General features: G+C 72.9%; 62 protein-coding genes and 2 pseudogenes (2 of these 64 only partly in view). 42 read left to right on the top strand and 22 right to left on the bottom strand.

Annotated features, from left to right (window positions below; genetic code table 11):
- The 9 genes from ACSLIC_RS26490 to ACSLIC_RS26450 form a co-directional block, all read left to right on the top strand.
- On the top strand, positions 1-810 hold the 3' portion of the coding sequence (locus ACSLIC_RS26490) for a TniQ family protein (RefSeq protein WP_436740225.1). It extends 291 nt beyond the left edge of the window; only the last 810 of its 1,101 coding nucleotides appear in the window; its start codon lies beyond the left edge, outside the window; its stop codon occupies positions 808-810.
- 57 nt (positions 811-867) lie between these two features.
- On the top strand, positions 868-1,143 hold the full coding sequence (locus ACSLIC_RS26485) for a hypothetical protein (protein WP_436735614.1): 276 nt from the start codon (positions 868-870) through the stop codon (positions 1,141-1,143).
- Positions 1,144-1,314: 171 nt separating this feature from the next.
- Positions 1,315-2,538, top strand: coding sequence for a hypothetical protein (locus ACSLIC_RS26480; protein ID WP_436735615.1), 1,224 nt, complete (start codon positions 1,315-1,317; stop codon positions 2,536-2,538).
- Positions 2,539-2,685: 147 nt separating this feature from the next.
- On the top strand, positions 2,686-3,009 hold the full coding sequence (locus ACSLIC_RS26475; RefSeq protein ID WP_436735616.1) for a hypothetical protein: 324 nt from the start codon (positions 2,686-2,688) through the stop codon (positions 3,007-3,009).
- Positions 3,010-3,273: 264 nt separating this feature from the next.
- On the top strand, positions 3,274-4,056 hold the full coding sequence (locus ACSLIC_RS26470) for a TnsA-like heteromeric transposase endonuclease subunit (protein WP_436740217.1): 783 nt from the start codon (positions 3,274-3,276) through the stop codon (positions 4,054-4,056).
- Positions 4,057-4,097: 41 nt separating this feature from the next.
- Positions 4,098-6,068 (top strand): Mu transposase C-terminal domain-containing protein, encoded by a 1,971-nt coding sequence (locus ACSLIC_RS26465; protein ID WP_436735618.1) that lies wholly within the window; start codon positions 4,098-4,100, stop codon positions 6,066-6,068.
- Positions 6,062-8,212 carry a transposase gene (locus ACSLIC_RS26460; RefSeq protein WP_436735619.1) on the top strand — a complete coding sequence of 717 codons (2,151 nt, stop codon included), beginning with the start codon at positions 6,062-6,064 and terminating at the stop codon, positions 8,210-8,212. The genes ACSLIC_RS26465 and ACSLIC_RS26460 overlap by 7 nt, the downstream gene beginning before the upstream one ends.
- The gene (locus ACSLIC_RS26455) at positions 8,206-9,234 is read left to right on the top strand and encodes a TniB family NTP-binding protein (protein WP_436740216.1); all 1,029 of its coding nucleotides are present in this window, start codon (positions 8,206-8,208) and stop codon (positions 9,232-9,234) included. The genes ACSLIC_RS26460 and ACSLIC_RS26455 overlap by 7 nt, the downstream gene beginning before the upstream one ends.
- On the top strand, positions 9,231-10,154 hold the full coding sequence (locus ACSLIC_RS26450; protein ID WP_436735621.1) for a TniQ family protein: 924 nt from the start codon (positions 9,231-9,233) through the stop codon (positions 10,152-10,154). The genes ACSLIC_RS26455 and ACSLIC_RS26450 overlap by 4 nt, the downstream gene beginning before the upstream one ends.
- Before the next feature lie 580 nt (positions 10,155-10,734).
- Here ACSLIC_RS26450 and ACSLIC_RS26445 read toward each other — a convergent pair.
- From ACSLIC_RS26445 to ACSLIC_RS26420, 6 genes are all read right to left on the bottom strand, one after another.
- Positions 10,735-11,487: a transposase family protein gene (locus ACSLIC_RS26445; protein WP_436740215.1), complete on the bottom strand. Its 753-nt coding sequence runs from the start codon at positions 11,485-11,487 to the stop codon at positions 10,735-10,737.
- A 739-nt stretch (positions 11,488-12,226) separates the two neighbouring features.
- Complete coding sequence (locus ACSLIC_RS26440) at positions 12,227-12,871, bottom strand: hypothetical protein (RefSeq protein WP_436740214.1); 645 nt, start codon at positions 12,869-12,871, stop codon at positions 12,227-12,229.
- Complete coding sequence (locus ACSLIC_RS26435) at positions 12,868-13,392, bottom strand: RNA polymerase sigma factor (RefSeq protein WP_436740213.1); 525 nt, start codon at positions 13,390-13,392, stop codon at positions 12,868-12,870. Before ACSLIC_RS26435 ends, ACSLIC_RS26440 begins: the two co-directional genes overlap by 4 nt.
- Entirely contained in the window at positions 13,389-13,643 is a 255-nt protein-coding gene (locus ACSLIC_RS26430) for a hypothetical protein (protein ID WP_436740212.1), read from the bottom strand. Before ACSLIC_RS26430 ends, ACSLIC_RS26435 begins: the two co-directional genes overlap by 4 nt.
- A gap of 452 nt (positions 13,644-14,095) precedes the next feature.
- Positions 14,096-15,517, bottom strand: a complete 1,422-nt coding sequence (locus ACSLIC_RS26425) for a hypothetical protein (RefSeq protein WP_436740211.1) — start codon at positions 15,515-15,517, stop codon at positions 14,096-14,098.
- On the bottom strand, positions 15,514-16,122 hold the full coding sequence (locus tag ACSLIC_RS26420; protein ID WP_436740210.1) for a hypothetical protein: 609 nt from the start codon (positions 16,120-16,122) through the stop codon (positions 15,514-15,516). Before ACSLIC_RS26420 ends, ACSLIC_RS26425 begins: the two co-directional genes overlap by 4 nt.
- Before the next feature lie 365 nt (positions 16,123-16,487).
- On the opposite strand from ACSLIC_RS26420, the gene ACSLIC_RS26415 reads away from it, so the two are divergent.
- The 8 genes from ACSLIC_RS26415 (at position 16,488) to ACSLIC_RS26380 (ending at position 24,034) form a co-directional block, all read left to right on the top strand.
- A complete protein-coding gene (locus tag ACSLIC_RS26415) occupies positions 16,488-17,708 on the top strand; it encodes a DNA-binding protein (RefSeq protein ID WP_436740209.1) in 1,221 nt (406 codons plus the stop codon).
- A gap of 244 nt (positions 17,709-17,952) precedes the next feature.
- Positions 17,953-18,636 carry a TnsA-like heteromeric transposase endonuclease subunit gene (locus ACSLIC_RS26410; protein ID WP_436740208.1) on the top strand — a complete coding sequence of 228 codons (684 nt, stop codon included), beginning with the start codon at positions 17,953-17,955 and terminating at the stop codon, positions 18,634-18,636.
- Positions 18,633-19,502, top strand: a complete 870-nt coding sequence (locus tag ACSLIC_RS26405) for a hypothetical protein (protein WP_436740207.1) — start codon at positions 18,633-18,635, stop codon at positions 19,500-19,502. The genes ACSLIC_RS26410 and ACSLIC_RS26405 overlap by 4 nt, the downstream gene beginning before the upstream one ends.
- Positions 19,406-20,746, top strand: coding sequence for a Mu transposase C-terminal domain-containing protein (locus ACSLIC_RS26400; protein WP_436740206.1), 1,341 nt, complete (start codon positions 19,406-19,408; stop codon positions 20,744-20,746). Before ACSLIC_RS26405 ends, ACSLIC_RS26400 begins: the two co-directional genes overlap by 97 nt.
- Positions 20,747-20,820: 74 nt before the next feature.
- The gene (locus tag ACSLIC_RS26395; RefSeq protein ID WP_436740487.1) at positions 20,821-21,807 is read left to right on the top strand and encodes a TniB family NTP-binding protein; all 987 of its coding nucleotides are present in this window, start codon (positions 20,821-20,823) and stop codon (positions 21,805-21,807) included.
- 275 nt (positions 21,808-22,082) lie between these two features.
- A complete protein-coding gene (locus tag ACSLIC_RS26390; RefSeq protein WP_436740205.1) occupies positions 22,083-22,532 on the top strand; it encodes a hypothetical protein in 450 nt (149 codons plus the stop codon).
- A 90-nt stretch (positions 22,533-22,622) separates the two neighbouring features.
- Positions 22,623-23,123, top strand: coding sequence for a hypothetical protein (locus tag ACSLIC_RS26385; protein ID WP_436740204.1), 501 nt, complete (start codon positions 22,623-22,625; stop codon positions 23,121-23,123).
- Between the two features lie 65 nt (positions 23,124-23,188).
- Entirely contained in the window at positions 23,189-24,034 is an 846-nt protein-coding gene (locus ACSLIC_RS26380; RefSeq protein WP_436740203.1) for a hypothetical protein, read from the top strand.
- Between the two features lie 426 nt (positions 24,035-24,460).
- On the opposite strand, the gene ACSLIC_RS26375 is transcribed toward ACSLIC_RS26380, so the two are convergent.
- Positions 24,461-26,440: an RICIN domain-containing protein gene (locus tag ACSLIC_RS26375; RefSeq protein ID WP_436740202.1), complete on the bottom strand. Its 1,980-nt coding sequence runs from the start codon at positions 26,438-26,440 to the stop codon at positions 24,461-24,463.
- 447 nt (positions 26,441-26,887) lie between these two features.
- Here ACSLIC_RS26375 and ACSLIC_RS26370 point away from each other — a divergent pair, with 447 nt between their 5' ends.
- The 3 genes and pseudogenes from ACSLIC_RS26370 to ACSLIC_RS26360 all read left to right on the top strand — a co-directional run bounded on the left by ACSLIC_RS26370 (position 26,888) and on the right by ACSLIC_RS26360 (position 31,338).
- Positions 26,888-28,801 (top strand): glycoside hydrolase family 35 protein, encoded by a 1,914-nt coding sequence (locus tag ACSLIC_RS26370; RefSeq protein WP_436740201.1) that lies wholly within the window; start codon positions 26,888-26,890, stop codon positions 28,799-28,801.
- 768 nt (positions 28,802-29,569) lie between these two features.
- Positions 29,570-30,352, top strand: a complete 783-nt coding sequence (locus ACSLIC_RS26365; RefSeq protein WP_436740200.1) for a beta-ketoacyl synthase N-terminal-like domain-containing protein — start codon at positions 29,570-29,572, stop codon at positions 30,350-30,352.
- Between the two features lie 177 nt (positions 30,353-30,529).
- Positions 30,530-31,338: pseudogene (locus ACSLIC_RS26360) on the top strand (IS5 family transposase).
- Between the two features lie 551 nt (positions 31,339-31,889).
- On the opposite strand, the gene ACSLIC_RS26355 reads toward ACSLIC_RS26360, so the two are convergent.
- Together ACSLIC_RS26355 and ACSLIC_RS26350 are read right to left on the bottom strand one after the other, a co-directional pair.
- Positions 31,890-32,411, bottom strand: a complete 522-nt coding sequence (locus ACSLIC_RS26355) for an RNA polymerase sigma factor (RefSeq protein ID WP_436740199.1) — start codon at positions 32,409-32,411, stop codon at positions 31,890-31,892.
- Positions 32,412-32,467: 56 nt separating this feature from the next.
- Positions 32,468-33,757, bottom strand: coding sequence for a phthiocerol/phthiodiolone dimycocerosyl transferase family protein (locus tag ACSLIC_RS26350; protein ID WP_436740198.1), 1,290 nt, complete (start codon positions 33,755-33,757; stop codon positions 32,468-32,470).
- A gap of 586 nt (positions 33,758-34,343) precedes the next feature.
- Here ACSLIC_RS26350 and ACSLIC_RS26345 point away from each other — a divergent pair.
- From ACSLIC_RS26345 to ccrA, 3 genes are read left to right on the top strand one after another with little or no spacing between them, the layout of a single operon-like run.
- The gene (locus ACSLIC_RS26345; protein ID WP_436740197.1) at positions 34,344-43,025 is read left to right on the top strand and encodes an amino acid adenylation domain-containing protein; all 8,682 of its coding nucleotides are present in this window, start codon (positions 34,344-34,346) and stop codon (positions 43,023-43,025) included.
- A complete protein-coding gene (locus ACSLIC_RS26340) occupies positions 43,018-46,839 on the top strand; it encodes a type I polyketide synthase (protein WP_436740196.1) in 3,822 nt (1,273 codons plus the stop codon). Before ACSLIC_RS26345 ends, ACSLIC_RS26340 begins: the two co-directional genes overlap by 8 nt.
- A 49-nt stretch (positions 46,840-46,888) precedes the next feature.
- Positions 46,889-48,115 carry a crotonyl-CoA carboxylase/reductase gene (ccrA, locus tag ACSLIC_RS26335; RefSeq protein WP_436740195.1) on the top strand — a complete coding sequence of 409 codons (1,227 nt, stop codon included), beginning with the start codon at positions 46,889-46,891 and terminating at the stop codon, positions 48,113-48,115.
- Positions 48,116-48,197: 82 nt separating this feature from the next.
- Here the strand turns inward: ccrA and ACSLIC_RS26330 are convergent, their stop codons facing one another.
- Both ACSLIC_RS26330 and ACSLIC_RS26325 read right to left on the bottom strand, forming a co-directional pair.
- Entirely contained in the window at positions 48,198-49,676 is a 1,479-nt protein-coding gene (locus ACSLIC_RS26330; protein ID WP_436740194.1) for a class I adenylate-forming enzyme family protein, read from the bottom strand.
- On the bottom strand, positions 49,676-49,924 hold the full coding sequence (locus ACSLIC_RS26325) for an acyl carrier protein (RefSeq protein WP_030696831.1): 249 nt from the start codon (positions 49,922-49,924) through the stop codon (positions 49,676-49,678). Before ACSLIC_RS26325 ends, ACSLIC_RS26330 begins: the two co-directional genes overlap by 1 nt.
- A gap of 297 nt (positions 49,925-50,221) precedes the next feature.
- On the opposite strand from ACSLIC_RS26325, the gene paaA reads away from it, so the two are divergent.
- From paaA to ACSLIC_RS26285, 8 genes are read left to right on the top strand one after another with little or no spacing between them, the layout of a single operon-like run.
- Entirely contained in the window at positions 50,222-51,277 is a 1,056-nt protein-coding gene (gene paaA, locus ACSLIC_RS26320) for a 1,2-phenylacetyl-CoA epoxidase subunit PaaA (RefSeq protein ID WP_436740193.1), read from the top strand.
- Positions 51,274-51,576 carry a 1,2-phenylacetyl-CoA epoxidase subunit PaaB gene (paaB, locus tag ACSLIC_RS26315; RefSeq protein ID WP_436740192.1) on the top strand — a complete coding sequence of 101 codons (303 nt, stop codon included), beginning with the start codon at positions 51,274-51,276 and terminating at the stop codon, positions 51,574-51,576. The genes paaA and paaB overlap by 4 nt, the downstream gene beginning before the upstream one ends.
- Positions 51,569-52,357, top strand: coding sequence for a 1,2-phenylacetyl-CoA epoxidase subunit PaaC (paaC, locus tag ACSLIC_RS26310; protein WP_436740191.1), 789 nt, complete (start codon positions 51,569-51,571; stop codon positions 52,355-52,357). Before paaB ends, paaC begins: the two co-directional genes overlap by 8 nt.
- Positions 52,354-52,872, top strand: a complete 519-nt coding sequence (paaD, locus tag ACSLIC_RS26305; RefSeq protein ID WP_436740190.1) for a 1,2-phenylacetyl-CoA epoxidase subunit PaaD — start codon at positions 52,354-52,356, stop codon at positions 52,870-52,872. Before paaC ends, paaD begins: the two co-directional genes overlap by 4 nt.
- A gap of 11 nt (positions 52,873-52,883) precedes the next feature.
- On the top strand, positions 52,884-53,987 hold the full coding sequence (locus ACSLIC_RS26300; protein WP_436740189.1) for a 2Fe-2S iron-sulfur cluster-binding protein: 1,104 nt from the start codon (positions 52,884-52,886) through the stop codon (positions 53,985-53,987).
- A 34-nt stretch (positions 53,988-54,021) separates the two neighbouring features.
- A complete protein-coding gene (locus ACSLIC_RS26295) occupies positions 54,022-54,798 on the top strand; it encodes an SDR family oxidoreductase (protein ID WP_436740188.1) in 777 nt (258 codons plus the stop codon).
- 45 nt (positions 54,799-54,843) lie between these two features.
- The gene (locus tag ACSLIC_RS26290) at positions 54,844-55,692 is read left to right on the top strand and encodes a tryptophan 2,3-dioxygenase (protein ID WP_436740187.1); all 849 of its coding nucleotides are present in this window, start codon (positions 54,844-54,846) and stop codon (positions 55,690-55,692) included.
- Complete coding sequence (locus tag ACSLIC_RS26285) at positions 55,682-56,548, top strand: alpha/beta hydrolase family protein (protein ID WP_436740186.1); 867 nt, start codon at positions 55,682-55,684, stop codon at positions 56,546-56,548. The genes ACSLIC_RS26290 and ACSLIC_RS26285 overlap by 11 nt, the downstream gene beginning before the upstream one ends.
- A gap of 731 nt (positions 56,549-57,279) precedes the next feature.
- Here ACSLIC_RS26285 and ACSLIC_RS26280 read toward each other — a convergent pair.
- From ACSLIC_RS26280 to ACSLIC_RS26260, 5 genes are all read right to left on the bottom strand, one after another.
- A complete protein-coding gene (locus ACSLIC_RS26280) occupies positions 57,280-58,053 on the bottom strand; it encodes an aminotransferase class IV family protein (RefSeq protein ID WP_436740185.1) in 774 nt (257 codons plus the stop codon).
- Between the two features lie 112 nt (positions 58,054-58,165).
- Positions 58,166-58,861 carry a PAS domain-containing protein gene (locus ACSLIC_RS26275; RefSeq protein ID WP_436740184.1) on the bottom strand — a complete coding sequence of 232 codons (696 nt, stop codon included), beginning with the start codon at positions 58,859-58,861 and terminating at the stop codon, positions 58,166-58,168.
- Positions 58,862-59,387: 526 nt separating this feature from the next.
- Positions 59,388-62,216, bottom strand: a complete 2,829-nt coding sequence (locus tag ACSLIC_RS26270; RefSeq protein WP_436740183.1) for an ATP-binding protein — start codon at positions 62,214-62,216, stop codon at positions 59,388-59,390.
- A gap of 4 nt (positions 62,217-62,220) precedes the next feature.
- Entirely contained in the window at positions 62,221-65,259 is a 3,039-nt protein-coding gene (locus tag ACSLIC_RS26265; protein ID WP_436740182.1) for an AAA family ATPase, read from the bottom strand.
- Between the two features lie 58 nt (positions 65,260-65,317).
- Positions 65,318-68,230 carry a helix-turn-helix transcriptional regulator gene (locus tag ACSLIC_RS26260; RefSeq protein WP_436740181.1) on the bottom strand — a complete coding sequence of 971 codons (2,913 nt, stop codon included), beginning with the start codon at positions 68,228-68,230 and terminating at the stop codon, positions 65,318-65,320.
- Between the two features lie 312 nt (positions 68,231-68,542).
- Between ACSLIC_RS26260 and ACSLIC_RS26255 the strand changes: the two genes are divergently transcribed.
- From ACSLIC_RS26255 to ACSLIC_RS26220, 8 genes are all read left to right on the top strand, one after another.
- Positions 68,543-69,919 (top strand): glycosyltransferase, encoded by a 1,377-nt coding sequence (locus ACSLIC_RS26255; RefSeq protein WP_436740180.1) that lies wholly within the window; start codon positions 68,543-68,545, stop codon positions 69,917-69,919.
- Positions 69,920-69,973: 54 nt separating this feature from the next.
- The gene (locus ACSLIC_RS26250; RefSeq protein WP_436740179.1) at positions 69,974-71,032 is read left to right on the top strand and encodes a DegT/DnrJ/EryC1/StrS family aminotransferase; all 1,059 of its coding nucleotides are present in this window, start codon (positions 69,974-69,976) and stop codon (positions 71,030-71,032) included.
- An 82-nt stretch (positions 71,033-71,114) separates the two neighbouring features.
- Positions 71,115-72,296, top strand: a complete 1,182-nt coding sequence (locus ACSLIC_RS26245) for a cytochrome P450 (protein WP_436740178.1) — start codon at positions 71,115-71,117, stop codon at positions 72,294-72,296.
- A 45-nt stretch (positions 72,297-72,341) separates the two neighbouring features.
- On the top strand, positions 72,342-72,536 hold the full coding sequence (locus ACSLIC_RS26240) for a ferredoxin (RefSeq protein ID WP_436740177.1): 195 nt from the start codon (positions 72,342-72,344) through the stop codon (positions 72,534-72,536).
- 114 nt (positions 72,537-72,650) lie between these two features.
- The gene (locus ACSLIC_RS26235) at positions 72,651-73,421 is read left to right on the top strand and encodes a thioesterase II family protein (RefSeq protein WP_436740176.1); all 771 of its coding nucleotides are present in this window, start codon (positions 72,651-72,653) and stop codon (positions 73,419-73,421) included.
- 196 nt (positions 73,422-73,617) lie between these two features.
- Positions 73,618-75,789, top strand: a complete 2,172-nt coding sequence (pabB, locus tag ACSLIC_RS26230; protein ID WP_436740175.1) for an aminodeoxychorismate synthase component I — start codon at positions 73,618-73,620, stop codon at positions 75,787-75,789.
- Positions 75,790-75,935: 146 nt separating this feature from the next.
- Positions 75,936-81,164: a beta-ketoacyl synthase N-terminal-like domain-containing protein gene (locus tag ACSLIC_RS26225; RefSeq protein ID WP_436740174.1), complete on the top strand. Its 5,229-nt coding sequence runs from the start codon at positions 75,936-75,938 to the stop codon at positions 81,162-81,164.
- Between the two features lie 475 nt (positions 81,165-81,639).
- The gene (locus tag ACSLIC_RS26220) at positions 81,640-81,981 is read left to right on the top strand and encodes a hypothetical protein (RefSeq protein WP_436740173.1); all 342 of its coding nucleotides are present in this window, start codon (positions 81,640-81,642) and stop codon (positions 81,979-81,981) included.
- Between the two features lie 31 nt (positions 81,982-82,012).
- On the opposite strand, the gene ACSLIC_RS26215 is transcribed toward ACSLIC_RS26220, so the two are convergent.
- The 5 genes from ACSLIC_RS26215 to ACSLIC_RS26195 form a co-directional block, all read right to left on the bottom strand.
- Positions 82,013-82,801, bottom strand: a complete 789-nt coding sequence (locus ACSLIC_RS26215; protein ID WP_436740486.1) for a class I SAM-dependent methyltransferase — start codon at positions 82,799-82,801, stop codon at positions 82,013-82,015.
- 436 nt (positions 82,802-83,237) lie between these two features.
- A complete protein-coding gene (locus tag ACSLIC_RS26210; protein WP_436740172.1) occupies positions 83,238-84,137 on the bottom strand; it encodes a hypothetical protein in 900 nt (299 codons plus the stop codon).
- Positions 84,134-85,171: a TniB family NTP-binding protein gene (locus ACSLIC_RS26205; protein ID WP_436740171.1), complete on the bottom strand. Its 1,038-nt coding sequence runs from the start codon at positions 85,169-85,171 to the stop codon at positions 84,134-84,136. The genes ACSLIC_RS26210 and ACSLIC_RS26205 overlap by 4 nt, the downstream gene beginning before the upstream one ends.
- On the bottom strand, positions 85,162-87,249 hold the full coding sequence (locus ACSLIC_RS26200) for a Mu transposase C-terminal domain-containing protein (protein ID WP_436740170.1): 2,088 nt from the start codon (positions 87,247-87,249) through the stop codon (positions 85,162-85,164). Before ACSLIC_RS26200 ends, ACSLIC_RS26205 begins: the two co-directional genes overlap by 10 nt.
- The gene (locus tag ACSLIC_RS26195; protein ID WP_436740169.1) at positions 87,215-87,997 is read right to left on the bottom strand and encodes a TnsA-like heteromeric transposase endonuclease subunit; all 783 of its coding nucleotides are present in this window, start codon (positions 87,995-87,997) and stop codon (positions 87,215-87,217) included. The genes ACSLIC_RS26200 and ACSLIC_RS26195 overlap by 35 nt, the downstream gene beginning before the upstream one ends.
- A gap of 210 nt (positions 87,998-88,207) precedes the next feature.
- Here ACSLIC_RS26195 and ACSLIC_RS26190 point away from each other — a divergent pair, with 210 nt between their 5' ends.
- The 3 genes and pseudogenes from ACSLIC_RS26190 to ACSLIC_RS26180 all read left to right on the top strand — a co-directional run.
- Positions 88,208-88,594 (top strand): ATP-binding cassette domain-containing protein, encoded by a 387-nt coding sequence (locus tag ACSLIC_RS26190; RefSeq protein WP_436740168.1) that lies wholly within the window; start codon positions 88,208-88,210, stop codon positions 88,592-88,594.
- 73 nt (positions 88,595-88,667) lie between these two features.
- Complete coding sequence (locus ACSLIC_RS26185) at positions 88,668-88,826, top strand: hypothetical protein (protein ID WP_436740167.1); 159 nt, start codon at positions 88,668-88,670, stop codon at positions 88,824-88,826.
- 63 nt (positions 88,827-88,889) lie between these two features.
- Positions 88,890-89,150 (top strand): annotated as a pseudogene (locus ACSLIC_RS26180) (ABC transporter permease); the annotation flags it as partial.
- A 701-nt stretch (positions 89,151-89,851) separates the two neighbouring features.
- On the opposite strand, the gene ACSLIC_RS26175 reads toward ACSLIC_RS26180, so the two are convergent.
- Positions 89,852-115,343, bottom strand: the 3' portion of a protein-coding gene (locus ACSLIC_RS26175; RefSeq protein WP_436740166.1) for an SDR family NAD(P)-dependent oxidoreductase. 6,398 nt of this gene lie beyond the right edge of the window; only the last 25,492 of its 31,890 coding nucleotides appear in the window; the start codon falls outside the window, past its right edge; it ends in the stop codon at positions 89,852-89,854.

Raw genomic sequence — 115,343 nt, 5'->3', positions numbered from 1 at the left:
GGCCGGGCCCTGCCCGCCTACGCCGCTGACGGCCTGGCAAAGGACTCCGGCAGCGGCACGGTGGCCCGGGCGCGGTGGCGGGCGGCACAGACGGTTGCGGGCCCGGCCGTGTTCGGGTGCCGTTCGTGTACCGCACGCCGCACCGGGCGGGCGGTGCGCTCGGTGCTCTACCGGCCGCGCTGGCAGCGGGTGTGCGTGCGGCATGGGCGGTGGGCGTTGGACGCGGACGCCGACCAGCCGCTGGAGTACCTGGATCTACGGAACGTGGCGGAGGTGGTGGCAGCGCAGCGGCGGTGGCCGGCTGTCGCGCGGCGTGCGCGGCGGGCCGGGGTGGATGCGGGGCAGGTGTTCGCGGTGGCGCATGCGGTGGTGGCCCGCTGGTGGGATCAGGCCTTGTACTGGGAGCGGGAGAAGATCTGGCCGCGTCGTCTGCACCTCCTGGCCGGCGGCGACGCGGGTGCGGAGTTGGGTCGGTGGCGGGTGGTGGGCCGGGACGCGGCTGTCTTCCCGGAGACGGTGGCTGTGGCGGAGGCATTGCTGGACCCTGCGATGGCGAAGCTGGCCTGGCGCTTGGGTGATGAGGCGCGGCCCGGTGCGCGGATCGAGGACGATCCGTTCTGCGGGAGGCTGGGTGAGCGGCTCGGTCGGGGTTGGCTGGGGCCGTTGATCGCGTCCGACTACGACAGTGCGCTGGGTGATTTCACCGGCGCGCTGGTGCGGGCCCGCCGTGGAGTCGTGGCGCGGGGGTGGCGGGATGATCCGTGGCGGCTGCGCGCGGAGCGGGAGCCGGTGGCGATGGCCGGGCAGTAGCGGGTCCTGGCGGCGGAGGCGCGGACGGGCGGGTCGGGCACGCGGTGGGGGGCGGCGGTGCCGGCCGAGCAGCGGTGGCGTATCGAGGGGTTGGTCGCCGAGGCCCGTGAGGAGCTCGAGCAGGTGCACGGGGTGCAGAGCGGTACCACGGCCGAGGTGGCACAGAGGCTGCTGGGGCACCTCAGCCGCAGCGCCGACCTGCTCGATCGGGCGCTCATGGACGCTGCCGCCGGGGCCGTCGCCGCAGGGGTGGCGCTCAAGGACGTGGCCGGGTGGTGCCGGGTGCCCGCCGGGGAACTGGCGGAGATTCTCGCCGGGAACCAGGAGGACTGACACACGCCGGGGCGCGTGCCGATCGCTTCCGGAGTCTGGGCTTGGCCCCGGCTTCACGCGCTGCGGCTGCGGCTGCCCGGCTTCTTGATCCGGCACGGCAGCGGGTATCGGGGCTCTACGCTGGTTCGCGGGTGCGCAAGGGGCGCGCCCGCAACAGCTTTCGAGGTGCACGTGACCACTCGTCCGGATCAGGCAGCAGCGGGGGCGGATCTTTCCCTGCTGGCGCTCACCTTCCACCATACCCACCGACTGCTGGATCCCTCCGCGCAGGGTGTGCAGCGGTGGGATGTGCGCATCGACTGTGCCGGTGAGCAGGTGGGGAGCCTGGGGGCTGTGCGGGGCTTGTACTGGCAGTGCGACAACCTGCGCGAGCGGATGGCCGACGAGGGCTCCTTCCCCGCGCTGGTGGCCGGACAGCTCCTTGACGACGAGGGCCATTTCACGCACGAGTTCGAGGAGTTCATCGAGTCGTCCTCCAGTGTCCTGGTCGTTGACCAGTTGCAGCTGACCGGGCCGTTCGCCGATCCGCTGATCGCCGCCGCGGTGGTGGGATCGGCCATCGAGCGGCTGACGGACAACTACTTCGCCGTGGTCCTGCCGGGCAAGAACGCCGCCGGCGACACAGACGCGGGCGCCGCCCTGCTCGCCGAGGCCGGTGCGCTGCTGAGTGCCGAGACGTTCTCCGATGAGCTGCAGATCATCGACAACGCCCTCGCCGCTCCGGGGAAGGCCGCGCAGCGAGTGCGGAGCCGTCTTGAGGGTCTGGCGCGCCGTGGCAACTTTCCGTCGGCGGACCAGGACTGGGACTGGGATGAGGAAGACGACGGGGAGGACGAGGTACTCACCGGGCGGACTGCTGCGGTACTGCGGGTGGCGCTCGATGAGCTGTCCGCGCAGGCGTGGGAGGACGTCGCTGAGAAGGGGAATGCGCCGGTGCGGCGGGGTGAGGGTCTTGTACTGGGGGCTTTGCCTCGGGTGACCTGGGGCCAGGACCGGTCCTGGCGGCGGCAGATGGCCCGCTGCTTCGATGACCTGTCAGCCGCCCTCGCCGCGGCGGGCGGCGTGGAGCCGTTGTGCACCGGCGAGGAGATGGCCCTGCATCTGGGTATTGACCGGGCCCGGGCTCTGCAGCGCAACCGCCCGCGGCTGGTGCACGAAGTCGTGGCAGGCCTGCCCGAGGACCGCCGCGATTTCGACTGGGACTGGTGCTCGACCGTTCTGTTCGAGGACCACGATGTGCTGATGCTGTTCGACGCCTCACTGGATGGGATCGAGGACGGCGGCAATGAGATCAACCAGGCGATGGGCTTGTCGAACCTGGGCGCCGCCCAGTGGTTCGAGCCCTTCCGCCCGGACCAGGCCCGCGACCCCGGCCGCGGCTTCCGCCACCCCTGACCCCGGGCCCGCGACTAGATCCGGGCCCGGCCCCTGTGACAGCAAGGAGCGCGGACCGGGGTGGCGGGGCTCCAGTGCGGGCTTGTGGCCGTAAGGGGGCAGGCGCAGAAGAGGTGGCGGTACCGCCGGAAGGAAGCAGGCAGACGCGTGGCCAAACGCGATGTGTGGGTGCGGGTAGGGGATGAGCTGGTGCGCGGCGATGCTGTCGTGGGCATCAGCGTGAGCGATCCGCCCTACGGCTGGGAGTCGCTGAAGATCCTGCTGAAGGTCACCGGACACCGCGAGGTGCTGGGGGTCGACTCCGGTATCCGCGTCGATGGGCAAGGTGAGGGGCGCGAGCAGGTCAACGCGCTCGCCGACGCCTTCGTCGACACGCTCGCGCGCGGCGCGGCGATGCCGTCCGGCGCCCTGGTCCGGCTCGGCGGTCCCCCGGACGGCCCGCCGCAGTGGGTGCTGTCGGCCCTTGGGTGACGGCAAGGCGGGAGCACCGCCTGGGGGCGCCTCGGGGGCAGACAGGGCAGAGGTGTGCACTGACACGGTGTACGGGGGGAGAGGATCCTTATTCCTCGTGTGTCCGAGGCAGCTGACGTGGGCAACTCCCCTGTGGTTACCGGCGGGTTCTCCTGCGGGGCGGGGCTGTGATGCCGTTGTGTGGAGTACATGATCATCAACAGTGACCGGGCGGGGGACGACCCGTCTGCTTTACCCGCGGGTGACGGTGGCAGGGTGCCTGCCGTGGAACCGGGTCTGGTGGAGGCGGAGTTCGCCGAGGCGCCCGGGGCGCTGGTGCAGCGGCGCTGGGTCCAGGCCGCCGCGGCGGTGCGGTTCGAGCATCTGGTGCCGGTGGCGGACTTCCCGGTGGTGCCGGGGCGCCGGTGGGGGCCGGGCTGGTGGTGGTCGGCGACGACGGGGCGGCATGTGATGCACGGGTCGCAGGCGATGTGCATGCAGTTGATGGTTCTGGACCGTGATCCGCAGGTGGTGGGGCTGTCGGCGCGGCCGGTGCGGCTGCTGTGGCGTGATCCGGGCAGTGGGCGGGCTCTGACGTGGGTGCCGCAGGTCTTCGCCCGCTACGCCGACGGGCGCGCTGTGCTCGCCGACTGTCCCGCCTCGGCGGCGCCCGCCGCGGGCCGTGCGGTGCGCGCGGTCTCGGTGCTGGAAGCGGCGTGTGAGGCGGTGGGGTTCGCCTACCGGCGTCTGGTGCCGCCGGATGCGGTGATGGCGGCGAACGTGCGGTGGCTGGCCGGCTACCGCCACCCCCGCCACCGTGACGCGGGCGGCTTGGAGTCGGCGGTGATAGAGGCGTTCGCCGCGCCGCGGCCGCTGATGGCCGGGGCCGCGGCGGCGGGCGAGGTCCTGAGCGCGCTGCCGGTGCTCTACCACGCGCTGTGGAGCGGGCGGCTGGCAGCGGACCTGACCCGGCCGCTGAGCGAGCACACCGTCGTCTCTCCCGGCTGCCCGGACACGGACGGGAACGGGGACGGCACGGAGCAGCAGGGGCGGGAGTACGCGAGGTGAGCAGGAACCATACGGCCGTCCCTGGCGGGCGGTGCGTTGAGGTGGGCGCGCAGGTCCGGTTCGAGGACCGCGCCTGGCAGGTGACCGCTCTGGCCGGCGGGCGGGTGTACCTGGTGGCCGGGGACGGGGACAGCGCCTGTGTGCTGGCCTCCGCTCTGGTGGCCGCGCACGGATTCGAGGTGATCGGCGCGGCGGCTGCGCCGCCGGTGGCCCCGGTGCTGTGGGAGACGGTACCGCTGGCTGCGCAGGAGCAGGCGCTTGCCTGGCTGCGGCACATCCGCGAGGTGGAGACCGGGCTGCCCGGCGGCCCGGGAAGCGGCATGCCGAGGCCCGAGTACGACCCGCAGCGCTTCACCTTGGCGGAGCGGGAGGCGGCCAAGGCACGGGAGCTCGCTGGGCTGGGCTGGAGCAGGGCCAGCCGGACCACGGTGCAGCGGATGCGGCTGGTCTACGGCCGACAGGGGCTGTGGGGACTGGTCGACAAGCGACACCTGCGCAGCCCGTCGCCCACCGGGCGCACTGATGAACGGGTGGTCGCTGCCGTGCTGGAGGCGTTGCGCCGGTGCCGGGGGCGGAGGAGAACCACCACCCGGCAGGTGATCGAGTTGACGGAGCGGATCGTGGCGGACACTCACGGGCCGCGTCAGGTGCGGCTTCCTGCCCGCTCGTCGCTGTACCGGCTGGTGAAGGCGCTGGCGGATCCGGCCGAGCCGCCGGGCAGTGCGGCGCGCACCGCCAGCGCGGCGGACCGGTCCGGTGGCCCGCCTGCCGCGCTGCGGCCCGCGGAGCGGGTAGAGGTGTCCACCTGCCGCCTGCCGGTCGGCGTGGTGGGCGAGGACGGGGCCGGGGTGGAGGTGGCGGTGACGGCCGCGCTGGATGAGGCGAGCGGCTGCGTGCTGACCGCCGTGCTGCACCCTGAACAGCAGGGGCCAGTTGAGCTGTCGGTACTGCTGGCCGAGATGGCCGTGCCCCGGCCGCTGCGTCCGGGCTGGCCCGCCCTGCTGGAACAGGCCCACGCAGGCGGGCCGGTGCGGCGGCTGATGTCCGTGTCCGCCCGGGTCGAGGCCACCGCGGCGCGTCCGGCGGCCGTGCCCGAGACACTCGTCCTCGGCCACGGAACGGCCGGCATCACCTCGGTGCACCTGGCCGTGTGCGAGAGCCTCGGCATCAGCCTGGAACCGGCCGGGCCGAGGACGGCGGGCGCCGGTCGCGGTGCGCTGCGCACGCTTCAGGTGCTCGCTGACCTGTTCACCCGGCACGCGACGGCGGCGGCCCGGCCGCCCGCCACCGCCGGGGACGAGAACCGGGCGCACGAGGCGGGGGCGGGCGGGGCGTACTGGAGCATGCCGCAGCTGCAGGACCTGCTGGACGAATGGATCACCGGCGTCTGGCACCACCGTCCCCAGGAGCAACTGCGGCATCCGCTGCTGCCCCGGGCGGGGCTGGCGCCGCAGGAGATGTGGCAGGTGCTGCTGGGCGCTGCCGGGAGGGCGCCGCTGCCGCTGGCCGGGCAGCACTATGGCGAACTGCTGCCGGGTCGCCGGTGCGCGGTGACCGAGTCCGGCATTCGGCTGGGCGGGCGCCGCTACGACGATGCGTGTCTGGACGAACACCGCGGCCGCGCGGGCCGGTTCGAAGTCCACCACCATCCACACGACCCGCGGCAGGTCTTCGTCCGGCTGTCCGACGGCCAGCTCCACCCAGTGCCATGGGCGCAGGGCGGGCACGCCTCGCGGCCCTTCGACGAGCTGCTGCGGCGCCGCACCGGCGCCGTCCTCGCACACCGCGCCGCCGGTAGCGGCGCGGGTGCGGATGTGGGTGCCGACGGCGGTACGCGGCCGGGCGGCGACCGGACCGGCCCCGCCCTCATCGCGGCGGAGCCCCGGAAGGCGGCTGCCCGGGGTTCCGCCGGTGGCGTCGCGGTGCCCGACACCGGCGGCGCCCGCGGCACGGCCGTGGAGCCGGGCGGGTTCGGGGTGTATGACGCCGAGGCGGAGGCCGGACAGTGGTGAACGCTCCCGGCCGCCCGGCCCGCTCTGTGGCCGCCGCCCGGCACCGGCAGGTCGCACTCGGGGCGTACGTGACATTCGAAGGCCGCCCCTGGCAGGTGGCCGCCGTGGCCGGAGCCTCGGTACGCCTCGTCGACACCGCCGGGCAGACCGCCTCGGTCTTGTCCTCGTTCCTGTTCGCCGACCCCACCTTCGCGGTGGTGGACTGCCCCGTTCCCGCCGCGGCGCCGTGGGGGCTGCTGGAGTCGGTGCCCGCCCGGGAGCGGGAGCAGGCTCTGGCCTGGCAGCGGCACATCCGCGAGATCGAGACCGGGCTGCCCGGCGGGGCCGGCAGCACCGGCGTCCCCCGGCCCGAGTACGACCCGCAGCGCACCTCGATGGCCGAGCGGGAGCAGGCCAAGGCCGACGAACTCGCGGCCCTGGGCTGGCCGCGGGCCAGCCGGGCCACCGTGCGCCGTATGCGCGCCCGCTACCACACGGGCGGCGTCATGGGCCTGATCCGGCAGCGCAAGCCGTCGAGCGCGACGGGCCGGGCCGATGAGCGGATAGTGGCCGCGGTCCTGGAGGCTTTACGCCGCCAGCGCGGCCGCTCCACGGGCACCCTGAAGGGGCTGCGGGAGGTGACCGGGCAGATCCTGGCCGACGCCCACGGGCCGGGCGCCGTGGCACTGCCGCCACCGTCGACGTTCAACCGGCTGGTACGGGTCCTGGCCGACCCGCTGGAACACCCGGGACGCCCCGCCCGCACCGCCACCGCCGTGCCGGTGCGCCCGTTCACACCGGTGGTGGCGCTGCGGCCGGGCGAGCTGGTGCAGGTCGACACCACCCGGCTGGACATCATGGCCATCGGCGAGGACGGTAAACCAGTGCGCCCGGAGCTCACGATCGCCCTGGACGTGGCGACGCGGTCGGTGGTGGCGGCCGTGCTGCGCGAGCAGAGCACCCAGGCGGTGGACGCGGCCCTGCTGCTCGCGGAGATGGCCGTGCCCCACCCGGTGCGTCCTGGCTGGGGCGAACACCTGCGCCTGGCCCACGCCGCCGTCCCCTACACCCGGCTCCTAGCCCTGGACGCACGCCTTGAGCAGGCCGCGGCAAGGCCGGTGGTAGTACCCGAAACGATCGTCATCGACCGCGGGCGGGTGTTCCTCTCCGCCGCGTTCCTGGCCGCCTGCGAATCCCTCGGTGTGAGCGTGCAGCCCGCCCCGCCCCGCTCCCCCACTGCCAAGGGCGCCGTGGAACGGACCTTCGGCAGCATCAACACCCTTTTCGCCCAGCACGTCGCCGGCTACACCGGCTCCCACATCCTGCAGCGCGGCCATGAGGTGGAGGGCGAAGCCCGCTTCACCGTGGCCCAGTTGCAGGAACTATTGGACGAGTGGATCGCCGCGTGCTGGCAGCACCGCCCCCACGACGGGCTGCGCCACCCCCTCCTGCCCAAGAAGGCACTGTCCCCGGGCGAGATGTGGGGCGTACTGCTGGGCGCGAGCGGCTACGTGCCGCTGCCCCTGACCGGAGCCGACTACACCGAACTGCTGCCGGTGCGCTTCCACCCGATCACCGGCCGCGGCATCCGCATCAACTACCGCACCTACGACCACGCGGCACTCAACGAGCACCGCGGACGGCCCTCGCCCACCGGACCCGGCGGCAAGTGGGAAGTCCACCTCAACCCGCACGACGTCCGCCAGACTTACATTCGCCTGCCCGACGGACACCTGCACGAGATCCCGTGGATCCACCGCGACCACGTCCACGCGCCCATGAGCGAGACCACCTGGCGCCACCTGCGCACCACCCTCGAGCAGCGCGCCGAACGCGAGGCACACGAAGCCGCCCTCGCCGAAGCCGCCGACCAGATCCTGCGCCACACCCGGCCCGCCGCCCCTGCACCACCCGCACCGCCCCCCGCGACGCCTGGCACTCGCGCCGGTAACGCCGTCTCCCATGCAGCAGACGGCGAACCGGCAGCGCCGCACCGCACTGCGGCCCAGGCCGCAGCCGCAACGGCGGTGGAGGACAGCCTGGATGCGCTGGACGCCCGATCCCAGGACGACAGCGTCGGCGCCGACGAGTCCGGCGCACTCACGCTGCCGAGAAGCGGCGCGCTGACACTGTACGACGCCGACCAGGAGGCCGAACTGTGGTGACCCCTGCCCGCCCCTCGCTCCCCGACGACGGGGCCACGGGCACGGTGACGACGTTCGACGCCTTCGCCCGGTTCGCCCACGCCGCACCCCCCACACCGCCGCAGCCGGGCCAGGCACCCCGCTCGGCGGAGGAACGCCTGGCCTACCACTCGCAGTTCGTCACCGTACGCACCCCTGCCATCGAATCCCTGGCTCGCCAGGTCCGCACCCTGATGATCCTGGGCCTGCACCAGCAGGCCACCGCACGGCCGTCGCTGATCCTCACCGGGCCTGCCACCACCGGCAAGACCACCGCGCTGCTCCAGGTCGGCCGTACCTGTCACCTCGCCCACACCCGGCGCGCCGCCCCGGGCGACGACCGGGTGCCCGTGGCCTATGTGCTGGTGCCGCCCGGGGCCACCGCCAAAACCCTGGCCGCCGAGTTCGCCCGTTACCTCGGCATCCCCGTGACCAGCCGCATGACCACCGCGCAGATCACGACCGCCGTCTGCCACACCTACACCACGGCCGGCGTCGCACTCGTGCTGATCGACGAGATCCACCGGCTCAACCCGCGCACCTCCAGCGGCGCGGAGGCCGCCGACTGGCTCAAGGACCTCACCGAACGTATCGGCGCCACGTTCGTCTACGCAGGCATCGACGTCACCGCCAGCACCGTTTTCAGCGGAGTACGCGGCGCGCAGCTGGCCGGGCGTGCCTCTCTGATCGACTGCGGGGCGCTACCCGCCCGCGCCGGTCACCGCGAGCCGTTCCGCGAGCTGATCGCCGCCCTGGAAGCAGCCCTCGACCTCACCGCGCACCGGCCCGGCAGCCTGCCCCGGCTGGCGCCCTACCTGCACGAGCGGACCGCCGGACGCATCGGCAGCCTCTCACGCCTGATCCGCCAGGCCGCCATCGAAGCCATCTGCGACGGCACCGAGCGCATCACCAAGACCCTGCTGGACACCATCGCGCTGGACCACCTCGCCGAAGAGCACTACCGGCCCCGCACCCCTGCCCGTCGTACCCGCCCCCGCCGGTGACCGCCCCCACCCGGCCCCGCCCCGCACTAGCGGCGCGACCCGGCACGATGTGGCCCAGCCCGCCCGGCGCGCTGCGCGTACGGCCGGTGCCCCGCGAAACGGCAGCCTCCTACCTCACCCGCCTCGCCGCCGCCTACCACCTCTCCCCCGCCAACCTCCTCGACGGGCTGCACATCACCACCACCGGCACCCCCGCCGCCCCGCACGCCACCGAACTCCACTACAGCTGCGAAGCCGCCCGCCGCCTGGCCGCCTTCACCCGTATCCCGCCCGCCCACCTTGACCGCGCTCTGACCCGCCGGCCCCCGCCCGCCGCCATCGCCACCACCCACACCGCCACCGCCCGCTGGCAGACCCTCGCCCCCGCAGTGCAACCACTGCCGGCCTGCACCACCTGCACCCTGCGCCGCCCGCCCCACCACACCCCCACCGCGTGGATCCACCCCGCGCCCGACCTGCCCCGGGTCATGATCTGCACCCGCCATCAGCAAGCCTCCAGTGACCCCCGACAGTGCATCCCCCTCGGCATCCGCGCCCTACCCGAGCTCGCCCACGCCCGCCTCACCGCCCGCCGGCCCCCCACTACGGCTTCCCTGAGCTGGGCAACCACGATCACCACCCGCTGGTACGACCACCACCAGCACCTCCACAACCGCTGGCACACTCGCCTCCGCCAGCTCACCACCGCCAACCCCCGCCTCGCCCATGGCCCCGCCTCACCCGCGCTGACCTGCCGGAGCCTGATCATCTACCCCGAAACCCTCACCCTCGCCACAGCCCTCGACCGCCTCCCCCTCCGCTCTCCCCTGACACACACCAAGCAGGCCGCATTCCTCCACCACCTCGCCGGCCGCCTCCGCCTGCCCCGCCTCGCACCCGCCGACCACGACCTGCTCTGGCAACGCCTCACCACCCACTGAACCAGCCCGCACGCCACGCCGCTCCCAGCCCTTACACAGCCAGCCAGCACCGGCACATATAGACGCGCCAACCCCACTGAGCAAAAACCAGCACCCCGCTCAACACACTGCGCAACACCAAACACCCAGCTCAAACCAGATCCCACCGGCCACCCACACCCCGGCAACACGTAACTCTGCCCCGCCAAAACGAACTACCGCCCAGTAGAACCGAGCAACACCAGGTCAAGATCAAGATCAATAAGCACACCATCAGCTACGCCATATCGGCCTGCTGCACGCTCACAGCACGCCGTGGCCACTCAGCCTGCAGAAGCCGAGCCAGCGGAAAGGGCAGTCGGATGTGGAAACCCCTCGCGGAGGCGGCGTCCCGTCATGCCGGCAGCTACGGCCCGGCCTCCTCACGGCTGCGGCTGCTCCCGAGCCCGGTCACGGTGTGGGACTGCGGGAGGGTGAGATGGATGCCTGTTGCCCAACTGCGGGCATAGATCACGACGTGGAATCCGCCGGTGTGGTAACCGCTGCTGCGGATCGTCACCTCTGTTTCGGAGAGCTCGACAGTGAGCCTTTTCCATCTTGATCAGGTGGCGAGTTCGAGGGCGACGACGGCTCGGACGATGGCGGTGATCCGGGTGGTGCTGCAGCGGAGCTTCCGCAGGAGCCGCCAGCATTTGAGGGTGGCCATGGCGCGTTCGCCGAGGCTGCGGATCTTGGCGTGATCGCGGTTGTGACGCCGACGCCAACCACGTGGATTCTTGCCCCGGAACGGGACGCGGATAGCAGGACCTGCACCCTGATACGCCTTGTCCGCCCAGCACTTGATGTCGTCGACGGCGAGAGCGTCGGGAATGCCGTGGGCCCGGGCCGCGGTCAGATCGTGCACGGCTCCGGGTAGCGCGTCCGAGGCCCAGATCAGTCGGCCGGCTGGATCCGCGAGGACCTGCACGTTCATCCCGTGGTGCTTCTTCTTTCCCGAGTAGTACGGGCGGTCTGCAGCGATGCGGTCGATCGGCAGCACGGTGCCGTCGAGGATCACATACGCCTTCTTCCGCACGGTCGTCATGGCCTGCTCCAACGTGGGTGCGAGGGCGGCCAGGAGGTCGACGGCCTCACTTATGTAGCGGTAGGCCGTGGCGATCCCGATGCGGAAGCCTGCTGCGAGGCGGGCGTAGGTGTCACCGCAGCGGAGGTGGGCCAGGACGAGCAGGGCCTGCTGGCCACAGGTGAGGCGACGCCACCGGGAGCCGATCCGACGGCGGTGACCTGCGAGGAGACCGGAGAGGTGCTGCAGGGCACGGCTGGACAGATCGATACCGGAAGGGTAGACAAGCACGCGAAAGCTCCTGGCGGACTGGTGATCTTGGTCGTGAACCCGTCAGCCAGGAGCTTTCTTCACGCCCGCCACCGGGGTCACCCACCCGACCACCCGTCAGGTTGGAAACGGCTCACTGGCAAACGTGCACCCAACTGCCAAGTGAATCTTGAACCCTCACCCGCTCAGAAAGTCCCTTTTCCTGCAGGTCAGAGACGTTGTGAGGGCGTCCTGCGGATGTTTCTGGCCTTCGTCAGCGAAGGGGCGTCTCCCGCCCGTGTCCCCTCCCCCGGGTGACGGAAACCGCAGGTCAATGCCTTCTTTTCCGGCAGATGTGGCGCCTCGCCCGCCAAGGTGACGTCGATGTCGCTGATGGCGTGCTCGGTCTTCCTTCAGGTCTGGCTCAGGGGCGAGGGGTGCGTCGCCTGCGTCCCTCGCCGAAGAAGGCCGCAGCGCGCGAAGATTGTCAGGACATGCAGCCGCAGAGGGCAGCGTGGACAGCAGGGCCGGACCTTCCATCGCGAGTCGAGAGAAGACCCTGAAATCGTCGCATGCGCTGGCGGGTATGGCGGGTGGTAGGACCGTGAGTCGATTCGCGGAGCTTTGGACAATGCAGGTGGTGATGCGGCAACGGCCTATCCCCGCGTACGCGGGGATAGGCCGTTGCTTCAACGAGTCGTCCGGCCTTCTCACGTGAAGGCCTCATGGAGGCTGGTCTACAAAGACTCTCCTGTCTGTGGGCGCGTGACGCGCTGTCGTGTCAACACCGTGGGCCGCCGGTGGTGTGGTCTAGGTGCGCCAGGAAGTCCTCAATCTCACGCACGAGAGCTTGTGTTGCTTCAGACAGGTCGACTCCGGCTTCCCCCAATGCCCAGTCGACCCTGTCTGCAGCAACGTGAGTACCGGCTGACCGGCACAAAAAGCCACTCACGAATGATCTGAAAGATTCCTCAGCGTGTTCTTTCCCTTGCCCGCAGCATGCCGATAGGTTTTCTTCTCTCTCGGCATTAAGGATGCGAATATAGTCTTGTGCATCCTCGTCACCCTTGATCGCTGCTTTTTCCCACCAGCTTCGCGCCACATTATCCCTGCCCAGGAGCTCAAGGATTTCTGCTACGCGCCGTGTTTCCTGTGGTGTCGCGGAATCATCGATTTCCTTTTTCAGGAGATTGCGTAGTTCACGGACCACGCCGATTCGATGGTTTCCGTCTCCGTCTTCCAGGCAGGGGGCGGGGGCCGGGGGCCAGCCCGAAGGCTGGCCCCCCTCCGCCTGGACAGAGTCCTCGTTGATCCGGGAACCCTTGGAGAATGCCTGCTCAGATCCTTCGAGCAGGAGCCACAGAGCGAGGAGCCGGATGGCTCCCCGCTCCTCGGGCTGGTGCGTCCAAGCGGACAGGTATGTCATGCGGTGGCCTCCTCGCTGTGCTCGTTGATGGACTTCTTCAGGTTGTTGGCGGCGGCTTTGATGTAGCGCTTCACCGACTCCTCCTTTATCTGGAGGCGCTGCGCAACCACGGCAGGGCTGAGGTCCTGCAGAACACACAGGGTGATGACCTCGCGCTGCCGTTCAGGAAGGATTGCGACGAGTTCGTCGATGCCTTCCTTAATCATTTCGTAGGCGGCCTCGGGGATTCCGATGCCTGATTCCATCTCGGGCAGTTCATGAACCGGTACCGTGACCATCCGCTTGTTGCGGCGGAACTGGTCGATGACCGCCCGCTTCACCGCAGTGCGGCCGTAGGAGGTCAGGGAACCGTGACCGACTATGAGCTGATCCCACCGCCGGTACATGTTGAGGTAGACGTCCTGCACAGCGTCTTCTGCGCTGTGCAGGTCGCCTGCCTGAGCCCGGGCCAGTCGGGAGAACGCCTCGATGGTCTCAAGGACGAAAGACTCGAAGTCCACTCCCGGTACGGCCTCGCTCACGCAGCCTCCCGCGTGGCGACGGCCCGGTGGCCTGCCGGGTCGGCTGCGTCCTTGCGGAACAGCCACGCCGGCCGTCCCTCCTCGAAGCGGGCGGCGGCACCGCCATTCGGCAGGGACTGCGCCATCGCGACCATGGTGGCGCGCTGCTCGCGCTCCGTCCGTGTCTCGATGTACGCCTTCACGAGCATTTCCACGACGCCCTTGGCGCGGCGCATCGCGAAAACCAGCAGGACCAGCACGGGAAGTGACACCCCGCCCGCTCCCACCCAATACGACCAAGTCATCGACCAGGCCTCCCAGTAGTGACGAACTCGTTGATGAAGGCCGAAGCCCTCATCCCTTACACGTCACAGGAGGGCCGGATCCGGATGCCAGAGGACAACATTCTTTCCCAACTCCACCCACCTCCCCGCCTGTCACACTGTTTACCCACCTCCCCGCCTGTCACACTGTTTACCCAGGTCACAGGGGTGGAAGGGTTGGCAGATTGATGTGCACCGGGAGGTTCCCTGCCGAACCGACGGGAGCCATGAGGGCAAGGCACAAGCCCCCCGTGTACCGGCAGGACGGACATCCCGATTGCCCTGCGTCCTCCGGCAGAGCAACGTCAGGCGGGAAAGTAGCCTCGTGCCGTTCCTGATGATCGGGCCTGCACCCGCCGGGTTCTACAGCGCCCCAAGGACTCACCGGCCCGGCGCTGGCCCTACACGTCGTCGAAGCTGGGCTGGCTCCACGGCTGGTCAGGGGGTGGGCCTTGGGCACCGAGAAGCTGGGTGATCTTCTCGGCTTCATCGCTTGAGAGATCGGAGAGCAGGCGCGTCGTTGTTCCGAGGAGGGCGTCCAGCGGTACCTGGGTACGTGCGCCGCGGGCGCTGGCGATCCCGGTGGCGAACATGCATTGGAGGGTCTCGCCGGAGGGGATGCGGGCTTCGGCTTCGATGACTCCCTCGGCCTGTCCCAGCGCGTCGCTGATGCCGTCGAGCCGGGTGTCGTGGGAGATGTCGTCGCCGGGTCCGCCGTAGCCGACGTGGCGGTCCGTCACGACCATGCGCAGAGAGGTCAACGGGATGCCGAAGCGGTCCGCCCTGTTCCTCACTTCATCGAGGCGGGGCAGGTCGTGTTCCTGGCCGGACGGAAGCTGGCGCTGGGACTGGGCGACCAGCACGTGGAAGCGCGGGGTCTGCAGGATCAGCTGGCCGGCCTTCACTGTCCAGCGCCAGGGGCTGATGTCCGCGTCTGCTACGCCGGGCACGATCATGCAGACGCGGCTGGTCCAGAGCCGGATCGCCTCACGCATCAGGTATTGGAGATTACCGGTGCCTGCAGCCGGGGTGCGCAGCAAGGTGGGGAGGCTGATCATGCGGACGACCCGGTTCCAGAATGCGGTATCGGTGATGTCCTCGGATTCCAGCAGGTACATCAGGGCTGTCTCGTCGAGATGGCCGACGCCTCGCTGAGGTGCGGGGAAGCTGGCGAGCGTGGATCCGCCGCCCTGCCAGAGCGCGGCGAGGAAGGCTGACATCCGGTCGGCGACGTCGGTGGTCATCTGCGCGGTGAGGGCGTCGACAGCATCGCGGGTGGGAACCCGTTCTCCCGCGCGGGCGGCTTCCGCTCCCTGGACGACTGTGTTCAGGAATTCCTCGGTGGCCGGTCTGTCGAGGGTGCCGCGGCCGCCTTCGAGGACGGAGCGGGACACCAGCTGAGGGATGCCGGGAGAGTCGTCGGCCGGCTGGAGTGCGCCGAGCGCGGAAGTGTCGAGGAGGAGCGAGGTGCTGGTGCCGGGTAGCGGGGGGAGGTCTCCTTGTTGCCGCGTGGAGGACAGTTGACCGAGTGCGAGAAGCACCGGCCGGTCGGCACGGGGAAGACGTTGCAGGTCGTCCTCGAGTTCGCGCTGGTCCGATGTGGTGCGCAGGTAGATGAACCGGCGGGGTGTGCGGGGTCGGCCGGGCCATTCCAGGACCATGTCGGGGACGTGGGTGTGGTTGAAGAATTCGGTTTTGGTGACGGTGGCGCCGGGGTCCATGCGGCGCAGGTGCCGGGCGACGATGTCCTTGACCTGGGTGAACATCATCCGGTCGTCGGGCTCGTCCATGGCCTGGGAGATCGACTGTTCGACGAGGTTCACCACGAGCCCTCTCTGCGGGTGAGTTCGGCGGCGACGATGGCTGCCCAGTCCTTGAGCGGCAGGAGGGTTTCCTGCTTGTCCGAGAGGACGATCAGCCACAGGCGTGCGGCGACCGACTGGGCGAGTTCGCTGTCCAGGAGTTTTCGGGCTTCCTCGGGGCCGCTGGTGCCGAAAACGCGGCTGCTGTGCTGAAGGACTGCGCTCTCCACCTGGTCAGGCGAGTTGAGGGTGGACCAGGAGTTCGCCCGGAACGGTGCCCAGGTGATCCACATGAAGTGGTCGCTGAGATGGTGCTGAGCCTGGGCGGCGACGTAGCACTTGGCGAGGAACTCGTCGAACTGCGTTCCCTGGTCGCTGGGTTGGGCGTAGTTCTTGACCTCTGCGCAGAACATGTCGTTCTGGTAGGGATCGCCGCGCATGGCGCCGCCCAGATCGAAGGAGAAGGTCCGGCCTCCGTACGGCCAGGCGAGCGTCAGCCGACGGCCGCAGGACTCCGAGTCCGTGTTCGCGTACGCACCGAAGATGCGCATCGTGCCCTCGAGCCACTGCTTGGCTCTTCGAGCCCCCGAGAAGCCCTTCACCTGAGCGTCTTCGCCAACCACCACAGGCGTAGCTTAGTGCGATCGGATCATCACGGTGTGCTCGAACGGGCTAATCTCCCGTCGCGCTGCGGCCGTTGGCTTCAGGAAAGGGCATCTGCGGCCCTGAGGAAGTGAGCCAAGGACGGCCGCGGGATGGAAGGAACTGCCGCGAAGACGCCCTCCCTGATCGGCGGACACGAGACCGTGGTGGAGCGACTCTTCTTCCCGGCCTTCTGCGCACCGCTCCACTGAACAGAGAGACGACGTCGTCGCTGATCTGCCGCATCGCCGGCCGCTACGGGCTCGAAGCGACGGCGTTGCGGTCCTGCTGGAAGTGGCGCAGCCACAAGCCTCGGCACGACGGCGGAGGCGGGCGGGCAGACGCCGAGGTGCTGTTGAACACGGCGGGGCGGCAGCTCCTGGCAGGCCTGTGCGGCGTGGAGGAGGGTGTGCTGGGGCGGGCGTTGCCGTCCTGGGGGCGGGAGGATGCCAGGCTGCCGGCCGGGGATGCCGGGGAGCCGGTGGCGGCGTGGCGGATCGGTGGTGCGGTTGCCGGGCCGGTGGCGTTCGGCTGTCGTCTGTGCACGGCGCGGCGTACAGGGGCGGCTGGGCGGTCGGTGCTGTACGCCCCGCGGTGGGACCGTGTGTGTATCCGGCACGGGCGGTGGCTCCTTGATGCGGATGCCGACCAGCCCCACGAGTATCTGGATCTGCGGCGTCTGCCGGAGGTGGTCGCGGCGCAGCGGCGGTGGGCGGGTGTGGCGCGGCGGGCGGTGCGGGCGGGGGCCGAGCCGGAGAGGGTGTTCGCGCTGGCGCACGCGGTGGTGGCCCGGTGGTGGGAGCAGGCCCTGCACTGGGAGCGGGAGAAGGTCTGGCCGCGGCGGTTGCATCAGGTCGCGGGCGGTGATGCCGGGGGTGATCTGGAGTGGTGGCGGATCGTGGGGCGGGACGCGGTCGTCTTTCCCGAGGTGGTGGCCGTGGCTGATGTGTTGCTTGATCCGGCTATGGCCCAGTTGGTGTGGGTGGACAGCGGTGCCGGGCAACCGCGAGTGCTGCCCGTCGATGGGTTGTTCTGCCGTCGGCTCGGTGAGCGGGTGGGGCGGGAGTGGCTGGGGCCGCTGGCTGCGGCGGATCATGGCGGTCCGCTGATCGCGTGGATGGGCAGCGTGATCCGGCTGCGCCGTGGGGCCGGTGGGCCCCCCGGATACGACAACGACCCCTGGTGGCTGCGCCGGGAGCATCAGCCGGTGACGATGGCGGGGCAGTTGCGGGTACTGGGCAAGGAGAAGAAGGCACCCGGTTCGGGGACGATGTGGCGGGCGGTGGTGCCGGCCGAGCAGCGGATGCGGATCGGCAGTCTCATCGGTAGTGCCGAGGAGCAGTTGCTGCAGCTGCGCGGCGTGCAGAGCGGGCCGACCGCCGAGGTCGCCCGGCAGCTGCTGCAGGGCCTCGGTCACAGTGCCGGTCTGGTCGAGGCAGCCTGGAAGCGGACCGCGGTGGCGGCGGTGAACGGCGGGGTGCCGTTGGAGGAGGTGGCCCGGTGGGCGGATATGTCCCCCGGGACACTGAGGAGCATGCTGACGGCAGGCGGGCAGGAAGACGACGGCTGAGAGCAAGGTGGGACCCGGCGCATCGCCTGTTAGCTGATACAGCACTCGTTTGTAGCAGAAACCCTGAGAACAGCGGCACCTGTCAACAGGAGCGGCTTGGCTGACGCGGGTGATCAGCACAGGAGAGGCCGCCCGGCCCGGGGGCCGGGCAAGGCGAGCGGCCGTGGATCGTCGGAGCGGGTTCGAGGCGGTGTTCCTCGATCCGGTGGGGCAGCCGGTTCAGCAGCGGTGGGCGGATGCCGCCATGACCGTGGGATTCGAGGAGTTGCCGCCGGTGTCGGCGTTCCCGGTGATCCCGGGGCGCCGCTGGGGGCCGGGGCTGTGGTGGTCGGCGACCACCGGGCGGCACGTGGCGGCCGGGTCGAACGCGATGCGCACCCATCTGATGGTCCTGGACCGCGACCCCGATGTGACCGGGCTCGCGGGGCGTCCGGTACGCGTGTTGTGGCGCGAGGAGCGGGGCCGGGTGCGTTCCTGGGTGCCGCAGATCTTCGCCCGGTACCGCGACGGCACGGGTCTGCTGGCCGACTGCCCCAGCCACATGGAGGCCGGTGGCGACCGGGCGGTGAAGGCCGCCGAAGCGGTGAGCGCGGCGTGTGAGGAGATCGGCTGGGTCTACCGGCGTCTTGCGCCGCTCGACGACGTCCTGGCCGCCAATCTGAAATGGCTGGCCAGCTACCGCCACCCCCGCAACGCCGGCCGCCCCGGCCTGATGCCCGCGGTGGTGGAGGCGTTCGCGCGGCCGCGGCCGCTGATCGAGGGCGTCGAAGCGGTCGGCGATCCGATCGAGGTCCTGCCGGTGGTCTTCCACGCCCTGTGGCACGGGCGGGTGACGGCAGACCTGGAGGCACCGCTGCACGAACGCGTCCTGGTCGGCCCTGCGGGCTGGAATGGCCCGGGTCCGGGCACGGCGGGAGGGGCTCGGTGACCGCGCGGCGCAATGCCCGGCCGTCGGTGAAGGCCGGGGCGCAGGTCCGGTTCCGCGGTGTGAAGTGGCAGGTGGTCGCCCTGTCCGGGCAGACCATTCACCTCGTCGGCCCGGACGGCGGTGGCGAGGCGGTGCTCGCCGGGTACCTGTTCGCCGATCCCGGCTTCAGCGTCATCGGGGCCGATGTACCGCAGGCGGCCCCGCAGTGGGGGCTGTTCGAGACCGCCCCCGCCGCGGCACGTGAGAAGGCCCTGGCCTGGCAGCGGCACGTACGGGAAGTCGAATGCGGCCTTGCCGACGGGCCCGGCAGTGCTGGAGCGGTGCGTGAGCAGTACGACCCAGAGCGGCACACGCTGGCCGAGCGGGAGCAGTCCAAGGCTAAGGAGCTGACCGCGCTCGGCTTCGGCCGGGTGTCGCGCACCACGGTGCAGCGCATGCGGCTCGCTTATCGCAAGCAGGGCCTGTGGGGGCTCCTGGACCACCGCACCACCCGTACCTCCAGCCCTACCGGGCGGTCCGACGAACGGGTCGTCGCCGCCGTCCGTGAAGCGCTGCGCCGCCGGCGCGGGCGCTCCAAAGGCACCATCAACGGCCTGTTCCCGCTCATCAACCAGATCCTTCAAGATCAGCACGGTCCCGGTGCGGTGCCCGTGCCGTCCCAGGCCACGCTGTACCGGCTCGTCACCACACTCGCCCGCCCCGGCGAACTGCCAGCGGTCCGGTCCGCCAGGTGCCCGCGAGTGTCGAGGGGCGGGCCTTCATTCCCGCCATGGCGCTGCGGCCGGGCGAGCAGGTCCAGATCGACACCACCCGCCTGGACGTCCTGGCCCTCTTCGACGACGGGCGCCTGGCCCGGCCCGAGCTGACCAGCGCCGTCGACGTCGCCACCCGCTCCATCCTCGCCGCCGTGCTGTGCCCCAGCGCGACCAAAGCCGTCGACGCGGCCCTGCTGCTCGCGGAGATGGCAGTCCCGCACCCGGCCAGGCCGACCTGGCCGGCCATCCTGCGCATGGACCACGCCCGCGCACTCCCCCACCAGCGGCTGGTCACGCTGGACGGGCGTCTGGCCGGTGCGGCAGCCCGGCCGGTCGTCCTGCCGCGAGACGATCGTCGTCGACCGCGGCAAAGTCTTCATCTCCCGGGCGTTCACCGCCGCCTGCGAGAGCCTCGGCATCAGCGTCCAGCCCGCCCCGCCCCGCGCCCCCACCGCGAAGGGCATCGTCGAGCGCACCTTCGGCTCCATCAACGCCCTGTTCTGCCAGCACCTGCCCGGCTACACCGGGTGGACGTCACCCGCCGCGGCCCCGACACCGAGAAAGACGCCTGCTACAGCGTCGCCCAGCTCCAGGACCTCCTCGATGAGTGGCTGGTGCACTACCACCACCGGCCCCACGAAGGGCTGCGCCACCCGATGATGCCCAGGAAGGCACTCACGCCGACCGAGATGTGGGCCGTCCTTGTCGCGGTCGCCGGATACGTGCCCGTCCCGTTGACCGGGCGCGACTACCTCGAACTACTCCCCGTGCGCTGGCAGGCCATCACCCCCGCCGGCATCACTATCCACCACCGCACCTACGACGCGGACCTCCTCGCCCCGCACCGCGGCCAGGCCTCCCCCGTCGCCGGCCGCGGCGGGAAATGGGAAATCCACTACAACCCCCACGACGTGCGCCAGATCTGGATCCGCCTCCCCGACGGCGAACTCACCGAGATTCCGTGGATCCACCGCGACCACGTCCACCGGCCCTTCGACGAACGCACCTGGCAGCACATCCGCACCCAGGCCGTTGACGGCAACCACAGCGACGCCGAGCAGCACAAAGCCGGCCTCGCCGACGCCCTCGACCAGCTCATGCGCCGCGTCCACAGCGGCCACGCCACCACAACGGAGCGGGCACTCCTGGCCCGCACCGCTCGCCTCCCTCTCCCCGCAGCCCGCGATGGGGACCACGCCACCGCAGCACCCGCCGGCAGCCCGGCGCAGCAAGCCACCGAAGGCAACGACGACAGCATCGACGACCTCGACGACCTGCCCGACGACGACGTCAGCCCCGCCCCGGCCACCGGATTCGGGCTCTACAACGCACACGAGGAAGCCGACAAGTGGTGAACCCGAGCCCGCCAAACGCGAACAGCACATCAGGCGGTCCCGGCGACAGCGGCGGGGCCGAATTGTCCTGGCCGCTGACCACCTGGCAGGGCTGGAACCGCTTCGCCACCACCGACCCCGTCGTCCCTCCCCGGCCCGGCGACCGGCCCCGCAGCACAGAGGAACGCCTGGCTTACCACTCCGCGTTCGTCACCATCCGCACCCCCGCCATCCACACCCTGGCCACCCAGGTCCGCACCCTGATGATCCTCGGCCGCCATCAGCAGACCACCGCACGGCCCTCCCTGATCGTCACCGGACCCGCCGCAGCCGGGAAAACCACCGCCCTCCTGAACGTCGGGCGTACCTGCCACCTCGCCCACACCCGCAAAAACCCGCCGCCACCGGGATCAGCACACGCCGCGGTACCCGTCGCGTATGTTCTGGTCCCGCCCGGCGCCACCGCGAAAACCCTCATCACCGAGTTCGCCCGCTACCTCGGCATCCCCGTGGCCGCGCGTATGACCCAGACCCAGATCACCGAAGCCGTCTGCCACACCTACACCCAGGCCGGTGTCCAGCTGGTGATGATCGACGAGATCCATCGCCTCAACCCCCGCACCACCACCGGCGCTCAAACCGCCGACCTCTTGAAAGACCTGAGCGAACGCCTGCCCGCGACATTCGTCTACGCCGGCATCAACGTCACCGACACCCCCCTCTTTACCGGCACCCGCGGCGCTCAACTCGCTGGACGAGCCACCCTCGTCGACTGCGGCCCCCTACCCGCCCGCCACGGCAAACGTGAACCCTTCCGCGACGTCATCACCGACATCGAAACCGCCCTCGACCTCCAACAGCACAAACCCGGCACCCTCCCCCGCCACACCCAATACCTCCACCAGCGCACCGCCGGCCGCATCGGATCCCTCACAAGGCTCATCCGCCAAGCCGCCATCACCGCCATCACCGCCATCAGTGACGGCACCGAACGCATCACCAAAACCACCCTCGACACCATCCGCCTCGACCACCTCGCCGAAACCCACCACCGCCCCCACACTCGCACCCGAAGCCGCTAGCCCCGCCCATCAGACAGGCAAAACGCTCTGACCAGCACAAACACCAATCGGACCTTTACACGCTAGAACTACCTACAACACACCCAGCGGCCCTCAGCGCAGAACACATAACTCCAGCCCAGATACGCCGACCCAGCTACCAAGACCGCCAACTCCGCCTCTCAGCGAACCAGCAACACACCAGACCAGCCGCCTCATCGCACACCAACAAACCCCCCTCCCAGCGTTAATTCGCCGCCGACCAGCCGGCGTCCGAGGAGCCCGAGGACCGGCATTTGCTCGCGCTGATCCGCGCTCTGCTGGCGACCGAGAAGACGGGCGGGGAGGCGCGGGCCGCGGTTCCCCTCGGCGGGACGTTCGACCTGGTGGTCACCAGCGACGGCATGGCCGCCGCTCGGACGCTGCACGGAATGGACGCGGTCCAGGGCGTCACGGCCGGTGTGGTCCGGCTGCCCACCCCGGGCCTGCTGCTGTGGTGCGTGCCGCCCGGCACCGCCGCTGACTGGACCGGGCACCCGGCGGCGCTGTGCGTCGGCGCCCCGTACGCGGTACCGCTGCCCGGCCCGGGCGCGGGCTCGGGCCCCGGCCCCTACTGGGCGCGTCCCTTCGCCGCCGCACAGTGGGTGCCGCCGGGGCCGCTGCGGGCGCTGCTCACCGAGTACGGGCCGCCGCCGCCCCACGACCGCGTCGCCGCCAGCGGGCTGCTCAGCATCAGCCCTTCCTGATCCTCCCGGCCCTCGGGTCGACCGCCTCCGTCCCCCCGTCGGAGCGTCCCCGGCGGGCCGGGAGTCCCAACGTGAAAGGCCCACCGCACCATGGACCACCCGCCTCTTTTCCTCCTCGGCAGGGCCCTGAGAGCCGCCCGCCTCGGCAACAGCGACATGCGCGGGTTCGGGACGCCGAACGTCGTGGCGCGGTTCGACCGGACCGTGCTGGCCGAGCATGTCCAGGCCCCGGTGGAGACCCCTCCCGAGGAGCTGATGAGGCTGCTGGGTGTGGAACTGGCCGCCGTGGTAGCCCTGATGGCCTGGGACCGCAACGGGCGTCCGTGGCTGACCTGCACCCTGCGGCGCGACGCCGCCCGGGACCTGGCGCACCGTGTGCTGGCCGCGCTCACCGACGAGCAGGCCGCCGCGCTTCGTCTCAACGATGCCCTCGACGCTCTTTCGCCGGTCGGGGACAAGGTCACCGCCGTGTCCCCGGCGTCCCGCACCACCGCCGCCGGCGCCTTCAACGAGTTCGAACGCGCCGCCCTTCCCCACTTCACCGGCGCGGTCATGCTCCGCAGCCACCTCAACAGCGTCTCCCCGGAGTAACCCATGGCCCTCACTGCCCCGCTCGGCCCCTGCTCGCGGTAGAGAAAACACTCAGCCTGGCCGAGGTGCGGAAGCTGAACACCGGCTCCCCCGCGATCGAGGTGGTGAGCCTGACGGTCCCGCCGCCGATGATCCGCCAGCCGGAGTACCACACCTGGGCACGCTCGCGCATCGCCTCGCCCTGGCCGATGCGCACCCACGAGCCGCTCGGCGTCGTCCACTGGTACGCCCACCCCGCGACCATCGCCCACGCGTTCTCCCTGTACAGGCCGGACGACGATCCGTCGCGGTACCTGCCCAGGCCCGAGCCGGAGCAGCGGCTGTTCCTCCTGCGGCAAATTGACTACCTGCGGCACCTGATCACGCTCGGCAAACTGGGCATCCACCTCTTCCCTCCCGGGACCGAGGCCGCGAAGGACGCTGACGGGGTCACGCTCTACCGCCGCCACCAGGGGCGGCCGGTCCTGGCGCACGACATCGGGCCGTCGGTCCGCGAGATCGCCGACGTCTCGCGGCCCGACGTCCTCGGCTGGCTGAAGCAGATCCGCGCAGCCGCCGGGCCCCCCGAGGAGGGCGCCGAGCTGCCGGCCGAGCAGTACCGGGCGATGTGCGAAGCGGTGTGCGGGCCGGGCTGGCGGTGCCCGCACAACCCCAGCTGCCCGGACCCGGCCGCCCCCGACGCCGAGGCCGCAGATCGGCATCAGCTCGCCTGCGCCGTCCAGGTGGCGACCAGCCACGGCTGGTCGCAGCCCCCCGAAGGGGCGCCTGTCACCTACGGTGCGACACCGGTTACGGTCCGTTCCCCCGCGTATTCGGTCAGCCAGCCGGCTTCGACCGTCCTGAGAGGTGCTGGTCACGGCGATGTCCGGCCACTGGTCGCAGATGGTGCCGCCGGCGGCGGGGCGGTGTAGCCGCGTTCGGCGAGCATGCGCTCGATGCCGGTGCCGAGGCCGAGGGGCTCGCGGCTGGTGCGGGTGTGGATGCTCGTGGAGCGGCGGGCCAGCGCGGGACGGCAGCTTCGGCGCCTTGGCGCTTGACGGCGGCGCGGGCGGCGTTGAGGGCGACGCGGGCGAGGTCGACGCCGGTGGGCTCGGAGAACTCGGTGTACGACGTGCCGTCGTAGGTGTTCTCGATCCGGTGATCCAGTACCGGTCCCACAGTCTGTGCGGCGAACGCACGGCCCGCCGGGACGGTGATCGCGGCGGCCAGGCAGCCGGTCGACGGCCAGTACGGCTCGTCTTCGTATGGTGTCTGTCCCTCATCCATAGTGGGGCGGCCCACGCGGGCCGCTTCGACGTGCGCCGGGGCCCGGCCGGCGGTGGCCGGGCCCCGGTGGTTCAGGGTTGCGGAACGAGGTTCCACGTCTGGATCGCGGCGGAACCGGCCGGCTGCTGGGAGATCAGCCCTCCGTCGGCACGGGACGCCAAGGTCAGCAGAAGTCCGCTGGACCTGGCGGTCAGGGTGTAGCCGCCGTCCTTCCACCTTGCGGCCCAGCGCTGGTTCGCCGCCCCGCTGCACGGCCACTGGGTGACGGCAGCCCCCGCCTGCGTGGAGTTGTCGCGAACGTCCGCGCACAGACCTGAGTGCACGTTCCGCAGCGTGTGAGTGCCGTCCGCGTTGCGGGTGACCGTCCACTTCTGGTTGTCGCCGCCATGCCACTTCCAGCCGTTCAGCTGGGTGCCCTGCACGGTGGAGTTGGCGGGCACGTCGACGGCCTGGCCGCCCGCGGAGATCTGGTACACCCCGTTCGCCGGCCCCTCAGGAGCGGTGCAGGCCGTCGTCGCCTGGTGGGCGCCGCGGTCGGGAACGCAACCGGCCGTGACCGGGTTGCCGAAGTAGTCGCGGCCGCCGGGCGACGCCACGGCCCGGCCGTTGGCGAGCGCGGACGAGCCGGCCTGGAGCCGGTAACCGTCCGCGTCGGCGCGCGAGGTCGCGGTGCCCGGTGCGGCGAGCTTCGGATCGCCGGTCACCTTGTTCGGGTCGGCCGGCTCACCGGCCGGGTGGCTGCCGTGGAAGACATTCGAGTCGAAGCCCAGGCTGCCCGCATTGACGTAGGAGGCCTCGGACGTGGCCACGTGGAAGATGTTGTTGCTGAAGACCGCGCTCGCGGCACCCGAGCCGTTGGCGTTGTTGATGATGTCCACCGGACGGGAGAGGTAGAAGGTGTTGTTGTAGATCTGCGTGTTGCTGGTCTTCGCGCAGACGATGTCGAAGAGTTGTCCGCCGTCGTTCTGGCTGATGTTGTAGCGCACGATGTTGTCGGCGGTGGTCGAGCCGGAGCCGTTGCACAGGAGGATGAAGCCGCCCTCGTTGTCGTGGCTGTAGTTGTACTGGTAGACGGTGCCGATGTTGGCCTCGTCGATGTCCAGGCCCTGGCCGTCGCACTCGCTCCTGCCGCCGCTGACCTCGTTGTACTGGTACAGGGCGCGGTTGGTGTTCCAGCCCCAGATGCCGACCGCGCAGTGGGCCGGCTCCCGCTCGCGGAAGCCGTCGACCCTGTTGTGCTCGACGAGCGCGCCCTCGGTGTGGTGCGGAACGATCGCGTCGCCGCCGATGTCGGTCACGGTGTTACCGCGGACGACGACCCGGGTCTGCGGTGTCCAGGGACCGCAGGCCGTACCGCAGTTGGGGTTGCTGAGTTCCGGCCGCAGCATCCAGCGTGTCCAGAAGTGGATGCCGTAGCGGTCGACGGTCCGCACCGTGTTGTTCTCGACCACCACGTCGTCGAACCGGGTCGGTGTCGTCTGGCCGAGGACCTCGAAGAAGATGCCCGCGCTGGCGTCGTCGTCCTTCTTGGTCTGGTTGCCGTTCACGTCGTGCACGTCCAGCCCGCGGAGCCGGTAGTACGTTCCCGTTCCCGAGTCGGTGCGGGTGATGTGGACGCCGCGCCTGGTCGCCGCGGTGTCCCCCTTGTTGGAGATGTCGAGGTCGGCGATCTCCCAGTGCTCCTGGTCCGCGAGCCGGACCACGTCCGTCACCTGGCCCGCACCCGCCAGCTTCGGCTTGGCGCCGCTGCCGTAGGTGCCGATCCGGATCGGGCTCCCGGGAGATCCCGAGCCCTTGGGGAAGAGCTGCTGTCCGGTGCAGGTGGAACCGCGTTTGAGGAGGATCGCGTCACCGGGCTGGAAGGTCCGGGCGTTGACCGTCGCCAGGGTGTTCCAGGGTTCGGCCTGGCTGCCGTCGCCGCCGGCGGCGGCACCGCAGTCCACGTGGAAGGACTGGGCCCGCGCCGACGCATGGCCGGCGGGCGCGAACCCCACCGCGGTGAGGGGGAGGGACAGGACGGACAGGAGCAGAGTCAGTCTTCGTAGACGCACGGTTTCTCCCTGCGAGGTCGTCGGACGGAACCGGGAGGTGCGATGTGCTCGTTCAAGCTGGTAGAACTTGTCAGAAGACGTCTGATGTCTTGACCACCAGGACGGTAGGAGAGGTGTGAGGACACCGTCAAGAGTGCGCGCACCGCACCACGGGTCCTGGCCGTCCTCCCCAGAGGGCGGGACCGCCGGCTGGCCGGCCTCGCCCGCCGCCGCGCGAACGGGCCACCGCGGCACCGGCCCGCGCACCGCCAGGGCTCGCCGGGCACGGGGCGTACCGCAGCCCACCCGCACCGCCCCTGTTGGCATCAGCGGCGCCGTCTGCCATAGTTCCGGGTCGTGCTTCACGGGAGGGTCCGGCCTTGCCCCAAAGTGGCGTGTCCGGTCCCTCTCCGCTCGCGGCACGCGCGGCCGCGGAGCGGAAACCGCAGGTCGAGCGATGGGGCGGACATGACAGCGACGGCATCGGGGACGCCTCACAGCGCGGAGGACCGGGGCGAGACCTCGGGGGAAGGGGCCGCCGACGGCCGGACGGCCGAGGGGCCTCTGTCGGCCGTCGGACCGATCCTGGTGGAGGGGGCCGCGCCGGGTCCGCTCCTGGCCCACCCGCACGGGCGGCTGCTGCGGGCCGGGCGCCCGCACCGGATCCTGTCGGGGTCCTTGCACTACTTCCGCGTCCACCCGGACCAGTGGTCCGACCGCTTGGAGCGGGTCGCGGCCATGGGCCTGAACACGGTGGACACGTACGTCCCGTGGAACTTCCACGAACCGCGCCCGGGCCGCCGCCGGTTCACCGGGGGGCACGACGTCGAACGCTTCCTACTCACGGCCCAGGAGACCGGTCTGGACGTCATCGTGCGGCCCGGTCCCTACATCTGCGCCGAGTGGGACAACGGAGGGCTGCCCGTCTGGCTGACCGGCCGTCCCGGCATGCGTCTGCGTTCCTCCCACCCGCCGTACCTGGCGGAGGTCGAGCGCTGGTTCGACGAGCTGATCCCGCGGATCGCGGGCCTCCAGGCAGGCCGGGGCGGTCCGGTGGTCGCCGTGCAGATCGAGAACGAGTACGGCAGCTACGGTGACGACCACGCCTACGTCAGGTGGGTGCGGGACGCCCTTGTCGCACGCGGCATCACCGAACTGCTCTACACGGCCGACGGCCCCACCGAACTGATGCAGGACGGCGGGAGCCTGCCCGGCCACCTGGCAGCCGCCACGTTCGGCTCCCACGCGGGGGAGGCGGCCGCACTGCTGCGGTCGCGCCGCCGCGACGAGCCCTTCCTGTGCGCCGAGTTCTGGAACGGCTGGTTCGACCACTGGGGCGAGAAACACCACGTCCGATCGGTCGGGAGCGCCGTCGCCACCCTCTCCGACATCCTCGGCGCCGACGGCTCGGTCAGCCTCTACATGGCACACGGCGGCACGAACTTCGGGCTGTGGTCCGGCGCCAACCACGACGGCACGACCTTCCAGCCGACCGTGACCAGCTACGACTCCGACGCTCCGATCACCGAGCACGGGGCGCTCACCGAAAAGTTCCACGCCTTCCGGGACCTGCTGCACACGGCCGCCGGAGTTCCGCGACGCCCGCTGCCGACCGGTCCGCCGCTGCTGTCCCCCCGCACCCTCCCCGTCACCCGCGAGGCCGGCCTGCTCGCGGCGCTCCGTGCGGTCTCCGCGCCGGTCGCCTCCCCCCACCCGCTGAGCTTCGAGGAACTGGGCCAGGCCTCGGGGCTGCTCCTCCACCGCGCCACGCCGTACCTGCCGGCGGGCAGCCACCGGCTCACCGTCCACCAACTGCGCGACCGCGCCCAGGTTCTCCTCGACGGCGTCCCCCTCGGCGTCCTGGACCGGAAGAACGCCTCCCTCGACCTGCCGGGCCGCGGCGAACGGGCCGTCCTGGAACTGCTGGTGGAGAATCTGGGGCGGGTGAACTACGGCCCCCGGCTCGGGGAGCACAAGGGCATCCTCGGCGGAGTCACGGTCGGCCCACGGCTGGTGCACGGCTGGACGATGCGTCCGCTGCCGCTCGACACCTGGACCGAGGAGGACCTGGCACGGGCGGCGTCGGCCGCGCTGCCGGAGGGGACCGCCGGGTTCGCGACGGCACGGTTCACGGTCACCGAGCCGGCCGACGCGTTCCTCGCCTTCCCCGGCTTCGCCAAGACCTTCGTGTGGCTCAACGGCACCCTTCTCGGCCGCCACTGGGAGGTCGGACCCCAGCGCACGCTCTACCTGCCCGCCCCTCTGCTGGTACCGGGCGAGAACACCCTCACCCTGCTGGAACTCGAACAACTGGGTGACCGGGTGGACGTCCTCGACCGGCCCGACCTCGGCCCGACCGAGGAGTACGTCGAGACTTTCTGAGCGCGGGAGGCGGTACGACGGCAGCACATCCCACGCCCGCTGCCTGTGCCCGGGCCGCAGGCCGGAGCCGGAAGGGGTGTCGGCCTCGCCCCGGGCCGGGCGGCCCGTACCGCTTCAGAACCGTTCGCGCGAGGTGGGCTCCCCGGCCGATGGCCACCGGGATCTCGCTGAGCACGCTGTCCCGACGGAAACGAGGCCAGGGGCGGCCGCCCCTCGGGGGGCCGTGCAGGTCACGGCCCCGCCTCGCCGCGGCCACCGCGTTCCCGGCCGGGACCCGTGGCCGTCAGGAAACGGACAGACCGCGGCCGGTCTCGACGGTGGCCGTACGGGTCAGAGGGGACGCGACCGTGCACTGATGGCCTGGAACATGCCGTGGCTTACGTGGTGGCCCGGCCGGGATGCGGCGAGGCCGAGGTGCGGCGCGCGGTGAACTACGCGGTCCGTGGCGGTCTCGCCGCCTACAAGCGGCCCGCCCGTCTGGAGTTCCGCGACGAGCCCCCGACCACGTCGACCGGCAAGCTGGCCGCCTTCGAGCTGCGGAAGGCATCGGCACAGCAGCGACCTGGAACATTACGGGCACAGCCGCCGTCGCCAACCTCGGTGCCGGCCCCGAGGAGATATTCGCCGCGCTGTGCACGGGCCAGGAGAGCCGCGGGGCTCTGCGAGCGTTCGACCCCGACCGGTACAGGGCGGCCTACGCCTCCGAGATCGACGACCGGCCCGAGGGCGGTGGTGACATCCCGCGGCGCCACCGGCCGGCTTTCCGCCGTGGTCCGTCAGGCAGTCGCTGACGCGGGCCTGGGCGAGGACCTGTCCAAGGTACCGGTGCTGGTGGGGACCACCATGCGCGAGCAGCGCGGCATCGAACTGCGGTGGCGTGACGATGCGGACGCCGCCCTCGAGGACCTGCACTTCGGCACCGCCCTGAAAGCGGCCTTCGGGGCGCCCACCACGTACATCTTCGCCAACGCCTGCTCCGCTACTTTGTACGCGCTCGGCATGGCCACCGACATGATCGGACTCGGCCAGGCCGACACGGTCGTCGTCGCGGGCACCGACGCCGCAACCGAGAGCGGCTTCGGCACGCTCGACCGGATGCAGAACGACATCCCCGACGCGCTGCGCCCCTTCGACGCCACGCACAAGGGGATGCTGATGGGTGAGGGCGCGGCGGCCGTCGTCGTCCAGCGCGCCGGCACCGGGAACGGCCCCGTGCGCGCCTGGGTGGGCGGTGTGGGCACGAACTGCGACGCCCGCCACGCCACCGCGCCCGACCTCGACGGCATCACCCGGGCGGTCCAGGACGCCTACCGCAGAGCAGGAGCGCGGGCGCAGGACATCGACCCGGTGATACTGCACGGCAGCGGCACCCCCTCAACGATGCGACCAGCGGGGCGAGCCCGCGGTCGAAGGAGGCCACGGCGTCAGGCTGCAGCAGCGCCCCCACGGCGAACCGGCACTGGTCCCGCCGGAAACCGTGCCCGGCCCTCGTGCCACGGCCGCTCCCTCGACGGAACCAGGGACAACCCGGGCGCGTGTCTGATGGAGTGACGTGTTGAAGGCACCGTGTGTGCGTGCCCCAGTTCCGGACTGATCTCTCAGAGGGAAGAGCGAGGATGCTGTCAGTGGGCGGTTCGTGAGTATTTAAGTGGTTCTGCTGTCGCCTGATGGTGTGGTGGCGGGGCGGAATCTGCCGGTCCACGGGTGCTGATCTGGTGATGTGACCGGGTGAGTGAACGCAAGCTGTACCCGAGCGACTTATCGGACGAGCAGTGGTCGTTGATCGAGCCGGTGATCACCACGTGGAAGGACCGGCACCGCTCGGTCAGCGGCCATCAGGGCGCCTACGACATGCGGGAGATCGTGAACGCGATCCCCTACCAGGGGCGAACCGGCTGCCAGTGGGCCTACCTTCCGCATGATCTGCCGCCCAAGAGCGCGACCTACTACTACTTCGCCGCCTGGCGGGACGACGGCACCGACCAGGTCATCCATGAACTCCTGCGCTGCCAGGTCCGTGAACGCGCCCGCCGATTAGAGGACCCGACCCTGGTGGTCCCCGCCTCCACGACCGGCCACTATCCGGCCAAGCGGGTGCCCGGCCGCAAACGCGGCCTGGCCGTGGACGTCCTCGGCCTGGTCATCACAGTCGTCGTCCTCGCCGCGAACACCCACGACAACGCCGCGGGCGTCGTCCTGCTGGACCAGGTCGCCGAGCACGCCGGCGGCACCGTCCGAGCCCTGGTCGACCAGGGCTTCAAGAACCAGGTCGTCGCGCACGGCGCCGGCCTGGGCATCGATGTCGAGATCGTCGCACGCACCCACAGGTCAAGGGGTTCGTGCCGCAGCCGAAGCGGTGGAGGGTCGAGCAGACCTACGGCATCCTGATACTGCACCGGCGCCTGGTCCGCGACTACGAGCACCACCCCTCCTCCTCCGCCTCCCGCGTCTACTGGGCGATGACCCACGTCATGACCCGACGCCTCACCGGTGCGAACGCCCCCACCTGGCGCGAGACGCAGACGGCGGCAGCGTGAACCTCCAGCCCCTGCTCGACGCCCTGGACTTCCAGGGAGACGCCGCCCGGGCCCTGGCCGACGACCTCCGCGCACAGATCAACGACCTGCAGACCCGGCTGCGGGAGGCCGAGACCCACCTCGAACACCTCGCGATCACTCGCACGACCGTCACCAGCCTCGCCGACCGGCTCCCGGCCGGCCCGCCGGACCTGCCCGAGCACCCGGACTACCCCCGCATCCTCGACGCCTTCAACCAGACAACTGGGCCGTTACGGGCCAAGGACGTCTGCGAGGCCCTCAGCCACGAACTGCTGCCGAAGAACGTCGAAGGTGCCCCGCGCGGCGGATCTTCGGTGCGGTCCAGCCACGGGCTTCGTCTCCTGGGGGATCGCGGTACTGGCGCCTCTGCTGCCGCTCGGGACGGCAGCCGCTACCGGGGCCCTTGCCGTCAGAGCGATCCGCCGGGCGAGGCGAGCGGACGGCTGCGGCAGAGCTGCGTGAGTTCTCGCGGCAGGAGGCGGTCACCGGAAAGGCACGCGCCCGCGTGTTCCTCCCCGCCACGGTGGCCGTCAGGCGGCGGTGGGCTGCCATGCCTCCTGGAAACGGCGGCGGGCCCGGTGGAGCCGGGAGCGGACCGTGCCGACGGGGAGGGCGAGGGTCTCGGCCATCTCCACCTCGTTCAGGCCGTACACACGAAGGGTCAGCACCTGGCGGTGGGCCTCGGACATGCGGTCCAGGACGTCGTTGATGTGGACGGCGTCGAGTGAGTGGGGTTCGTGCCGCGAGTCCACCTCGGGGCTCGTCGTCTCGCGGCCCAGGCGCCTGGCCGTGCGCACCGCCTCCCGCACGGTGACCGAGCGGACCCACCCGTAGAAGGCGGCGGGCTCCCGCAGCCCCGGCAGGCCGCGGTAGATCGCGAGGAGCGCCTCCTGCCGGGCGTCGGAGCCGTTGTCGTGGGTGACCGAGCGGCAGACACGGGTGACGTAGGGGGTGATGTGCAGCAGCAGGTCGTTCATCGCCTGCTCGTCGCCCGCCCTCGCCCGCGGCAGCAACCGGTCCACGGGGGCGGGCAGTTCGTGCGCGGTGTTCATGGGGTGCTCTCCTTGCGGGGAGGACGGTGCGGGCGGGCCGGTCGGGCGGTTCGCGGTCAGTCGGCGCTGACCGGTGCCGGGGCGGCGTCCTGGGTGAAGGCCAGCAGCGCTGTGCGGACGTCGTCACGGAAGGCCCGCATGTACTGCGGGGTGAAGCAGGCCGTGTGGTGCGGGAGTTCGACGGCGAGCCGGTTGTCGAAGGAGACGACGCAGGCCATGACCGGGCTGCGGCCGGCCTGGGGGAAGTACGACTCGCGAGCCGGGACGAGGCGGACGTCGGTGGCTTCGACGCCCTCGGGGCAACGGGGGGCGGCCGTGGCGCCCATGTTGGTCACGATGACCGAGCCCATCTGCAGGGCGGGGTGGGCGGGGACCCTCGGCATGATGCGCATCTCGTGGAAGTGGTCGCCGCGCTCGACGGACTCCCGCAGGCGGGTGCTGATCTCCCGGGCGAGGTCGAGCGGGTCGGTCTCCCCGCGGACCGGAACGGCCTGGAGGTGGGAGGTCACGGAGGCCACCATCACGGACGGCGAGACGGGCGGGGTGAGCCGCGCACGCAGGTCGACGGGTGACATGCATCCCAGCGTCCGCGGGCCGTCGCCGTCCAGGCGCGCACGGGCCGCCGTCATCAGGGCGGCGGCGACGAGGCCGTGCACCGAGACGCCCGCGTCGCGGGCCGCGGAGCGCAGCCGGGTGGTCTCCTCGGCGCCGAGGGCCAGGCGGCGGACCTCGATGCGGTGCTCCGACGGGTCTTTGGAGTCGGCGGGCCGGTCGCGCGGGGTGTCGTAGGCGAGGAGCTCGACCGGGTGGGCGCTCGTCTCCTCGATGCGCCGCAGCAGGTACTTCTCGGTGTCCTCGGGGTCGGCCGGGGGCAGCAGCTCACTGACGGGCCTGGGCCACTCTGCCTCGGCGACGGGGACGGGCGGGGTCTGCCCCGGGACGGTCGCGACGAGTTCGCTGTAGCGGTCCCAGAGCGCGTTCATGAGGGTGATGGCGCTGTGTCCGTCGGTCACGGTGTGGTCGATCGTCACGGTCAGGAGGTGGGTGTCCGGCCCGGTCGTCACAAGGGCCGCGCGGCTGAGCGGTCCGCCCACCGGGAGCGGGACGTTCAGTTCCTCGATGTACGCCTCGTCCCCGCCCTCCTTGAGGATCAGGCGCGGCCGCTCGTCCTCCGGAAGGAGTTCCAGGGCATGGCCCCCTTCCGCGGGGACGATGCGGGAGCGGAGGGTGGGGTGCTCCGTCGTGAGCGCGTCGAACGCCTCCGCCAGCGCCGAGGGGTCGACGTTCCCGCGCAGGGCGCAGGAGAGGAACGCCCGGCTCCGCTGGGCTACATAGAGGTTTTCCACGGGACACAGCGCGCGTCGCATTTGGCAGCCCTTCCAGCCGTCACCGCACGGTCCGCACCCGCACGGATGGCGGTTCTCCACATTGAGTGCGGAGCCCCTGTCACGCCTCATGGCGAGGGGAGACAGCGAAAGGCCCCGATCTTGGCGTCACCCTAGGAGCCACGCGTTTAGGGATTCACCTAAGAACGACCGGGCGGCCGAACGGCGGAGGTGCGCGGCAGACAGTCGCGCAGCTCAGGGCGTGTGCGAAGTGGACCACCGGGAGGACAGGCGGACTCCCGTGAATCCGGCCGAGCGGAAAGTCAAGGGGCCCATTCGCCCCCTTGATTCAACGGCCGCCGGCCGACTCTTCCTCCTTTTCTCCCGCCGCTTTCCCAAACCTCTCCGGACGGACATCACAGCACCCTCTAGGTATTTCCCTGGAATGGGCCGCCGAGTGCCGTCCGCGCTTGATCCGCCCGACCGGGCGAGGGCAGGGTGAACCGGGGCACGGCCCGCGACGACCGGACGGGGTTCCTGCCCCAGGAACGCCGCGCTCGCCCTGACCCCCCGTGAGAAGTCCTGCTCGCAACCGAGGGTTGGTGTCATGTCTGGCAACGAGGACGATCGTCGGCCGCTTTCCGGGGCACAGGAGGGGCTCTGGTTCGCCCATCGGCTCGCGCCCGGCACCGCCGCCTACAACACCGGTGAGTACGTCGAGATCCACGGACCCGTCGACACCATCGTCTTCGAGACGGCGCTGCGGCGGACCGTCCGCGAGGCCGACACCTTCGCCCTGCGCTTCCTGGACACGCCCGACGGACCGCGTGCCGTGCGGGACGGCGAGCCGGACGAGATGCCGGTGCACCGGGTGGACGTCAGCGGTGAGGCGGACCCGGCCTCAGCCGCCGAGGAGTGGATACGCCGGGACCTGGCGACCCCGGTGGACGTGGTGGCGGGACCGCTCTTCTCGCACGCCCTGCTGACGCTCGCCCCCGACCGGTTCATCTGGTTCCTGCGCGCCCACCACATCCTGCTGGACGGCTACAGCTACAAGCTGGTGGCGCGTCGTCTGGCCGACACCTACACGGCGCTGGCCGCAGGGGAGGAACCGCCGCCCGCCGGCTTCGAGTCCGCGGACCGGCTCGCCGCCGAGGAGGCCGCCTACCTCGGCTCCGACCGCCATCAACGCGACCGCGCGTACTGGACGGAGCGGCTGGCGGGGCTGCCCGAGCCGGTGCGGCTCACCGACCGCACCGCGCCGCCCGGAGCTCCGTTCCTGCGCCGCACCGCGGTCCTCTCCCCCGCCGAGACGCGCGCCCTCGACGAGGCGGCCAAGGGAATGGGGGTCGCGCGGACCGATCTGCTGGTCGCCGCCGTCGCCGCCTTCCTGCACCGCATGACCGGCGCCGACGATCTGGTCCTCGGGCTCGCCGCGATGAGCCGGCTGGGCAGCGCGGCGCTGCGCACCCCCGGTACGGCCTCGGACATCCTGCCGCTGCGGGTCGCGGCCTCGGCGGACACGCCGGTCGGCGTGTTCGTCCGGGCGGTCGCGGACGACCTGCGCGGGCTGCGCACCCACCAGCGCTACCGCGGTGAGTCGATCCGCCGCGACCTCGGCGTGCTGGGCCGTGGCCGCCGTGTGCACGGGCCGGTCGTCAACATCGTCCCCTTCAGCGAGGACCTCACCTTCGGCGGGCACCCCTCGACCTCCCACCACCTCTCGGGCGGCGCGGTCGACGACCTCCAGATCTCGGTGCGGCCCGGCGCGGAGGCGGACACCGTCTGGCTGGCCTTCGACGCCCACCCCGACCTGTACGAGGAGGACGGACTCGCCCTGTTCCTGGAACGGTTCCTCAAGGTCCTGCGTGAACTGCGGACCGGCCCGGAGAATCTGCCGCTGGGTGAGACCCCGGTGCTGCTGCCCGGCGAAGAGCCTGTCCGCCGGGACGAGCCCACGCCGCCCGTGACGCGTACCCTCCCCCAGCTCTTCGAGGCCCGCGTCGCCGACGGCCCCGGGCGCACGGCCGTGTCCTGTGCCGGTGAGACGCTGAGCTACGCGGAACTGAACGCTGAGGCCAACCGGCTGGCCCGCCTGCTCGTCGAGCGGGGTGCGGGACCCGGCAGGTTCGTCGCGCTGGCCCTGCCGCGCGGCCTGCGGCTCGTTCCCGCGCTGCTCGCGGTCCTCAAGACGGGCGCCGCGTACCTTCCGCTGGACCCCGGGCACCCCGCCGAGCGGCTGCGGCTGGTCATGGCGGACGCGGAGCCCGTCGCCGTCGTCACCGACACCGCCGGATCGGAACGGCTGCCCGCGACGGACGCGCAGCTCGTCGTGGTCGACGACGCGGCGACCGCGGCCGACCTGGCGGGCCGCGCGCCGCACGACCTGACGGACGCGGACCGCGCGGGCGCGACCGGCCCCTACGACACCGCCTACGTCATCCACACCTCCGGCTCGACGGGACGCCCCAAGGGCGTGCCGGTGCCCCACGCCCACGTGGTGCGGCTCTTCGAGGCGTCCGGAGAGCACTTCCGCTTCGGCGCGGACGACGTGTGGACGCTGTTCCACTCGTACGCCTTCGACTTCTCGGTGTGGGAGCTGTGGGGCCCGCTGCTGCACGGCGGGCGGCTGGTCGTGGTGCCCCACGAGGTGAGCCGTTCGCCCCGGGAGTTCCTGCGGCTGCTCGACGAGGAGGGGGTGACGGTCCTCAACCAGACGCCGTCCGCCTTCGAGCAGCTGGTCCTGGCGGACGCCGAGACGGACCGGTCCACGGGCTCCCTGCGGTACGTGGTCCTCGGCGGGGAGGCGCTCGTGGCGGAGCGGCTGCGCCCGTGGGCCGACCGGCACGGCCTGGACGCGCCGGAGCTGGTCAACATGTACGGCATCACCGAGACGACGGTGCACGTCACCTTCCACCGGCTGGTCCGTGCCGACCTGGAGGACCCGCGCCGCCGCGGCGTCATCGGCCGGCCCCTGGCCGACCTGCGGGTGTACGTCCTGGACGCGGCCGGACGGCCGGTGCCGCCCGGGGCGACCGGCGAGATGTACGTGTCCGGGCCGGGTGTGGCGCCCGGTTACCTGAACCGGCCGGAGCTGACGGAGGAGCGGTTCCTGCCGGACCCCTTCGGAGCGCCGGGCACCCGGATGTACCGTTCCGGCGACCTGGCCCGGTGGCGGGCGGACGGCACCCTCGTCCACGCGGGCCGCGCCGACCAGCAGGTCAAGATCCGCGGTTTCCGTATCGAGCCGGGCGAGATCGAGGCCGTGCTCACCGCGCACCCGGCGGTCGCCGGCGGCGCGGTCGTCCCGCGCACCGCCGAGGACGGCCTGACCCAGCTCGTGGCCTACGCGGTGCCCGCCGAGGAGGGCCGGGTGGACCCCGCCGGGTTGCGGGCCCATCTGGCGGCGCGGCTGCCCGCCTACATGGTCCCCGCCGCCTGCGTGCTCGTCGACGCGCTTCCCCTGACCGCCAACGGCAAGCTCGACACGGCGGCCCTGCCCGCCCCCGACTTCGGCGGCGTCACGGGCGGCGCCCCGCCCGTGACGCCCGAAGAGCGCCTGGTGTGCGGTTTGTTCGAGGAGGTGCTGCGGCTGCCCGCGGACTCCGTCGGCACCGGCGGCAACTTCTTCGACCTCGGGGGCCACTCACTGCTCGCGACCCGGCTGCTGGCCCGGCTGCGGGAACGGACCGGCACGGACGTTGCGATCTCGGCGCTCTTCGACACGCCGACCCCGGCGGCCCTGGCCGGGCGCCTCACCGCCGGAGCGGACGCCGGCCGGCCGCTGCCCGCGCTCACGGCGTCCGAGCGCCCGTCCCTGGTGCCCGCCTCCTTCGCCCAGGAACGCATGTGGTTTCTCAGCCGCATGGACGGCGCGGCGGCCACCTACAACATTCCCCTGCCCGTCCCCCTGCGGCATCCGCTGGACCCGGACGCGCTGCGCGCCGCCCTGGGAGACGTCGCCGACCGCCACGAGAGCCTGCGCACCGTCTTCGAGGAGGAGGGTGCGATCCACCAGCGGGTCCTGCCACCCGGCACGCTCCGGCCCGAACTGCACGTGGTGGACTGCCCCGACGAGGAACGCGCCGCGCACGTGGCCGCGGCGATGGGGCGCTCCTTCGACCTGACGCGTGACAGCGCGCTGTGGGCGGGGGTGTTCGGTACCGGTGACACGCGCACCCTGCTGCTCGTTCTGCACCACAGCGCGGCCGACGGCTGGTCGCTGCGCCCGCTCGCCGACGACCTCGGCACCGCCTACGCCGCGCGCCGCGCCGGTGCGGCGCCCGACTGGGTGCCGCCGGCCCTTCAGTACGCCGACTTCGCGCTCTGGCAGCGGCGGGTGCTCGCGCCCGCCCCGGAGGGGCCGGGGCGGCTGGAGCGGCTGACCTCGTTCTGGCGCCAGGCGCTGGACGGGCTGCCCGAGGAGAGTGCGCCGTCCCCGGACCGCCCCCGGCCGGCGGCCCCGTCGGGGCGCGGTGGCGGCGTGACCGTGCCCCTGGACGCCGGGACGCACCGGGAGCTGCTGCGCCTGGCGGACCAGGAGAACGCCAGCCTCTTCATGGTGCTGCACGGTGCGCTGGCCCTGCTGCTGAACCGGTGGGGCGCCGGGGACGACATCGTCGTCGGCACCCCTGTGGCCGGTCGTACCGAGTCGGCGCTCGACGAGGTCGTCGGGCTGTTGACCAACACCCTGGTGCTGCGCGCCGACGCCTCGGGCGACCCCACCTTCCGCGAACTCCTGGCCCGGGTGCGGGCGTTCGACGTACAGGCACTGGACCACCAGGATCTGCCGTTCGACCGGCTGGTCGAGGAGGTGAACCCGCGCCGCCACCCGGCTCGGCACCCGCTGTTCCAGGTGATGCTGGCCCTGCAGAACAACGAGCGGGCCGTGCTCACGCTCGGCGAGGACCGGGTGCCGCTGCGCCCGGCCGCGACCGGCACCGCCAAGTTCGACCTCTTCGTCGACGTCCTGGAGCGGCACGGCGCGGACGGCACCGCCGACGGGCTCGACCTGCACGTCGAGTACGCGGCCGACCTCTACGACCCGGCCACCGCCGAGAGGTTCGCGGACGCGCTGCGCGACCTGCTGGCCGTGGTCTGCGCCGACCCCGAAGTGCGGCCCGGCGCCCTGCCGCGGGCGGACCGCCCCTCCCCCGCCACGGCGGACACCACCGCCCGGGCCGGGGCGCTGACCCGCTCCGTCCTGGAGGTACCCGGGGTGGGGGACGCGGTCGTCCTGCCCGGTCCGGACGGGGAGCCCGCCACGGTGTACGTGGTGCCGAACCGGACAGGGGCGGCCGACCGGACCGAGCAGGTGGTCTCCTCCCTTGCGCCGGGAACACGGGTCGTCGCGGTCAGCGGCCTGCCCCGTACGGCCGAAGGCGGCCTGGACGAGGGCGCGTTGAAGGAGCTCGCCGTCGTCGACGCGGTGGCGGCGGGTGCCTGGCGGGAGCGACTCGCCCAACTGCCGGGCGTCCGCGAGGCCGAGGTGGTCCTGGAGGAGGTGCCCGAGGAGCTGGAGCGCCGCCACGTGGGACGCCCGCGGCCCGCCGGGGCCGAGGCCGGAACGGACGCGCCGCCCGTGGAGCGTCCGGCGTCCGTCCCCGCGCTCAGTGAGGGTCCCGCGCTGCCCGAGCCGTCGGTCTCCGGCTGGGCCGAGGCGCTGCTGCGCGCAGCGGGCCACCCGGACGGCGAGGTCGTGCACGTGCGCGCGGACGGATCGGAGACCCGGCGTTCGTACGCGAGTCTCGTCCCCGAAGCCTCACGTGCCCTGGCGGGCCTGCGCCGACGGGGCCTCAGGCCGGGTGACCGGGTCATCCTCCAGTGCGAGGACACCGAGGACTTCGTCGCCGCGCTGTGGGGCTGCGTCCTCGGCGGCTTCGTCGCCGTCCCGCTGACGGTGCCCGTCTCCTACGCCACCACCTCGGCCGCCGTCAGCAAGCTCGAAGGCATCTGGGAGATGCTGGACCGGCCCTGGATCGTGACCTCGGCCGCCGGCGAGCCGGGGCTGCGGGAGCTGGCCGCCCGCCGCGAGTGGTCCGGGCTCCGGCTCACCACGGCCGACGCGCTGCGCGAGGAGCCCGAGGACCGCGACTGGTACGAGGCCCGGCCCGACGACCTCATCCTCATGCTGATGACCTCGGGCAGCACCGGTCTGCCGAAGGCCGTGCGGCTCACCCACCGCAACGTACTGACCCGCGCCGCGGCCACCGAGGCGATGAACGGGCTGGGTTCCGGTGACGTCTCCCTGAATTGGATCCCGCTCGACCATGTGACCGGCGTCGTCATGTTCCACCTTCGCGACGTCTACCTCGGCTGCCGGCAGATCCACGCGCCGACCTCCTGGGTCCTGGAGGACCCGGTGAGGTGGCCGGAACTGGCCGACCGCCACCGCGTGAGCGTCACCTGGGCCCCGAACTTCGCGTTCGGGCTCCTCGCCGAGCAGGCCCACCGCTTCCAGGACCGCGACTGGGACCTCTCCGCCGTACGGCTGGTGATGAACGCCGGTGAGGTCGTCGTGGCCTCCGCGGCACGACGGTTCCTGCACGCCCTCGCGCCGTTCGGGCTGCCCCAGGACGTCATGCACCCGGGCTGGGGCATGTCGGAGACCTGCTCGGTGGTGACCGACAGCGTGCTGGCCTCCGAGGCGCCGGACCACGACGAGGCGTTCGTCAGCTGCGGCCTGCCCTACCCCGGATTCGCCATGCGCGTCGTCGACGACCAGGACGCGCTGCTCTCGGAGGGCGACGTGGGCCGGCTCCAGGTCCTCGGGACCTCGGTGACACAGGGCTACCACGACAACGCGCGGGCCAACGCCGAGTCGTTCACCGAGGACGGCTGGTTCGACACCGGCGACCTGGCGTTCCTGCGCGCGGGCGAGCTGTACATCACCGGGCGCGCCAAGGACGTCATCATCGTCAACGGCGTCAACCACTACAGCCACGAGATCGAGGCCTGCGTCGAGGAACTTCCCAGCGTCGTACGGAGTTTCACGGCCGCCGTCGCCGTCCGGTCCGACGCGTCGGCCGCCACCGACGAACTGGCGCTCTTCCTCCGTCTGGCCCCCGGCCAGGACCCGGCCGGTGCGCTCCGGGAGATCGCCGGCAAGGTCACTCGGGAGATCGGAGTGAGCCCCGCGTTCCTGATCCCCGTCGAGGCCGAGGCCATCCCGAAGACGGAGATCGGCAAGATCCAGCGGACCAAGCTCCGCAAGTCCTTCGAGGCGGGGGAGTTCGACGGCACCGTCCGCGAGACGCAGCTGCTGCTCGGCACGGCCGCCACCCTGCCGGACTGGTTCCTGCACCCGGTGTGGCGGCCCGCCGAGAACCTGCACGGGGCCGCGCTTCCGACGGGCCACCGCGTCCTCGTCCTCGCGGGTCCCGCGCCGCACGCCCACGCGGTGGCCGAAGAGGTCGCCGCGGCGGTGCGCGACGCCGGCGGACTGTGCACGGTCGTCACGGAGGGCCCGGCCCCTGAGCGGAACGGCGCGGCCTCCTACGGCGTACGTCCCGGCGAGGCCGGGGATCTCGCGGCGGTGCTGGAGAGGCTGGACGCGGACGGACGGACGCCGGACACCGTAGTGCGCCTCGCCGCGAGGGACGACGCGGAGGACGGCGCGGCCCCCGGAAGCGACGTGTCGCTGCTGGTGCTGGCCCAGGCACTCGCGGGCCGGACCGGCGGCGAGCGGCCGGTTGACCTGCTGTTCGTGACCGACGGCGCCCAGGCCGTGACGCCCGAGGACCGGCCCACGGCCTCGCACGCCGCGGCCGGGGCGCTGCTCAAGTCGTTGCGCGAGGAACTGCCGTGGCTGCGCGGCGTCCACCTCGACCTCAGCGACGGGGACCGGGCGGCGGCGGTGCTGGCGGAGGCGGCCGGGTTCCCGGGCGACACCGAGGTCGCCCGGCGCGACGGCCTGAGGTACGTGCGGCGGCTGGCCCCGCTGCCCGATCCGCCGCCCCGGACCGCACCGGACCCGGCCGACGGTTTTCACCTGGTCAGCGGTGGTCTGGGCGGCGTCGGCAGCGAGGTGGCCGCCCACCTGCTGAAGGAGCCCGGCACGCGGCTGCTGCTCATCGGCCGCACCGGGCTGCCCCCCGAGGACACCTGGGAGCGGCACCTGGCCGACGCGGGTCCCGCCTCGGCCCGTATCGAGGCGTTCCGGAGGCTGCGACGGCTCGGCGAGGTCCGTTACGAGACCGCCGACGTCACCGACGCCGCGCAGGTGCGGTCGGCCGTGCGGCGGGCCGCCGACGCCTGGGGCGTCCCGCTGGTGTCGGTGCTGCACCTGGCCGGCGCCTTCGACGAGCGGCCCGTCCGGGAACTCACCCCGCAGGAGTGGCGTGCGGCGCTGGCGGCCAAGGTCGACGGGGCGTGGGCCCTGCACCGGGTCGCCGCCGGCCACCCGGTCACCTCGTTCGTCACCTTCTCCTCCGTCAACGGGTTCTTCGGCGGCGCGATGAACGCGGCCTACGCGGCTGCCAACGCGGCACTGGACGACCTCGCCCTCCGGCGCCGGCGCGAGGGCCTGCCGGGGCAGAGCCTGGCCTGGAGCATGTGGCGCGAGCGGGGGATGAGCCTCGGCTACCAGCTCACCTCGCTCACCGAGGCGCGCGGCTACCGGGTGCTGGACGCCCAGGCGGCCCTGCGCTCCTTCGACCTCGCGCGCACGCTGGACCTCCCGCACCTGCTCATCGGCGCCGACCGCACCGCCCCCTGGGTGCGCTCGCACGTCCTCGCACCGGTACGGCAGGTGCGGCGTACGGCCGCCCGGGTCGTCCTCGACGAGGGCACCGATCTGGGCGCCCTGTACGGCGCGGCCGCGCGGGCGGCCGGACCGGAGGGCACGTTCGTCCTGCGGTCGGCCGGCTCCGCCGACCGGAGCGACGACACCGGCGGCGCGGACGAACTGCGGCGGCTGGAGGGAGAACTGGCCGCGGTGTGGTGCACGGTCCTGGGCCGCGACCGGGTGGGACGGGACGAGAACTTCTTCGACCTGGGCGGGAACTCGCTGCTGCTCGTGGCGGCGCAGACCGCGGTCAACAAGGCCCTCGGGTGCGAGCTGGGCATCGTGGACCTCTTCTCCCGTCCCACCGTGCGGGCCCTGGCCCGGCACCTCTCCCAGCAGGGGGCGGCAGCCGCGCCACGGGACGCCGCGTCCGGGCAGGTCCCGGACGCCCCCGCTCCACCGCCCTCCGGACTGGAGCGGGCCAAGCAGCAGGCAGAGCGGCAACGGGCGGCGCGCAGCGCCCGCCGGTCCGCGCAGCAGAGGAAGGACCGACGCCATGGATGACCCGCAGGCCCTGCCGCAGGACGAGGCACCCGCCGTCGCCGTGATCGGCATGGCGGCGCGCTTCCCCGGCGCCGACGACGTCGACGCCTTCTGGGACAACCTCGCCCGGGGACACGAGTCCGTACGGCCGGTCAGCGACGAGGAGTTCCTGGCGGCGGGCGGTGACTCGGAGGACCTCGACGACCCGTCCCTGATCCGGATGGCGTCGGTGATCGAGGGCATCGACCGCTTCGACTCGGGCTTCTTCGGGTACAGCCCGGCCGAGGCGGCGGTCGTCGACCCGCAGCAGCGGCTGCTGCTGGAGACGGCGTACCACGCGCTGGAGGACGCGGGCCACCTCGGCGAGGACACCCCGTCCGCCACGACCGGGGTGTACGCGGGCAGCGGCGACAGCCGCTACTACCCCGCGCACGTGCACCCCCGGTTCGCCGGGCAGCCCGGCTCGGTGGCCCTGGTCCACGCGGCCACCGCCAACTCGCTGGGCACGCTCGCCACCCGGGTCTCCTACGAGCTGGGCCTGACCGGGCCGAGCCTGTCGCTCCAGACCGCCTGCTCCACGGGGCTGGTCGCGTTGCACACCGCTTTCCAGGATCTCGTCGAGTACCGCTGCGACACCGCGCTGGCGGCGGCGGTCTCGCTGAATCCCTCGGCCCACCTCGGCTACCGCCACGTGCCCGACGGTCCGTTCTCCCCCGACGGTCACTGCCGCACCTTCGCCGACGACGCGGCGGGCACCTCGTCCGGGGACGGCGTGGGCGTGGTGGTCCTCAAGCGGCTGGAGGACGCGCTGACCGACGGCGACCGCATCCGGGCCGTCGTCCGCGCCACGGCCGTCAACAACGACGGCCGCCGCAAGGTCGGCTTCACCGCGCCGAGCACGCAGGGCCAGACCGAGGTGGTGCTGGCCGCGCAGGCGCAGGCCGGGATCGACGCGGACACCATCGGTCTGGTCGAGGCGCACGGCACCGCCACCCGCATCGGCGACCCCATCGAGGTGGCGGCGCTCACCGAGGCGTTCCGCGAGAGCACCGACCGGCGCGGCTACTGCGCCCTCGGCTCGGTCAAGACCAACATCGGGCACCTGGGCGCGGCAGCGGGCATGGCCGGGCTCGTCAAGGCGGTGCTCGCGCTGGAGCACCGCCGAATCCCGCCGAGCCTGCACTTCGAGCGGCCGAACCCGCTGATCGACCTCGCCTCCGGCCCGTTCCGTGTGCCGACCACGCTGGAGGAGTGGCGGGAAGAGCCCGGCCATCCCCGGCGTGCGGCGGTCAGCGCCTTCGGGGTCGGCGGCACCAACGCGCACGTGATCCTGGAGGAGGCTCCGCCGGTCACGCCCGCCCCGCCACGCCCCTCGGAGGACGGCCGCCGGCTCGTCCTGCCGCTGTCGGCGCGGACCTCGGGGGCCTTGCGCGGGCAGGCCGACGCGCTCGCGCGCCGCCTGGAGGAGCGGCCCGGGCTGCGGCTGGACGACGTGGCGGGCGCGCTGCGCGCCGACCGGCCCGCGCTGCGGCACCGTCTCACCGTGTCGGCGTCGTCGGTGCCGGAGGCGGTGGAGGCGCTGCGCGCGGCGGTGCCGGCCGTGCCGCCGGTGCCCGACGAGCCGCCGAAGGTGGCGTTCCTGCTGCCGGGCGGCGGCACCCAGTACGTGGGCATGGGCAGTGGGCTGTACCGGGAGAACGACGTCTACCGGGACACCGTGGACCATTGTTCCGCGGTCCTGCGGCCGGCCCTCGGCGCGGACCTGCGCACCGCCCTGTTCGAGGAGGTCGAGCCGGGCAGCACGGCCGCCTTCCTGGCGCTGTTCGTCACCGAGTACGCGCTGGCCCGCACGCTGATGGAGGAGGGGGTCCGGCCCGACGCCCTGATCGGTCACTCCCTCGGCGAGTACACCGCAGCCTGTCTGGCCGGGGTGATGGAGATCGACGAGGCGCTGCCGGTGGTCGCCGAGCGCATCCGGCTCATCGTCTCCTCGGGCGGTGCCACCGTCGGGGTCGCGGCCTGTGCCGACACCGTCCTCCCGCTGCTGGGCGAGGGGCTGTCGCTGGCGGCGGTCAACAGCCCGGTGGCGTGCACGGTCGCCGGCGACACCGATGCGGTCGACCGGCTGGAGGCGGAACTGACCCGCCGCGACGTGCCGTTCCGCCGGCTGCGCATGCCCGCCGCCGCTCACTCACACGTGCTCGACCCGGTCCTGGAGAGCTTCGCCGGTCACCTGCGCACGCTGACACTGCGGCCGCCGCGCATTCCGTACGTCACGAACGTGACGGGCGACTGGGCCACCGACGCGCAGGCGACGGAGGTCGGTCACTGGGTGGACCACACCCGGCGCACCGTCCGGTTCGCCGACGGCATCGCGGCGCTGTGGGAACGGGAGCGGCCGGTCCTCGTGGAGATCGGGCCCGGCGACAGCCTCACCAAGCTGGCGCGGGCGCGGCTCGGCGGCGAGGGCCCGGTGACCGTGACGACCATGCGGCACGCCAAGGCGCAGGCGGCGGACGGCTTCGTGCTGGCCGAGGCGCTGGGGCGGCTGTGGAGCGCCGGTGTGGACGCCGCGCTCCCGCACGTCCCGCGGCCGCCGCGCGGCGCGGGCCGGGTACCGCTGCCCGGGTACGCCTTCGAGCGCCACCGCCACTGGATCGACGCACCCGGGGCGCGCGCCCCGGAGGGGTCCGGCACCCGGCCGGAGGAGCCGGCCCGGGGCGGGGGAACGGGACTCGCGCCGCGTCCGCACCTGGCGACCGCCCACGTGGCTCCCAGCACCCCGCGCGAGCGGGCCGTCACCGAGCTGTGGGAGGAGTCCCTGGGGATCGGTGGCATCGGGGTCCACGACAACTTCTTCGACCTGGGCGGCGACTCGATGCGCGCCGTGCTCCTCGTGGGGCGGCTGCGGCAGAAGGGTGTGCTGGACGTGCCGGCCGCCTCCGTGCTGGCCGCGCCGACGGTGGCGGGCCTGCTCGCCGCCGACGAACCCGCGGAGGACGCCGCCGCCGGGCCGGGCGCGCTGGCGCCGCTGCTGCCGCTGCGTCCCGAGGGCGCCCGGCGGCCCCTGTTCTGTGTGCACCCGGGCGCCGGAGTCTCCTGGCGGTACTCCGGGCTGCTGCCTCATCTCGGCGCGGACCAGCCGGTGTTCGGCCTCCAGGCCGCCGGTCTGGACGGCGCCGGGCAGCCGGCCCGCGACGCCCGGGAGATGGTCGAGGGCTATCTCGACCTCGTCCGCACGGTCCAGCCGAGCGGCCCGTACCGGCTCCTGGGCTGGTCGTACGGCGGTTTCGTCGCCCACGCGATGGCGTGCGCCCTGCAGGAGCGGGGTGAGGAGGTCGAGTTGCTGGCGCTGCTCGACGCTCCACTCCCGCACGGGAGCGCGCACGACCCGGGGGCCGCGGAGAGGCAGGTCGCGGGACTGCTGTCGCGGGTGGCGGGGCTGCCGGTCGGCGCGGACGGCCCGCCCGGAGTCGAGGACGTGCTCGACCGCGTCGGTGAGGCCCACACCGCCGGCTCCTCACCCGTCTCCCGCGACGAGGCGGCCTCCATCGCCGCAGTGATGCGCAACAACCTGCGAATCGCACCGGAGTTCACGCCCGGCGTCTTCCGCGGCGACGCGCTGTTCTTCAGCGCCACGCGGGACCTCGTCCCGGCCGCCGACGCCGGAGACCTCTCGCTCGCCGCCGGCAAGGCCGACGCCTGGCGCCCGTACGTGCGGGGTGCCTTCGAGGACCACGCCGTGCCCTGCGGCCACTACGACATGACCGAACCCGACCCGATGGCCCGCATCGGCGAGGTCGTCGCCAAGGTCCTGCGCCCGGCCTCCGGCTGACCCGGTGCCCCGGAACCGACCCGTCCGCCCCGCTCCAGAAGGACTCCCCGTGACCGTGACCAAGGACCTCTACGAACTCGGCGACGCCCCACCCCTCGGCACCGCGCCGAAGCGGATGTACGCCTCCCTGATCCGCCAGGAACGCTACGGCCGGCCCGTGGACGCCTTCCGTACCGAAGTGGTGGACGTCCCGCCCGTGGGCCCCGGACAGGTGCTCGTCAAGGTGATGGCCGCCGGCGTCAACTACAACAACGTGTGGGCGGCACTCGGTGAGCCGCTCGACGTGATCGCGGCCCGCCAGAAGCAGGGGGCCGCCGAGGACTTCCACATCGGCGGCTCGGACCTGTCGGGCATCGTCTGGGCGGTCGGTGACGGCGTGCGCCTGAAGCCCGGTGCCGAGGTGGTCGTCCTGGCCTGCCGCTGGGACGAGTCGGCCCAGGACATCCGGCTGGGTGCCGACCCGGTGACCTCCTCCACCCAGCGGGTCTGGGGGTACGAGGAGAACTACGGTTCGTTCGCCCAGTTCGCCGTCGTCGACGAGTACATGTGCCACCCGAAGCCACAGCGGCTCTCCTGGGCGGCGGCCTCCTGCTACATGGCCACCGCGGCGACCGCCTACCGTCAGCTCTTCGGCTGGGAGCCGCACACCGTGCGGCCCGGCGACCCGGTCCTGATCTGGGGCGGCGCCGGCGGCCTCGGCAGTATCGCCATCCAGCTCGTGCGCCATGTCGGCGGGATCCCCGTGGCCGTGGTCTCCAGCGAGGAGCGCGGCGAGTTCTGTATGCGGCTCGGGGCGAAGGGGTGGATAGACCGGCGCGAGTTCGACCACTGGGGCCGGCTGCCGGACACCACCGACGAGGAGGCGATGAAGAAGTGGCTGGACGGCGCCCGCGCCTTCGGCCGCCGCTTCTGGGAGGTGCTCGGGGAGCGCCGCGCGCCGCGCATCGTCCTGGAGCACTCGGGTGCCGACACCATCCCGACCTCGATCTACATGGCCGACAACGCGGGCATGGTCGTGGTCTGCGGCGGCACGACCGGCTACAACGGCGACGTGGACCTGCGGTTCCTGTGGATGCGGCAGAAGCGCCTGCAGGGCTCGCACGTCGCCAGCGCCCGTGAGGCGCGCGAGATCACGCGGCTGATCGACCAGGGCACGATCGACCCCTGCCTGTCGCGGACGTTCGGCTTCGAGGAGATCGGGCTGGCCCACCAGCTCATCCACGACAACCAGCACCCCTCGGGCAACATGGCGGTGCTGGTGAACGCCACCGGGTAGCGCCGGCCGGCACGTACGAGGGCCGGTACCCCCACCGGGGTACCGGCCCTCGTCTCTTCTCCGGCGGAGCGGTGCCGGGGGCTCAGGCTCGCAGCGCCTTCTTGAGGATCTTCCCGGCGGGGTTGCGGGGCACCCGCTCGATGAACTCGAAGGACCGGGGCCGCTTGTACGGGGCCAGGTTCTCGCGGACGTGCGCCAGCAGGGTGGCCGTGGTCGTCCCCTCATCGACGACGACGTAGGCGAGCGGGACCTCGCCGTAGTCCTCGTCGGGCACGCCGACGACGGCCGCGTCGCGGACCTGCGGATGGGCCGTCAGGGCGCGTTCGATCTCCGAGGGGTAGACGTTCTGGCCGGCCCGGATGATGACGTCCTTGCTGCGGTCCACCAGGTGGATGCGTCCGCCCTCGTCGATGAAGCCCAGATCGCCGGTGCGGACCCAGCCGTCGGCCGTGACCTCCTCGGTGGACTCCGGGTCGTTCCAGTACCCCTGCATGACGCCGGGTCCCCGGGCGACGATCTCGCCGATCTCGCCGCGCTCCACCTCCCGCCCGTCCTCGCCGACGGCGCGGGCGGACATGCCGGGGACGACGCGTCCGCAGGGGATGCGCGCGGTGACGTCGCCGGGCTCGGGGTGCTCGTCCGGCCCCAGGGTGACGAAGGGACCGCCGACCTCGGTCATGCCGTACACCTGGCGGAAGCCGCAGCCGAGCCGTTCGACGGCCTCCGCGTACACGTCGAGCGGCATGGGTGCGGCGCCGTACAGGATCTCCCGCAGGGAGCCGAGGTCGGTGCGGTGGGAGCCCTTGGCCTGGAGCATGAACCGCACCATCTGCGGGACCATCCACATGTGGGTGGCCCGGTTCTCCTCCACCGCGGCGAGAGCGCGTTGCGGGGTGAAACCGGGCATCAGCACGATGGTGGCGCCCGCGGCCATGTAGGTCAGGGAGACGACCATGCTGCCGTGGTACAGCGGGCAGCAGTTGACCATCACGATGTCGTCCGTGGGGCGGGCGAGGACGAGCCAGCCGAGGGCGATGGCGCGGAAGGAGCCGCCGTCGACGGTGACGCCCTTGGCCTGTCCGGTGGTCGCGGAGGTGTGCAGGATCGCGACGGGGTCGGTGTCGGCCACCTCGGGCAGCTCGACGGGCTCGTCCACCGTGCCGAGCGTGTCGAAGACGGGCTTGTCCAGCGGCATCCGGATACGCACGGAGGCGGGGAGCGAGGTGTGCCGGTCGAGCAGGGCGGACTCCCCGAGGACGGCGACGGCGCCGACCCGCTCGATGATGCCGGCGACCTCGGGGACGGCCAGACTGTGGTTGAGCGGCACGAAGAGCGCGCCGAGCCGGGCGAGGGCGAAGTAGCTCTCCACCACCTCGATCCGGTCCTGGGCGAGGACGGCGACCCGGTCACCGCGCCGGATTCCGACGGCGGCCAGGCCCCGGGCGAGTTCGACCGTGCGGTCGTGGAACTGGTCCCAGGTGACGCTACGCCGCTCGTCGACGAGGGCGGTGCGGTCGGGGTGGCACTGGCGGTTGCGCTCCGCCAACTGGGTCAGCCACATCAGGCACCGCCGGCCGTCCCGGCCGTCGTGCGCTCGGCGACGAACCGCTCGTAGTCGGCGATGGTCCGCAGTTCCTCCATGTCGTCCCCGGTGATCTCCACTCCCGTGCGCTGTTCGACCAGGAGGACCAGGCGCACCAGGTCGCCCGAGTCGATGCCGCTGCCGGCCAGGTCGACGTCGTCACCGAGGGTCTCGGCGTACTCGGTGGTGCCGGTGAGTTCGACCAGCAACTCCCTGATGGTGCTCATGCCTTCTCCTCTTCACTCAGCCGCGGCCGTCCGCCGGTCCCGGCCACACACGCGTGTTGTCGCAGAGGAAGAGGCGCGAGGAGGCGGCGGCAATCCCCCGGCCTCGTGGTGACGCTCGTCACGCGCCGGATCGGGAGGGCGGGGGATAGCGGGCCGGGGCGGACGCCTCTTCCCGGGTACGGAGGTTCCGCCCTTGGCAGCAGAGGATGTGATGCAGGTGCCCAGGCAGCACGCGCAGACCGCCGTCGCGGTCCGCGACACCGGTCCGGTGTGGCCCCGGCCCGGGGACGGGGCCGTATGACCGGCGCACCGGCGCGGGCGACGGCCTCCCCCGCCGCCGACGAAGAGGCGGCGTCGCAGGCCCGGCTCACCGCCGAGTTCGAGGCGCTGCTCGCCGAGGGGGAGACGGTCGAGCCCCGGGACTGGATGCCGGACGGCTACCGCCGCATGCTGATCCGGCAGATCGCCCAGCACGCGCACTCCGAGATCATCGGGATGCAGCCGGAGGGCGCCTGGCTGACCCGGGCACCGTCGCTGCACCGGAAGTCCGTCCTGCTGGCGAAGGTCCAGGACGAGGCGGGCCACGGCTTGTACCTGTACTCGGCGGCCGAGACGCTGGGCGTGGACCGCGCGGAGTTGCTGGCGGCGCTGCACCGCGGCCAGCAGCGGTACGCGGCGACCTTCAACCACCCGGCACTGACCTGGGCGGACACCGGGGCCGTCGCCTGGCTGACGGACGGCGCCGCGGTCATCAACCAGGCGCCGCTGTGCCACACCTCGTACGGGCCCTACGCGCGGGCCATGCGCCGGGTGTGCCAGGAGGAGGCGTTCCACGTGCGGCAGGGGTACGACCTGATGAAGGCGCTCTGCGAGGGCACGCCCGCGCAGAAGGCGATGGCGCAGGACGCGGTGGACCGCTGGTGGCTGCCGGCGGTGGCGCTGATGTTCGGGCCGCCGGACACGGACGCGGCGGGCGGCGACGCCAAATCGGCCGCGCTGGGGGCGGCGGTCTCCCGCCGGGCCATCGCCTGGGGCATCAAGCGGCACACCAACGACGAACTGCGCCAGCGGTTCGTCGACCACTGCGTGCCGCAGGCGGAACGCCTCGGCCTGACCCTGCCCGACCCCGGCATCGGCTGGAACGAGGAGCGCGGGCACTACGACTTCGGTCCGGTCGACTGGGAGTTGTACCGGGGCGCACTGGGCGACGACACGCACACCGCCCGGCAGCGGCTGGCCCACCGGGTCGCCGCGCACGAGGACGGCGCGTGGGTCCGGGAGGCGGCCGCCGCGTACGCGGCGCGGCAGTCCGGTGCGGACACGGCGGGCACGAGCACGGAGGCGGTGGCGTGAGCGGGTCGGCGGAGGGCGCCCCGGCGTCCTGGGAGGTGTTCCTGCGGCCCCGCCGCGGGCTGTCCCACCAGCACGTGGGTTCGGTACGGGCGAGCGATCCCGACATGGCGCTCTCCCACGCCCGCGACCTGTACACCCGGCGCGGCGAGCCGCTGTCGCTGTGGGTCGTGCGCTCGGACACGGTGTACGCGGCGTCGCCGGACGAACGCGACCCGTTCTTCAGCAACGCGCCGCACAAGCCGTACCGCTACCCGGAGGAGTTCGTACCGCTGTCGGAAGGGGGCGAGGGCGATGACTGAGACGGTGACCGGGTCGACCCGGCAGGGTACGGACGCCGCGCTGGCGCGGTACGCGGTGCGGCTCGGCGACGACGCGCTGGTGCTCGCGCAGCAGCTGTGCCGGTGGATCACCAGGGCGCCGACCGTCGAGGAGGACCTGGCGCTCTCCAACATCGCGCTCGACCTGGTCGGCCATGCCCGGACACTGCTGACCATCGGCGGGCGCCTGGACGGCACCGGCCGCACCGAGGACGACTTCGCGTTCCTGCGCACGGAACGGGAGTTCACGAACGCGCTCCTCGTCGAGATCCCGGACGGCGACTTCGCCGGAACGGTGGCGCGACAGCTCGCCTACACGCACCACGCCGTGCTCCTGTACGAGGCCCTGGCCGCGAGTACGGACCCGGAGCTGGCGGCGTTCGCGGTCCGGGCGGCCAAGGAGGTCGCCTACCACCGGCGGCACGCCGACGACTGGGTGGTCCGGCTGGGCCTGGGCACCGCGGAGAGCGCGCGGCGGATGCGGGCCGGGCTGGAGCGGGTGTGGCCGTGCACGGCCGAACTGTTCGAGGAGGACGCGCTGGTGCGCGGGCTCACCGCGGCAGGTGCCGTGCCCGCACCGGGCCCGCTGCGCGAACGCTGGCACCAGGAGGTGGCAGCCGTGCTGGAGCGGGCCGGACTGCCGCTCCCCGCGCCGAAGTGGCACGCCACCGGAGGCCGCGACGGCCTGCACACCGAGGCGTTCGGCCCGCTGATCGCCGAACTCCAGTCGGTGCACCGGCAGTTCCCGGGAGGCACGTGGTGAGCAGTCCCCCGCACCCGGAGCCCTCCCCCGCCCCGCTGCCGGTGGCGGAGGTGGCGCGGCAGGTGGGCGAGGTGCCCGATCCGGAGCTGCCGATGATCGGCCTCGGCGACCTCGGGGTGGTCGAGTCCGTGGCGGTCGCGGACGACGGGAACCTCGAAGTGGCGATCCTGCCGACCTTTCTGGGCTGCCCGGCCCTGCCCGCGATCACCGCCTCCGTGCGGGAGGTGCTCGTGCGGTGCGGTCACCCCGAGGGCCGCGTCCGGCACGTGCTGGCGCCCGCCTGGAGTTCGGACCGGATCAGTGCGCGGGGCCGGTCCGCGCTGGCCGCGCACGGGATCGCACCGCCCGCGCCCTCGGACGCCCCCGAGCCCGTACGGCTCGGTCTCGGTACGCCCTGCCCGTACTGCGGTTCCCTGGCCACCCGTCCGCACAGCGCGTTCGGCCCCGCCCGCTGTCAGTCGATGCTCCACTGCGCCGGCTGCCGGGAGACCTTTCCCCTGATGACGGCGATGTGAGGCGACACCCCATGGACACTGCGGTTCCGAGGGCGGCGCAGGCGGCGCCGCCGCGCACCGGCTGGTACCCGCTGCCGGTCACCCTGCTGGACCGGCTCACCGAGGACACCATCGCGATCACCCTGGAGGTTCCGGACGGCCTGCGCGAGCGGTTCGCCCACCGGCCCGGTGCCCACGTCGTCGTCCGGCACCGGTCCGGCGGCCGGGAACTGCGCCGCAGTTACTCGGTGTGCCCGCCTCCCGAGGACCCGGCGGCGCTGCGGCTGGTGGTGAAGCGCAACACCTCCGACGGTTTCGGCGCCCACGCCATGGAGCGGCTCGCGGCCGGTGACCTCCTGGAGGTGGGTCCGCCCGCAGGCCACTTCGGGCTGCCGCAGGTACGCGGCGCGCACCATGTGCTGATCGCCGGAGGCTGCGGCATCACGCCGCTGGCCCCGATGGCGGCGGCCGCCCTGCGGGAGGACCCGACGTGCCGGGTCTCCCTGGTGCACGCGGCGCGCACGGCCCGCGGCGCCCTGCTGGCCGACGAGACTGCCGTGCTGAAGGACGCGTACGTCGACCGCTTCACCGCGCTGTACGTGCTCTCCCGCGAGCGGCGCGAGACCGAGTTGTTCAGCGGCCGGATCGACGCGGACCGGCTGACGCGGCTGCTGACCCTGCTGGGCGCCCGGCCCGGCCCCGCGACCCGGTTCGCGGTGTGCGGACCGTACGGCCTGGTGGAGACGGTCCGCTCCACCCTCGAGAGGTGGGGGGCCGAGCCGGACACCGTCCGTTTCGAGCTGTTCTCCACCGACGGGGCGCCGCCGGAGCCGGAGCCCGAGGCCCCCGCCGTCCGCCAGGGGCGGGTCACCACCGTGCTCGCCGGGCGCACCGGCACGGTGACGACGGCACCGGAGGACACCACGCTCCTCGACACCGTGCTGCGGTCCCGCCCCGACGCGCCCTACGCCTGCCGTGACGGGGTGTGCGGGAACTGCCGCGCCAAGGTCGTCCGGGGGGCCGTGGCCCTCGGCCGGCAGCACGCGCTGGACGCGGCCGACCTCGCGGCGGGCTACACCCTCGTGTGCCGGGCCCGGCCGCACACCGCCGACGTGACGCTCGACTTCGACGCCTGAGTCCCCCTTCCACCCCTTCCACGAGGAGAGTCCCATGACCACCACCCAGCGGCACCAGGGCAGAACCGCACTCGTCACCGGCGGCAGCCGGGGCATCGGCCGCGCCATCAGCCGGCGGCTGGCCGCCGAGGGCGCTCTGGTGGCCGTCCACTACGGCCACGACCACGCGGCGGCCGAGCGGACGGTCAAGGAGATCGAGGCGGACGGTGGGCGCGCCTTCCCCGTCCACGCGGAACTGGGCGTGGACGGGGACGCCGCCACGCTCTGGGCGGCCTTCGACGAGGCGCTGTCCGGGACGGGTTCCCGGCCGGGGCTGGACATCCTGGTCAACAACGCCGGCATCACCCTGCCCCGTCCCATCGCCGCGGTCACCGAGGAGGAGTACGACCGGGTCTTCGCGGTGAACACCCGGGCGCCGTTCTTCATCGTCCAGCGCTCCCTGGAGCGGCTGCGTGACGGCGGCCGGATCATCAGCATCTCCTCCGCCGCGACGCAGACCGCCTACCCGGCGATCGTCGCCTACTCGATGAGCAAGGGCGCCCTGGACGTGCTCACGCCGGCCCTCGCCAAGCAGCTGGGCCCGCGCGGCATCACGGTCAACACGGTCGCGCCCGGCTTCACCGAGACCGAGATCAACCCGACGCTGAGCAACCCGGAGATCCGCAAGGCCCTCTCCTCGGCGTCGGTCTTCGACCGGCTCGGCGCCCCCGCCGACATCGCCGACGTCGTCTCCTTCGTGGCGAGCGACGAGGCCCGCTGGGTCACCGGGCAGTGGATCGACGCCACCGGCGGTGTCGGCCTCGGTCTGTGACCGGCCGTCCCCGCGCCCCACACCGGTCTGTTCCTAGGAGCCCCGATGAACGACGGCCCGTCCGCTCTCGCGGATCCCGCCGAGGACACCCCGCTGACCCGATCCTTCTCCGGCGCCAGCCCCTACGAGGAGTACGTCCACGCCTCCGTCCTCAACACCCTGCAACAGCCCCTCACCGAAGCCGCCGACGAGATGGGATTCCTCGTCACCACGCAGGTGATGGAGTTGTGGTTCACCCTGATCGTCCACGAGTGGCGCACGGCGCGGGAGGCGTTCGTCAAGGACGACCTGCCCGCCGCGCTCGACGCCCTGGTCCGCAGCCGGCGCGCCCTGTCCGCGCTCAACGACTCCTGGCAGCCGATCGCCGCGCTGACGCCCCGCCAGTTCGAGGGATTCCGGACCGCGTTCGGCCGGGCCTCCGGTTTCCAGTCGGCGATGTACCGGCACATCGAGTTCCTGCTCGGCGAGAAGTCGCAGTCCCTGGTGAACGCCCATCGCGGGGACCCGGCCGTCCACGAGGCACTGCGCGACGCCCACCGCGAGCCGTCCCTCTACGACGAGGTGCTGTGCTTCCTGCACCGCCAGGGCCTGCCCGTGCCCGCGCACGTCCGCGAACGCGACGTCTCCCTCTCCTACACCTCCGACCCGGCCGTGGTGGAGCTGTGGCGCGGCGTCTACGCCGGATCGCCGTACGAGGCACCGGCCCAGCTCGCGGAGGCGCTGACCGACATCGCCGAGCTGGTCGCCCGCTGGCGGTTCGACCACCTGATGGTGGTGCGCCGGGCCATGGGAGCCAAGCCCGGCAGCGGGGGCACCGCCGGAGTGGCCTACCTGGAGCAGCGCGCCCGGCGTGTGGTCTTCCCCGAGCTGTGGGAGGCACGCGGTGCGCTCTAGGGTCATCTCCGCGTTCGCGGCGGAGGAGGAGAAGCGTGTCCTCAGCCTGAAGCCGGTACTGGCGCCCCATCACGGCAGGTACGGCGACCACCCGCACCAGGTCTACGACGCCTGGCCGGCCGAGGACCCGGACGCTCCGCTGGTGATCCTGCTGCACGGCGGGTACTGGCGGTACGACCGGATGCATCTGACACCGTTCGCCGCCTACCTGGCCGGGCAGGGGCTCTCCACGGTGCTTCCCGGCTTCCGCAGGTCGGGCGGGGCGGGGGGATACCCCGAGACCTTCGACGACGTCGCCCGCCTCGTGGACACGCTGCCCGGGGGGCGGCCGTACATCCTCGCCGGGCACTGCTCGGGCGGTCATCTGGCCCTGTGGTGCGCGGCCCGCGGGCTGCTGCCGCCCGGGTCGCCGTGGCACACCTCCACGCTCCCCACGGGTGTCCTCGCCCTGGCGCCGCTCACCGACCTCGCGGCGACCCGCCGGGACGGGCTGAGCGACGACGCCGCGCTGCAACTGATGGGCGGCGAGGAGGGGTTCGCCGCACACATGGCGTCCGTGGACCCGCTCACCCTGCTCAGCGGCGCGGGGACGACGGGGGTACCGACCGTGCTGCTCCACGGCGAGGTGGACGAGGAAGTGCCGCTGACCCAGTTCTCCGACTACGCCGCCGTCCACCACGACCTGCACACCGTCGTCCTGCCGGGCACGGGGCATTACACGCTCATCGAGCCGGGCGCGCCGGCGGCCCGCGAGGTCGCCGACACGCTGTGGCGGATGGCACGCGAGGAGGGGCCGGGCACCACGGCGGGCCCCACGGACCGGCGGGCCAGGGCGAAGGAGTCCGGCCCCACCTGACGCCCGGACCACCGATCCGGGCGGGCCGGTCCCGACGGCGCCTCGCCGGGGCCGGCAACCTGGGGTGCGGCCTCGCTGCCGGCTCCGCCGCCACGCCGCGCCGAACAGCCGCGCACTTCTCGTGTTCTTCAGGTGTTTCCCTAGTGATGTCGCCGCACCAAACACGAACCCGCTCACCCGTGCCGCCACCTTCCGCGGCTCCCCCGGTGCCGACGCAGCCCCTCCCACGTGCACTTTCGCACCGAGGCCCGACGGAACCACGGTTCTGGGGCGGTCTTGTGCCGTTCCGCTTACCTCGAACGAGCCCTGCGGATCTCGCATGCCTGAACCGTGAAGGCAGGTGATGCTCCATCACATCATCTGCGCACCCGCAGACTTGACTCGGACGCCTCCCGCGTCAACAACGACCACCCAGCGGTTCCGGAAGACAGCCCGAAGGGCGTGAAAGCGCCCATCAGGCCCGCAACCGCTGCCCGCCGGAGCCGTGCGGGGCATCCACCGTTGACCCCACGTGTGATCGAACTGGGGTGATCATGTGCGCTACGAGATCATTCCTTCCTGCTTCCGCTTTCGCCACATGCCTTGCAGGGAAATGTCCGGGTGCTGCCGAAAGGAGAGCGGGTGGGCGAATGGCGAATGCCAGAACGGCATGGAAGGAATAGGCGATCGACCGTCCACCCAGGGACGCATGCCGGAGCGGCGGAACGGGGCGCCCCGGCGCCGGCGCCCCGTCAGAGCGGGGAGCCGGGAAGTGCCTGGTAGATCTCTGCGAGCCGGGTCACCGACGGATGGGCTGCCGGGAACGCACGGTCGTCGATGCCGGTGACGGGACGGACCCCGACGGCGGCGTTGGTCGCGAACACCGCCTCGACGGAGTCGAGGTCCGCGAGGGCGACCAGCTCGGTGGGACCGTCGGTGGCACGCCGCAGGAGTTGCCGGGTCGTGCCGGCCAGCACCTCTCCGCCTGGCCAGACCACCTGTCCGTCGCGCACCAGTCCGATGTTCCAGGTGCCGCCTTCCAGGAGGTCGCCGTCGGCTCCCGTGAACAGCACGTCGTCGTAACCGGCCCGCTGGGCCTGCCTGCGCAGCCGCAGGGTGGGAAAGAGGCCGACCGACTTCACCTCGGGAAGGTCGCGGCGGTGGACCACCGAACGTACCCGCAGCGGACCGGGGGGCTTGTCGGGGGCGGGCCGGGAGGTCACCAGGATGCCCGGCCGGGCGTCCGCGGCGATGTTCCCCAGGTTCAGCGCCGGGTCGAAGACGGTGACACGGACGGTCGCCCGGCCGTGTTCCGGTGCCGCCCGGCGGGCGAGCTTCCGCACCCGGTCCGGGTCGAGCGCCGCGTCGAAGAGGGTCCGGCAGTCGCGGATGAGGCGTTCCAGGTGGAGCTCGAGCCCGCGCACCCGGCCGTTCTCGACGAGCAGCGTGGTGAAGTGGCCGTAGTCGGTGAGGGCGAGCGAGGCCAGCGCCTCGGGCCCGGCGGGTTCCCCGTCCAGTTCGATCATGACGTCACCCTGTCACTGTGCCCGCCGTACCGTGCGCGGAGCGCGCGACGGGGACGAGCGGGGGTGCGGACCGGCGGCCGGGCGGCCGCCGACGGAGCACACGGCGTACGGATCACTTGATGAAGTCCTCGACGACCTTCGGCGGCCAGGTGCCGACCTTGAGGACGCCCATGGAGTAGGCGCGGGAGACGAGGGCGGCGCGGTTGGGCACCTTGAGCTTCCGCAGCAGCCCGGTGACGTGGTACTCCACGCCCTGGCGGCTGAGGTAGAGGCGCGAGGCGAGCGGGATGGTCGAGACCCCGGCGGCTATGCCCTCCAGGATGCGTGCGTCGATCTCGCTGAGGAGCTTCTTGCGGGGCGCCATGATGTCCGCCTCCCCGGCCTCCTCCTCCGCGGCGTTCATCACCACGAGGATCGCGGCCACGTCGGGCGTGCGACCACCGCGTACCGCGAGCGCGTTCAACGGCAGCGTGGACGCCGTGCGTTCCTGGTCGACCGCGATGACCTCGGTGGCGAAGCGGTGCCGCTTGCCGTCCAGCATCCGCGCGAACTGGTGCATGAGGGGCTGCTGGACGCTCGGGTGGACGAGGTCGCAGAAGCGGCTGCCGCAGAGTTCGGAGGACGAGCCGCCGAAGCGGCGCTCGAACTCCTGGTTGACCTGCTGGATCGTGAGAGACGGGTCGAGGCAGGCGACATAGGCGCCGGCCCGGTCGAACCCGTCCGCGAGAACGGCGGCCCGTTCGGGCGAGCCGGTCGGGTCGGCCGTCGGCGCGGGATCCATGAGCGTGCTGTGGGGGGTGGCGGGCATCAAGGAACTCGTGACCTTTCTTCGTTTCGCATTACGGGGGCGGGTGGCGCGGCCCACGCTGATTAGGAGGCGACCGCGCCCAGGGCTCTTGAGAAAGGGCCAGCGACGAGAAAGAAGATGTTTTGGATCCTACGAAAGCGGCTATCGGCGGTCAACGCGGCCCAGGGCTGACCAGCCAATACTGTGGTAGCCCCTTCGGTAGGTACGGTCCCGTACCGAAGAGGTTCGGTCGGGTCGGTTCGGTGTACGTACCTCACCGCCTTGCACCACTCCCGTCTGCGGGGAAGGCCCGAATTCGGGCGACCGTCCCCCACCTGGGGACCCGATGGCCCTTGCCATCCCCTCACCGCGGTCCCGCACCCCGCAGAAATGGTGACGAACGTTCATCCAGATTTCCCGGCCGAGGACACAGACGGCTTTCGGAAGGCCGCCGAGGTCCAGGCAGAACAATGGCCGGAAGCAAGGAAGCCCGGCCCCCTCCGCACATATGCAGCGGAAGGAGTCGGGGCATTTCCCTTGGCGCGTATTACTCGCCGGTGCCCGCGTATTCCGCGCGCGAGAAGAGGACGATCAGTTCCCGGCGGCCGAAGATGCCCAGCCGCCGGTAGGCGTGGGTCAGGTGCTTCTCGACGGCGCGCGAGCTGACCCCGAGGGCGCCGGCGATCTCCTGGTTCGTCAGCCCCCGGCAGGCCAGCCCGACCACGCGGCGCTCGGTCGGGGTGAGCACGTTCTCCGGCGTGGCCGGCGGTCCGGAGCGATGACCGGCAGCCCGGGCCGCCCGTTCGGCCAGGCCGGGGGCGCCGCACGAGGTGGCCAGGGTGGCGGCTTCCCGGGCGAGCGCCCCGGTCTCGGCGCCACCGCCCAGGCGTTCGGCGAGGGAGAACAGGGCGCGGGCCAGTTCGAGCTGGTTGGCGGAGCCACGCAGCACGGTGACGGCCTCGCGCAGCAGACCGATGCCCCGGCCGCCGTCCTCCAGGCGGCCGAGCAGCCGCAGCGCGCGGCCCACCCCGACGGGAGCGCCCCACTGCTCGGCCCGCGCGTACTCCTCCTCGGCGAGGCTTCGGGCGGTGCGGATGTCACCCAGGCGGCGGTGGACGCCGACGGCCCAGGGGCGCCAGGGGAAGAGCACCGGGTTGTGCCAGCCGGCGGCCTCGAGCTGGCGGCCGCAGGAGTGCAGCGAGTCGAGGGCTCCGGTCTGGTCGCCTGCGGCGATCTCCCGGGTGGCCTCCAGCAGGCGCAGGATCCCGGTGAGGGTAAGGCCCTGCGACCGGATGCGGCTCGCGCGCCGCAGCACCTTCTCGGCGAGCGAGGGGTCGCGGGACTCCAGCGCGACGATGGCGTGCGTCATCGTCGCCGCGGTGTCCAGGCCCTGGTGCGCGGGCTCCGTCATCCCGAGGGCCGTCTCGGACTGCTCGCGGGCCTGGGCGAGCCGGCCGCGCCCGAGGTGGACGAGGGCCTGCTCGATGTGGACCAGGGCGTTGGCGGGGGTGGCACCCCGCTCGTTGGCACGGTGCTCGACGGCGAGCCAGGAGTCGACGGCCTCCATCGAATCGGCGGCGATCATCGTGATGATCGCCAGCGGGAGGGTGGAGTGGATGCGGGCGGAAGTGGCGGGCTCGCGGTCCAGGACGCGCCCGGCGAGGCGCACCACCTCGGAGGAGGGCAGGTGGCAGCCGAGGGTCGCGGCACCGAGCAGCGCGATCGTCAGCTCCCTCTCGCCTCCGGTGCCCACCGGAGGCTCGGGGCCCAGTTCCTTCAACCGGTGCGCCGAGGCGGCGAGTTCGTGGGGGTCCTCGTGGCCGCAGTGGCGCAGCCTGGCTTCCAGGCGGAGCGCGAGATCGCGGTCGGTGCCGGTGAGCCCGTCGGCGGGCCCGAGGTCCTCGGCGGCCTGGCGCAGCAGGTCGACGGCGGTGAGCGGGGCGGGGCCCAGCGCGGTCGGGGAGATGCGCAGGGCGGCGACGGCCCGGTCCCGGGGTTCGGGGAGCAGGGTCATGGCCTGGGCGATGTGGCGTTCGCAGGCGAGGGGGTCGAACCCTCTCTCCGCGGTACCCAGTTCGACGAGGAGGCGGCCTCGGCCGACGCCCGCGGCGGGGCTGTCCAGCAGGGCGCGGCACAGGTAGCCGGCGGCGGTGTCGGGGGCGCCGCGGCGCAGCGCGGTGTCGGCGGCGGCCCGCAGGACGTCGACGGCCCACGGCTGGCGCCGGGTGACGACGGCCATGAGCTGGGCGGCGACCTGTTCGGCCGGGGAGCCGGCGGCGTAGAGGAGGGCGGCGGCCTCGTCGTGCATCCGCTCCCGCTGGACCATGGTGAGGGTGGACTCTGCGGCGTCGCGGACGGACCGGTGGATGAAGCGCGGTTCGTCGGGGGCGGCGAGGGCACCGAGCGCGCCGAGGGCGCGCAGGGCCCCCGCGTAGCCGATCGAGTCGAGCCCGGCCAGTCTGGCCAGGGTGGGCGCGTCGCTCAGTTCGCCGAGGATCGCGATGGCGGCGGCGAGGTCGCGGACCGGGGCCGGCTGGGTGCGCAGGATGCTGGCGAGCCGTTCGCGCAACTGGGAAGGGCGCAGCCGGCGTGCCGTCTCGGCGTGTTCGGCGAGCGGGCGGCGGCCGAGGAAGCCGGTGCCGACGAGGATCGACATCAGGAAGAGCGGGTTGCCGACGGACGCCTCGTGGCAGGCCTGGACGAACTCGTCGTCGCCCGCCTCGCCGAAGTGCTCCCGGACCAGCTCCTGGGTGGCTGTCAGGCTGAGGGAGGCGGGGCGCAGGGTCTGGGTGGCCGCCTCGCGGATCTCACGGACGAGCGTGTGGTGGCTGCGGGGGTCCCCGTCGCGCAGGGCGCAGACGACGACGGCCCGCAGTCCGTGCAGCCGCTTGGCGAGGTAGGTGAGCCAGCGCAGCGAGGGCACGTCGGACCACTGCAGGTCGTCGACGAGGATGAGCAGGCGGCTCTCGGCGCTCACGTTGGCGAGCAGGGAGAGCAGTCCGTGCAGGACGGCCTCGGTGGCGGCGATGGCCTGGTCGGCCCCGGGCGGGGCGGCGTCGTCGGCCAGGACGTGGCGGGCGAAGGAGGCGTGGGCGTCCATCCAGCGGTCCCGGGCGTCCTCGGGCGAGTCGCCGAGCAGGGTCTCGAAGAGCTGCCGTACGACTCCGAAGGCGAAGTCCTGTTCCATGGAGGCCGCGTGGGCCCTCAGCACCCGGACGTCGTCCCGGTCGTCGGCCAGGCAGGACAGCCGCTGCAGAAGGGCGGAGCGGCCGATGCCGAGGGGGCCGGTGAGGAGGACGAGGGAGGACCTGCCTTCGGTCGCGGCGCCCAGGGCGGCGTCGACCAGGGCGATCTCGGTGGTGCGCTCCAGCAACATGCGATCAGCTGCCCTCCGCTTCTTGGACGAGTGCGCGCAGTTCCTCACGTCCGCGGATGCGGAGTTTGCGGTAGACGCCGCTGAGGCGCAGCTCCACGGCGCGCGTGGTCACGGCGAGTTCCGTGGCGATCTCCCGGTTGCCCAGGCCCTGGGCGGCGCGGGCCGCGGTCTCCCGTTCGACGGTGGTCAGGCCGTGCCAGACGGCGTCGTCGTGGCCCGGGGCCTTCGCGGTCCTCCGGCCGGTCAGCACCGCCGGGCGCGGGCCGGGGGGCCGGCCGAGGGGCCGGGCCGCGGAGGGGACGTGCGGACCGGGGGGTGGGACGACCGGCGGGAGCACCGTGGCGGCCGGGCCTAGGGCGACGGCGGCCCGGCGCTCGTTCTCCTCGCGCTCGGCGGCGGCCAGTTCGATGACGGCCCGGGTGTAGGCGGTGCGGGCGGGTGCCGCGCTGAGGGTGGCGACGGCGGCGCGGAGGTTCTCGACCCGGTTCTCCTCGGTGACGACGGCGAGGCTGAGCTGTGCGCGGCCGAGGGGCGCGGCGGCACCCCAGCGGCGGGCGAGGCGGACCTCCTCGTGGACCAGCCGGCCGGCCTCCTCGGTGTCGCCGAGGGTGTGGGCGGCCTCGGCGGCGAGGGAGCGCCAGGGCTGGACGGCGGGGTTGACGCAGCCGTGCCGCAGGAGCCAGCGACCGCAGGCGCGGAAGTGTTCCCTGGCCTGGTGGGGCTCGTCGGCCGTGCGGGCCAGCACCCCCCGGGCGAAGAGCAGTTGGGCGGTGGTGACGCTCTCGTGGGCGAGCGGCGGCAGCGGCCGGGCGGCGGTCTCGCGGGCCCGTTCGGTGTGGCCGTTCCGGAGATCGGTGATCATGCTCAGGGCGAGCCAGTACGGGAGGAAGAGGGGGTGGAGGCGGTCCAGCGGGAGTTCCGCCTGGGCGGCGGCCAGGTCACGGGCGGCGGCGTCGGGGCGGCCGTGGCGGATGTGCAGTTCGGCGCGGACGGTGAGGATGTGGGCGACCGAGATCGCCGCGCGCTCCCGGTGGGACTCGTCGAGCAGGGCACCGAGGTGGTTCTCCGCCTCGTCGCCGTCGTCGGTGAGCAGGAGGGCGCGGCAGCCGAGCAGCCGGGGTACGACGAGGAGCGGGCGGCCGGTGGCGGCGGGGACGAAGGCGGAGCGGGCGAGTCTGCGTACCTCCTCGCGGTGGAGGCCGACCACGCCGTGTTCCCAGGCCCAGACCCCCGCGACGGCCGGGTTGTGCACCGCGTCGGGCAGGGCGGGGACGGGGAGGACGTCGAGGTCGGCGTCGTCGTGGCGGAGGAAGGAGGCGACGCGGCACAGGACGGTCAGTTCGTGCCGCTCGGCGCCCGCCGGGTCCTCGTCCGGTCCGGCGGTGTCCGGTCGTCCTACGGCCTCGGGACCGGACGAGCGGGGGCCGCCGTGGGCGCGGGGCGTGCCTGGGAGGTCCGGCGCGGCGGATCTTCTCCCGTCCGGCCCGGCGGCGCCGGGCGGGGTGCCCGCGTAGGGACGGTGAGGGACGAGGTGGGTGCGGGGAGTCGACGGGGGCTCCGCCTCGGGCGGGACGGCCGGGGCGCCGGGCGGGCCACGTCGTGGTTCGGGGGCGGCCGGGGCCGAATCGATGGCTCCGGCGAGGGCGTGGCGGGCCGCACGGGTGTCTCCGCCGAGGAGGCACAGGTCGGTGGCGCGGGCCCGCAGTCCGGCGCCGGGGCCGGGCCGGGTGGCGCGGATGAGCCCGCCCAGGCGGCGTTCGGCGGCTGCGGGGGCGGTGACCATCTCCACGGAGGCCAGCTGGAACTCGATCCGGGCGCGGTCCTCGGCTGCCAGTGGCTCGTCCAGGGCGCGCGCCAGGTAGGCGACGGCCAGGTCGCGGCGGCCTCCGCGCAGCGCGGAGGTGAAGCCCCGCCGCAGGGTGTCGACGGCCCAGGGGTCGCCGACGGGGCGGGCCAGCAGCAGCAGGTCGGCTATGCCCTGGTCGTCGGCGGCGACGCGCTGGGCGAGCCCGGCGGCGCGTGCGTACAGCTCGGCCCGGTCCGCGACGGGCATCTCCTCCAGGACGCGGGCGCGTACGACGGCGTCCTGGACCCGGGGGTGACCGTCGCGCAGGGTGGTCAGACCGCTGGCCGCCAGGGCGGCGCGCAGGCGGGACTCGGAGACGGAGTGCGGTCCGGCGAGCGTGCAGACGAGGGGAAAGTCGAGGAGGTCGCCGCAGACGGCGAGGGCGCGCAGGGCGTCGACGGCGGCCGGGTCGCGAAGGTCGCTGAGGGCGCGGGTGGCGTGGTCGCCGACGACCTCCGCGGTCAGGGCGCGCAGTGGGTCGATCCGGTCGGCCCGGGGGCTGTGCCCCGCGCGGGCGAAACGGTCCAGCACGTCGTGGACCACGGCCGGGATGCCCCGGGTCGCCTCGGCGAGGGCCTCGGTGAAGGCGGGGTCCCCCGGGGCGCCGAAGGCCCGCAGGACGGCGGTGGCGGTGCCGCTGGAGGTGAGGGGCGGCAACGCCAGCTCGATGGTGGTGGCCAGTCCGGTCAGGGGGGTGCCGACGCTCCAGTCGGGCCGGGTGAGGGCGGTGCCGGTGGTGCTGGTGAGCAGGGCGACCGGGGCGCGGGGCAGCCGCCGGGCGAGGGCTTCCAGCCAGCGCAGGGAGGCCGGGTCGAGCCACTGGGTGTCGCGTACCACGAGCAGGGTGGGCCGGTCACGGACGGCGTTGAGCAGGCCGGTGAGGCCCGGCAGCCCGCCGGGCTGCTCGTCGGTGAGGAAGAGGCGCGGGGCGAGTGCGCGGTTCTCCTCCGCGAGGAGCTGGGCCACCACGCCGTACCGCACCTCGTGTTCGGCGGGGGTGGCGTGGGCGCTGAGGACGCGCAGTCCGGCGTCGGTGGCGTACGCGGCGGCCCAGCGCAGCAGATCGTTCTGGCCGAGCCCCGGTTCTCCGGTCACCGTCACCACCGCGGGGCGGCCGGAACCGAGCTCGCCGATCACGGCGGAGAGGGCGGCCAGTTCGCGGTCGCGCTCCAGGAGCGGGAGCTCGATGGGCGGCATGTGAAGATCATACATTTGCGCAGTGCAGCAGGTGAGCGTACGTAACCCACTGTTTTTCCTATGGATTTCTCCGCTTCGCATGTCCCGGCCGCCTCTCCGCAGCCGACCGAGCGGTGGGGCCGGCCCCGCGCAGAGCCTCGGTCAGATCGGCCCGGCGCGCGACTCCCAGTTTCCGGTAGACGCTGGTGAGGTGGAGTTCCACGGTCCGCACGGTGACGAAGAGGGACTCCGCCACTTCGCGGTTGCCGGCGCCCGAGGCGACCAGCCCGGCCACGGTGCGTTCGGTGCCGGTGAGCATGTCCAGCGGTGAGGCGGTGACCTCGCGCATCCGCCCGCCGGCCGCGATCAGCTCGTCGCGGGCGCGCCGGGCGAGGGCGACGCACCCGCACCGCCGGGCCAGCCCGACGGCCTCCCGCAGATGCTCCCGGCCCTCCCGCACGGCTCCGTCCTCCACCAGGGCGCGTCCCAGCAGCAACAGGCCGCGGGCGTGCCCGCTCCGCGCGGGCGAGTCCGCCAGCAGGGCGACCGCCTCACGCAGCGCCCCGGTACGCGCCGCGCCACGCGCCGCCGCGCCCCGGGCGAGCGCGGCGTACCCCAGGGCCCGGCGGGTGCCCCAGCGTTCGGCGAGCCGGGTGCCGTGTGCGGCGGCCCGCCCCGCCTCCTCGCCGCGTCCTGCCTCGCCCAGCAGACAGGCCGTCTCCAGCCACCACGGCGCGAGGACCGGGTTGGTGAGTCCGGCCTCCGCCATCGACGCGCCGCAGGCCCCGAAGACCTCCAGGGCTCCGTCCACGTCGCCGTCGGCGGCCAGCGCCCGGCCCCGCGCCATCAGGTACCAGTGGTACTCCCAGACGAAGCGGTCCAGGTGGGGGCGTTTGATGGCACCCAGCGCCTCCAGCGCGCGCCCCGGATCACCCCGCTCGGTGAGGACGGAGGCGTACGCCGTGTGCGGCATCGTGGCGGTGTCGCCCCAGCCTTCCTGGCCGAGGATCTCCAGCGCGGTCTGCGCGTCGGCCATCGCGTCCGGCACCGCCCCGTTCTCCAGGCGGAACAGCGACCGGGTGGACAGCGCGAGCACGTACGTCCAGACCGCGGCGGTGTCGCCGCTGCCGCGCAGCACGGTCTCCAGAACCTCCTCGGCGGCCTCGTTCTCGTCGGCCAGCGACAGGGCGAGCGAGGTGGGCAGCAGGGACCACACGCCCAGCGGCACCCCGGGGGCGCGCAGCGCGCGACGGGCCCGGCGTACGGTCTCCTCCGCTCCCCCGCCCTCGGCGGCGGAGAGCACGCTCAGCACGGCGAGTTGCTGACGCTGGGCGGGGGTGTCTCCCGGCTGCGGGGTGAGGCCGGAGGTCCGGCGCAGGACGTCGGGCAGGGTGGCCTTCTCGTCGGAGCCCACGATCAGCAGGGCCGACTCCGTGAGGGTGCGCAGTTCGCGGTCGGCGGGTTCGGGCTCGGGGCCCAGCTCGGCGTCGAGGGCGTCCAGCGCCTCGGTGAGGACCCGGGCGCCGTCCGGCGACTGCTGCACGGCGAGGCAGGTCAGGCCCAGCTGGACCGCTGTGGCGGCGCGGGCACGGACGTCCGTGGTCAGGGAGTGGGCCTCGTGCAGCAGGATCACCGAGCGGGCCGGGTCGGTCTCGGCCAGCGCCTTGCCGAGCCGGGAGAGGACGTCGGGGTCCTTCGGCTCGGCCTCGCGTACGCGCTCCAGGTAGCGGGCGGCGGCCTCACAGGCGCCGCGCTGTTCGGCCTGGGCCGCGGCGTCGCGGAGCACGGAGACCGCCCAGTCGTCGGGGGTGCCCGGGACCAGCAGCAGCTGCGTGGCGATCTCCTCGGGGGACCGTCCGACGTCGCTGAGGAGCCGGGCGGCGCGTCCGCGCAGGACGGCGACGCCCGGCGCGCCGACGGCGTCGAGGACCGCGGCGCGCACCAGGTCGTGGGAGAGCTCCAGGTGGCCGGGGTGGATCAGCCCGGCGTCGCGCAGGATCTCCACGGCCTCCTCCACGTGGACGACGGAGACCCTGCCGAGGGCGGCCAGGTACGTCGGGTCCTCGTCGCCGAGCACGGCCACGGCACGCGCGACCTGGTGCACCCAGTCCGGCTGGTGTTCCAGCACGCCCCGGACGGAGGCGGCGACGACCTTCCCGCCGGCCTGGGCGAGGCGTGCCGTCCCGGCGTCGTCGGGGCCCAGTCCGGCGGAGCGCAGGTCGCGCAGGAGCCGGACGATCTCCAGCGGGCTGCCGCCGGTCACGGAGAGAAGGCGGCCGACGAACGACGGCAGGGGGTCCTGCTCCGGGAAGGAGTGAGCAGTCAGCTCCGCCACCTCGGCGGTGTCCAGCGGGCCGATCCCGAGTGAGGCCGGCAGGTGGTGGGCGACCAGGTCGGCGAGGGCGTCGGGAGCGGTGAGGCCGGTGCCGGTGCGGTGGGCGGCGACGACGAGGAGCGGCAGGCCGTCGGCGCGGCGCAGCAGGAAGTCGAGCCAGCGCAGGGACCGCTCGTCGCACCAGTGGACGTCGTCGAGGACGAGCACCAGGGGGCCGTCCGCCATGAGGTTGGCCGCGAGCCAGTACAGGCCCTGGAGGACGGAGAAGGTGCTGCCGGGATCGGCGTCCAGCTCCCCGGGGTCGGCGGCCAGGGCGGGCAGCGCGCGCCGGGCGCCGCCTGCGAGGAGCGGGGAGGTACGGCCCTTGCGGCCGGTCAGGCCGAGTCCGCCGAACAGGGCGCGGACCCCGCTGTAGCCCGTGGCGACGTCGACGGCGCGGCAGGAGCCGTAGAGGGCGGTCATGCCGGCGAGGGGGCCGTCCTCGGCCAGGGCGGTGCGCAGCAGGGCGGTCTTGCCGATTCCGGCAGGGCCGTCCAGGAGCACCAGGCGGGGTCTGCCCGCGCGGGCGGCGTCCGCGTGCCGGGCGAGGGCGTCGAGCTGGTGGGCCCGGCCGACGAGGGGCGGGGCCGGGGGCACGGCACGGGACCGGTGAGGCATGGGGCTTTCCCTCGCGTCGACGGGGCCAGGGACGGCGGCCCGGCGGAACCGGACCGGTCCCGGGGCGGCGCCCCGGGACCGGTCACCTGCCCCACCGGACCCACATCTACGCACACCCGGGTGGCCGGCGCAGCGGCCCGGCGCCGAATCTAAGGATTTCCCCGGTGCCGGACGTGAGATCAAGTGGTGGTGCGGTCGGGGCCGCCCCTGTCCGGCCCGGCCGGCGGGCGGCATCCGCCACCGCCCCGCGCCCGTCCGCGCGTGACCGGCGGGGCGCGGCGACTGTCGCCGTCACTTCGTGAAAGGGCTCCCATGGACTCCGCCGCCCGGCCGATCCTCTTCGTCAGCCTCCCCGAGAGCGGGCTGCTCAACCCGTTGCTGGTGCTGGCCGGGGAGCTTGCCCGGCGCGGTGTGCCGGACCTGTGGTTCGCCACCGACGAGCACCGGCGCGAGGAGGTGGAGGCGCTGTCGGACGTCTCCAAGGTGTCGTTCGCCTCGCTGGGCGAGGTGGTCCCCGAACTGTCGGCGGTGACCTGGGACGACGAGGTGTACCGCGAGGTCACCCAGTCCTCCCGCTTCAAGGCCCACCGCGCGGTCGTCCGGCAGTCCTACCGGCCCGCGCTCCAGGCGCGCAAGTACCGCGAGCTGGAGCAGGTCGTCGACGAGGTGCGGCCGGCGCTGATGGTCGTCGACTGCGTCGCGGGCTTCGGCGTCGACCTGGCCCTGGCCCGGGGCATCCCGTACGTGCTGAACGTGCCGTTCGTCGCCAGCAACGTCCTGACCTCGCACAACCCGTTCGGCGCCTCGTACACCCCCAAGACCTTCCCGGTGCCCAACTCGGGGCTGCCCGCGCGGATGTCGGTGCGGCAGAAGCTGGCCAACACGCTGTTCAAGTGGCGGACGCTCGGCATGTTCCTGCACCCGGACATGGCGGCGCTGCTGCGCGAGGACGCCGCGATACGCAAGGAGCTGGGCATCGCCCCGCCGAACGCCATGACCCGGGTCGACGAGGCCGCCGCCGTGGTGTGCTCCTCCGTCGCGGAACTGGACTATCCCTTCGACATCCCGGACCGGGTGAGCCTGGTGGGCGCCGTGCTGCCGCCGCTGCCCGAGGCACCGGACGACGACGAGGTCACCAGGTGGCTCGACGCGCAGTCGTCGGTGGTCTACATGGGCTTCGGCACCATCACCCGCCTCACCCGCGAGGAGGTCGCGGCGCTGGTGGAGGTGGCCCGGCGGATGTCCGGCACCCACCAGTTCCTGTGGAAGCTGCCCATGGGGCAGCAGCACCTGCTGCCCGAAGCCGGGTCGCTGCCGGACAACCTGCGGGTGGAGAGCTGGGTGCCCTCGCAGCTCGACGTGCTGGCCCACCCGAACGTCTCCGTCTTCTTCTCGCACGGCGGCGGCAACGCCTACCACGAGGGCGTCTACTTCGGTAAGCCGCAGGTCGTGCGGCCCCTGTGGGTGGACTGCTTCGACCAGGCGGTCCGCGGCCGCGACTTCGGCATCAGCCTGACCCTGGACAAGCCGCACACCGTCGACCCCGACGACGTGGTGGACAAGCTGACCCGGGTCACCTCCGACCCCTCCTTCCGTACCGAGGCCGAACGCCTGGGCGCGCTGCAGCGGGCGGCCGGAGGCCGTGAGGCCGCCGCCGATCTCGTGACCGGCCTGCTCCCGGCGGCATGACAGCGGCCGCGCCCGAGACCGCCTGACCCATCGACCGACAGCAGCGAGGACCCCATGGCCTTCACCCATCCCGTCTCCCGGCCCGCTCTGGACGGCCGCGAACTGGAGTACGTATCCGACGCCGTCTCCGGCGGCTGGATCTCCTCCCAGGGACCGTACGTCCGGCGTTTCGAGGACGCCTTCGCCGAGTGGAACGGCGTGGCGCACGGTGTGGCCTGTTCCTCCGGCACCGCCGCCCTCACCCTGGCGCTGCGCGCGCTGAACATCGGTCCGGGTGACGAGGTGATCGTGCCGGAGTTCACGATGGTCGCCTCCGCGTGGGCGGTGACCTACACCGGCGCCACTCCGGTCTTCGTGGACTGCGGTGACGACCTGAACATCGACGTCACCCGCATCGAGGAGAAGATCACTCCGCGCACCCGGGCGGTCATGCCGGTGCACGTCTACGGCCGGCGCTGCGACATGGACGCCGTGATGGACCTCGCGCTGCAGTACAACCTGCGGGTGGTGGAGGACTCGGCGGAGGCGCACGGGGTCCGCCCGGTCGGCGACATCGCCTGCTTCTCGCTCTTCGCCAACAAGATCATCACGGCCGGCGAGGGGGGCGTCTGCCTCACCGACGACCCCCGGCTCGCCGAACAGCTGGCCCATCTGCGGGCGATGGCCTTCACCCGCGACCACAGCTTCCTGCACAAGAAACTGGCCTACAACTACCGGATGACGGCCATGCAGGGCGCCGTCGCCCTGGCCCAGACCGAGCGGCTCGACGAGATCCTCGCCACCCGCCGGGAGATCGAGGCCCGCTACGACGCGGGGCTCAAGGACATCCCCGGCATCACCCTGATGCCTGCCCGCGACGTCCTGTGGATGTACGACCTGCGTGCCGAGCGCCGCGAGGAACTCCGCGCCCACCTGGACGAACACTCCATCGAGACCCGGCTGTTCTTCAAGCCGATGAGCCGCCAGCCCGGCTACCTCGACCCGGTGTGGCCGACGCTCAACGCCCACCGGTTCAGCGAGGACGGGCTGTACCTGCCCACCCACACCGGGCTGACCGCCGCCGACCAGGAGTACATCACCGGCGCCGTCCGGGACTTCTACCGCGCGGGCTGACCGACGGCCCCCGCAGACCGCCCGCCGCCGGCCCGACCGGGCGCGGCAACAGCCGACGCAGGACGAGAAACGAGGAGCGGACATGACGACCAGCCCCGGCCCGACGGTGGTCGACTTCCCACGGCGCACGCCCCGGGAACCGCTGCCGCTGTCCCAGTACGCCGAACACCGGAAGCAGAACGGCCTGGTCCAGACGCACCTGCCGAACGGCCGGCCGATCTGGCTGGTGACCCGGCACGAGGACGTGCGCGCGGTCCTCACCCAACCCCGGATCAGCGCGAATCCTGACAACGAGGGCTTCCCCAACGTCGGCGAGACGATGGGGGTGCCCAAGCAGGAGCAGATCCCGGGCTGGTTCGTCGGTCTGGACTCCCCCGAGCACGACCGTTTCCGCAAGGTGCTCATCCCCGAGTTCACCGTGCGCCGCGTCCGTGAGCTGCGGCCGGCGATCGAGCGGACCGTGGACGAGCGGATCGACGCGATGCTGGCCGGGGGGAACACCGCGGACCTGGTGAACGACTTCGCGCTGCCCGTGCCGTCCCTGGTCATCTCCTCGCTGCTGGGCGTGCCGTCGGCGGACCGGGACTTCTTCGAGTCCCGCACCCGCACGCTGGTCGCCATCCGCACCTCGACCGACGAGGAGCGCGCCGAGGCCACCAGGCAGCTCCTGCGCTACATCAACCGGCTCATCGTCGTCAAGAAGAAGTGGCGCGGCGAGGACCTCATCAGCCGCCTGCTGTCGACGGGCCAGCTCTCGGACGAGGAGCTGTCGGGGGTCCTGCTGCTCCTGCTGATCGCGGGCCACGAGACCACGGCGAACAACATCGGGCTCGGCGTCGTCACGCTGCTCTCGCACCGGGAGTGGATCGGCAACGACCGGCTCGTGGAGGAGCTGCTGCGCCTGCACTCGGTGGCCGACATGGTGGCGCTGCGGGTGGCCGTGGACGACGTGGAGATCGCCGGCCAGACCATCCGCAAGGGCGAGGGCATCGTGCCGCTGCTCGCCTCCGCCAACCACGACACCGAGGCGTTCGGCTGTCCGCACGCCTTCAACCCGGAGCGCACGGAGCGCCGTCACGTGGCGTTCGGCTACGGCGTCCACCAGTGCCTGGGCCAGAACCTGGTCCGGGTCGAGATGGAGATCGCCTACCGCAAGCTCTTCGAGCGCATCCCGACGCTGCGGCTGGCCGTGCCCGAGGACCAGCTCGCCTACAAGTACGACGGGATCCTGTTCGGGCTGCACGAGCTGCCGGTGCGCTGGTAGCCGGGCGTCGCCGACGGACCCCCATCCACCGAGGAGCCAACGATCATGCGTGTCACCATCGACAGCGAGCAGTGCGTAGGAGCGGGCCAGTGCGTCCTGAACGCGCCGGAGGTCTTCGACCAGGACGACGACGGCGTCGTGGTCCTGCTCCGCTCGGAGCCCGACGAGCGGGACCACGAGGCGGTCCGCACGGCGGGCGATCTGTGCCCGTCGGCCTCGGTCGTCCTCCAGGAGGACTGAACCAGCCGGGCGCGAGGGCCCGCACCGGTGCCCCGTCCGGCCCGGCCGTCGCACCCGCGGACCCGCCGCCGGCGGAACACCGACCGGCGACAGAACCATCGAAGGGACTCCCCCGTGACCACCGCTGACGACACCGCGGCCCGCTGGCTGCGGCGGTACCACCCGGCCGGCGCCGACGCGGTACGGCTGGTGTGCTTCCCGCACGCCGGCGGCTCCGCCAGCTTCTACCACCCGGTCTCGGCGCGCTTCGCGCCGGGCGCCGAGGTCGTCTCGCTCCAGTACCCGGGTCGGCAGGACCGCCGCAAGGAGCCCTGTGTCCCGGACCTCGGCACGCTGGCCGACCTGATCACCGAGCAACTGCTCCCGCTGGACGAGCGGCCCACCGTCTTCTTCGGGCACAGCATGGGGGCCGCGCTCGCCTTCGAGACGGCGTGGCGGCTGGAGCAGAAGGGCGCCGGGCCGCGCACCGTCATCGCCTCCGGCCGACGCGCCCCCTCGACCACCCGCGCCGAACGGGTCCACACGAGGGACGACGACGGGATCGTCGCGGAGATGAGGCGGCTGAACGGCACGGCGGCCGGGGTCCTCGGCGACGAGGAGATCCTCCGCATGGCGCTGCCCGCGCTGCGCGGCGACTACCGCGCCATCGAGACCTACACCTGCCCTCCGGACCGCCGGCTGGCCTGCGGGCTGACCGTGCTGACGGGTGAGGACGACCCGCTGACCACCGTCGAGGAGGCCGAGCGGTGGCGCGACCACACCACCGGCCCGTTCCGGCTGCGGGTCTTCGCGGGCGGGCACTTCTTCCTCACCCAGCACCTCGACGCGGTCAACGCGGAGATCGCCCAGGCCCTCCACCCCGACCGGGCCGCCCCGACCGCCTGAGCGTCCGGCCCGGCCGTCGGCGGAACCGCCGGCCGGGCAGGCGCTGGAGCCGTGACCGACGCACCGCCGACGGCGCACACGCGTACGCGGCGGATGTGGTCCGCACCACCGGAGAGCCCGCACAGGCCCGGACGGCGATCCCGTCCGACCGCCTCCCCCGTCACTTTCCGCTCACGCGCCTGAGGGACAAGGACAGATGCGCACCCTTCTCGTCGACAACTACGACTCGTTCACCTACAACCTCTTCCACTACCTGTCCCGGGCCAACGGCCGGGAACCCGAGGTCATCCGCAACGACGACCCGGCCTGGCGACCGGGTCTGCTCGACGCGTTCGACAACGTGGTGCTCTCCCCCGGGCCGGGCACCCCGCACCGCCCGGCCGACTTCGGCCTCTGCGCCCGGATCGCCGAGGAGGGCCGGCTGCCGGTGCTCGGCGTCTGCCTGGGCCACCAGGGCATGGCGCTCGCCCACGGCGCCCGGGTGGGGCGGGCCCCCGAGCCCCGTCACGGCCGTACCTCGGCGGTACGGCACGACGGCACCGGGCTCTTCGAGGGGCTGCCGCAGCCGCTGGAGGTGGTGCGGTACCACTCCCTCGCAGTGACGGAACTGCCGCCGGAGCTGGAGGCCACCGCCTGGTCGGCGGACGGGGTGCTGATGGCGCTGCGCCACCGCACGCTGCCGCTGTGGGGGGTGCAGTTCCACCCCGAGTCGATCGGCACCCAGGACGGCCACCGGCTGCTGGCCAACTTCCGCGACCTCACCGAGCGGCACGGGCGAACACGCCACGGCGGCCGGACCGGAGGCGGCACGCTCCCGCCCTGCGCGCCCGCCCGGGAGACGACGGCCACCACCGGGACGCCACGGCGGCTCCGGGTGATCGCCGAGTCGCTGCCCACCCGCTGGGACGCCGAGGTCGCCTTCGACTCGCTGTTCCGCACCGGTGACCACCCCTTCTGGCTCGACAGCAGCCGCCCCGGGGGCGAGCTGGGACAGCTCTCCGTGATGGGCGACGCCTCGGGCCCTCTCGCCCGGACCGCCAAGGCCGACGTGCACGCCGGGACGGTCACGGTGACCGCCAACGGCGTGAGCAGCACGGTCGAGAGCACCTTCCTGACCTGGCTGGAGAACGACCTGGCGGGGCTGCGCACGGAGGTGCCCGGACTTCCCTTCGCGTTCGCGCTCGGCTGGGTCGGCTGTCTGGGCTACGAGTTGAAGGCCGAGTGCGACGGCGACGCCGCGCACCGCTCGCCCGATCCTGACGCCGTGCTGGTCTTCGCCGACCGGGCCCTGGTGCTGGACCACCGCACCCGCACCACGTACCTGTTGGCACTGGCGGAGGACGATGCCGAGGCCGGGGCGCGCGCCTGGCTCGCGGCGGCCTCCGCCACCCTGGACGCCGTCGCCGGGCGGGAGCCCGAACCGTGCCCCGAGGCGCCCGTCTGCACCACGGGGCCGGTGGAGCTGCGCCACGACCGGGACGGCTACCTGAAGCTGATCGACGTCTGCCAGCAGGAGATAGCCGCCGGGGAGACCTACGAGGTCTGCCTGACCAACATGGCCGGGGCGGACACCGACCTCACCCCGTGGGCGGCCTACCGCGCGCTGCGCCGGGTGAGCCCCGCCCCGTTCGCCGCGTTCCTGGACTTCGGTCCCATGGCCGTGCTCAGCAGCTCCCCGGAGCGGTTCCTGCGCATCGACCGGCACGGGCGGATGGAGTCCAAGCCGATCAAGGGCACGCGGCCGCGCGGTGCCACCCCGCAGGAGGACGCCGCGCTCGTACGCGCCCTGGCCACCTGCGAGAAGGACCGCGCCGAGAACCTGATGATCGTCGACCTGGTCCGCCACGACCTGGGGCGGTGCGCCGAGGTCGGCTCGGTCGTCGCCGACCCGGTGTTCCAGGTCGAGACCTACGCGACCGTCCACCAGCTGGTCAGTACCGTCACGGCGCAACTGCGCGGGGACAGCAGCCCGGTGGCGGCGGTCCGGGCGGCCTTCCCGGGCGGGTCGATGACCGGGGCGCCGAAGATCCGCACCATGCAGATCATCGACCGGCTGGAAGGCGGGCCGCGCGGTGTCTACTCGGGCGCCATCGGCTACTTCTCCCTCACCGGCGCGGTGGACCTGTCCATCGTGATCCGCACGGTGGTGCTCGGCGGCGGCAGGCTGCGCTACGGCGTCGGCGGCGCCGTCATCGCGCTCTCCGACCCGGCCGACGAGTTCGAGGAGACGGCGGTCAAGGCTGCCCCGCTGCTGCGTCTCCTCGACACCGCGTTCCCGGGCCGTGAGGCTCCCGGCAAGGATCTCGGCGGGGAACCGGACGACGGCACGGACGCGGGTGCTTCCAAGGACCTCGTCCTGCCCCGGTGACCTCACGGGGTTTCCCGGCGGCCCGGCGGGCCGCCGGGGCCCCGCGCGGCCGGCACCGGCCGCATCTCTAGGGAAAACACGGGCCGCGTGGCAAGAGTCTGGAACCGTTTTCCCCCCCCGACGGCGACGCTCGACATCCGGGAGTGATGGTGCCCGTCCACGCACACGACTACGTGACCGATCCGCCCGGCACCACCGGCAGGGCCCTGGACGGGCTGACGCTGCCACGGGTGTTCGCCGACGCCGTGCACCGGGGCGGCGACGCCGTGGCCCTGGTGGACGGAGCGTACGCCCTGACCTGGAGTGCCTGGCGGACGGCGGTGGACGCGCTGGCGCGCGGCCTCCAGGAGTCCGGCGTCGCCTCCGGTGACGTGGTGGCCCTGCACCTGCCCAACAGCTGGGAGTACCTGACGCTCCATCTGGCCGCCGCCTCGGTCGGGGCGGTCACGATGCCGGTGCACCAGGGCAACGCCCCCTCGGACGTCCGGGCCCTGCTGGAGCGGGTCCGGCCCGCCGCCGTCGTCCTGCCGGCGCGGACGCTGGAGGGTGGGGGGCCGCTCACCGGCCCGGCGCTGCGCGAGGCCCTGCCCGAGCTGCGCGCCGTGCTCGTCACGGGCGACCTGGCGGGCGAGGGCACCGAGACGGTGACCGAGATGCTGGAGCGGTGGTCCGGAGCGGACCCGCTGCCCGTCGAGGTGCGCCCGGACTCGCCGTTCCTGCTGCTGCCGTCCTCGGGCACCACCTCGGCGCGGCCCAAGATCTGCCTCCACTCGCACGAGGGGCTGCTCACCAACTCCCGGGCCGCCACCGAGGACACCGCGGACGCCTACGCGGGCACCCTGCTCACCGCGTGCCCCCTGACCCACTGCTTCGGCCTCCAGTCGGCGTACTCGGCGCTCTTCCGCGCCGGCCGCCAGGTGCTGCTGTCCGGGTGGGACGCCGGCCGGTTTCTGGAACTGGCCCGCCGGGAGCGGCCGAGCGTGGTGGTCGCGGTCCCCGCCCAGCTGCACGACATGGTCGCCCGGGTGCGCGAGGACGCGGACGGGCCCGGCTTCCGGCCCGACCGGATCCTCACCGCCGGGGCCGCCCTGCCCCCTGCGCTCGTCCGCGACGTGCGGGAGACCCTGGACACCACACTGGTGGTGGTGTGGGGCATGTCGGAAGTCGGCAACGGCACCAGCAGCCTCTCCGCCGACGCGCCGGAGGTGGTCTCCCGCAGTGTCGGCCGGCCCACTCGCGACGCCGAGATGCGCGTCCTGGACGAGGACGGCGCCCCGTGCCCGCCCGGGCAGCCCGGCGAGCTGTACTACCGCAGTCCCAGCATGTTCCGTGGCTACTTCGGCGAGCCGGAGCTGACCCGGTCGGTGGTGTCGGAGGACGGCTGGCTGCGCACCGGCGACCTCGCCTCGATCGGCGAGGACGGCCCGGTCACCTTCCACGGCCGGTCGGCCGAACTGATCAACGTCGGCGGCCGCAAGTTCAACGCGGTGGAGATCCAGGCGCTCCTCGCGGACCTGCCGGACATCGGCCCGCTCGCCGTGGTCGCCGCGCCCGACCCGCGTCTGGGCGAGTATCCGGTACTGGTGGTCACCGAACGACCGGCCGCCGCACCGGCGGACGGTACGGCACCGCGCCCGCGCGCCACGGTCGGGCTCGACGAGGTGACGGCTCATCTCCGGGGCCTGGGCACCGCCGAGTACAAGATCCCGCTGGAGCTGGTGGCACTTCCCGAGCTGCCCCGCACTCCTGCGGGGAAGATCAACCGGCGGGCGCTGGAGCAGTACCTCGCCGAGGCCGCCGAGCGGACCGCCGTCTCGCCCGCCGGGGCGCCGCGCCCCGGTCTCCGGACAGCCCTGGAGCTGGTGGTCACCGCGGTTGCCGAGGTGCTGGCCGACGTGCCGGTCGAGGACGGCGCGCTGCCTGCCGCTGCCGGTCCGATCGGGCCGGACACCACCTTCCGCGCCCACGGCCTGGACTCGGTCGCCTCCGTACGGCTGCGCAACGCGCTCGCCGAGGCCACCGGGCTGCCGCTGCCCGCCGGCCTCGCCTTCGACTTCCCCACCCCGGCCGCCCTCGCCCGGGAACTGGCCGGGCTCTCCTCCCCGGCCGGGGAGGAGAGTTCCGCTACGGCCGCCCCCGAGGACGAGCCCGTCGCGATCGTCTCCATGGCCTGCCGCCTGCCCGGCGGCGCCACCTCCCCCGAGGCGCTGTGGAAGCTGCTGCGCGACGGCGTCGACGCGGTGTCCGGCTTCCCCGAGGACCGTGGCTGGGACCTGGACGCCCTCTTCGGTGACGATCCCGACGCTCCGGGCACCTCGGTGGCGCGCGAGGGCGGGTTCCTGCGCGACGCGGCCCACTTCGACGCCGGCTTCTTCGGGATGTCCGCGCGGGAGGCCCTAGCCACCGACCCGCAGCAGCGGCTGCTGCTGGAGACGGCGTGGGAGGCCGTGGAGCGCGCCGGCATCGCCCCGCGGACCCTGCGGGGAAGCCGCACCGGTGTGTTCACCGGTGCGATGTACCACGACTACGCGGCCGGCGCGTCCGACCCGGCCGGGGAGCTGGAGGGCCTGCTGCCGGTGGGCACCGCGGGCGGCGCGCTCTCCGGGCGGATCGCCTACACCCTCGGGCTCAGCGGTCCGGCGCTCACCGTGGACACCGCCTGCTCGTCCTCGCTGGTCGCCCTGCACCTGGCCTGCCGCTCGCTGCGCTCCGGCGAGTCGGACCTGGCGCTGGCCGGCGGCGTCGCCGTGATGGCCACCCCGGCCGCGTTCGTGGGCTTCTCCCGGCTGCGGGGCCTCTCCCCCGACGGCCGCTGCAAGTCCTTCGGCGAAGGAGCCGACGGAGCCGCCTGGTCGGAGGGGGCCGGCCTGCTGATGCTGGAGCGGCTCTCCGACGCCCGCCGCAACGGCCACCCGGTCCTCGCGGTGATCCGCGGCTCCGCCGTCAACCAGGACGGCGCCTCCAACGGTCTCACCGCCCCCAACGGCCCGGCCCAACGCCGGGTCGTCCGGCAGGCACTTGCCGACGCCGGTGTCCGCGCCGCCGAGGTGGACGTGGTCGAGGCGCACGGGACCGGTACCGCCCTCGGCGACCCCATCGAGGCCGAGGCGCTGCTCGACACCTACGGGCGGGACCGGCCGGAGGACCGTCCGCTGTGGCTGGGTTCGGTGAAGTCCAACCTGGGACACACGCAGGCCGCCGCCGGCGCCGCCGCCGTGATCAAGATGGTGCTGGCCCTCCGGCACGACCTGCTCCCGGCCACCCTGCACGCCGGCAACCCCACCTCCCGGGTGGACTGGTCCCCCGGCACCGTGAAGCTGCTGACGCGGGCCCGCGACTGGCCCCGCGAGGAGGGCAGGCCGCGCCGCGCGGGCGTCTCGTCCTTCGGCATCAGCGGCACCAACGCCCACCTCGTCCTGGAGGAGGCGCCCGTACCCGCCGCCGGCACGGAGCGGAGCGCGGACGCGCGGGCCGCGGCCCCCCGGGCCGCCGTGCCGTGGCTGGTGTCGGCGAAGGACGCGGACGCGCTGCGTGGCCAGGCCCGGCGCCTGGCCGCACACGCCGCCGCGCACCCGGAGGTGTCCGCACGCGACCTCGCGTACTCCCTGCTCACCACCCGGGCGCTGCACCCCCGCACCGCCGTGCTGACCGGCGACCGGGACGCGCTGGTCGCGTCCGCCGACGCCTTCGCCCGTGGCGAGGCACCCGGGAGCGTCGTCCGCGGCCCGCTCGGTCCCGCCCCGGCGACCGCCTTCGTCCTCACCGGACAGGGCAGCCAGCGGCTCGGCATGGGGCGCGGGCTCGCCGCCGCGTTCCCGGTCTTCGACGCGGCTCTGCGCGAGGTGTGCGCACTCCTCGACCCGCTGCTGGAACGGCCGCTGACCGAGGTCATGTGGGCCGCGCCGGGCAGCGACGAGGCGGGGCTCCTCGGCGGCACGGGGTACGCCCAGCCCGCGCTCTTCGCGTTCGAGGTCGCCCTGCACCGGCTTCTGGAGTCGTGGGGGATCGTCCCCGACCGGCTGGTGGGTCACTCCGTCGGCGAGATCGCCGCCGCCCACGTGGCCGGGGTGCTCTCCCTGGCGGACGCCTGCGCCCTGGTCGCCGCGCGGGGGCGGCTGATGCAGGCACTGCCGCCGGGCGGCGCCATGGCGGCGGTGCGCTGCTCCGAGGCGGAGATCCTGCCGCTCCTGGCGGGACGCACCGCCGGGATCACCGTCGCCGCCGTCAACGGCCCGCGTTCCGTGGTGCTGTCGGGCACCGAGGGAGCCGTGGCCGAGGTCGTCACGGAGGTCTCCGCCGCCGGGCACAAGACGCGTCGCCTCATGGTCAGCCACGCCTTCCACTCGCCGCTGATGGAGCCGATGCTCGCGGAGTTCCGGGCGACGGTCGCCGGGCTGTCGTTCACCGCGCCCGCGGTGCCGCTGGTCTCCGGCGTCACCGGACGGCCGCTCACCGCCGAGGAGGCCCGCGACCCGGACCACTGGGTACGTCATGCCAGGGACACCGTCCGGTTCGCCGACGCGATCAGCCATCTGGCGGAGGAACGCACCGAGATATACGTCGAGTTGGGCCCGGAGGCCGCACTCACCCCGATGGTCGAGGAGTGCCTGGGCGAACCGGAGGCAGGCGACGGCCCCGCCGTGGAGCCGGTGGTGCGGGGAGACACGGACGAGGAGCAGGCGGCACTGGCCGCCGCCGTACGACTGCACGCGCTCGGCCTGGACGTGGAGTGGCGGGCGGTGCTGCCGGAGGCCCGCGCGGTGCCGCTGCCGACCTACGCCTTCCAGCACGAGGCGTACTGGCTGGCCTCGTCCGGTTCCGTGGTCGCGGAGCTGTCCCTGCCGGGCGGCCGGGCGGCCGGCACCGGTCCGGGCCTGGCCGAACGGCTGGCGGGACTGTCCGACAGCGAGGTGGAGGCGCTGGTCACCGAGGTGGTGCGGACCGAGCTGGCGGCGGTGACCGGCGGTGAGATCTCCCGCGCCGGGACCGGCACGGCCTTCACCGAGCTGGGCGTCACGTCCGTCACGGCGGTGGAGCTGCGCAACCGGCTGACCGCCGTCACCGGCGTGCGGCTTCCCCCGACCCTGATCTTCGACCACCCCACCCCCACGGCCGTGGTCCGACTCATCGGCGAGACGCTGCGGGGGAGTGCGGTCCCGGGCCGCCGGGACGCCGTGTCCCTGGTGGACGAGTTGGAGGCGCTGCTCGTCTCGGGCGCCGAGGTCGACTCGGACACGGCGGCGCGGCTGCGGTCCCTCGCCGGCCGGTGGGCTCCGTCGGCCACCGGAACGGCGGCCGACGCGAGCGGTCCGCTGGATCTGGACGACGCCTCGGACGAGGAGCTGTTCCGCCTCATGGACGGCGGCGCCCCGTGACTCTCCCCGCCCGACGGCTCGTCGGCGGCGTTCGCCCCGGGCGAGCCGTCGGGGACCTCTGACCGACCACGTTCCGGGCGGGTCCCGTTGCTCCGGCGCCCCAACCGGAACGCGGCCCCACCAGGCGGTCCGCCGGTCGCCCACCCTTCACAGACCCACGAGCGGAAGTACCCCTCACGAACTGTCCTGTCTCAGGTAAGTCCGGGGAGCGATGCGCTGTGAGCTGGCGTGCCCGGACTTGTCTGAGACGGGCGTTCTGGCTTCGTCTCAGCTAGGACCGAGCAACCGTATCTCGGGCATATGTCACGTCAGGCAGTGCGTTATCCCGGAGCATCAGCGCTGACGGCGAAGCAGCGCGGTCCCTTCCAGGGAGCCGACCCCTCAAACCAGTCGGGACGCTATCTAGCTGCGCGACGCCGAGCGATGTGCGCTTCAAGAAGACGAACCGCCATCTCGTGCCGCGTCTGAAGGCCAGATGCATCGGCGTAAGGCCATCCCGGGAGGGCCGTTCGGGGGCAGCTCCGTAGGCGAGCAGGATCGCAGTCGCGGCGGCTCCCAGAGGGTTTCCTGCCTGCACCGATCCATCGAGTTCACCGTCGATCGCACGCTGGCGCCGAAGACCGGGGACGGCTGGGCGGTGCCCACCCTTCTTGTCCTTGGCTTCGGCGGCCCGGAGCCCGTCGTAGGTCAGCTCTCGTTGGAAGTCGCGTTGGACTTCCTCGGCCGCTATGCCTTCACCCGCACGCCGGCGGCCGGGCTGCGCCCGCTGCGTGACCCGAGCACCGACGAGAAAGCGGCCGACGACGAGAACAGCTGACCGCTTCCCGGCGGTCAGGTCGTTCTGGTTGCTACTCGGCCTGCAGGACGAAGAACAGGAAGCACAGGAAGCGCGGCTCGGCCGCGATGGCCTCGGGGAATTTCTCGCGGGCGGCGGGATCAGGGTCCGGCTCGCTGATGACCGTTATCCGGAAACCGGCCCCGATGAAAGCCTCGATCATCGCGTGCAGCGGCCTGTTCCATCTGCTCACCAGGGCGGTCTGGCCGCCCACGGTCCACTCTACGGTCCATTTGGTGGTGTCGAAGTAGTTGCACTCGGCCTCGCGACCGGCCTCGCGGTGTATGAGGTTGATGGCAAAGGGATGGTCGACAGACGCGATCAGCCGACCGCCGGGCCTGAGTATGCGTCGCAGCTCGGCCAGCGCCGGCCCCCAGTCCTCCAGGTAGTGCAGCACCAGGGACGCCGCTACATCGTCGAACGTGTCATCAGCGTAAGGAAGCGGGCTGCCCAGGTCCGCCACCTGCAGGTCCGCACCGTCGCCGAGCCGCTGCCGAGCCAGCTCCAGCATCCCGGCACTCGTGTCGAAGCCACTCACAATGGCGCCACGGTCGCGCAGCGCGGCAAACAGGGCCCCCGAGCCGCAGCCGGCGTCGAGGATCCGCCGGCCGGCCACGTCTCCAGCGAGGGCCAGCATCGCGGGCCGCTCGTAGTAGGCATTGACCAGGTTGGTTTCGTTTGCGGCCGTGTACGCCTCGGCGAAGCTGTTGTAGTCGTTGGTCTTCGACGGATCCACACTCACTGCGGACGGCGAGACCAGTTTGGTGGAAATCTCGTGCTCTTGGCGCTCGCTTGAGATCATGGTGCGGGAGACGTGCGCTGCAGCAGTTCGGTTCCTGGCTGCGGCCAACTGCTGCACTGCGTCGGCGCACGGGTCGATCTCGTCTACCCCGGAGTCCTCTCCCTCTCGGGCCACGCCGGTGCGGAGGGCCCTCCCGGAATACAGCAAGCGCCCCCGGCCCCGGGCCGGGTTTGTTTCATAGGCGACCAGCCATGATCCATTGGGAATCCGCCACGTCGCATGACATGCGGTGAGAATCTGCAAGCTTGCATGAGACGGGACATCCAGCTGCCAGGCTCTCCGGGACTCCGCCAGGTCGATTGCCAGATCCACTGGGACTCGCCACATCTACCGAGAACGGGCACAAGGCGTCGAACTGTCCTGTCGCAGTTAAGCCCGAGTGGTGTAGGACCTCGGACCTGGGATATCCGGAGAGTCAACCGGTCCTGGGGGCGCCTCAGTCGCGCTGGGTAGCTCTCCGTTGGGCATATGCGGCGAGGGACCTTTCGATCCCGTCGGCGGCGTCCCGCAGGGCATGGACGAACCACATGCCCCCGTCGAACCGGGGGACCAGCTCAACCTGGAGTCGGTTGTTGAACTCGTCGATGAACTCCCCGAAGCCGTGCCCCTGAGCAAGGGCGAGTGAGCGCCAGTGAGGTGAGGCGTAGAGAGCGGTGATGGTGACGGTCTCCGGGTAGTGGGCGATGAGACGGCGGTGGTCACGATTGCTGCCGTGCCGGAGCGGGGGAAGGCCTTGGACGCGTCGCGCTGTGTCCTCGTGACGGAAGCTGCGACCGGCGAGGTCATGCCAGAGCTTGGCTCCGCGCTCGTAGCAGGTAGTGAGGACAACGGGCCCGTACTTGTGGAGAAGGCGGTGGTGACGTCGTTGAGCCTGCAGGACGTCAGGGAGAGCGGTGAGGTCGGCCTGGATCTGGTAATGCCCCGCCGGTTCCCCGATCCAGAGCCTGTGGCGGAGGCAGACCTGGTGGTGGAAGCGCGAGCGCCAGGCGGTGACCTGATGAACGCGGTTGTAGGTTCCGGCGCGACGGGCGACGCAGAGACGGCAGGGGACGCCCGGAAAAAAGTCCGGGCGGGAGGGGTGGAACATCTTCGGCTGTTGACCGAGATAGGGGATCGCCTGCACCAGGCTTTTCCGGGACTGGCCGCTGGCCAGGCTGAGCCGGTCGATGTAGTCCTGCCGGGACTCCAGCCAGCTGCTCTGCGCGAGTGCTCGTCCGGGAACGACTCCGTTCGCCTCGCCCAGGCGGCGGAGGTAGGACTTCTCCGTCTCTTGCGGGAAGGGAGTGACGGGACGAGGAAGACGCCTGGTCAGCCAGTAATCAGTCGGTTCGCTCATCCGGTCCTCTGGCGGGAGGCGTTCTCGCTGTTGTGATCGATCCGGGTCTTCTTCAGCAAGCTCTGGGTGATGCGTTCGCTCTGGTCGAGGATCGCGGTGATGGCCGCGGCGCGGATCAGGTGAGAGAGGCTTCCGATCATGCCGCCGGTGCGCTGGTGCAGGTAGTCGGAGAGATTCACCAGGGTCTGCGACTGGTGGCGGTGGAGGCGCAAGGTGTCCTCCAGGGTGGCGATCAGTGATCGCCATTCCGCGTTGCGGGGGAAGGCGCCGGTGCGAACCAGGGTGCAGCGTCCGCCCATCTGGCGGCCGCGGATGCCGGTGAAAACGCCGGACTGCTCGACGTCGATGCCCGCATAGACGAAGGTCGCGGGCAGGTGCTCGGTGAAGTACTTCAGGTGATCGGACAGGTCCTCGCCGGCGGTGGTTTTGTGGTTCAGGAGGTGGATCTCGTCGACGAGCACGAGGTCCGTGCGAGCCTCGATCATCACCTGGCAGACGACATTGGTGATATCGATCGTGTTGTGACGGGCCGAGACCGAGGGCAGGCCGAGGAAGCGGGCAAACTCAATGGCGAGTTTCCTGGGCGACCCCTTGGGCGGGGCAGTCAGATAGACGACCGGGATTCCGTCGCTGTCGGGATGGCGTTGACGGAAGCGCAGTTCGTGGAGACGGCCGAGCTGCTTGAGCGCGGTGGTCTTGCCCGTGGTCTGCTGACCGGAAACGATCAGGCCGCGCCGGGCTCCGGTTTCACGCTGGTTGAGCAGAGTCAGCAGGCGCCCCTGATGGGCGATCTCCCGGACGGCCGAGGTGCGTACGACTTGAAGTTCGGAGTGGTAGAGGATGCGGGCATCGTCGTAGGACTCCTGATCGGCAGGGCCCAGCGAACGCCACCGGTCTTCGGGCAGCAGATCGAAGCTGGTCTGGTCTGCCTCGACGAACTGCCGCCAGCCAGTGAGCTGCGTGGTGGGATCACGCCGCGTCTCCAGCAGCCCGCCGACGCCACCAGTGTCCGGGTCCGGCGTGTTCACCACCATTTCTCGGCCTCCTTGCGGGCGTCGAAGATTCCGAGCGGGACGACGTCGGCGAGGGCGCCCTCGCCTTCCTCCGGTTCCTCCGCGTCGGGAGGTGGTGGCTCAGCAGGCGCTGCAGGAGCCGGCCGGGGCCAGGAGGGAGCGCTGGTGGTCCGGGTCCGGGCGGCAACCTTGCGGTCCTTGCGGCTGCGGCCAGAGGGCCTGCCCGCCGTGTCCCGGGGGCCGTCGGCGGCTCGGTCCAGGAGCGCGACCGCGGCCTGCGCGATCTCCTCCTCGGTGACCGGATCGGAACCCCGCTCGGCAAGGACTCGACGGGCGTGGTCCCAAGCCAGTTCACCCATCGGCATCGGAGCGGTGCGCAGATGCCGCCAGATCGCGGTGATCCAGCCGCCCTCACGGTGATTGCGTACCCAGATGCGAGAGATGTCGTATGGGTCGTAGTGGACCTCCCACCCCTTCCCGTCCGGGCCGGCGCCGGACGGCTGGCGGCGGAACGGCGTCAACTCCGCGCTGTCGTAGGTGCGGTGACCCAGCCGGATCCCATAAGAGTTGATCGTCCGACGGCAGCGGGGCAGCAACTCGATGTACTCGTCCGGGCTGAGCGCAACCGGGACGTGCCCGGCCGCCGCGACGAGCGCCGCGTACTTCTCGTTCGGACTCAGCGCCTTGCCCGGCATCAGCGGGTCGCGCAGGCCGTCGTGCGGACGGTTCTGCCAGATCACGATCCACTCCTGGAGCAGTTCCTGGAGCTGATGCATCGACCAGACCGCCTGCGCTGCCGGATCGGTGCCGCGATGCTCGGTGCTGCGGCCCTTATGACCGGGCAGGTGTGAGACGAACATCGTGGCAACCGAGCCCAGCGTCGTCTCGATGTGCGGCTTGTCCGTCGGAGTATCGGGGTGCGCGGGCTGGAAGGAAATGCCCAGCGACTGGCAGGCCGAGCGGAACGTGTCGGAGAGGTAAGCCTTGCCCCGGTCACAGACGATCGTCTCCGGCGTGATCACCGGGATCGCCGCCGCTTGGGCCAGCCGCTCGTCCAGCGCCGTGAGCGAGACATGCGGCAGCACCGAGCGAGACATCCGCAGCGCGTCCGGCCAGCCCGGACGCATCGGCTCCGGCGTCATCGCCCTCGCCAGCAGCAGCGCGGCATCCACCGCCTTCGTCGAAGGCCGCAGCACCGCCGCGGCCAACGTGCGGGTCGCGATATCGACGATGCCGGTCAGCTCCACGGTGTCCACCGTGCCGTCGTCGTGCACGACCAGCACATCCAGCGGAGTCGAATCGATCTCCATCAGCTCACCCGGCCGGACAGCGGTCAGCTGGCCGAACATGCCCTCGGGCTGCTTGGCCAGCGAACGGCGAGTGCGGGCCGAACCCAGCGTGTGCCGGCCGGAGGAGACCGCCTTGAGCAACCGGTAGAACGTCGCCCGCGACGGCAACGGCACCGCCCCGGCCCCGTGCTCGTCCTCCAGAAGGCGTTCCATCCGGCGCCGCAGCACCTGTGCGGAGACCGTGGACCTGGCGGTTTGCTCCTCCACGACCTTTCGCAGAGCGGCCACCACCCGCCGGTCGGTGCGGCCCGTGCCGTCCGGGGCCGCACGCAGTCGCGGATCGACCAGACCGAGCACACCCTCCCGTTCGAACCGGGCCCGCATGTCCTGCAGCACGGTCAACGACACTGCCGTCCCCGCCGCCTCCAGTTCAGCGACCTTCGTCAACTCTCGCTGTCGCAGGGAGCGGACGGCCGGGTCGTACTCGCATTTCACCGGTCCGTGCGGGTCATCCGCCGGGTGTCCGGTCAGCATCTCCACCAGGTGCCGCTGCCACCACCCGGCCCGCTCAACCGCCTTGGCGGGAAGTCCTTCCAACACCCCGGCCGCCGGCACCACTGTGCGCACCGAAACCGGCGTGACCACCTCGAAGTCCTCACCGGCCAGCAGATGGGCAAGCATCACGACGCTCGCCGACTGGGCTTCGTCGACCAGCCGGACCGCAGTCCCCTCCAGCGCGGCCACTGTCTGCAGGCGGCCGTCGAAGCGGACCAGGTCACCCGCTCGCAACAGCCGCGGACGCAAAGGCATCCTGGCCCCCTTCCCGCACCATGCCGAGCCGGACTGCCGTGCCCGCAGCCAACAGTCCGGCCCCCAGGTCCGCAATCAGGGCCTGCCGCCAGAGGAGGTGGAACAGCACCGGAAGCACCGCGACCGGATCGCCCACGTGGCGAGCCCCGTGCAGCAGCCCGCCTCCCTCGGCAAAAACTGCCATCAGCCGGGCAGCGACCCCGGCGCGGTGCACTCGCGGATGCCGATACCCCGCCAGCCACCGGACGTTCGCCATCAGCACCGCATCCGGCACCCCCACCCGGGTGAAATCCCAGCCCACCAACGAACACGCCATCGCCGTCGCGGCGAACTTCACCGCATCGGGAGGCTTGATCCGTTCATCGGGGCGGACATCGACCACCAGAGCAGTGCCGTCCGCGCGGCGTACGAAGAAGTCCGGCGTGTGCCGGATCCGTTTTCCCTCCGGTCCCGTCCACGACAGCCGGAACGGCTGCGAGGCCATGCCCGTCACCAACGGATCGAAGTCGAGCAGCATCAGATGGTCCCGCTCCAGCCACGACTCGTAGCCCACATGCCCGCCGCAGGTCGCCGACCAGTACCAGCCGCACCGGTTGGTCTGCCCCCGGAACGTCGGGAACCGGCGCTCGGGCCGTACCGATTCGAACGGCACCGGCCACAGCCGACCCAGCGAGCCCCGCTCACGGACCCCGGCGGCGCTGACGTACTCCAACTCGACGTCTTCCACCGACAACACGCTCGTATCCATCCGGGCCTCCGGTACGACGCCGACCAGTCGCGAAGACCGTACGGAAGGCGGCGATGACGCACCCGGAGAAGACCGAGACACCCCACCAATCGCTCGGAGATGACTGAGACGTCAGCTCAGTTGCCCGGAGACGACCGAGACTGCCCGGACATCACAGAGACAGGACACGAACGGGCTCCACCTGCCCCCGCCGCCCTGCCCGCCCCGGGCGTGAGCGCCGCCGGTTCCGGCGATCTGATGATCGAGGCGGAGCGCGTCAGCAAGGCATACGGCAAGGTCCACGCGCTGGAATCGGTCAGCCTCGCCGTCCCGAGGGGCACCGTGCTGGGACTCCTCGGTCACAACGGCGCCGGGAAGACCACCCTGGTCGACATCCTCACCACAGCGCTGCCGCCCACGTCGGGGCGGGCGAGGGTCGCCGGGTACGACGTGGCCGACAAGCCGGTCGAAATCCGCCGGCGCATCGGGCTCACCGGACAGTTCGCCTCGGTGGACGCGCAGCTCAGCGGGTACGACAACCTCGTGCTGATCGCCCGTCTGCTGGGCGCCGGGCGGCCCGCGTGCGCGCGAGGGAGCTGCTGGAGCTGTTCCGGCTGACGGAGGTCGCGGACCGGCGTGCGAGCGGCTACTCGGGCGGGCTGCGGCGGCGCCTGACGGCGAGGCCGGCACCGTGGTCGTCCCGATCGACGCCACACGGGAGATCGCCGACATCATCAGGAGCCTGGACCAGGCCGGCGTCGAGGCGAGCGAGCTGAATTTCGGCGAACCGACGCTCGACGACGTGTATCTGACCCTCGCCGAGCAGGCCGCCGTCCGGGCCCGGGCATGACGGCGCGGAACCCCGTCCGCCGCGGGCCCCGCCTCCCACGCCCCGACATCCCGGCGGGCGGAGCCGCTGCAGAACCTCGCCCTGATCGTGATCTTCCCGCTGATGTTCGCCTCCAGCGCCTACGTCCCAGTCGCGGACCTGCCCGCCTGGCTGGGCGCGGTCGCGAGCGTCAACCCCCTGACGTACGCGATCGACGCGACCCGGGCACTGGCGCTGGACGTGCCCGGCCTGGACCACGCGATCCCGGCGGTGGTGATGATCTGCGCCGTGATCGCGCTGGCCGGCATGGCAGCCGCCGAACGCGGCTTCCGCCGGCCTCTCTGACTCCCTGCACGAACTCCCCCCGTGTGTGCGGGGACGGGGCCCGTGGACGCCTCTCGCGTCCACGGGCCCTCTTCCTTGCCCGAAGGAGGCTGAGACAGCGCCTGGCAGGAGGACACAGGCGGCTCCGGACCGTACCTGGCTCCCCGACGGCGCCCGTCCGGACCACAGCGCGGGCACCCGAACGGGCAGCGCACGGTGGTCGGCGCGGTCCGCGGCTGCGGAACGCCGGAGCGTACCGAGGTGTGCCCCGGTGCACCGGTCCCGAACGGCGGGCAAAAACGGGCATGGTTCCGCACGGAAACGGATCGAGAGACTCCGATATCTGTCCCGTTTCTGTCAGGAGCGCTCGTCCGGAGTCCCTGAGAGGGCCTCGGCACCCGGCTCAACGGCGTCCGGAACCCACTGCGGCGACCCCGGAACCGGGCGGTGGTGATCCCCACCGCGAGGCTGGAGCCGCTCGGTCACTCCCTGCCCGCAACGGGCACGGCTCACGTGCCGAGGGGCGCACGGAACGCACACGGCCACGCCCGGAACCCCCTGACCAGCGGGGCAGGCTCCGCATCCCCGCAGAGAAGCAGTCCGCGTCGGGCCGAGAACAGGCAGAATCGGGCCCCATCGGTTCCGGACGGCGGGCAGGAGAACGGCCCTGGGACCGGCACCGCGGTGCCGGTCCCAGGGCCGTTCGTTCTCGAACTGTGCGGTCAGGAGAGTCCGAGTTCGTTGTCGAGCATGTCGAACATGTCCTCGTCGGAGGCGGAGTCGAAGTCGAAGGACTCCTCCTCCGCCTTCTCGGCACCGTTGAGTGCCTCGGCCCGCAGCTCCTGCCACTTGCTGCGGAGCACCTCCAGCCGGCCCGCCACCTGGTCGAAGAGCTCGGCTCCGACCTCGGCGCCCGCCAGGGCCCTCTCCAGCTTGTCCAGTTCCGCCAGGACCACCGCCGACCCGCCGGCCGGTGCCGGGGCCACCCGCGTGTGCAGGTGGGCCACGAGTTCGCCGGGCGTCGGGTGGTCGAAGAGCAGCGTGGCCGGGAGCCGCACGCCGGTGAGCGCGCCGAGCCGGTTCCGCAGTTCGACCGAGGTCAGCGAGTCGAAGCCCAGGTCCTGGAAGGCACGGGTGGGTTCGACGTCGGCCTGGCCCGCGTGGCCCAGTACGGTCGCGATCTGGCCGCGTACCAGGTCCAGCAGGACCTCCTCGCCCTCGGCCCGGGTGAGGCCGGTGAGGCGCCGGGTGAGGTCGGCGGCGGCCGCCGCTCCCCCGTCGGAGGCGGCACGGCGGGCCTGGGTCCGGATCAGCGACCGGAACAGCGGCGGCACCTCGCCCAGGGAACGCAGGGCCCCCAGGTCGAGCCGGACCGGTAGGACGGCAGGCTCCTGCTCGGCGGCACCGGTGACCGCGTCGAACAGGGCCAGGCCCTGCTCGGGGTCGATCGGGGGCATGCCCGCCCGCGCCATCCGGGCGGTGTCCGCCTCGGTCAGCTCGCCGGTCATGCCGCTCCCCCGGGTCCACGGGCCCCAGGCCATCGACACCGCGGGCAGTCCACGGTCCCGGCGGTGGCGTGCCAGGGCGTCGAGGAAGGCGTTGCCCGCCGCGTAGTTGGCCTGTCCCGCGCTGCCGAGCGTGCCGGCGACGGAGGAGAAGAGCACGAAGGCGTCGAGCGGGAGCCCCGCGGTCGCCTCGTGGAGGTGCCAGGCGGCGTCCGCCTTGGGCCGCAGCACGGCGGCGAGGCGTTCCGGGGTGAGGGAGTCGAGGACCCCGTCGTCCAGGACGCCGGCCGCGTGGATCACCGCCCGCAGCGGGCGGTCGGCGGGGATGTCCGCCAGCAGCGCGTCGACGGCCGTACGGTCACCGACGTCGCAGGCGGCGACGGTGACGTGGGCGCCGGACTCCTCCAGCGCGGCGGCCAGTTCGCCGGCCCCCTCGGCGGCCTGACCACGACGGCTGACCAGGAGCAGGCTCCGGACCCCGTGCTCGGCGACCAGGTGGCGGGCGACGGTGGCGCCGAGGCCGCCGGTGCCGCCGGTGATCAGCACGGTGCCCTCCGGGTCCCAGCCGGCCGCGTCGCCGTCGGCGGGCGTCGCCGCGCGCACCAGGCGGGGTGCCAACGGGCGGCCCTCGCGCAGGGCGAGCTGCGGTTCGCCCGAGGCCAGCGCCGCCCGCAGGGCGGACATCCCGAGCGGGGAGGTGGCCGAGGGCTCCAGGTCGAGGAGGGTGAACCGGCCGGGGTTCTCCGCCTGCGCGGCGCGGACCAGCCCCCAGACCGCCGCGGCGGCCGGGTCGGCGCCGTCGGAGGCGCCCCGGGTGACGACGACCAGGCGGGAGGCGGCGAACCGCTCCTCGGCCGACCAGCCGCGGAGGGTCTCCAGGACCCGGGCGGTGGCGGCGTGGGCGGCGGCCACGTACCCGGTGCCGGACCCGGCCTCCGGGGCGGTGGCGACCGGCAGCAGTACCACGGGCGGCACGTCGTCCTCGGGGCCGGTGCCGATGACGAGGTCCGCCAGGCCGGCCGCGCCCTCCGTCCCGGCTTCCGCGAGGAGGTCGCCGTCGCCGAGGAGCGCGGTGTCCGGGCCGAGCACGGCGACCGGGCCGGGCGTCTCGGCGTCCCGCGTGGCGAGGTCCCCGGCCGCCACCCAGTCCAGCCGGAACAGGGAGTCGCGGCCCGCGCCGCCCGCGCCACCGAACTGCCCGGCGGAGAGGGGACGCGTCACCAGGGACCCGACCGAGGCGACCGGGGTGCCGGTGGTGTCGGTGACGGCGATCGCGAGGGTGCCGTCGTCGGTGCGGGAGAGCCGCAGGCGTACGGCCGAGGCGCCGACGGCGTGCACGGAGACCGCGTTCCAGGAGAAGGGGACTCCACCGGTGCCTCCGGCCTCCCCGCCGTCACCGGCCAGGGCGGTGGCGTGGAGGCCGGCGTCGAAGAGCGCCGGGTGCAGGGTGAAGGCGTCGCCGTCGGTGCCGTCGGGCAGCGACGCCTCGGCGAAGACCTCGCCGTCGCGGCTCCAGGCTGCACGCAGCCCCTGGAAGACGGGCCCGTAGGCGAACCCGGCGTCCTCGAAACGCTCGTACAGCCCGGTGGTGTCGAGCGGCTCGGCCTTCTCCGGCGGCCACACGGTGGCGTCGAAGTCGGTGGCGGGGGCCTGCGCCGGTCCGGCGGCCAGGGTGCCCTCGGCGTGCGAGGTCCACGGGGCGCCGGAGTCGTCGGCGGGCCGGGAGTGGATGGTGATCCCGCGCCGGCCCTCCTCGTCGGGAGCGCCGACGCCGACCTGCACCTGGACCGTGCCCTGCTCGGGCAGGACCAGCGGGGCCGCCAGGGTCAGTTCCTCCACCCGGTCGCAGCCGAGCACGCCGCCCGCGTGGACCGCGAGTTCCAGCAGGGCGGTGCCGGGCACCAGGACGGCGCCCATGACACGGTGGTCGGAGATCCAGCCGTGGGTGCCCTGGGAAAGACGTCCGGTGAACAGGTGGCCGTCCGTGCCGGCCAGTTCGACCGCGCCGCCGAGCAGGGGGTGCCCGGCGGGCGCGAGCCCGGCGGCCTCCGCCCCGGCACCCAGGGGCATCATCCCGGCGGGCCAGAACCGGCGCCGCTGGAAGGCGTACGTGGGCAGCTCCACCCGGCGGGCGCCACGGCCGGCGAAGAACGCGGGCCAGTCGACGCGGACGCCGTGGCCGTGCAGCCGGGCGACCGTCTCGACCAGTGCCTGCTCGCCGGGCACGGTGCGGCGCTGGGCGGCGACCGTCACGGCGGACTCGGGCAGGGACTCGCGGGCCATGGCGCAGGCGACGCCGTCGGGGCCCAGTTCCAGGTAGCGGGTGGCACCGGCCTCGTGGAGGGCCCGGACGCCGTCGGCGAAGCGGACGGCCTCCCGGACGTGTCGCACCCAGTACTCGGCGGAGCACAGTTCCTCCGCGCGGGCCGTGGTCCCGGTGAGGTTGGAGACGACGGGCGTCGCGGGTGCCTGCGGGGAGAGGCCGGCGACCACGGCCCGGAACTCGGCGAGCATCGGCTCCATCAGCGGCGAGTGGAAGGCGTGCGAGACGCGCAGCGCGGTCGTCCGGCGACCGCGCTCCCGCAGGGCCTCGGTCACCTTCTCCACGCCTTCGGCGGTGCCCGACACCACGACGGACGTGGGTCCGTTGACGGCGGCTACCGAGACCCCGTCGGTGAGGTACGCCAGCACCTCCTCCTCGGTGGCCTGGACGGCGGCCATCGCGCCGCCCTCCGGCAGTGCCTGCATCAGGCGGCCTCGCGCGGCGACCAGGGCGCAGGCGTCGGCCAGCGAGAAAACCCCGGCGACGTGCGCGGCGGCGATCTCGCCGATCGAGTGGCCCGCCACCAGGTCGGGGGTGACGCCCCACGAGACGACGAGCCGGTGGAGGCCCACTCCCAGGGCGAAGAGCGCCGCCTGCGCGTAGGCGGTGGCGTTCAGGGCGTCCTCGTCGTCGCCCCAGACCACCTCGCGCAGCGGGCGGTCCAGGTGCTCGTCGAGTCCGGCGCAGACCGCGTCGAACGCCTCCGCGAACACCGGGAAACTCTCGTAGAGGTCGCGGCCCATGCCGAGCCGCTGGGAGCCCTGCCCCGGGAAGAGGAGGGCGAGCAGTCCCTCACCGGTCGTCGTGGCCGGTTCCTCGCCCCGGGCCACGGAGCCGAGCGCGGCCAGCAGCCCGTCCCGGCCGGCGCCCGTGACGGCGACCCGGTGCTCGAACGAGGTACGGGTGGTGGCCAGGGAGTAGGCGACATCCAGCGGGCGCGGCGCCTCGGTTCCGCCGGCGGCCGGGTGGTCCCCCGTCAGGTGGTGGAGGAGCCGCTCGGCCTGGGCACGCAGGGCGTCCCGGTCGCGGGCCGACAGCAGCCACGGGACGACGGGGGCGGCGCCACCGCCGTCCGCGCCGGTCGCGGGCTCGCCGGCCGGCGGGACCGCGGGCGCCTGCTCGACGATGACGTGGGCGTTGGTGCCGCTGATCCCGAAGGAGGAGATCCCGGCGCGGCGCGGGCGCCCGGAGCCGGTCCACTGCCGGGCCTCGGTCAGCAGCTCCACCGCCCCGGTGGTCCAGTCGACCTGGTCGCTGGGGGCGTCGACGTTCAGCGTGGCGGGCAGCAGCCCGTTGCGCAGCGCCAGCACCATCTTGATGACGCCGGCGACTCCCGCGGCGGCCTGCGTGTGCCCGATGTTCGACTTGACCGAGCCGAGCAGCAGTGGCCGGTCCTCGGGGCGGTCCTGGCCGTAGGTGGCGAGGAGCGCCTGGGCCTCGATGGGGTCGCCCAGGGTGGTCCCGGTGCCGTGCGCCTCGACGGCGTCGACCTGGTCGGCGGCGAGCCGGGCGTTGGCCAGGGCCTGCCGGATGACGCGGCGCTGGGACGGGCCGTTGGGCGCGGTGAGGCCGTTGCTCGCGCCGTCCTGGTTGACGGCGGAGCCGCGGACGACGGCGAGTACCTCGTGGCCGTTGCGCACCGCGTCGGAGAGCCGCTCGACGACGAGGAAGCCCGCGCCCTCGGAGAAGCCGGTGCCGTCGGCCGCCGACGCGAAGGACTTGCAGCGGCCGTCGGGGGCGAGACCGCCCTGGCGGCCGAACTCGGCGAACACGGCCGGCGTCGACAGCACGGTGACACCACCGGTGACCGCCAGGGAGCACTCGCCCTGCCGGAGCGCCTGCACGGCGAGGTGCAGGGCGACCAGCGAGGAGGAGCAGGCGGTGTCGACGGAGACGGCGGGGCCCTCCAGTCCGAGCTTGTAGGCGACGCGGCCGGTGACCACGCTGCCGTTGCCGTCGCTGCCCGGGTAGTCGTGGTACATCACGCCGGTGAAGACGCCGGTCCGGCTGCCCTTGAGCGAGGCCGGGTCGATCCCGGCCCGCTCCAGGGCCTCCCAGGACATCTCCAGCGCCAGGCGCTGCTGCGGGTCCATGCCGAGCGCCTCGCGCGGCGAGATGCCGAAGAAGGCGGGGTCGAAGTCGGCCGCCCCGTCGAGGAAGCCGCCTTCCCGGGCGTACAGGCCGTCCGGGTGGTCGCCGTCGGGGTCGCGGAGGATCGACAGGTCCCAGCCGCGGTCCTGGGGGAACGGGACGATCGCGTCGTCGCCGGAGGTGACCAGGCGCCAGAGGTCCTCGGGCGAGCTGACGCCGCCCGGGTAGCGGCAGGCCATCCCGACGATGGCGATGGGTTCGTGCTGGGCCGAGGTGAGCCTGCGGTTGTCGCGGCGCAGCCGGGCGGTCTCGGCACGGGCGGCACGGAGCGCGTCGGCGTCCGGTCCGGTGGCCGTGCCGGTCCCGGCGGCCTCGGCCGCGCCGTCGCTCTCGTCGTACGGTCCGGGCACGCCGTCCTCGTCGTCGCCGTCGAAGGCGACGAGCAGGGCGTCCCGGTCGGTGCCGGACATCCCGTCGGTGTCCGCGGCGAGTTCGAGCAGCGTCTCCGCCAGCCCCGCGTCGCGCAGGCGGCGGGCCGGGATGGCGGAGAGGGCGCGGCGCACCCCGTCGTCGTCGCCGGTGGCATCGTCCGCGCCGGAGGCGGGGTGGGCGGCGGCGAGTTGCTCCTCGACGACCTCGGTGACGGCGAGGGCGTTGGGGTGGTCGAAGACGAGGGTGGCGGGCAGCCTCAGTCCGGTCAGCGTGTTGAGCTGGTTGCGCAGCTCGGTCGCGGCCAGCGAGTCGAAGCCCAGCTCCTGGAAGGCCCGGTCCGCACCGATCGCCTCCGCCGAACCGTGCCCCAGCACCGCCGCCACCTGCGACCGTACGAGATGGAGCAGGGCGCGGTGCCGTTCGGGCGCGGGCAGTTCGGCGAGCCTGCGGGACGGGGAGTCGTCCGGGCCCGGCGCAGGAGCCGAACCCGAGGCCGCGGTGGCGCGGCGGGCGGGAGCCAACGCGCGCAGGAGGGCGGGGATCTCGTCGGTGCGGGTGCGCAGCGCGGCGGTGTCGACGCGCAGCGGCACGACCGTCGCCTCGCCCCGGTCCAGGCCGGCCGCGAACAGCTCCAGCCCCGCCTCGTGCGACAGCAACGGCAGACCCTGCGACGCCATCCGACGCCGGTCCACCTCCGACAGGTACTCCCCCAGACCCGCACCCACGTCCCAGAACCCGAACGCCATCGACGTGGCCACCAGACCCTCGGCCCGACGCCGCGCCGCCAACGCATCCAGGAACACGTTCGCGGCAGCGTAATTACCCTGACCGGCCGTCAGCACCAGACCACCCGCCGACGACACCAGCACGAACCCGGCCAGCTCCACACCCTCCGTCGCCTCGTGCAACCACCACGCCGCATCCGCCTTCGCACCCAGCACCGCATCGAACCGGTCGAGAGTGAGGGAGCCCAGGAGCCCGTTGTCACCGACTCCGGCCGCGTGGACCACGGCCAGCAGCCCGCGCCCGGAGACGAGAGAGCCGACGAGGTCCATGACGGCGTCGCGGTCGGACAGATCGCACGCGACGACCTCCACCGCGGCACCGGCCTCACGCAGCTCCCCGGCCAGCTCCGCCGCACCCGGGGCATCCTCGCCCCGCCGCGACACCAGCACCAGATCACGCACGCCACGCTCAGCCACCAGATACCGGGCCATCACCGCACCCAGACCACCCGTACCACCCGTCACCAGCACCGCACCCTCACCATCCAACGACGGCACGGGCAACGGCACTTCGGCAGCGGGTACGTCGTCGGTCAGCCGCGCCAGCCGCGGTACGAGGACCATACCGTCGCGGACGGCGACCTCGGCCTCGCCCGAGAGGACAGCCGCGACCGCACGCTCCACCGCAGCATCGTCCGCGTCCACGGCGACATCGGCCAGAGCGAACCGGCCCGGGTTCTCCGCAAGTGCTGCCCGCACCAGGCCCCACACGGGGGCCTGGACGACGTCGCCTGGGGCGGGGTTGCCGCCGGGTTCCACGGGCATGGCGCCCCGGGTCACCACGACGAGGCGGGAGGCGGCGAACCGCTCCTGGGTCAGCCAGCGCTGTGCCACGGTCAGCACACCGTCCAGCGCGGCGCGCACCGAACCGGGCACGTCGGTGTGGGCCGGGACGGAAGCGTCCAGCACGACCACGGCGGGCACCTCGGCACCGGCCTCCGCGACCCGGGGCCAGGTGGCCCAGGCCGTGTCGGTGCCGTCGAGCCGGGTCACGGGGACCCACTCGGGGGTGTAGAGCGCGCCCGCGTCACGGGGCGCCGCACCGAGCTGGCCGGCGGAGACGGTGCGGCTCACCATGGAGCCGACCGTCAGGACCGGGGCCCCGGTGAGGTCGGCGACGCGGATGTCCATACCGCCGTCGGCGGCGGTGGCGATCCGGACGCGGACGGCGGCGGCACCGACCGCGTGCAGGGCGACGCGGTTCCACGCGAACGGGATGACGGTCCCGCCGCTCCCGCCCTCGGCGTTGTCGTTGCTGTTGTCGCTGTTGCTGTTGCTGTTGCTGTCGTTGAGGATCGCGACATGCATGACGGCGTCGAGCAGCGCCGGGTGGAGGCCGAAGCGGCCCGCCTCCGAGGCCGCCTCCTCCGGGAGCACCACCTCGGCGAAGAGTTCCCCGCCCCGGCGCCAGGCGGCGCGCAGCCCCTGGAAGACCGGCCCGTAGCCGTAGCCACGCTCGCGGAAGATCTGGTAGGCGCTGTCGACGGGCACGCTGTCGGCCCCGGTCGGCGGCCACTGCGTCAGTGCGGCCTCGGCCCCGGCCGCGACGGCCGTGTCGGTGAGGAAGCCGGTGGCGTGGGTGGCCCATTCCTGCCCGGTGCCCTCGGGGCGTGAGTAGACGGCGACCGTGCGGCGTTCGGCGGTGCGCGGTCCGACGACCACGCGGACCTGGGCGCCGCCGTGCTCGGGCAGTACCAGAGGGGTCGCCAGGGTCAGTTCGTCGAGTACGGCGCAGTCGACGGATTCTCCGGCCGCGAGGGCCAGTTCCACGAGGACGGCGCCGGGCAGCATGACCCGGCCGAGGACCACATGGTCGGCGAGCCACGGCTGTGCCTCCACCGACAGCAGGCCCGTCAGCACCGCGCCTCCGGAGTCCGGCAGCGACACCACCGCGCCCAGCAACGGATGGTCGGCCGCGTCGAGTCCGGCTCCCGCCCCGGCCGGGGCTCCGTCGGTGGCGGTCAGCCAGTACCGCTGGCGCTGGAAGGCGTAGGTGGGCAGGTCGGCGGGTCCGGCGCCGGAGCCGGCGAAGAAGCCGGCCCAGTCGACGGCCGTGCCCGCGGTGTGCAGCTGCGCGAGCGCGGTGAGCAGGACGTCGGGCTCCTCCCGTCCCTTGCGGGCCGACGGCACCAGCAGGACTGCGGTGTCCTCGTCGCCGTCGAGGCAGGTGCGGGCCATCCCGGTGAGTACGGCGTCGGGGCCGATCTCGACACAGCGGTCCACGCCCGCGGCGCGCAGCGCCCGGACGCCGTCGCCGAAGCGGACGGCCTCGCGGACGTGCCGCACCCAGTAGTCAGGTGTGGTCAGTTCACCCCGCTCGGCGATCCGGCCCGAGACGTTCGAGACGACGGGCAGCGACGGCTCCGCGTACGACAGACCGGCCAGGACCTCTCGGAAGTCACCGAGCATCGGCTCCATCAGCGGCGAGTGGAAAGCGTGCGACACCCGCAGACGGCTGACCCGGCGCCCCTGACCACGGAACGCCTCCGCCACCGTCTCCACGGTTTCCCCGACGCCCGAGACGACCACCGACGACGGACCGTTGACGGCAGCGACCGACACACCCTCGACAGAGTCCAGGTGCAACAGCACCTCCGCCTCGGACGCCTCCACAGCCACCATCGCGCCACCCTCCGGCAACGCCTGCATCAACCGCCCACGAGCGGCCACCAGAGCACACGCGTCCGCCAGCGAGAACACACCCGCCACATGCGCGGCCGCCACCTCACCGATCGAATGACCGGCCACGAGGTCCGGCGTGACGCCCCATGAGGCGAGAAGCCGGAAGAGGGCGACTTCGTAGGCGAACAGGGCGGACTGGGCGTACGCCGTGCCGTCGAGGTCCGGCGCGTTCTCGCCCCAGGCCACCTCGCGCACGGGCCCGTCCAGGTGCTCGTCGAGCCCGGCGCAGACCGCGTCGAACGCCTCCGCGAAGACGGGGAACGCCTCGTGGAGGCCGCGCCCCATCTCCAGGCGCTGCGCGCCCTGCCCGGAGAAGAGGAAGGCCGTGGTGCCGACGGAGCGGGCGGTTCCGGTGACGACCCCGGGGGCGTTCTCACCGGCCGCGAGGGCGCGCAGACCGGTCAGGAGGTCGTCCCGGCCGGTGCCGAGGACCACCGCGCGGGCCTCCAGCGAGGTGCGGGAGGTGGCCAGCGCGTGGGCGACGTCCAGAGGACGGGTTCCGGGCCGGTCCGCCAGGTGGGCCAGGAGGCGGGCGGCCTGGGCGCGCAGGGCGTCCGGGGTGGCCGCCGAGACCGTCCACGGGAGGACGGCGGGGGCGCGGCCCTCCTCGGCGGAGCGCGGCGCGTCGGCTGCTGCGTCGGGGCCCTGCTCCAGGACGACGTGCGCGTTGGTGCCGCTGAGGCCGAACGCCGAGACGCTCGCCCGGCGGGGGCGGCCGGTGACCGGCCACGGCCGGTCCTCGGTGACGAGTTCGGCGCTGCCCTCGGTCCAGTCGACGTGCGGGGACGGCTGGTCGACGTGGAGGGTGCGCGGCACGGTGCCGTGCTCCATCGCCATGACCATCTTGATGACGCCGGCGACTCCCGCCGCGGCCTGGGCGTGCCCGATGTTCGACTTGACCGAGCCGAGCAGCAGCGGCCGCTCCTCCGGGCGGTCCTGGCCGTAGGTGGCGAGGAGCGCCTGGGCCTCGATGGGGTCGCCCAGGGTGGTGCCGGTGCCGTGCGCCTCGACCACGTCGACCTCGGAGGCGGGGACCCCTGCGCCGCGCAAGGCCTGGCGGATCACTCGCTGCTGGGAAGGGCCGTTGGGGGCGGTGAAGCCGTTGGAGGCGCCGTCCTGGTTGACGGCCGTGCCCTTGACGACGGCCAGCACGCGGTGGCCGTTGCGCACGGCGTCGGAGAGTCGCTCCACCAGGAGGACGCCGACGCCCTCGGACCAGCCCACGCCGTCCGCCGCGCCCGCGAACGCCTTGCAGCGGCCGTCCACCGACAGGCCACGCTGGCGGCTGAACTCGACGAACATGCCGGGCGTCGACATCACGGTGGCGCCGCCGGCCACGGCCAGCGAGCACTCGCCCGAGCGCAGGGCCTGCACCGCGAGGTGCAGGGCGACCAGGGACGAGGAGCAGGCCGTGTCCACGGTGACGGCCGGGCCCTCCCAGCCGAAGGTGTACGACAGGCGGCCGGAGACCACGCTGCCGCCGGCGGTACCGGAGGGCGAGACGTTCAGCGCGTAGTCGTGGTACATGACGCCGGCGAAGACGCCGGTGCGGCTGCCCCGCAGCGTCGCCGGGTCGATCCCGGCGCGTTCCAGCGCCTCCCAGGAGGTCTCCAGGAGCAGGCGCTGCTGCGGGTCCATGTACAGGGCCTCGCGGGGCGAGATGCCGAAGAAGCCGGGGTCGAACTGGGCGGCGTCGTGCAGAAAGCTGCCACGCCTGGTGTAGCTCTTGCCCTCCTTGCCGGGCTCGGGGTCGTAGAGGCCCCCGATGTCCCAGCCCCGGTCACCTGGGAGGTCGGAGACGGTGTCCACGCCGTCGGTGACCAGGCGCCACAGCTCCTCGGGGGTGGTGACGCCGCCGGGGTAGCGGCAGGCCATCCCGACGATCGCGATGGGCTCGTGGTCGGCCGGTGGCGCCGTGCCCGTACGGACGGGGGTCTCCGCCCGCGCGGTCTCCCCGGCGATGCGCGCCGAGAGGTGATCGGTGACGGCGAGGGCGTTGGGGTGGTCGAAGACGAGGGTGGCGGGCAGCCTCAGTCCGGTCAGCGTGTTGAGCTGGTTGCGCAGCTCGGTCGCGGCCAGCGAGTCGAAGCCCAGCTCCTGGAAGGCCCGGTCCGCACCGATCGCCTCCGCCGAACCGTGCCCCAGCACCGCCGCCACCTGCGACCGTACGAGGTGGAGCAGGGTGCGGTGCCGCTCCGCCTCCGGAAGCGAGGCCAGCCGGTGGGCCGGGGAGCCCTCGACGGTGGCCGGTGTGACCACGGCCGCGGAGCGCCGCACGGGAGCCAGGGACTTGAGCAGGGCGGGGATCTCGTCGGTGCGGGTGCGCAGCGCGGCGGTGTCGACGCGCAGCGGCACCACCGTCGCCTCGCCCCGGTCCAGGCCGGCCGCGAACAGCTCCAGCCCCGCCTCGTGCGACAGCAACGGCAGACCCTGCGACGCCATCCGACGCCGGTCCACCTCCGACAGATACTCCCCCAGCCCCGCACCCACGTCCCAGAACCCGAACGCCATCGACGTGGCCACCAGACCCTCGGCCCGACGCCGCGCCGCCAACGCGTCCAAGAACACATTGGCCGCAGCGTAGTTTCCCTGTCCCGCCGTCAGCACCAGACCACCCGCCGACGACACCAGCACGAACCCGGCCAGCTCCACACCCGCCGTCGCCTCGTGCAACCACCACGCCGCATCCGCCTTCGCACCCAGCACCGCATCGAACCGGTCGGACGACAGCGTGCCCACCAGGCCGCCGCCCCCGACCCCGGCCGCGTGCACGACGGCGCGCAGCCCACGCCCGGCGACGAGGGACTCGACCAGGCCGACGACCGATTCGCGGTCGGACAGGTCGCACGCGACGACCTCCACCGCGGCACCGGCCTCACGCAGCTCCCCGGCCAGCTCCGCCGCACCCGGAGCGTCCCCGCCCCGCCGCGACACCAGCACCAGATCACGCACGCCACGCTCAGCCACCAGATACCGGGCCATCACCGCACCCAGACCACCCGTACCACCCGTCACCAACACCGCACCCTCACCATCCAACGACGGTACGGACAACGGCACTTCGGGCTCGCCGAGCCGACCGAGCCTCGGCATCAGCACCACATCGTCGCGGACGGCGACCTCGGCCTCGCCCGAGAGGACAGCCGCGACCGCACGCTCCACCGCAGCATCGTCCGCGTCCACGGCGACATCGGCCAGAGCGAACCGGCCCGGATTCTCCGCGAGGGCCGCCCGCACCAGACCCCACACGGGGGCCTGGACGACGTCGGCGGATGAACCTGCCGGGGCGACGCCACGGGTGACGACGACCAGACGCGAGGAGGTGAAGCGCGCGTCCTGAAGCCACTGCTGGATCGCGGAGAGGACCTGGTCCAGGACGGTCCGGACGGCCGCCGGGACGTCCGGACCGGAGGGCTCGCGCACCTCCAGGACGACCGCGCCCGGCGCCGTGGATGCCGCCTCCAGGGCTTCGGCCCAGGAGACGTAGGCGGGGGCCGTGGAGGTGTCCACGGTGACCGGCGTCCACTCGATGCCGTAGAGGGCGCCCGCGCCGGCGGAGGCGCTGCCCAGCTGTTCGGCGGAGACCGGGCGGCTCGCGAGGGAGCCCACGGTCAGGACGGGCGCGCCGGTGGAGTCGGCGAGGGCCAGGGAGACGGTGTGGGCGTCGACGCGGCTCACGCGTACGCGGACGGCGGAGGCGCCGACGGCGTGGAGGGTCACGTCGTTCCAGGCGAACGGGACGACCGCCTGGCCCTCCTCCTCGTTCAGGATGCCGGCGTGCATGGCGGCGTCGAGTACGGCCGGGTGCAGGCCGAACCGGCCCGCCTCGCCTGCCGCTTCCTCGGGGAGCGCCACTTCCGCGAACATCGCGTCGCCGCGCCGCCAGGCGGCGCGCAGGCCCTGGAAGACCGGCCCGTAGCCGTAGCCACGCTCGCGGAACTCCTCGTAGGCGTGCTCGACCGGTACCGGCTCGGCGCCGGGCGGGGGCCACTCGGTCAGGGCCTCGCCAGCGCCTGCCGGGGCGTCGGTGAGGAAGCCGTGCGCATGGGCTGTCCACGGCGCGTCCTCCGCGCCTTCGGGACGCGAGTGGACGGCCACGGTGCGGCGTCCGTCGGTCTTCGGCCCCGCGACGACGCGGAGCTGGAGGCCGGTGTCCTCGGGCAGCACCAGCGGCGCGGCGAGGGTCAGCTCCTCGAGAGCGGCGGACCCGGCCGCGTCCCCGGCCGCGAGGGCCAGTTCCACCAGGCCCGTACCGGGCAGCAGGGCCCGGCCGAGGACCACGTGGTCGGCGAGCCACGGCTGCGCCTCCACCGACAGCCGGCCCGTCAGCACCAGGCCACCCGAGTCGGGCAGCGACACCACCGCGCCCAGCAACGGGTGATCGGCCGCGTCGATCCCCGCCGACCTGGGGTCGGCGGCGGCGCGGACGGTGGCCTCCGGCCAGAAGCGCCGCTTCTGGAAGGCGTAGGTCGGCAGGTCGACGGTGCGGGCCGCGGTACCGGCGAAGAAGCCGCTCCACGTCACCTCGGCGCCCACCGTGTGGAGACGGGCCAGCGCGGCGAGCGCGGTCGACGTCTCCTCGCGGTCCTTGCGCAGGAGCGGGACGAGGACGGCTTCCTCACCGGCGCTCTCGCGCGCCATGCCGCTGAGCACCCCGTCGGGACCCAGCTCCACGAACCGTGTGACGCCCTCTTCCGCGAGAGCCCGGACACCGTCGTCGAACCGGACGGCCTCCCGGACGTGCCGCACCCAGTAGTCCGGCGTGGTCAGTTCACCGGACTCCGCAATCCGCCCCGTGACGTTCGAGACGACGGGCAGCGACGGCTCCGCGTACGACAGACCGGCCAGGACCTCTCGGAAGTCACCGAGCATCGGCTCCATCAGCGGCGAGTGGAAAGCGTGCGACACCCGCAGACGGCTGACCCGCCGCCCCAGCTCACGGAACACCTCCGCCACCGCCTCGACCGCGCCCTCGGCGCCCGAGACGACCACGGACGAAGAACCGTTGACGGCGGCGATGGACACCCCCTCGACGGATTCCAGTCGCGGCAGCACCTCCGCCTCCGACGCCTCCAGGGCGACCATGGCGCCGCCCTCGGGCAGCGCCTGCATCAGGCGGCCCCGGGCGGCGACGAGCGCGGCGGCGTCGGCGAGGGTGAGCACCCCGGACACGTGCGCCGCGGCGACCTCACCGATGGAGTGACCGGCAACGAACTCCGGCCGCACCCCCCACGACTCGACAAGACGGAACAGCGCCACCTCGACCGCGAAGAGACCCGCCTGCGCGTACGCCGTCCCGTCCAGAACCGACGGGTCGTCGCCCCAGACCACCTCGCGCAGCGGGCGGTCCAGGTGCGCGTCGAGTCCGGCACACACCGCGTCGAACGCCTCCACGAACACCGGGAAACGCTCGTACAGACCACGCCCCATTCCCAGCCGCTGCGACCCCTGCCCCGAGAACAGGAACGCGGTACGGCCTCCGGTGACCACGCCTTCCACGACGCCCGCGTCGGGCAGACCCGAGGCCAGGGCATCCAGGGCCGCTTCACGGTCGGTGCCCAGGACCACCGCCCGGTGGTCGAAGGTGGCGCGGCCGGAGACGAGCGAGAAGGCCACGTCCAGCGCGCTCGCCGGTTCGGCGGCCACATGCGCGCGCAGCCGCTCGGCCTGGGCGCGCAGCGCTGGGGCCGACCGTGCGGAGAGCACCCACGGCACGTCGACGGCGGGCGCCACCGTGGGCACGGGCGCCGGCGCCTCCTCAGGCTGTTCGAGGATGACGTGGGCGTTGGTGCCGCTGATCCCGAACGAGGACACACCGGCCCGGCGCACCCGCTCCTCCCCCGGCCACACACGCTCACCGGTCAGCAGCTCCACAGCACCGGCCGACCAGTCGACGTGCGACGACGGAGCATCCACGTGCAGCGTGCGCGGCAGCCGGCCGTGACGCATCGCCATCACCATCTTGATGACACCCGCGACACCCGCCGCAGCCTGCGTGTGCCCCAGGTTCGACTTCACCGAACCGAGCCAGAGCGGCTTGCCCTCCTCACGCTCCTGGCCGTACGTGGCCAGGAGTGCCTGCGCCTCGATCGGGTCACCCAGCGTCGTCCCCGTACCGTGGGCCTCCACCACATCCACATCACCGCCCGACAGACCACCACTCGCCAGAGCCTGACGAATCACCCGCTGCTGAGAGGGACCGTTCGGCGCCGTCAGACCGTTCGACGCACCATCCTGGTTCACCGCCGAACCACGCACCACCGCCAGCACACGATGACCATGACGCCGGGCATCCGACAGACGCTCCAGCACCACCATCCCCACACCCTCGGACCAGCCCGCGCCGTCGGCGGCGTCGGAGAACGCCTTGCAGCGGCTGTCCGGGGAGAGGGCGCCCTGGCGGGAGAACTCCACGAACGCGGTGGGGGTGGCCATGACGGTGACGCCGCCGGCCACGGCCAGCGAGCACTCACCGGAGCGCAGCGCCTGCGCCGCCCAGTGCATGGCGACGAGCGACGAGGAGCAGGCGGTGTCGACCGTGACCGCGGGTCCCTCGAAGCCGAAGGTGTAGGAGACACGGCCCGAGGCGATGCTGCCCGCGCTGCCGTTGCCGCGATAGCCCTCGTACTGGTCGTCGGTGAGGATGCTGCCGTAGTCGTTGTACATGACACCGGCGAAGACGCCCGTCTGGCTGCCGCGCAGGGAGACCGGGTCGATGCCCGACCGCTCGATCGCCTCCCACGTCGTCTCCAACAGCAGACGCTGCTGCGCGTCCGTGGAGACGGCCTCACGCGGGCTCATCCCGAAGAACTCGGGATCGAACTCGGGCGCGTCGTGGAGGAAGCCGCCGGACCGGGTGTACGTGGTGCCGGGCACGCCCCGATCCTCGCTGTAGAGGGATTCCACGTCCCAGCCACGGTCGGACGGGAAATCTCCGACCGCGTCGACGCCGTCGGAGACGATGCGCCACAGGTCCTCGGGGGACGTGACGCCGCCCGGGTAGCGGCAGGCCATGCCGACGATGACGACCGGGTCGTCGGCCACGGACGGCAGTGCCGCGACGGGGGCCGCCACGGACGGCTCGGTGCCGAGGACGCTGTCGAGGAGGTGACCGGCGAGGAGGTCGGCGGTCGGGTAGTCGAAGACGACCGTCGCGGGCAGGCGCAGTCCGGTGACCTTGCCGAGCCGGTTGCGCAGTTCCACAGCCGTCAGGGAATCGAAACCGAGGTCCTGGAAGGCGCGGTGCGGGTTGACGGTCTGGGCACCGGAATGGCCGAGCACGACGGCGATCTGGCCACGGACCAGGTCGAGCAGCACCTCTCGGCGCTCGGCGTCCGCGAGGCCGGCGAGGCGCGCGGCCAGGCCGGTGGCGGCGGCCGAGCCGGCTGCGGCGGCGGTGCGGCGGACCGGGGTGCGGATCAGCCCGCTGAGCAGCGGCGGCACCTCACCCTGGGCGCGCAGCGCCGGGAGGTCGAGGCGGACGGGGAGGACGACGGGCTCGCCCGAGGCCAGGGCCGCGTCGAAGAGCGCGGTCCCCTGCTCGGCCTCGACCGGCGGCAGACCGGACCGGGCCATACGACGCCGGTCGGTCTCCGACAGCCCCCGCGTCATCCCCGCGTCCCGCGCCCACGGACCCCACACCAGCGACACACCGGGAAGACCCAGAGCCCGCCGGTACTCCACCAACGCGTCCAGGAACACATTCCCCGCCGCGTACGCACCCTGCCCCGCACTCCCGAACGTCCCCGCCACCGACGAGAACACCACGAACGCCTCAAGGCCCAGGTCACGCGTCGCCTCATGGAGATTCCACGCCGCATCCACCTTCGGACGCAACACCGCCGCAACGCGCTCCGCCGTCAGCGAGGCGAGCGTGGCGTCGTCGATGACGCCCGCCGCGTGTACCACCGCGCGCACGGCGTTCCGGGCGACGAGCCCGGCGACGGCGTCGGCGTCGGCGGCGTCGCAGGCCTCGACGGTCACGTGTGCGCCGGCCTCCGTCAGTTCGGCGACGAGTTCCCCGGCGCCCTCGGCGGTGGCACCGCTCCGGCTGATCAGCAGCAGGTCCCGCACCCCGTGCGTCATGACGAGGTGGCGGGCCAGTACCCGGCCCAGGCCGCCGGTACCGCCGGTGATCAGCACCGGACCGGTGAGGGTGTCCCAGCGCGGGCTCTCGGTTGCTTCCTGCGTGACGCGGGCCAGGCGCGGCACCCGCACCTCGCCGTCCCGCACCGCCGACTCCGCCTCGCCGGAGGCGAGAGCAGAGCGGACGGACGCGGTGTCCGCGTCGGCCGGAAGCTCCAGCAGCCCGAAGCGGCCAGGGTGTTCGGAGATCGCGGAGCGCACCAGTCCCCGGGCGGCGGCGTCGGCGAGCCCGGTGGTGTCGTCGGTGGAGGCCGTGACGAAGACCAGGCGGGATCCGGCGAACCGGTCCTCGGCCAGCCACGACCGCACCAGGGCGAGAGCACGGGCGGCGGCGGTGTGCGCGGCCCGGGCCGGGTCGGTCCCGCCGGCGTCGTCGGAGGCGGCCACCAGCACCGTGGAGGGCGTCTCCTCCGCAGCCGCCAGCTCCTCCAGGGTGGCGTACGTGACGAAGTCGTCGGCGGTCGGCATGGCGCACCGGGCCTGGCCCTGACCGAGGACGGCCACCGCACCGGTGTCGGCACGGCCGTCCACCGGCCGGGCCGGAACCCACTCCACCTGGTAGAGGGAGTCCCGCGCCGGGGTGGTGAGCTGTCCCGTGGCGAGCGGGCGCACCGTCAGGGAGTGGACGGTGGCGACCGGGGAACCGGCGGGGTCGGCGAGGGCGAGGGCCATGGTGCCGTCGGCGTCCCGGGTGAGACGGACGCGGAGGGCCGTGGCGCCGGAGGCGTGGAGGGAGACGCCGCCCCACGAGAACGGGACACCCCCACGGCCGTCGTCGCCAAGGGCGAAGGCGTGCAGCGCGGCGTCGAAGAGCGCGGGGTGCAGGCCGAAGGCGCCGCCGTCGGCACCCTCGTCCAGTGCGACGTCGGCGTAGAGGGCGTCGCCGTGCCGCCAGGCGGCCCGCAGCCCCCGGAAGAGGGGGCCGTAGGCGAAGCCGGCCTCCGCCAGGCGCTCGTAGCAGTCGGTCACGTCGACCGGGGCCGCGTCGCGCGGCGGCCAGACGGTGGCGTCGAAGGGGACGGGGGCGAGGGTCTCGGGGGCGAGGGTTCCGGTGGCGTGGACGGTCCACGGAGCACCGTCGTCGTCCTCGGTGCGCGCGTGTACGCCGAGGGCACGGCGGCCGCCCTCGTCGGGAGCGGCGACCCGTATCTGGATCTGGAGGGCGCCGCGTTCGGACAGGACCAGCGGGGCGGAGAGCGTCAGCTCCTCGACCGAACCGCAGCCCGCCTCGTCGGCGGCACGGACGGCCATCTCCAGCAGGGCCGTGCCCGGCACCAGCACGGCACCCTGAACGACGTGGTCCGCGAGCCACGGATGCGACCGCGTCGACAGGCGTCCGGTGAGGACCACCCCGTCCGCGCCCTCGGCGCCGGCGAGTTCGACGGCCGCGCCGAGCAGCGGGTGGCCGGCGGCGCCGAGACCCGCGAAGCGCACGTCACCGGCGAGCGGGAGCGTGGCCTCGGGCCAGTAGCGCTGCTTCTGGAAGGCGTAGGTCGGCAGGTCGACGGGGCGGGCGCCCACGAGGAAGCCGGACCAGTCGACGTCCCCGCCGACGGTGTGGAGCCGGCCGAGGGCGCTCAGCGCCGAGCCCGTCTCCTGGCGGTCCTTGCGCAGGAGCGGGACGAGGACGGCTTCCTCACCGGCGCTCTCGCGCGCCATGCCGCTGAGCACCCCGTCGGGACCCAGCTCCACGAACCGTGTGACGCCCTCTTCCGCGAGGGCCCGGACACCGTCGTCGAACCGGACGGCCTCCCGGACGTGGGCGACCCAGTACTCGGGCTCCTCCACCTGTCCCGCTTCGGCGAGCGTGCCGGTGACGTTCGAGACCAGCGGGATCCTCGGCGCGGCGAAGGACAGCCCCTCCACCACCTCGCGGAACGCGTGGAGCATCGGCTCCATCAGCGGGGAGTGGAAGGCGTGCGAGACGCGCAGCCGGCTGACCCGGCGGCCGAGCTCCCGGAAGACCTCGGCGACCGACTCGACGGACGCTTCGGAGCCCGAGACGACCACCGAGGACGGGCCGTTGACGGCGGCGATGGACAGCTCGCCGGTCAGGTGCGGCAGTACCTCGGCGCACGTGGCCTCGACCGCCGCCATGGCGCCGCCCTCGGGAAGTGCCTGCATCAGGCGGCCCCGGGCGGCGACGAGCGCGGCGGCGTCGGCGAGGGTGAGCACCCCGGCCACGTGCGCCGCGGCGACCTCACCGATGGAGTGACCGGCCACGAACTCCGGCCGCACCCCCCACGACTCGACAAGACGGAACAGCGCCACCTCGACGGCGAACAGGCCCGGCTGGGCGTAGGCCGTGCGGTTCAGGAGTTCGGCGTCCTCGCCCCACGCGACCTCGCGGAGCGGACGGTCCAGGTGCTCGTCCAGCTCGGCGCAGACCGCGTCGAAGGCCTCGGCGAAGACGGGGAACCGTTCGTACAGGTCACGCCCCATACCGAGCTGCTGGGAGCCCTGCCCGGAGAAGAGGAAGGCGGTGCGGCCGTTCCCGGCCACGCCTTCCACGACGTCGGCATCGGGAGTCCCGGCGGCCAGCGCGCGAAGGGACGTCAGTGCCGTTTCCAGGTCGGCGCCCAGGACCACCGCGCGGTGGTCGAAGAGGGTGCGCTGGGTGGCCAGGGAGAGCGCCACGTCCCGTACGTCCGCCGGCGCGTCGGTGAGGAAGTCGGCCAGGCGGGCGGCCTGGGCGCGCAGTGCCTCCTCGGTACGAGCCGACAGGACCCACGGCTGGACACCGGACGGTGCCTCCGTCCCGTCTGCCTCTTCCGGGCCCGACTCGGTGACCGGCTCGGGCTGTTCGAGGATGACGTGGGCGTTGGTGCCGCTGATCCCGAACGAGGACACACCGGCCCGGCGCACCCGCTCCTCCCCCGGCCACACACGCTCACCGGTCAGCAGCTCCACAGCACCGGCCGACCAGTCGACGTGCGACGACGGAGCATCCACGTGCAGCGTGCGCGGCAGCCTCCCGTGACGCAGCGCCATCACCATCTTGATGACACCCGCGACACCGGCCGCGGCCTGCGTGTGCCCGATGTTGGACTTGACGGAGCCGAGCAGCAACGGCCGGCCCTCGTCCCGGCCCTGCCCGTACGTCGCCAGGAGTGCCTGCGCCTCGATCGGGTCACCCAGCGTCGTCCCCGTACCGTGGGCCTCCACCACATCCACATCACCGCCCGACAGACCACCACTCGCCAGAGCCTGACGAATCACCCGCTGCTGAGAGGGACCGTTCGGCGCCGTCAGACCGTTCGACGCACCATCCTGGTTCACCGCCGAACCACGCACCACCGCCAGCACACGATGACCATGACGCCGGGCATCCGACAGACGCTCCAGCACCACCATCCCCACACCCTCGGACCAGCCCACACCATCAGCCGAGTCCGCGAACGAACGGCACCGCCCGTCCGCCGACAGACCACCCTGCCGCGAGAACTCCACGAACGTCGTCGGCGTCGACATCACCGTCACACCACCGGCCACCGCCAGCGAGCACTCACCCGAACGCAACGCCTGCGCCGCCCAGTGCAACGCCACCAACGACGACGAACACGCCGTGTCCACCGTCACCGCCGGCCCCTCGAACCCGAACGTGTACGAGACACGGCCCGAGGCCACGCTTCCGGCACTGCCGCTGCCCTGGTACCCCTCGTACTCCGGGGAGGCCAGCAGGTTGGCGTAGTCGTGGTACATGACGCCGGCGAAGACGCCCGTCTGGCTGCCGCGCAGGGAGACCGGGTCGATGCCCGACCGCTCGATCGCCTCCCACGTCGTCTCCAACAGCAGACGCTGCTGCGCGTCCGTGGAGACAGCCTCACGCGGGCTCATCCCGAAGAACTCCGGGTCGAACTCGGGCGCATCGTGCAGGAAGCCGCCGGAACGCGTGTAGGAGGTGCCCGGCACAGCGCGGTCGGGGTTGTAGAGCGCGTCGACGTCCCAGCCTCGGTCCGAGGGGAAGCCCGAGACCGTGTCGACGCCTTCGGAGACGATGTGCCACAGGTCCTCGGGCGAGGAGACACCGCCCGGGTAGCGGCAGGCCATGCCCACGATCACGATCGGGTCCTCGGCCACCGACGGCAGCGCCGACACCGGCACCACCTCCGCCGGCTCCACCCCACCGAACAACTCCTCCAGCAGATACCCCACCAACGCGTTGACCGTCGGATAGTCGAACACCACCGTCGCCGGCAACCGCAACCCCGTCGACTTCCCCAACCGGTTCCGCAACTCCACCGCGGTCAACGAATCGAAACCCAGATCCTGAAACGCACGCCCCGGATCCACCGACTGCACACCCGCATGCCCCAACACCACAGCGACCTGACCACGCACCAGATCCAGCAACACCTCACGACGCCCATCCCCACCCAACGCCCCAAGACGCCGCACCAGACCCGCCGCCGCCACCGAACCACCCGCAGCCGCACGACGACCACGCCGCCGCACCAGACCACGGAAGAGAGCCGGTACGTCCTCCTCACCCCGCAGAGCGGCCAGGTCGAGGCGGACGGGCAGGACGACCGGCTCACCGGAGGCCAGGGCCGCGTCGAAGAGCGCGGTCCCCTGCTCGGCCTCGACCGGCGGCAGACCGGACCGGGCCATACGACGCCGGTCCGTCTCCGACAGCCCCCGCGTCATCCCCGCGTCCCGCGCCCAGGGACCCCACACCAGCGACACACCGGGAAGACCCAGAGCCCGCCGGTACTCCACCAACGCGTCCAGGAACACATTCCCCGCCGCGTACGCACCCTGCCCCGCACTCCCGAACGTCCCCGCCACCGACGAGAACACCACGAACGCCTCAAGATCAAAACCACGCGTCGCCTCATGCAGGTTCCACGCCGCGTCCACCTTCGGACGCAACACCGCAGCAACCCGCTCCGCCGTCAGCGACTCGGCCATGCCGTCGTCCAGGACGCCCGCCGCGTGCACGACGGCGCGTACCGGGCGGTCGGCCGGTACTCCGGCCAGCAGGGCGTCGAGTGCAGTGCGGTCGGCCAGGTCGCAGGCGGCGACCGCCACCCGGGCACCGAGGCCGGTCAGCTCCGCGGTGAAGGCGTCGACGCCCTCGGCGGCGGCCCCGCTCCGGCTCACCAGCAGCAGGTCCCGCACCCCGCGCTCGACCACCAGGTGCCGGGCGACGATCCGCCCCAGCCCACCTGTGCCACCGGTCAGCAGCACGGTGCCGGAGCCGAGACCGGCCGACGATTCCGCGGCCTCCTCTCCCCCGGCGTCCGGCGTCGTGCGGACCAGGCGCGGGACGCACACCTCGCCGTCCAGCACGGCGGTCTCCTGTTCGTCCACGGCGAGGGCCGCGAACAGCCGCTCCGCGTCCGTACCCGCCGGGAGGTCCAGCAGGCCGAAGCGGCCGGGGTGTTCCAACGCCACGGAACGCACCAGACCGCGTACGGGCGCGGTGGTCAGAGTGGAGGCGGGCTCCGTCACGTGACCGCCTCGCGTGATGAAGACCAGACGGGAGCCGGCGAACCGCTCCTGCGCCAGCCACTCCTTGACCAGGGCGAGCGCCCAGGCGGCCGAGGCGTGCGCGGAGCCCACGACGCCCTCGGTGTCCGGGGCGGGCGGAACGGCGACCACGACGGTCTCCGGCACCGTTTCGGCCGCGGCCAGCTCCTCCAGGTCGGCGTGGACAGCTGCGTCGTCGCCCGCAAGATCGGCGAGGCCCTCACCGAGGAGGGCGACGGAACCTGTTGCGGTGGTGGCACGCGTGCCCCGGGCCGGGACCCACTCCACGCGGTACAGCGGTTCGGCGGTGTCGGCTGCGGCGGCAGCGCGGACGGTGAGGGAGCCGACCGAGGCGACGGGTGCTCCGGTCGGGTCGGCCACGTGCACGGCCAGCGTGTCGTCACCGGTCCGCGTCAGCCGGGTCCGCAGGACGGAGGCGCCGGACGCGTGCAGGGTGGCGTTCTCCCAGACGAAGGGCACCCCGCCGGGCGCGTCGCCGCCACCGAAGGCGAAGGAGGCGTGCAGGGCGGCGTCGAAGAGGGCCGGGTGCAGGCCGAAGGCAGTGACGTCGACACCGTCGGGCAGGGCGACCTCGGCGAACACCTCGTCGTCCCGGCGCCAGGCGGCCCGCAGCCCTTGGAAAACGGGGCCGTAGCGCAGTCCGGCCTCGGCCAGGCTCTCGTAGCAGTCGGTCACGTCGACCGGCACGGCATCCCGTGGGGGCCATACGGAGGCGTCGAAGCCTTCGGCCGCCGGAGTCGCATCGAAGGCATCCGGGGCGAGTACGCCCTGGGCGTGCAGGCTCCAGGGCTGCCGTTCGTCGCCGTCGTCCCGGGAGTGGATCGCCACGGTGCGGCGGCCGGATTCGTCGGGTTCGCCGACGCCCACCTGAACGCGCACGGCGCCGCGCTCGGGCAGCACCAGCGGCGCGGACAGGGCCAGTTCCTCGACGGTCTCGCAGCCCGCCTCGTCGGCGGCGCGGACGGCCATCTCCAGCAGCGCCGTGCCCGGCACCAGCACGGCACCCTGAACGACGTGGTCGGCGAGCCACGGGTGCGACCGCGTCGACAGGCGTCCGGTGAGGATCAGACCGTCGGAGCCGGCCAGCTCCACGGCCGCGCCGAGCAGCGGGTGCCCGGCCGCGCCGAGTCCGGCGAGGCGGATGTCCCCGGCCCCGGTGGTCGTTCCGGTGGGCCAGTAGTGCTCGTGCTGGAACGCGTACGTGGGCAGGTCGACCGCCCGGCCGCCCGTGCCGTCGAGGACGGCGCCCCAGCCGGCGGAGACGCCCCGCACGTGCAGTTCGGCGAGGGCGCTCAGAGCGATGGCCACTTCCTCGCGGTCCTTGCGCAGGAGCGGGACGAGAACGGCGTCCTCACCGGCACCGGCCCGCGCCATGCCACTGAGCACCCCGTCGGGACCCAGCTCCACGAACCGCGCGACACCCTCCGCCGCCAAAGTCCGGACACCGTCGTCGAACCGGACAGCCTCACGGACATGCCGCACCCAGTAGCCAGCCGTGGTCAGTTCGCCCGGCTCGGCAACCCTGCCCGAGACGTTCGAGACGACCGGCAGGCGCGGCTCGGCGAACGACAGGTCCCGCAGGACCTCGTGGAACGCGTCGAGCATGGGCTCCATCAGCGGGGAGTGGAAGGCGTGCGACACCCGCAGACGGCTGACCCGCCGCCCCTGACCACGGAACGCCTCCGCCACCGTCTCCACGGCCTCCTCCGCGCCCGAGACGACCACCGACGACGGACCGTTGACGGCAGCGACCGACACACCCTCGACAGAGTCCAGGTGCGGCAGCACCTCCGCCTCGCTCGCCTCCACAGCCACCATCGCGCCACCCTCCGGCAACGCCTGCATCAACCGCCCACGAGCGGCCACCAGAGCACACGCGTCCGCCAGCGAGAACACACCCGCCACATGCGCGGCCGCCACCTCACCGATCGAATGACCGGCCACGAACTCCGGCCGCACACCCCACGACTCGACAAGACGGAACAGCGCCACCTCGACCGCGAAGAGACCCGCCTGCGCGTACGCCGTCCCGTCCAGAACCGACGCGTCGTCGCCCCACACCACCTCACGCAGCGAACGCTCCAAGTGCGCGTCCAGCCCCGCGCACACCGCGTCGAACGCCTCCGCGAACACCGGGAAACGCTCGTACAGACCACGCCCCATCCCCAGCCGCTGCGACCCCTGCCCCGAGAACAGGAACGCGGTGCGGCCGGGCTCGACGGCGCCGAGGACGACGGCGGGGTCCGGCTCACCGACGCATACGGCCGCGAGGCCACGGACGGCGGCCTCGCGGTCGTCCGTCAGGACCACGGCACGGTGGTCGAAGAGGGAACGCTGGGTGGCCAGGGAGAGCGCCAGGTCCACGGGGCGCAGGCCGGGGTGGCCCTCGACCTGGGCCAGCAGCCGGGCGGCCTGGGCGCGCAGCGCCTCCTCGGTACGGCCCGACAGGACCCACGGCACGATGCCGGGGGCGAGGGCGGCGATCCCGCCCCCGCCGGTCTCGGGTTCCGTGACCGGCTCAGGCTGTTCGAGGATGACGTGGGCGTTGGTGCCGCTGATCCCGAACGAGGACACACCGGCCCGGCGCACCCGCTCCTCCCCCGGCCACACACGCTCACCGGTCAGCAACTCCACAGCACCGGCCGACCAGTCGACGTGCGACGACGCAGCATCCACGTGCAGCGTGCGCGGCAGCCGGCCGTGACGCATCGCCATCACCATCTTGATGACACCCGCGACACCCGCCGCAGCCTGCGTG

Origin of the sequence: Streptomyces sp. BBFR102 (assembly GCF_051397025.1) — a bacterium.
GTDB lineage: Bacteria > Actinomycetota > Actinomycetes > Streptomycetales > Streptomycetaceae > Streptomyces.
This window is presented reverse-complemented; position numbering and strand designations above follow the sequence as displayed.

Coding starts and splice junctions, on each gene's coding strand:
- ACSLIC_RS26200 (WP_436740170.1), bottom strand. CDS start 87,249: ATGCCTTTGCGTCCGCGGCTGTTGCGAGCGGGTGACCTGGTCCGCTTC.
- ACSLIC_RS26355 (WP_436740199.1), bottom strand. CDS start 32,411: ATGAACACCGCGCACGAACTGCCCGCCCCCGTGGACCGGTTGCTGCCG.
- ACSLIC_RS26220 (WP_436740173.1), top strand. CDS start 81,640: ATGCATCGGCGTAAGGCCATCCCGGGAGGGCCGTTCGGGGGCAGCTCC.
- ACSLIC_RS26255 (WP_436740180.1), top strand. CDS start 68,543: ATGGACTCCGCCGCCCGGCCGATCCTCTTCGTCAGCCTCCCCGAGAGC.
- ACSLIC_RS26250 (WP_436740179.1), top strand. CDS start 69,974: ATGGCCTTCACCCATCCCGTCTCCCGGCCCGCTCTGGACGGCCGCGAA.
- ACSLIC_RS26325 (WP_030696831.1), bottom strand. CDS start 49,924: ATGAGCACCATCAGGGAGTTGCTGGTCGAACTCACCGGCACCACCGAG.
- paaA (WP_436740193.1), top strand. CDS start 50,222: ATGACCGGCGCACCGGCGCGGGCGACGGCCTCCCCCGCCGCCGACGAA.
- ACSLIC_RS26210 (WP_436740172.1), bottom strand. CDS start 84,137: ATGAGCGAACCGACTGATTACTGGCTGACCAGGCGTCTTCCTCGTCCC.
- ACSLIC_RS26440 (WP_436740214.1), bottom strand. CDS start 12,871: ATGACATACCTGTCCGCTTGGACGCACCAGCCCGAGGAGCGGGGAGCC.
- ACSLIC_RS26370 (WP_436740201.1), top strand. CDS start 26,888: ATGACAGCGACGGCATCGGGGACGCCTCACAGCGCGGAGGACCGGGGC.
- ACSLIC_RS26275 (WP_436740184.1), bottom strand. CDS start 58,861: ATGCCCGCCACCCCCCACAGCACGCTCATGGATCCCGCGCCGACGGCC.
- ACSLIC_RS26205 (WP_436740171.1), bottom strand. CDS start 85,171: ATGGTGGTGAACACGCCGGACCCGGACACTGGTGGCGTCGGCGGGCTG.
- ACSLIC_RS26330 (WP_436740194.1), bottom strand. CDS start 49,676: ATGTGGCTGACCCAGTTGGCGGAGCGCAACCGCCAGTGCCACCCCGAC.
- ACSLIC_RS26295 (WP_436740188.1), top strand. CDS start 54,022: ATGACCACCACCCAGCGGCACCAGGGCAGAACCGCACTCGTCACCGGC.
- ACSLIC_RS26240 (WP_436740177.1), top strand. CDS start 72,342: ATGCGTGTCACCATCGACAGCGAGCAGTGCGTAGGAGCGGGCCAGTGC.
- paaC (WP_436740191.1), top strand. CDS start 51,569: ATGACTGAGACGGTGACCGGGTCGACCCGGCAGGGTACGGACGCCGCG.
- ACSLIC_RS26260 (WP_436740181.1), bottom strand. CDS start 68,230: ATGCCTCACCGGTCCCGTGCCGTGCCCCCGGCCCCGCCCCTCGTCGGC.
- ACSLIC_RS26195 (WP_436740169.1), bottom strand. CDS start 87,997: ATGGATACGAGCGTGTTGTCGGTGGAAGACGTCGAGTTGGAGTACGTC.
- ACSLIC_RS26245 (WP_436740178.1), top strand. CDS start 71,115: ATGACGACCAGCCCCGGCCCGACGGTGGTCGACTTCCCACGGCGCACG.
- ACSLIC_RS26340 (WP_436740196.1), top strand. CDS start 43,018: ATGGATGACCCGCAGGCCCTGCCGCAGGACGAGGCACCCGCCGTCGCC.
- ACSLIC_RS26410 (WP_436740208.1), top strand. CDS start 17,953: ATGACCGTGGGATTCGAGGAGTTGCCGCCGGTGTCGGCGTTCCCGGTG.
- ACSLIC_RS26300 (WP_436740189.1), top strand. CDS start 52,884: ATGGACACTGCGGTTCCGAGGGCGGCGCAGGCGGCGCCGCCGCGCACC.
- ACSLIC_RS26345 (WP_436740197.1), top strand. CDS start 34,344: ATGTCTGGCAACGAGGACGATCGTCGGCCGCTTTCCGGGGCACAGGAG.
- ACSLIC_RS26215 (WP_436740486.1), bottom strand. CDS start 82,801: ATGATCTCAAGCGAGCGCCAAGAGCACGAGATTTCCACCAAACTGGTC.
- ACSLIC_RS26385 (WP_436740204.1), top strand. CDS start 22,623: ATGGACCACCCGCCTCTTTTCCTCCTCGGCAGGGCCCTGAGAGCCGCC.
- ACSLIC_RS26270 (WP_436740183.1), bottom strand. CDS start 62,216: ATGTTGCTGGAGCGCACCACCGAGATCGCCCTGGTCGACGCCGCCCTG.
- ACSLIC_RS26290 (WP_436740187.1), top strand. CDS start 54,844: ATGAACGACGGCCCGTCCGCTCTCGCGGATCCCGCCGAGGACACCCCG.
- ACSLIC_RS26265 (WP_436740182.1), bottom strand. CDS start 65,259: ATGCCGCCCATCGAGCTCCCGCTCCTGGAGCGCGACCGCGAACTGGCC.
- ACSLIC_RS26280 (WP_436740185.1), bottom strand. CDS start 58,053: ATGATCGAACTGGACGGGGAACCCGCCGGGCCCGAGGCGCTGGCCTCG.
- ACSLIC_RS26225 (WP_436740174.1), top strand. CDS start 75,936: ATGGTGCCCGTCCACGCACACGACTACGTGACCGATCCGCCCGGCACC.
- ACSLIC_RS26400 (WP_436740206.1), top strand. CDS start 19,406: ATGGCGCTGCGGCCGGGCGAGCAGGTCCAGATCGACACCACCCGCCTG.
- pabB (WP_436740175.1), top strand. CDS start 73,618: ATGCGCACCCTTCTCGTCGACAACTACGACTCGTTCACCTACAACCTC.